This is a genomic window from Paenarthrobacter sp. CC6 (assembly GCF_040560085.1).
GTDB classification, from domain to species: Bacteria; Actinomycetota; Actinomycetes; order Actinomycetales; family Micrococcaceae; genus Arthrobacter; species Arthrobacter nicotinovorans.
This window is the reverse complement of the sequence record NZ_JARDAN010000013.1, coordinates 57,672-168,838: the sequence shown is the minus strand read 5'-3', so window position 1 is coordinate 168,838 and position 111,167 is coordinate 57,672. Positions and strand designations below refer to the sequence as shown.

At 64.5% G+C, this 111,167-nt stretch carries 111 protein-coding genes (2 of these 111 cut by a window edge); 54 read left to right on the top strand and 57 right to left on the bottom strand.

What is annotated here, in order from left to right:
* The 5 genes from PV760_RS14785 to dacB form a co-directional block, all read right to left on the bottom strand.
* On the bottom strand, positions 1-741 hold the 5' portion of the coding sequence (locus PV760_RS14785; RefSeq protein WP_354628137.1) for a hypothetical protein. Its footprint begins 105 nt before the window's first position; 741 of the gene's 846 nt are visible here — the first part of the coding sequence; it begins with the start codon at positions 739-741; the stop codon falls past the left edge of the window.
* A 171-nt stretch (positions 742-912) separates the two neighbouring features.
* Positions 913-1,464 (bottom strand): hypoxanthine phosphoribosyltransferase, encoded by a 552-nt coding sequence (gene hpt / locus PV760_RS14780; protein ID WP_011772910.1) that lies wholly within the window; start codon positions 1,462-1,464, stop codon positions 913-915.
* A 31-nt stretch (positions 1,465-1,495) separates the two neighbouring features.
* The gene (tilS, locus tag PV760_RS14775) at positions 1,496-2,566 is read right to left on the bottom strand and encodes a tRNA lysidine(34) synthetase TilS (protein WP_354628147.1); all 1,071 of its coding nucleotides are present in this window, start codon (positions 2,564-2,566) and stop codon (positions 1,496-1,498) included.
* Positions 2,567-2,676: 110 nt separating this feature from the next.
* Positions 2,677-3,798, bottom strand: coding sequence for an Rv3626c family coenzyme F420 biosynthesis-associated protein (locus tag PV760_RS14770; protein WP_018778346.1), 1,122 nt, complete (start codon positions 3,796-3,798; stop codon positions 2,677-2,679).
* 61 nt (positions 3,799-3,859) lie between these two features.
* The gene (gene dacB, locus PV760_RS14765) at positions 3,860-5,305 is read right to left on the bottom strand and encodes a D-alanyl-D-alanine carboxypeptidase/D-alanyl-D-alanine endopeptidase (protein ID WP_354628146.1); all 1,446 of its coding nucleotides are present in this window, start codon (positions 5,303-5,305) and stop codon (positions 3,860-3,862) included.
* A gap of 212 nt (positions 5,306-5,517) precedes the next feature.
* Between dacB and PV760_RS14760 the strand changes: the two genes are divergently transcribed.
* From PV760_RS14760 to PV760_RS14735, 6 genes are all read left to right on the top strand, one after another.
* Positions 5,518-6,009, top strand: coding sequence for an inorganic diphosphatase (locus PV760_RS14760; protein WP_039239147.1), 492 nt, complete (start codon positions 5,518-5,520; stop codon positions 6,007-6,009).
* 221 nt (positions 6,010-6,230) lie between these two features.
* On the top strand, positions 6,231-7,244 hold the full coding sequence (locus tag PV760_RS14755; protein WP_018778349.1) for a hypothetical protein: 1,014 nt from the start codon (positions 6,231-6,233) through the stop codon (positions 7,242-7,244).
* Positions 7,241-8,047, top strand: coding sequence for a hypothetical protein (locus PV760_RS14750; protein ID WP_354628135.1), 807 nt, complete (start codon positions 7,241-7,243; stop codon positions 8,045-8,047). The genes PV760_RS14755 and PV760_RS14750 overlap by 4 nt, the downstream gene beginning before the upstream one ends.
* Positions 8,048-8,093: 46 nt before the next feature.
* Complete coding sequence (locus PV760_RS14745; protein WP_354628134.1) at positions 8,094-8,729, top strand: hypothetical protein; 636 nt, start codon at positions 8,094-8,096, stop codon at positions 8,727-8,729.
* Positions 8,701-9,351, top strand: coding sequence for a hypothetical protein (locus PV760_RS14740; RefSeq protein ID WP_354628133.1), 651 nt, complete (start codon positions 8,701-8,703; stop codon positions 9,349-9,351). The genes PV760_RS14745 and PV760_RS14740 overlap by 29 nt, the downstream gene beginning before the upstream one ends.
* 93 nt (positions 9,352-9,444) lie before the next feature.
* Positions 9,445-10,044 carry a hypothetical protein gene (locus tag PV760_RS14735; protein WP_018778353.1) on the top strand — a complete coding sequence of 200 codons (600 nt, stop codon included), beginning with the start codon at positions 9,445-9,447 and terminating at the stop codon, positions 10,042-10,044.
* Positions 10,045-10,124: 80 nt separating this feature from the next.
* Here the strand turns inward: PV760_RS14735 and PV760_RS14730 are convergent, their stop codons facing one another.
* From PV760_RS14730 to PV760_RS14720, 3 genes are read right to left on the bottom strand one after another with little or no spacing between them, the layout of a single operon-like run.
* Positions 10,125-10,700 (bottom strand): DUF3618 domain-containing protein, encoded by a 576-nt coding sequence (locus PV760_RS14730; protein ID WP_354628132.1) that lies wholly within the window; start codon positions 10,698-10,700, stop codon positions 10,125-10,127.
* Positions 10,697-11,128, bottom strand: coding sequence for a phage holin family protein (locus PV760_RS14725; protein ID WP_354628131.1), 432 nt, complete (start codon positions 11,126-11,128; stop codon positions 10,697-10,699). Before PV760_RS14725 ends, PV760_RS14730 begins: the two co-directional genes overlap by 4 nt.
* Positions 11,125-12,060, bottom strand: a complete 936-nt coding sequence (locus PV760_RS14720; protein WP_179128415.1) for a hypothetical protein — start codon at positions 12,058-12,060, stop codon at positions 11,125-11,127. The genes PV760_RS14725 and PV760_RS14720 overlap by 4 nt, the downstream gene beginning before the upstream one ends.
* Positions 12,061-12,243: 183 nt before the next feature.
* Between PV760_RS14720 and PV760_RS14715 the strand changes: the two genes are divergently transcribed.
* Complete coding sequence (locus PV760_RS14715) at positions 12,244-13,326, top strand: FUSC family protein (protein WP_227453624.1); 1,083 nt, start codon at positions 12,244-12,246, stop codon at positions 13,324-13,326.
* A gap of 13 nt (positions 13,327-13,339) precedes the next feature.
* Here PV760_RS14715 and PV760_RS14710 read toward each other — a convergent pair whose 3' ends face one another.
* Both PV760_RS14710 and rfaE2 read right to left on the bottom strand, forming a co-directional pair.
* A complete protein-coding gene (locus PV760_RS14710) occupies positions 13,340-14,374 on the bottom strand; it encodes an NAD-dependent epimerase/dehydratase family protein (RefSeq protein WP_354628130.1) in 1,035 nt (344 codons plus the stop codon).
* Between the two features lie 10 nt (positions 14,375-14,384).
* Positions 14,385-15,926: a D-glycero-beta-D-manno-heptose 1-phosphate adenylyltransferase gene (gene rfaE2 / locus PV760_RS14705; RefSeq protein WP_354628129.1), complete on the bottom strand. Its 1,542-nt coding sequence runs from the start codon at positions 15,924-15,926 to the stop codon at positions 14,385-14,387.
* 111 nt (positions 15,927-16,037) lie between these two features.
* On the opposite strand from rfaE2, the gene PV760_RS14700 reads away from it, so the two are divergent.
* Positions 16,038-17,204, top strand: coding sequence for a glycosyltransferase family 9 protein (locus PV760_RS14700; RefSeq protein ID WP_354628128.1), 1,167 nt, complete (start codon positions 16,038-16,040; stop codon positions 17,202-17,204).
* On the opposite strand, the gene PV760_RS14695 is transcribed toward PV760_RS14700, so the two are convergent.
* The 7 genes from PV760_RS14695 to PV760_RS14665 are packed head-to-tail and all read right to left on the bottom strand — an operon-like array spanning position 17,170 to position 23,985.
* Positions 17,170-17,865, bottom strand: coding sequence for an SDR family oxidoreductase (locus tag PV760_RS14695; protein WP_018778361.1), 696 nt, complete (start codon positions 17,863-17,865; stop codon positions 17,170-17,172). The two genes, PV760_RS14700 and PV760_RS14695, sit on opposite strands and share 35 nt — an antisense overlap.
* Before the next feature lie 29 nt (positions 17,866-17,894).
* Positions 17,895-19,322 (bottom strand): PfkB family carbohydrate kinase, encoded by a 1,428-nt coding sequence (locus tag PV760_RS14690; RefSeq protein WP_354628127.1) that lies wholly within the window; start codon positions 19,320-19,322, stop codon positions 17,895-17,897.
* Positions 19,319-20,011: a D-sedoheptulose-7-phosphate isomerase gene (locus PV760_RS14685; RefSeq protein WP_502921445.1), complete on the bottom strand. Its 693-nt coding sequence runs from the start codon at positions 20,009-20,011 to the stop codon at positions 19,319-19,321. Before PV760_RS14685 ends, PV760_RS14690 begins: the two co-directional genes overlap by 4 nt.
* Positions 20,008-21,276, bottom strand: coding sequence for a glycosyltransferase (locus tag PV760_RS14680; RefSeq protein ID WP_018778364.1), 1,269 nt, complete (start codon positions 21,274-21,276; stop codon positions 20,008-20,010). The genes PV760_RS14685 and PV760_RS14680 overlap by 4 nt, the downstream gene beginning before the upstream one ends.
* Positions 21,273-22,349: a glycosyltransferase gene (locus PV760_RS14675; RefSeq protein ID WP_354628126.1), complete on the bottom strand. Its 1,077-nt coding sequence runs from the start codon at positions 22,347-22,349 to the stop codon at positions 21,273-21,275. Before PV760_RS14675 ends, PV760_RS14680 begins: the two co-directional genes overlap by 4 nt.
* The gene (locus PV760_RS14670; RefSeq protein ID WP_354628125.1) at positions 22,346-23,434 is read right to left on the bottom strand and encodes a glycosyltransferase family 9 protein; all 1,089 of its coding nucleotides are present in this window, start codon (positions 23,432-23,434) and stop codon (positions 22,346-22,348) included. The genes PV760_RS14675 and PV760_RS14670 overlap by 4 nt, the downstream gene beginning before the upstream one ends.
* On the bottom strand, positions 23,431-23,985 hold the full coding sequence (locus PV760_RS14665; protein WP_018778367.1) for a D-glycero-alpha-D-manno-heptose-1,7-bisphosphate 7-phosphatase: 555 nt from the start codon (positions 23,983-23,985) through the stop codon (positions 23,431-23,433). The genes PV760_RS14670 and PV760_RS14665 overlap by 4 nt, the downstream gene beginning before the upstream one ends.
* 86 nt (positions 23,986-24,071) lie before the next feature.
* Here PV760_RS14665 and PV760_RS14660 point away from each other — a divergent pair, with 86 nt between their 5' ends.
* Positions 24,072-25,034 (top strand): glycosyltransferase family 9 protein, encoded by a 963-nt coding sequence (locus PV760_RS14660; protein ID WP_354628124.1) that lies wholly within the window; start codon positions 24,072-24,074, stop codon positions 25,032-25,034.
* Positions 25,035-25,047: 13 nt separating this feature from the next.
* Here the strand turns inward: PV760_RS14660 and PV760_RS14655 are convergent, their stop codons facing one another.
* The gene (locus PV760_RS14655; RefSeq protein ID WP_354628123.1) at positions 25,048-25,824 is read right to left on the bottom strand and encodes a sigma-70 family RNA polymerase sigma factor; all 777 of its coding nucleotides are present in this window, start codon (positions 25,822-25,824) and stop codon (positions 25,048-25,050) included.
* 134 nt (positions 25,825-25,958) lie between these two features.
* Here PV760_RS14655 and PV760_RS14650 point away from each other — a divergent pair, with 134 nt between their 5' ends.
* Positions 25,959-26,699, top strand: a complete 741-nt coding sequence (locus tag PV760_RS14650) for a GAF and ANTAR domain-containing protein (RefSeq protein WP_018778370.1) — start codon at positions 25,959-25,961, stop codon at positions 26,697-26,699.
* A 10-nt stretch (positions 26,700-26,709) separates the two neighbouring features.
* On the opposite strand, the gene PV760_RS14645 is transcribed toward PV760_RS14650, so the two are convergent.
* Both PV760_RS14645 and helR read right to left on the bottom strand, forming a co-directional pair.
* Positions 26,710-27,555 carry a Cof-type HAD-IIB family hydrolase gene (locus PV760_RS14645; protein WP_039239123.1) on the bottom strand — a complete coding sequence of 282 codons (846 nt, stop codon included), beginning with the start codon at positions 27,553-27,555 and terminating at the stop codon, positions 26,710-26,712.
* Positions 27,556-27,636: 81 nt separating this feature from the next.
* Positions 27,637-29,820: an RNA polymerase recycling motor ATPase HelR gene (gene helR / locus PV760_RS14640; RefSeq protein ID WP_354628122.1), complete on the bottom strand. Its 2,184-nt coding sequence runs from the start codon at positions 29,818-29,820 to the stop codon at positions 27,637-27,639.
* A 186-nt stretch (positions 29,821-30,006) separates the two neighbouring features.
* On the opposite strand from helR, the gene PV760_RS14635 reads away from it, so the two are divergent.
* Positions 30,007-30,747, top strand: a complete 741-nt coding sequence (locus PV760_RS14635) for a class I SAM-dependent methyltransferase (protein ID WP_354628121.1) — start codon at positions 30,007-30,009, stop codon at positions 30,745-30,747.
* Here the strand turns inward: PV760_RS14635 and serS are convergent, their stop codons facing one another.
* Complete coding sequence (serS, locus tag PV760_RS14630; protein WP_026267258.1) at positions 30,748-32,028, bottom strand: serine--tRNA ligase; 1,281 nt, start codon at positions 32,026-32,028, stop codon at positions 30,748-30,750.
* Between the two features lie 111 nt (positions 32,029-32,139).
* Between serS and PV760_RS14625 the strand changes: the two genes are divergently transcribed.
* Entirely contained in the window at positions 32,140-33,201 is a 1,062-nt protein-coding gene (locus tag PV760_RS14625) for a diacylglycerol/lipid kinase family protein (RefSeq protein WP_018778375.1), read from the top strand.
* Here the strand turns inward: PV760_RS14625 and PV760_RS14620 are convergent.
* From PV760_RS14620 to PV760_RS14610, 3 genes are all read right to left on the bottom strand, one after another.
* Positions 33,198-33,428, bottom strand: coding sequence for a hypothetical protein (locus PV760_RS14620; protein ID WP_354628120.1), 231 nt, complete (start codon positions 33,426-33,428; stop codon positions 33,198-33,200). The two genes, PV760_RS14625 and PV760_RS14620, sit on opposite strands and share 4 nt — an antisense overlap.
* Positions 33,429-33,534: 106 nt before the next feature.
* Positions 33,535-34,467 (bottom strand): prephenate dehydratase, encoded by a 933-nt coding sequence (gene pheA, locus PV760_RS14615; RefSeq protein WP_018778377.1) that lies wholly within the window; start codon positions 34,465-34,467, stop codon positions 33,535-33,537.
* A gap of 50 nt (positions 34,468-34,517) precedes the next feature.
* Positions 34,518-34,844 carry a rhodanese-like domain-containing protein gene (locus tag PV760_RS14610; RefSeq protein WP_018778378.1) on the bottom strand — a complete coding sequence of 109 codons (327 nt, stop codon included), beginning with the start codon at positions 34,842-34,844 and terminating at the stop codon, positions 34,518-34,520.
* A gap of 153 nt (positions 34,845-34,997) precedes the next feature.
* On the opposite strand from PV760_RS14610, the gene PV760_RS14605 reads away from it, so the two are divergent.
* The 3 genes from PV760_RS14605 to PV760_RS14595 are packed head-to-tail and all read left to right on the top strand — an operon-like array spanning position 34,998 to position 38,723.
* On the top strand, positions 34,998-35,741 hold the full coding sequence (locus tag PV760_RS14605; protein WP_039239116.1) for a Type 1 glutamine amidotransferase-like domain-containing protein: 744 nt from the start codon (positions 34,998-35,000) through the stop codon (positions 35,739-35,741).
* On the top strand, positions 35,734-37,182 hold the full coding sequence (locus PV760_RS14600; protein ID WP_354628119.1) for an amidase: 1,449 nt from the start codon (positions 35,734-35,736) through the stop codon (positions 37,180-37,182). Before PV760_RS14605 ends, PV760_RS14600 begins: the two co-directional genes overlap by 8 nt.
* A gap of 41 nt (positions 37,183-37,223) precedes the next feature.
* Positions 37,224-38,723 carry a peptide MFS transporter gene (locus tag PV760_RS14595; protein WP_354628144.1) on the top strand — a complete coding sequence of 500 codons (1,500 nt, stop codon included), beginning with the start codon at positions 37,224-37,226 and terminating at the stop codon, positions 38,721-38,723.
* A 175-nt stretch (positions 38,724-38,898) separates the two neighbouring features.
* Here PV760_RS14595 and PV760_RS14590 read toward each other — a convergent pair whose 3' ends face one another.
* Positions 38,899-39,582, bottom strand: coding sequence for a DUF4190 domain-containing protein (locus tag PV760_RS14590; RefSeq protein ID WP_064723262.1), 684 nt, complete (start codon positions 39,580-39,582; stop codon positions 38,899-38,901).
* 252 nt (positions 39,583-39,834) lie between these two features.
* On the opposite strand from PV760_RS14590, the gene pgm reads away from it, so the two are divergent.
* The gene (pgm, locus tag PV760_RS14585; protein WP_026267259.1) at positions 39,835-41,505 is read left to right on the top strand and encodes a phosphoglucomutase (alpha-D-glucose-1,6-bisphosphate-dependent); all 1,671 of its coding nucleotides are present in this window, start codon (positions 39,835-39,837) and stop codon (positions 41,503-41,505) included.
* Between the two features lie 23 nt (positions 41,506-41,528).
* Positions 41,529-41,990: a DUF3806 domain-containing protein gene (locus tag PV760_RS14580; protein ID WP_354628118.1), complete on the top strand. Its 462-nt coding sequence runs from the start codon at positions 41,529-41,531 to the stop codon at positions 41,988-41,990.
* 100 nt (positions 41,991-42,090) lie between these two features.
* Here the strand turns inward: PV760_RS14580 and PV760_RS14575 are convergent, their stop codons facing one another.
* Positions 42,091-42,696: a malonic semialdehyde reductase gene (locus PV760_RS14575; RefSeq protein ID WP_018778385.1), complete on the bottom strand. Its 606-nt coding sequence runs from the start codon at positions 42,694-42,696 to the stop codon at positions 42,091-42,093.
* A gap of 206 nt (positions 42,697-42,902) precedes the next feature.
* Between PV760_RS14575 and opgC the strand changes: the two genes are divergently transcribed.
* The 12 genes from opgC to yczE all read left to right on the top strand — a co-directional run bounded on the left by opgC (position 42,903) and on the right by yczE (position 55,856).
* Positions 42,903-45,380 (top strand): OpgC domain-containing protein, encoded by a 2,478-nt coding sequence (opgC, locus tag PV760_RS14570; RefSeq protein ID WP_354628117.1) that lies wholly within the window; start codon positions 42,903-42,905, stop codon positions 45,378-45,380.
* Positions 45,381-45,460: 80 nt separating this feature from the next.
* Positions 45,461-46,816, top strand: coding sequence for a uracil-xanthine permease family protein (locus tag PV760_RS14565; protein WP_018778387.1), 1,356 nt, complete (start codon positions 45,461-45,463; stop codon positions 46,814-46,816).
* Positions 46,817-46,838: 22 nt separating this feature from the next.
* Complete coding sequence (locus PV760_RS14560) at positions 46,839-47,378, top strand: hypothetical protein (protein WP_354628116.1); 540 nt, start codon at positions 46,839-46,841, stop codon at positions 47,376-47,378.
* A gap of 63 nt (positions 47,379-47,441) precedes the next feature.
* Entirely contained in the window at positions 47,442-47,804 is a 363-nt protein-coding gene (locus tag PV760_RS14555) for a hypothetical protein (RefSeq protein WP_144027663.1), read from the top strand.
* A 24-nt stretch (positions 47,805-47,828) separates the two neighbouring features.
* Complete coding sequence (locus PV760_RS14550; RefSeq protein WP_354628115.1) at positions 47,829-48,983, top strand: sensor histidine kinase; 1,155 nt, start codon at positions 47,829-47,831, stop codon at positions 48,981-48,983.
* Entirely contained in the window at positions 48,980-49,633 is a 654-nt protein-coding gene (locus tag PV760_RS14545; protein ID WP_354628114.1) for a response regulator, read from the top strand. The genes PV760_RS14550 and PV760_RS14545 overlap by 4 nt, the downstream gene beginning before the upstream one ends.
* Positions 49,634-49,716: 83 nt before the next feature.
* Positions 49,717-50,538: a hypothetical protein gene (locus PV760_RS14540; protein WP_354628113.1), complete on the top strand. Its 822-nt coding sequence runs from the start codon at positions 49,717-49,719 to the stop codon at positions 50,536-50,538.
* Between the two features lie 47 nt (positions 50,539-50,585).
* The gene (locus PV760_RS14535) at positions 50,586-51,284 is read left to right on the top strand and encodes an ABC transporter ATP-binding protein (RefSeq protein ID WP_354628112.1); all 699 of its coding nucleotides are present in this window, start codon (positions 50,586-50,588) and stop codon (positions 51,282-51,284) included.
* Positions 51,281-52,078, top strand: a complete 798-nt coding sequence (locus PV760_RS14530) for a hypothetical protein (protein WP_354628111.1) — start codon at positions 51,281-51,283, stop codon at positions 52,076-52,078. Before PV760_RS14535 ends, PV760_RS14530 begins: the two co-directional genes overlap by 4 nt.
* Positions 52,079-52,322: 244 nt before the next feature.
* Positions 52,323-52,889, top strand: coding sequence for a type 1 glutamine amidotransferase domain-containing protein (locus tag PV760_RS14525; protein WP_079582008.1), 567 nt, complete (start codon positions 52,323-52,325; stop codon positions 52,887-52,889).
* Between the two features lie 383 nt (positions 52,890-53,272).
* Entirely contained in the window at positions 53,273-55,066 is a 1,794-nt protein-coding gene (locus PV760_RS14520; protein ID WP_354628110.1) for an alpha/beta fold hydrolase, read from the top strand.
* Between the two features lie 133 nt (positions 55,067-55,199).
* Positions 55,200-55,856, top strand: coding sequence for a membrane protein YczE (yczE, locus tag PV760_RS14515; RefSeq protein WP_354628109.1), 657 nt, complete (start codon positions 55,200-55,202; stop codon positions 55,854-55,856).
* A gap of 485 nt (positions 55,857-56,341) precedes the next feature.
* On the opposite strand, the gene PV760_RS14510 is transcribed toward yczE, so the two are convergent.
* On the bottom strand, positions 56,342-56,938 hold the full coding sequence (locus PV760_RS14510; RefSeq protein ID WP_018778403.1) for a TetR/AcrR family transcriptional regulator: 597 nt from the start codon (positions 56,936-56,938) through the stop codon (positions 56,342-56,344).
* A 159-nt stretch (positions 56,939-57,097) separates the two neighbouring features.
* Here PV760_RS14510 and PV760_RS14505 point away from each other — a divergent pair, with 159 nt between their 5' ends.
* Both PV760_RS14505 and PV760_RS14500 read left to right on the top strand, forming a co-directional pair.
* Positions 57,098-57,871 (top strand): SDR family oxidoreductase, encoded by a 774-nt coding sequence (locus tag PV760_RS14505; RefSeq protein ID WP_354628108.1) that lies wholly within the window; start codon positions 57,098-57,100, stop codon positions 57,869-57,871.
* Between the two features lie 98 nt (positions 57,872-57,969).
* Positions 57,970-58,254 (top strand): VOC family protein, encoded by a 285-nt coding sequence (locus PV760_RS14500; RefSeq protein WP_354628107.1) that lies wholly within the window; start codon positions 57,970-57,972, stop codon positions 58,252-58,254.
* Between the two features lie 105 nt (positions 58,255-58,359).
* On the opposite strand, the gene PV760_RS14495 is transcribed toward PV760_RS14500, so the two are convergent.
* The 4 genes from PV760_RS14495 to PV760_RS14480 form a co-directional block, all read right to left on the bottom strand.
* Positions 58,360-58,773 (bottom strand): hypothetical protein, encoded by a 414-nt coding sequence (locus PV760_RS14495; RefSeq protein ID WP_039239080.1) that lies wholly within the window; start codon positions 58,771-58,773, stop codon positions 58,360-58,362.
* Between the two features lie 37 nt (positions 58,774-58,810).
* Positions 58,811-59,293, bottom strand: a complete 483-nt coding sequence (locus tag PV760_RS14490; RefSeq protein ID WP_018778406.1) for a hypothetical protein — start codon at positions 59,291-59,293, stop codon at positions 58,811-58,813.
* Between the two features lie 155 nt (positions 59,294-59,448).
* Positions 59,449-60,327, bottom strand: a complete 879-nt coding sequence (locus tag PV760_RS14485; protein WP_354628106.1) for a VanW family protein — start codon at positions 60,325-60,327, stop codon at positions 59,449-59,451.
* Positions 60,328-60,586: 259 nt separating this feature from the next.
* Positions 60,587-60,952, bottom strand: a complete 366-nt coding sequence (locus PV760_RS14480) for a DUF7793 family protein (protein WP_018778408.1) — start codon at positions 60,950-60,952, stop codon at positions 60,587-60,589.
* Positions 60,953-61,442: 490 nt separating this feature from the next.
* Here PV760_RS14480 and PV760_RS14475 point away from each other — a divergent pair, with 490 nt between their 5' ends.
* Together PV760_RS14475 and PV760_RS14470 are read left to right on the top strand one after the other, a co-directional pair.
* Complete coding sequence (locus PV760_RS14475) at positions 61,443-61,778, top strand: hypothetical protein (RefSeq protein WP_354628105.1); 336 nt, start codon at positions 61,443-61,445, stop codon at positions 61,776-61,778.
* Between the two features lie 11 nt (positions 61,779-61,789).
* On the top strand, positions 61,790-62,341 hold the full coding sequence (locus tag PV760_RS14470) for a dihydrofolate reductase family protein (RefSeq protein WP_079582012.1): 552 nt from the start codon (positions 61,790-61,792) through the stop codon (positions 62,339-62,341).
* Between the two features lie 50 nt (positions 62,342-62,391).
* Here PV760_RS14470 and PV760_RS14465 read toward each other — a convergent pair whose 3' ends face one another.
* Positions 62,392-63,345, bottom strand: a complete 954-nt coding sequence (locus tag PV760_RS14465; protein ID WP_354628104.1) for an ArsR/SmtB family transcription factor — start codon at positions 63,343-63,345, stop codon at positions 62,392-62,394.
* Positions 63,346-63,400: 55 nt separating this feature from the next.
* Between PV760_RS14465 and PV760_RS14460 the strand changes: the two genes are divergently transcribed.
* Together PV760_RS14460 and PV760_RS14455 are read left to right on the top strand one after the other, a co-directional pair.
* Positions 63,401-64,660, top strand: a complete 1,260-nt coding sequence (locus PV760_RS14460) for an MFS transporter (RefSeq protein ID WP_193590343.1) — start codon at positions 63,401-63,403, stop codon at positions 64,658-64,660.
* 336 nt (positions 64,661-64,996) lie between these two features.
* Positions 64,997-66,118, top strand: coding sequence for a VanZ family protein (locus PV760_RS14455; protein ID WP_354628103.1), 1,122 nt, complete (start codon positions 64,997-64,999; stop codon positions 66,116-66,118).
* A 329-nt stretch (positions 66,119-66,447) separates the two neighbouring features.
* Here PV760_RS14455 and PV760_RS14450 read toward each other — a convergent pair whose 3' ends face one another.
* Entirely contained in the window at positions 66,448-66,891 is a 444-nt protein-coding gene (locus PV760_RS14450) for a YdeI/OmpD-associated family protein (RefSeq protein WP_039239070.1), read from the bottom strand.
* A 95-nt stretch (positions 66,892-66,986) separates the two neighbouring features.
* On the opposite strand from PV760_RS14450, the gene PV760_RS14445 reads away from it, so the two are divergent.
* Positions 66,987-67,229, top strand: coding sequence for a DUF2630 family protein (locus PV760_RS14445; RefSeq protein ID WP_018778415.1), 243 nt, complete (start codon positions 66,987-66,989; stop codon positions 67,227-67,229).
* A gap of 15 nt (positions 67,230-67,244) precedes the next feature.
* Here PV760_RS14445 and PV760_RS14440 read toward each other — a convergent pair whose 3' ends face one another.
* Both PV760_RS14440 and PV760_RS14435 read right to left on the bottom strand, forming a co-directional pair.
* On the bottom strand, positions 67,245-68,387 hold the full coding sequence (locus PV760_RS14440; RefSeq protein WP_354628102.1) for a glycerate kinase: 1,143 nt from the start codon (positions 68,385-68,387) through the stop codon (positions 67,245-67,247).
* Positions 68,388-68,492: 105 nt separating this feature from the next.
* Positions 68,493-69,455: a D-2-hydroxyacid dehydrogenase family protein gene (locus PV760_RS14435; protein WP_354628101.1), complete on the bottom strand. Its 963-nt coding sequence runs from the start codon at positions 69,453-69,455 to the stop codon at positions 68,493-68,495.
* 73 nt (positions 69,456-69,528) lie between these two features.
* On the opposite strand from PV760_RS14435, the gene PV760_RS14430 reads away from it, so the two are divergent.
* Positions 69,529-71,370, top strand: coding sequence for a glycoside hydrolase family 2 protein (locus PV760_RS14430; protein WP_354628143.1), 1,842 nt, complete (start codon positions 69,529-69,531; stop codon positions 71,368-71,370).
* On the opposite strand, the gene PV760_RS14425 is transcribed toward PV760_RS14430, so the two are convergent.
* A complete protein-coding gene (locus tag PV760_RS14425) occupies positions 71,367-72,146 on the bottom strand; it encodes a glycerophosphodiester phosphodiesterase family protein (RefSeq protein ID WP_354628100.1) in 780 nt (259 codons plus the stop codon). The genes PV760_RS14430 and PV760_RS14425 overlap by 4 nt on opposite strands.
* Positions 72,147-72,226: 80 nt before the next feature.
* A complete protein-coding gene (locus PV760_RS14420; RefSeq protein ID WP_055976641.1) occupies positions 72,227-72,475 on the bottom strand; it encodes a hypothetical protein in 249 nt (82 codons plus the stop codon).
* Between the two features lie 133 nt (positions 72,476-72,608).
* Here PV760_RS14420 and PV760_RS14415 point away from each other — a divergent pair, with 133 nt between their 5' ends.
* Positions 72,609-73,475: an NAD-dependent epimerase/dehydratase family protein gene (locus PV760_RS14415; RefSeq protein ID WP_354628099.1), complete on the top strand. Its 867-nt coding sequence runs from the start codon at positions 72,609-72,611 to the stop codon at positions 73,473-73,475.
* A 53-nt stretch (positions 73,476-73,528) separates the two neighbouring features.
* On the top strand, positions 73,529-74,410 hold the full coding sequence (locus PV760_RS14410; RefSeq protein ID WP_354628142.1) for a methyltransferase family protein: 882 nt from the start codon (positions 73,529-73,531) through the stop codon (positions 74,408-74,410).
* Here PV760_RS14410 and PV760_RS14405 read toward each other — a convergent pair.
* Entirely contained in the window at positions 74,407-75,216 is an 810-nt protein-coding gene (locus PV760_RS14405; RefSeq protein WP_354628097.1) for an HAD family hydrolase, read from the bottom strand. The genes PV760_RS14410 and PV760_RS14405 overlap by 4 nt on opposite strands.
* A gap of 85 nt (positions 75,217-75,301) precedes the next feature.
* Here PV760_RS14405 and PV760_RS14400 point away from each other — a divergent pair, with 85 nt between their 5' ends.
* Positions 75,302-76,360: a glutathione S-transferase family protein gene (locus PV760_RS14400; RefSeq protein WP_354628096.1), complete on the top strand. Its 1,059-nt coding sequence runs from the start codon at positions 75,302-75,304 to the stop codon at positions 76,358-76,360.
* A 13-nt stretch (positions 76,361-76,373) separates the two neighbouring features.
* On the opposite strand, the gene PV760_RS14395 is transcribed toward PV760_RS14400, so the two are convergent.
* A complete protein-coding gene (locus PV760_RS14395) occupies positions 76,374-77,309 on the bottom strand; it encodes a carbohydrate kinase family protein (RefSeq protein WP_110504841.1) in 936 nt (311 codons plus the stop codon).
* Between the two features lie 40 nt (positions 77,310-77,349).
* The gene (locus tag PV760_RS14390; RefSeq protein WP_039239051.1) at positions 77,350-78,171 is read right to left on the bottom strand and encodes an alpha/beta fold hydrolase; all 822 of its coding nucleotides are present in this window, start codon (positions 78,169-78,171) and stop codon (positions 77,350-77,352) included.
* A gap of 110 nt (positions 78,172-78,281) precedes the next feature.
* Here PV760_RS14390 and PV760_RS14385 point away from each other — a divergent pair, with 110 nt between their 5' ends.
* The 5 genes from PV760_RS14385 (at position 78,282) to PV760_RS14365 (ending at position 82,815) form a co-directional block, all read left to right on the top strand.
* Positions 78,282-79,388, top strand: coding sequence for a GTP pyrophosphokinase (locus tag PV760_RS14385; RefSeq protein ID WP_018778427.1), 1,107 nt, complete (start codon positions 78,282-78,284; stop codon positions 79,386-79,388).
* A gap of 22 nt (positions 79,389-79,410) precedes the next feature.
* Positions 79,411-80,907, top strand: coding sequence for a SulP family inorganic anion transporter (locus tag PV760_RS14380; RefSeq protein WP_018778428.1), 1,497 nt, complete (start codon positions 79,411-79,413; stop codon positions 80,905-80,907).
* Between the two features lie 96 nt (positions 80,908-81,003).
* A complete protein-coding gene (locus tag PV760_RS14375; protein WP_110504839.1) occupies positions 81,004-81,999 on the top strand; it encodes a bile acid:sodium symporter family protein in 996 nt (331 codons plus the stop codon).
* Positions 82,000-82,114: 115 nt separating this feature from the next.
* Positions 82,115-82,519 (top strand): VOC family protein, encoded by a 405-nt coding sequence (locus tag PV760_RS14370; protein WP_018778430.1) that lies wholly within the window; start codon positions 82,115-82,117, stop codon positions 82,517-82,519.
* The gene (locus PV760_RS14365) at positions 82,516-82,815 is read left to right on the top strand and encodes a winged helix-turn-helix transcriptional regulator (protein WP_018778431.1); all 300 of its coding nucleotides are present in this window, start codon (positions 82,516-82,518) and stop codon (positions 82,813-82,815) included. Before PV760_RS14370 ends, PV760_RS14365 begins: the two co-directional genes overlap by 4 nt.
* Positions 82,816-82,840: 25 nt before the next feature.
* Here the strand turns inward: PV760_RS14365 and PV760_RS14360 are convergent, their stop codons facing one another.
* Positions 82,841-83,881 (bottom strand): LacI family DNA-binding transcriptional regulator, encoded by a 1,041-nt coding sequence (locus PV760_RS14360; protein ID WP_354628095.1) that lies wholly within the window; start codon positions 83,879-83,881, stop codon positions 82,841-82,843.
* A gap of 125 nt (positions 83,882-84,006) precedes the next feature.
* On the opposite strand from PV760_RS14360, the gene PV760_RS14355 reads away from it, so the two are divergent.
* Positions 84,007-85,254, top strand: a complete 1,248-nt coding sequence (locus PV760_RS14355; RefSeq protein ID WP_354628094.1) for a D-arabinono-1,4-lactone oxidase — start codon at positions 84,007-84,009, stop codon at positions 85,252-85,254.
* A gap of 11 nt (positions 85,255-85,265) precedes the next feature.
* Here PV760_RS14355 and PV760_RS14350 read toward each other — a convergent pair whose 3' ends face one another.
* The 4 genes from PV760_RS14350 to PV760_RS14335 are packed head-to-tail and all read right to left on the bottom strand — an operon-like array spanning position 85,266 to position 90,844.
* Positions 85,266-87,026 carry an acetyl/propionyl/methylcrotonyl-CoA carboxylase subunit alpha gene (locus PV760_RS14350; protein WP_354628093.1) on the bottom strand — a complete coding sequence of 587 codons (1,761 nt, stop codon included), beginning with the start codon at positions 87,024-87,026 and terminating at the stop codon, positions 85,266-85,268.
* Between the two features lie 7 nt (positions 87,027-87,033).
* Positions 87,034-88,677, bottom strand: coding sequence for a 5-oxoprolinase subunit B/C family protein (locus PV760_RS14345; RefSeq protein ID WP_110504826.1), 1,644 nt, complete (start codon positions 88,675-88,677; stop codon positions 87,034-87,036).
* Between the two features lie 6 nt (positions 88,678-88,683).
* Positions 88,684-90,033, bottom strand: a complete 1,350-nt coding sequence (locus PV760_RS14340; protein ID WP_018778436.1) for an MFS transporter — start codon at positions 90,031-90,033, stop codon at positions 88,684-88,686.
* 43 nt (positions 90,034-90,076) lie between these two features.
* On the bottom strand, positions 90,077-90,844 hold the full coding sequence (locus PV760_RS14335; protein ID WP_082010115.1) for a LamB/YcsF family protein: 768 nt from the start codon (positions 90,842-90,844) through the stop codon (positions 90,077-90,079).
* Positions 90,845-90,953: 109 nt separating this feature from the next.
* Between PV760_RS14335 and PV760_RS14330 the strand changes: the two genes are divergently transcribed.
* Positions 90,954-91,652, top strand: coding sequence for a GntR family transcriptional regulator (locus tag PV760_RS14330; RefSeq protein ID WP_018778438.1), 699 nt, complete (start codon positions 90,954-90,956; stop codon positions 91,650-91,652).
* Here PV760_RS14330 and PV760_RS14325 read toward each other — a convergent pair whose 3' ends face one another.
* Positions 91,653-92,378, bottom strand: a complete 726-nt coding sequence (locus tag PV760_RS14325; protein WP_354628092.1) for a LysR family transcriptional regulator substrate-binding protein — start codon at positions 92,376-92,378, stop codon at positions 91,653-91,655.
* A gap of 33 nt (positions 92,379-92,411) precedes the next feature.
* On the opposite strand from PV760_RS14325, the gene PV760_RS14320 reads away from it, so the two are divergent.
* Positions 92,412-92,861 carry a DUF5997 family protein gene (locus tag PV760_RS14320; RefSeq protein WP_018778440.1) on the top strand — a complete coding sequence of 150 codons (450 nt, stop codon included), beginning with the start codon at positions 92,412-92,414 and terminating at the stop codon, positions 92,859-92,861.
* 57 nt (positions 92,862-92,918) lie between these two features.
* On the opposite strand, the gene PV760_RS14315 is transcribed toward PV760_RS14320, so the two are convergent.
* The gene (locus PV760_RS14315; protein WP_354628091.1) at positions 92,919-93,299 is read right to left on the bottom strand and encodes a VOC family protein; all 381 of its coding nucleotides are present in this window, start codon (positions 93,297-93,299) and stop codon (positions 92,919-92,921) included.
* A 102-nt stretch (positions 93,300-93,401) separates the two neighbouring features.
* On the opposite strand from PV760_RS14315, the gene PV760_RS14310 reads away from it, so the two are divergent.
* From PV760_RS14310 to PV760_RS14295, 4 genes are all read left to right on the top strand, one after another.
* A complete protein-coding gene (locus PV760_RS14310) occupies positions 93,402-93,965 on the top strand; it encodes a hypothetical protein (RefSeq protein ID WP_354628090.1) in 564 nt (187 codons plus the stop codon).
* Between the two features lie 111 nt (positions 93,966-94,076).
* Positions 94,077-95,195 (top strand): FecCD family ABC transporter permease, encoded by a 1,119-nt coding sequence (locus PV760_RS14305; RefSeq protein ID WP_110504821.1) that lies wholly within the window; start codon positions 94,077-94,079, stop codon positions 95,193-95,195.
* Positions 95,192-96,013 (top strand): ABC transporter ATP-binding protein, encoded by an 822-nt coding sequence (locus tag PV760_RS14300; RefSeq protein ID WP_110504820.1) that lies wholly within the window; start codon positions 95,192-95,194, stop codon positions 96,011-96,013. The genes PV760_RS14305 and PV760_RS14300 overlap by 4 nt, the downstream gene beginning before the upstream one ends.
* 40 nt (positions 96,014-96,053) lie before the next feature.
* On the top strand, positions 96,054-97,073 hold the full coding sequence (locus PV760_RS14295; protein WP_354628089.1) for an ABC transporter substrate-binding protein: 1,020 nt from the start codon (positions 96,054-96,056) through the stop codon (positions 97,071-97,073).
* A 47-nt stretch (positions 97,074-97,120) separates the two neighbouring features.
* Here the strand turns inward: PV760_RS14295 and PV760_RS14290 are convergent, their stop codons facing one another.
* The 7 genes from PV760_RS14290 to amiA all read right to left on the bottom strand — a co-directional run bounded on the left by PV760_RS14290 (position 97,121) and on the right by amiA (position 105,074).
* Positions 97,121-98,782 (bottom strand): amino acid ABC transporter ATP-binding/permease protein, encoded by a 1,662-nt coding sequence (locus PV760_RS14290; RefSeq protein ID WP_354628088.1) that lies wholly within the window; start codon positions 98,780-98,782, stop codon positions 97,121-97,123.
* On the bottom strand, positions 98,779-100,542 hold the full coding sequence (locus tag PV760_RS14285; protein ID WP_354628087.1) for an ABC transporter ATP-binding protein/permease: 1,764 nt from the start codon (positions 100,540-100,542) through the stop codon (positions 98,779-98,781). Before PV760_RS14285 ends, PV760_RS14290 begins: the two co-directional genes overlap by 4 nt.
* Positions 100,529-101,677 (bottom strand): nitroreductase family protein, encoded by a 1,149-nt coding sequence (locus tag PV760_RS14280; protein ID WP_354628086.1) that lies wholly within the window; start codon positions 101,675-101,677, stop codon positions 100,529-100,531. The genes PV760_RS14285 and PV760_RS14280 overlap by 14 nt, the downstream gene beginning before the upstream one ends.
* Positions 101,677-103,068 (bottom strand): YcaO-like family protein, encoded by a 1,392-nt coding sequence (locus PV760_RS14275; RefSeq protein WP_354628085.1) that lies wholly within the window; start codon positions 103,066-103,068, stop codon positions 101,677-101,679. The genes PV760_RS14280 and PV760_RS14275 overlap by 1 nt, the downstream gene beginning before the upstream one ends.
* On the bottom strand, positions 103,065-104,174 hold the full coding sequence (locus PV760_RS14270) for a CocE/NonD family hydrolase (RefSeq protein ID WP_354628084.1): 1,110 nt from the start codon (positions 104,172-104,174) through the stop codon (positions 103,065-103,067). The genes PV760_RS14275 and PV760_RS14270 overlap by 4 nt, the downstream gene beginning before the upstream one ends.
* Positions 104,171-104,899 (bottom strand): hypothetical protein, encoded by a 729-nt coding sequence (locus PV760_RS14265; RefSeq protein WP_306878361.1) that lies wholly within the window; start codon positions 104,897-104,899, stop codon positions 104,171-104,173. The genes PV760_RS14270 and PV760_RS14265 overlap by 4 nt, the downstream gene beginning before the upstream one ends.
* Positions 104,900-104,972: 73 nt before the next feature.
* Entirely contained in the window at positions 104,973-105,074 is a 102-nt protein-coding gene (amiA, locus tag PV760_RS14260) for a streptamidine family RiPP (RefSeq protein WP_242703463.1), read from the bottom strand.
* Positions 105,075-105,178: 104 nt separating this feature from the next.
* On the opposite strand from amiA, the gene PV760_RS14255 reads away from it, so the two are divergent.
* On the top strand, positions 105,179-106,402 hold the full coding sequence (locus tag PV760_RS14255; RefSeq protein WP_110504811.1) for a YncE family protein: 1,224 nt from the start codon (positions 105,179-105,181) through the stop codon (positions 106,400-106,402).
* A complete protein-coding gene (locus PV760_RS14250; RefSeq protein WP_354628083.1) occupies positions 106,399-108,129 on the top strand; it encodes a prolyl oligopeptidase family serine peptidase in 1,731 nt (576 codons plus the stop codon). Before PV760_RS14255 ends, PV760_RS14250 begins: the two co-directional genes overlap by 4 nt.
* On the opposite strand, the gene PV760_RS14245 is transcribed toward PV760_RS14250, so the two are convergent.
* From PV760_RS14245 to PV760_RS14235, 3 genes are all read right to left on the bottom strand, one after another.
* Complete coding sequence (locus PV760_RS14245; protein WP_064722324.1) at positions 108,101-109,612, bottom strand: APC family permease; 1,512 nt, start codon at positions 109,610-109,612, stop codon at positions 108,101-108,103. The genes PV760_RS14250 and PV760_RS14245 overlap by 29 nt on opposite strands.
* Before the next feature lie 23 nt (positions 109,613-109,635).
* On the bottom strand, positions 109,636-110,502 hold the full coding sequence (locus tag PV760_RS14240; RefSeq protein ID WP_306878368.1) for a universal stress protein: 867 nt from the start codon (positions 110,500-110,502) through the stop codon (positions 109,636-109,638).
* An 85-nt stretch (positions 110,503-110,587) separates the two neighbouring features.
* Positions 110,588-111,167: the end of a flavin monoamine oxidase family protein gene (locus PV760_RS14235; RefSeq protein WP_354628082.1), read on the bottom strand. Its footprint extends 794 nt past the window's final position; only the last 580 of its 1,374 coding nucleotides appear in the window; its start codon lies beyond the right edge, outside the window; its stop codon occupies positions 110,588-110,590.

The window sequence follows — 111,167 nt, the reverse complement described above, 5'->3', positions numbered from 1 at the left end:
GAGCAGGCTGTTGGGCTCGGGCGATGGCCCCCACTGCCCGCTGCCATATGGGTACAGCGGATCCATGACGTGAATCCCCGTTACCTTGAAGTCCGGGAACTGGGCGGGATCGCCCATCGATTCGAATCCGCTCATGACCCACGCGTGGCGGCCGCTCCACATGACCAGGCCAACCGGTCGCCCGGTACCCGCCATGGCGCGCGCAGCCGTTTGCAGGGCGCCGCCATAATCCGCGACGCTCACCACCGTGTACGGCCCCATGCCGGATTCGGTCAGCACCTGCGCCCAACCGAACGGGTTGGCACCGTTGAACGAATCGGATGATCTGGCCCTTGCCATCTCCCACAATTGACCCTGCTGCGCAGAGTCGGTCCAGGAAGCCCCGCCGGTGTCGTCAATGAGGTTGTGGGCCATCTGGACGCTCGCCGCAACGCACCAATCGAAGGTGTACTGCGGTACGAAGTCACCCGCCTGGTACAGGTTGAACGCGAACGGCTGGGGAATCGCCGGAGGCGCCGCCGGGACGGCAGGCGCAGTTGGGATTGGAGCCACAGCCGGAGCGGGAGGTTGGGTGTTCGTAGACGGGACCGCGGCGGTTTCGCTCGCAGTCGGCATGGCGGAAGAGGTCGCGACCGGCTGGCCGGCATCGGTCCCGGGGAGGTCGACGGCGGGGGTGCAGGCCGTGAGGAGCGTCGCCATGACGGCAAGCCAGGTCAGAAGACGGGCAGAAGCACCGGTCATGGTTCAGTTTAGCCCCGGCAAGCGGAGAGGCGGCAGGCCCGGCCAAGCCAAAGATCAACCACCCAGGCCATTCGCACCCTTTAAGCAGCACCGCCGCGCCCCTTCCGCCAAAAGCACCAGGTTGCAGGTGCGGTCGGCGGAAAGTGGCGCGGCGAAGCGGGAACCGGGTGGTTACTCGTAAACGTGCGGGGCCAGGGTGCCCACGAAGTCGAGGTTGCGGTACTTCTCGGCGTAGTCCAGGCCGTAGCCGACAACGAACTCGTTGGGAATGTCGTAGCCGACGTACTTGACGTCGATTTCCACCTTGGCGGCGGTCGGCTTCCGGAAAGCGGTGCAGATCTCGACGCTGGCGGTACCGCGGGATTCGAGGTTCGACTTCAGCCAGGAAAGAGTGAGGCCGGAATCGATGATGTCCTCAACAATGAGCACGTCTTTGCCCATGAGGTCGGTGTCGAGGTCCTTGAGGATCCGGACGACGCCGGAGGACTGGGTGCCGGAGCCATAGGACGAGACAGCCATCCAGTCCATGCTGACGTGGCTGTGCAGTGCGCGGGCAAGGTCAGCCATGACCATGACCGCACCCTTGAGGACCCCGACAATGAGGATGTCGCGGCCTTCGTAGTCCTTGTCGATCTGCGCTGCGAGTTCCGCGATACGCGTTTGGATCTGCTCTTTGGTGTAAAGAACGTGCTTGAGATCTGCCTGGACGTCGTTTGAATCCACCAATGGCTCCTGTTTTGATGCTCGGGTGCGGCTACTGCTGGGACGGTTTCTGATGCCGGAATACTAGCTTCCCACAGCGCGCGGCTTCGCGGGGACCGGCGTTGGCCGAATCACCGGTCGCATCCGCCGGCGGAGCGCCCGCGGAAACGGTCCTTTCCTGCGCCAGATCGCTGAGGGACAGACGTGAAACGCTGACGTGGCCGGGAAGCTGCACGGGCCCGGCCGACCCCTGCCTGCGCAGCAGGGCTTCCGCGGCTTGAAGCCGACCGTACCCGGGTTGTTGACCCCCGACGTCGGCTGCAGCCTTGGCGATGACCCGGAACCTTAGCGCCGGCGGAAGTCCGCGGACGGTATCCTCCGGCAGCCAGACGCCCCCATCCTCACGATGGACGAGTGAGAGATAGGTCTCGTTGGCCAAATCCTCGAGGAAATCCGCATCCTGCTGAAGGATCGCCGCAGTCCGGGCCAGGGATTCAGCCACCCCGGGCCCAAGCTTTTCTTCGAGGACCGGCATGACTTCCACGCGTGTCCTGGAGCGGGCGAAGGCGGGATCGGCGTTGCTCGGATCGTGCCAGGGGTCCAGTTCCTCGACGTCGCAGATCTCCACTGTTTCCTGGCGGCGGAGACCGAGGAATGGGCGGAGAAGCCGGCCGCGGGCAGGGCGCATGCCCGCCAAGGAGCGTGTCCCGGAACCCCGGGCCAGGCCCAGGAGCACCTGTTCAGCCTGGTCATCCAAGGTATGGCCGAGCAGGATCGCATCACACCCCAGGTCATCGGCGGCGGATTCAAGGGCCGCATGCCGGGCGTCCCGCGCTGCGGCCTCGGGGCCATACCCGGTTGCTGCGACGTCCACTGTCCGCACTTCCACGGGAGAAAGCCCCAGCTCGCGCAAAACAGATGCGGTCCTGGCAGCTACTTCCGCCGATCCGTCCTGCAGTTGATGGTCAACCACGACGGCGGCAACGGACACCGGATGCCCCTCTACGTGGCCGCGCCTGCCGAAATAGGCTGCAATGGCTGCGAGCGCCAGGGAATCCGGACCTCCGCTGCAGGCCACGAGCACCCGCGCGGGGTACCCGGCAGCGGCGAGGGCGTTCTGCAACTGTTTCCGTGCTTTGCCGACGACTGGCGCCAGTCGTCCGGGCCGGCGTCGTCCTTTGCCTGCTGAACCCACACCGGAACCTGAACCAGCACCGGAACCGGCCGGAAGGCTCAAAGGCCCATCCGCTCTAGCCACAGCCGGGAGTTGTGGATTTCTTCTTCGGTGGGCAGGTACTCGGCGGATTCCCAGACCTTGTTGAAGCCTTCCATCCCGGCCACGGCAACAACTTCGCGGACGAATTTGGCGCCGTCGGTGTACTGGCGCATCTTGGCATCCAGGCCGAGGAGGTTGCGGATGAACTTCTCCACAACGCCCCGGTCTTTGCCGCGGTCGTTGAAGCGCTGGCGAATGGTCTTCACGGAGGGGACGATGCTGGAATCGACGGCATCCATCACGACGTTGGCGTGGCCCTCGAGGAGGCTCATGACAGCGGTGATGTGGGAGAGGGACGCTTTTTCTTCGGGATTCTGCAGGAGGTCCAGAATGGCGCCACGGCCCGGTGTCTTCTCTGTGGGGTTGCGGTCCCGGAGGGACTTGGCCACTGCGCCGGCCCGTTCAACGAGGGAGTCCATGTTGCCCAGGAGGTTACCGCTGAGTTTCTCGATTTCGTCGAGCATGTGGTGCCTGAGCCAGGGTGCGGCCGCGAACTGGACGCGGTGCGTTTGCTCGTGGAGGCACACCCAGAGGCGGAAGTCGTCCGGGTGGACGTTGAGTTCGCGTTCCACGGAGATGATGTTCGGCGCCACAAGCAGGAGGCGGCCGCCCGGGGGCACAGTGGAATCGGGTGCCAGGGCAGCGAAGGGGTCATACTGGCCGAGCACTTTGCTGGAGAGGAAGGCCAGTACGGCGCCGAGCTGGGTTCCGGTGATGGCCCCGCTGGTTGCAGCTGCCGCCGGTGTCATGGCAACCCCGCTGCGGCTTTCCAGCATCTTCTTCAGCGCAGGCTGGAGCATCACCGAGAAACTCTGGGTATTGGCCTTGGACCACGAGGCCCGGTCCACCACCAGGACATGGGAATCGCGCAGGTCCCGCGCGGCGTCCAGCCCTGTGATGTCGTGCACGTGGGGCACGGAGATATCCGCGTTGAAGCGCAGGTTCTCTACCGCCTTGCCGATTTCCCCGGCGCTGAGCTCAGGGCCGGAGGGGGCAAGCCGGGCAGCCGTAGCGGCGGCCAGATCCCAATTGATCAGGGACTGGGCCCCTGCTGACGATTCGCGGGCAGATGACACCATACGGTCCATCACACCACACGTGGCTGACAGTGAACCCTTAAGTTCGCTGGACGCGGAGCTTTCAGCCCCGGCAGCCGCAGGAGGCCAGTACGGACGCGGATCGGTCCATGGCCACTTTGTTGCCGGCCGCACCGGGGTCCAGTCCGTTGCCTATGAAGGAGAACACCAGGAGCCGTCCGTCCGCATCCACCACATAACCGCTCAGGGCGATGACGGTGTTGAGGGTTCCGGTCTTGGCGCGGACCAGTCCCGCTCCCCCGGCGGTGCTGGCGTCGCCGTACCTGTCGTTGAGGGTGCCGGTGAGTCCCGCAACGGGAAAACCGTCCAGGGCTGAACGAAGCGCAGGATCCGGACCACTCGTGATGGCCCGGACGACCTCGGCGAACTGCCGGGCACTGACCTGGTTCTCCAACGCCAGTCCCGAAACGTCGGCCAGCTGCATTGAGTCCGTGGCGATACCCAACTCCCCCAGCCTTTGCCGCACGGCTGCAGTGGCGGCGTCGTACGTGGTTTCCTTGCCGCTGGCGGCAGCGGTCATCCGCCCCAGGGCCTCGGCCAGGAAGTTGTCGGAGGTCTCCAGCATCAGGTCCACTTGCTCGCTGACCGTGGCGGATTCAGCGGTGGCCAGGACTTTGGTGGGGAGGCCTTTGGCGCGTTCGACGCCGGGACTCACCATGACGCCGGCCGCCGCCAACTGCTCCGCGAAAGCCTGGGCGGTGGTCATGGCAGAGTCCTGGGGCCTGGGACCTGTTTGAACGCCGGGTGAATAGCGTCCGGAGTTCAGCGCGAGGGAATACAAGGGAGCGGTTTCGCCGGCCGCCACGTCGTCGAGGCTCCAGGCCGGGTTCAGGGCCGGTCCGGTGAAGAGGGAGTCGTCCACCTTCACCGTGATGGGGCCCTGCACGCCCGCTGCGGCCAGGGCTGCCGCAGTGTCCGCGGCCAGGGAAGCCAGGCCGGCACGTCCAAGAATGGCGGAAGGGTCCGAAGCGGACGCACCCAGCAGCACGTCCCCGCCGCCGGTCAGGACCACTGTGGAGGGATTGTCGGATCCGAGAACCCTGGTGGTGAACCGCGCGTCAGGCCCGAGTGCCTTCAGGGCGGCCACGGCGGTCAACAATTTCATGTTGGACGCCGGGATCCTGTTGGCGTTGGCGTCGCGGTCGAACAGGACCTTCCCCGTGATGGCGTCGATGACCATGCCGCTGATGTTGCCCGCGCCATCTGGTTTCAGGGTCCCGTCCAGGAGCCGGGACACTTCGGACGGCAGGGGGACGGGCGCTTTGTCATCCAGGGGCAGCAGCGCGCTGGAGCCGGACAGTTGCGTGGGTTGCTGCTGCCACGCGGGGATCGACGGCGAAGGCCGGGGAGCACTGAACAACCCGGGCGCCATTCCGGACACCACGACGGCGCCGACACAGAGCAGGACAACTGCCAACAGCACCGGCCACATCAAGCGCCCCCACACCGTGGGCACCCTCTTCCGGGAACCCCCGTTTTTAACGCCCATCATGGAAGTTGCTTGGTCCTGTCAGTCCTGAAATGTCCCCGCCGGTTCAAGAAACCCGGGCCTCTCGCTATATCCTCAATAGTAGTCGGCGGCACCGGCTGTACTTTTGCCTGCCGCCAGCCCCGGGCTAAGCAGCCTGCCTGAGGCACCGTCACCCGTGGCGGCCGCTTCGGCGGAGCAACGCCCCACCCTCACCCGTCAAGGAGCATTCCATGAAGCACGACGTGACCATCGAGATCCCCAAGGGATCGCGCGTCAAGTACGAAGTTGACCACGAAACCGGCCGTGTCCGCCTGGACCGCGTCCTGTTCACCTCCATGCAGTACCCCACGCACTACGGTTTCTTCGAGAACACCCTGGGCGAGGACGGCGACCCGCTGGACGCACTGGTGCTCCTGCAGGACTTCGACCTCCACCCGGGCGTCATCGTTGAATCCCGCCCCATCGGCGTCTTCAACATGACCGACGACGGCGGCGGAGATGCCAAGGTCCTTTGCGTTCCCGTTGACGCCCGCTTCGACCACATCCAGGAAGTCAGCGACGTCAGCGAATTCCTGATCAAGGAAATCGAGCACTTCTTCACCCGCTACAAGGACCTGGAGCCCGGCAAGTGGGTCAAGGCCGAGGGTTGGGGCGACCGCGCCGCCGCCGAAGCCGAGCTGGAAGCCTCCATCAAGCGCTACGTTCCGGCCGCAGGCCACTAACGCAGACCACGACGGCGGTTGGCGGAGTTCCTCTGGAACCCCACCAACCGCCGTCGTGCTTTTAAAGCAACGCGGGGTCACTTATGGCCCATTCGGGAGTCGAACATGGGCCATAAGTGACCCCGCGTTGCTTTGATGGGCATGACTACCCATCGCGGGAGCTTGGCCGGCCCCCTAGGCTGGGACGAGACTTTTCGATGCTTGCACACAGGGGGTTCCATATGGCTGGGTTTTACGGCGCGGATATCGCGCAACTTCGCAGTCTGGCGGGTGTGATGGGCAAAGCCGCCGACGCCATCAGCCTGCAAAGCACGCAGCTGTCCAACGCGATCAATTCCACGACAGCCTGGCAGGGCCGCGACGCCACTGTCTTCAAGGGTGACTGGAACAGCCAGCACCGGCAGAGCCTGGTCAAGGCCGCCAACATGCTCCGGGAAAACGCGAGCCAGCTGAAGAAGCACGCCAACCAGCAGGAATTCGCCAGCCACAATGACGGCTCGGGCACGTCGGTGGGCGTCCTCAAGGATGTCTACGACACCGCCATGGGCGCCAAAGGTGTAGCTGCTCCGCTGTGGACGGCCTTCAAGTACCTCCTTCCGGTCAAGCCGGACGCCGCCGGAAACGTCATCCCCCGGCACCTGCGGTACGGGCAGACCAAAGAGATCCTGACCAACTGGCGCGCCGGTGGCAGCGTGCTGCGGGACGGCATCACCGCGCTGCGCAACGGCGAAAAGGTCACGGACGTCATCACCGACCTCAAAGCCAACATCCCGTACAGCACGGCATTCCAGGAGGCGAGCAAGTTCTCCAAGGGGCTCCGGATCGCCGGGGCTGTCGCTGCACCACTGAACATCGTGGGCGGCATCAGCGACATGATCAGCCCCCAGCACGACGGTTGGCGCGGAACCGGCGACAGGGTTGCCGGCGGGCTGTCCGTGGTGGGCGGCGTGGGCAGCATCATGCTCATGACGGCCGGCGGCGCGGCCCTTCTGGGTCCCATCGGTGCGCCGATCGTCATTGGTGCCGGGCTGGTTGCCGGAGCGTGGGCGCTGGGCAACCTGGTGGCTGACAATTGGGATTCCATCTCCAACTTTGCCCGCAACCCCGGCAGTTACATTGCCGACGGCGCCAAGGAAGTGGGCAATTTCGCCAAGGATGTAGGCAGTAAGGTGGCAGACGGAGTCAGTAATGCCGCCAAGTCGGTCGGAAACTTTGTCGGAGGGATATTCGGATGACAACGAGCACCATGAATTGGACCGAACGGGATGTCCAGGCCGCAGCCAAGGTCCTGGCATCAGCCAGCGCCATCGGAGCGCCCCTGCCCACGCTGACCGATGAGGAAGTCGTGGCACTGGACGGCGTCCAGCACGAGCAACTGGTGGCATTGCCGTGGCTTTCAGCCCAGGACGCCAACAAGGACATCATGTGCGCCGTGGCCTTGCGCGGGCTGCTCGCCAAGGAACTCGTATACCCGGTGATCTTTGAAGGCGAAACGGAACCCTCCCGTTTGCACGCCACGGAGGAAATCACCGGCGCCCTGACCCTTCGCCGCAGCGGCAGCAACGTTGTTTCCGTTGAACGGACCGTCTCCACCGGCAAGCGCTGGCTGTACGGCTACGTCCACGACGAGGGCGTCCTGCTGGAGGAAGTGGACGAAGGCGGCCTTCACGGCTTCACCGTTGTCACCCGGGATCAACTGGTACAGCGCCTCGCCGAATTCGTGGATCCCGAGCACGCGGCCGCCCGCGACTCGGACCCTGCGGTGTACACGGAAGCCCAGTTCGAAGCCCATGCCGCCACGGCCCTGGCCGATACGCAGGCCGCAAGCAACGTTGTTGCGTTCAACTCCGACACCAATGAATTTCCTACCGTCACCGTTTACACCGGCCCGTCCGGCGTCCACGTCCTGACGCCTCGCGTGGAGGGCTCGCAGGAGCCCGGCCTTCCGGAGCAGGGCGAGGGCGTTTCCTTCGAACTGAAGGAAACATCGGCCCCGTCCCTGGCCCGCGTCCTGGGCGGACTTGCCGGGCTGGCCTGATCTCCCGCAACCAAGCCGCAACCCGCCGTCGAACCGAAAGCCCCTCATGAGCGCTACGAAGCCCACAACCGCAACCGGCATGGTGGACCCCCTCACCGGACGTGCCGTAAGCCGCCACCCCGACACGGGCGCGTACTTCGTCAAGGCATCCGGAGCAGCCCACTTTTGGGGCCGCGTGCTGGATGCGGTCGTGTTCCTGGTGGGCTACGTCATCCTGGCAGCCATCGCCGCAGTGGTCCGTGAGTCCATGATGAACAACGGCTCGACGCTCGGGTTCAATGACGGCTTCTGGCTGACCCTGTACGTCGTCCTGTGGTTCGTGGGTCTGTTCATCTACGGCATGATCTGGGGAACTGTGGGCAGCGTCGGTGACGCCGCTGCAGGCATGCGCTCGGTGCGGATCAAGAACGGCACGACGGCGGGTGCCTGGTTGGGGGGATGGCGCGCCATCTGCTGGTCGTTCTTCCCGTTCTTCGTGGTGATGGTTATCGCTGCTGCACTGAGCGGCGGCGGAGATGACACCTGGGATCCCAAGTTTGCTGCCATGGACCGGCGCTCCGGCATCGCCAAAGGCCAGCAGCCGGTCCCGGATCCCAAAGCCGTTGCCGCGGAGCAAGCGGCCTCGGCACAACAGCAAAACCTGCCCAACCTCTATGGCCAGCGCCCGGATGCGCGGCCGTAACTGGCTGGTACGACGTGTTGAGCGCCGGCTTGGACCCGGGCTGGGGCGACTCCGGTATGTCGCTTCTTCGCGGCGCATCTACTGGAAGGCGCTGATTCCCTGCCTGCTGGTTGGCTTCCTCTTTGGAACCATCGCCGAGTTCGTCAGCCCGCTCCGCTCCACCCGGGAGGCCGGACATTTCGGTGATCCCCTGCTCTTTATTGCCGCCAGCGCCCTCACCGGTTTGGTGCTGTGGTCCATGACCCTGCTGGGCAGTTTCCGGAAACTCCTGGTCTTTGACGGGGGAATCGTGGCCAAGTACTCGCAAAAGAGCACCCTGCTGGTGTTTCCTTGGAACGCGATCGCGCCCGGGACGCTCAAGGCCGTGACTACCGCCGACAACACTGATCCGGACAGGCGCCTGGTGGCAAGGAACAAGGTCTCGCTGGGTGCGGGCGGCAGGAACGCAGTAGTGTTCCAGGCCCGCGATACGTTCTGGGTCTTCGCCGCGAACGAGGATCCGGCCCCGCTGGTGAAGGCCATCCAAGGAGCCATGCGCGATTCCGACACACCCGGCGCCGGCCGTCCAGCGGCAGGTGCGCTGGCCGCCGTCGTACTGACTGGACCCACCGCCCTGGACTGAGCTGCCGGACGTTCGCGGAGCCCGTCACGAAGCAAGTAACAGGGGAATTGTGCCCTTGCAGAGCTGCTACCAGCCGGTAGCATGTGATCCACTATGTTCACTCTCACCATCAACCAGCGCGACAGCCGCCGCGACGGCGATCTTGTGCCGCAGTTGCTCAAGGACCTGCGGCACATTCCTGCCCGCCTGGATTTCGACCGCTCGGTTGAGGATGAGGTACAGGGCATCGTGGAGTCCAGCCACCAGGCCGTGGAGACCGCCTTGATCGCGCTCCGGACCGGCCAGTGGTATGTGGGAATTGGTGTTGGCCCCATCAATGAGCCGCTGCCCAACCTGGTGAAAGACGCCTCAGGCCACGGGCTGGTATATGCCAGACGGGCCGTGGACAGGCTGCGGTCCAGCAAGGAGCGGATACCCGTCGCGGTGGACGGCCCTCTGGCCGCCCTGGCTTCCGAAGCAGAAGCCGTACTGCGGCTTCTTGGCCATATTGTTCAACACCGCAGCGCTGCGGAGTGGCGGGTGCTGGACCTGCTGACGCCCGGAGTCCGGGGCCAGCAAAAAGCCGTTGCCCAGGAACTGGGTATCACTACGCAGGCTGTGAGCAAGGCACTGGCCCGCGCGCAATGGGCCGAAGAGCACGCAGCACGCCCGGCTGCTGCGCGGCTGCTGCAAATGATCCTCGAAGTGCGCTGACACCCGGAAAGGGGACAACTTACGTCGCAATGAGGATGCACTGCGACGTTTGCTGTCCCCTTCCCGGGTTGCAGGCCTGCTTACTGGTTGCTGACGTTGTCCTTGGCTGTCTCTGCCCGGTCCTGGACGTCGGCGGCCGCGGCCTGGCCTTCATCCTTGACGTTGGCAGCAGCTTCCGTGGCGCTGTCCTTGACGTTCTGCATGGCGTCCTGGGCGGGCTCGCGAAGGTGCTCCGCGACTTCCTGTGCCGCGTGGCTCAGCTCATCGGTCAGCGGCTGGGCTGCTTCCTTGACTGCCTGCGCTGCTTCGCGCTCCTTTTCAGACGCGGGGAACAGCGAGGAGACCAGAAGCCCGGCGCCGAAAGCAATCAGCCCTGCGGCGACAGGGCTGCCCTGGGCCTTGCGGGTGATGGCCTGCGGGGCATCGCCGATATCCGAAACCACTCCGGACACAGTGTCCTGTGCTTGGTGGGCGGCGGTGCTTGTCCGGTCCTGGACGTCGTCGCGGGCGCCGAAAACAGCTGTCTTGATCTTGTCCACCCGGCGGTTGACGATGTGTGAAGGCGTGACTTTGTCAGCCACGGCATCAACGTTGGTGCTGAGCCGGCGGCGCGTTTCTTCAATGTCCGCGCGCAGGGCGTCGGGGTTCTGCGTCATCGTGTCTCCTCAGTATTGGGTTTCAAAGCGGGTGGTATTTCCTTGACCGTCTCAGCGGTCCGGGGCATGCCTTTGATGGTGTTCAGTTCCTTGCGGCCCTTGACCGCCAGGACAGCAGCGACGATTCCCCCGATGACCGCGACGATGACCGCGGACCACCCGAGTCCAACGAGCTGGCCCAAGGCCCACCAGAGGGCTATGGACAGGAACAGCACCGTGATGTGGCCGGCGTAGGCAGCTCCGCCCAGCAGTCCGGCGCCCTTCCCTGCCTTGGTGGCGGACTCCTTGAGTTCCACCTTGGCCAGCTCCACTTCCTGGCGCATCAACGTCGAAACGTCACGCGTCAGGTCGCCCAGCAGCTCGCCGAGTGGCAGGTTTTCCGCCTTCTCGTGGGCCGCGGTGGGGGGCAAATCGGTGGGACTGCTCATCGGTTACCTCCGTACTGGGGGTTGTCCGGATCAAGCGGGCCCGCGAGCGGATCGCCCTGGGCCTTGATCCCACCGGCTTCGGTCTCCGGGTACGGGAGCGTGGAGCCTTCGAAGCCTCCGGTGGTTCCGGCGTCGTACCCAGGCGTTCCGGGAGTTCCCACGGTGGTTGCCGAGCCGTATCCTGCAGTGGTTGCCTGCGGTCCGGGCAGATCCACGGCCGGAGGCGTTACCGCTCCGCCGGAAGAGGGGTAGTACTCCGCGCGGGGGGTGGTTGCCGGCGTCGTGCTTTGCGCCGAGGCGGCGTCGGAGGCGTTACCGGCCATGCCACGGCCCAGTCGACCTGCAAGGACACCGGCTCCGGCGGCCAACAGGAGGAACGTCCCTGGCTTGCGGCGGGCGAAGCCCTTGACCTCGTCGAGCAGCGAACCGGGATCGCGGCCTTCCAGCCACTGCGCAACGGATGAAGACCGCTGGGCAGCCTGTTGGACGAGATCCGTGGCAACGCCGCCGTCCTGGGTGGAATTTGCCATGGTCGACAGTTCGTCAGAGATGGAGCGCAGCCCTTCGGCAACGCGCTGCTGCTGGACCTGGGCCTGATCGGCAAGCTCACCCTTGGTCTGGGTGAGCAGCTGGCGGGCGTTCACCTTGACCTCACGGGCTACGTGGCCGGCCTCGGTTTTGGCGGTGTCCACCACTCCGCTGGCCGCGTCACCGACGGCTCCGGCCACACCCGCGGCCTCTTGCTTGGCAGTTTCAACGGTGCCGGAATCCGCAGATCCGGTACCGGAACCTGCGGAACCAGTTGTTAACGTGGCATCGGTTTCAACGTCCGGCGAGTCCAGGTAGCTTCCGGAAAAAGGCTCGGTCCCTGCGTGGGCTCCGCCTCTCGGCGCCGCGAAGCTTCCGTCCTGCGGCGATTGGCGCTCAGTCATTGTTGCTCTCTTTCCACAGTTGGCAGGCTGCGGACAGCAGCCGGAATAGTAAGCATCGTTACTATCAATGGGTGTGTACCCGGATGCCGTGGTTCTAATCACATGAATCCAGTAATCATGGTTCCGCTCACGTTCAGCGCTCTCCGCTCGACACCAGGGCACATACCTGCGACCGTTGGATTGATGAGCCCCATGCCCTCCAGGCGACGGCTGATTCCCGCGCTGCGTAAAACCGTCACACGCCATCGACTCCTGTTCGCCGCCAAAACAGCCATCGCTGCTGGATTGGCCTGGTACATCGCCCCCTTCATGCCCGGCCCCGCCGCTGAATACCCGTACTACGCGCCCCTGGGTGCCTTGGTCAGCATGCACCCCACCGTGGCGGACTCCGCCAAGCACGGACTCCAGAGCCTGGCCGGCCTGGTGCTGGGTATCGGCATGGCCTTCGCCATCACCACGGTCACCGCACCAACAGCCTTTGCCGTCGCCCTGGTCGTGGGACTTGGCGTGCTGATCGGCGGTCTGCCCCGGCTGGGAAGTGCCTCTGAATGGATTCCCATGGCTGCGTTGTTCGTCCTGGTGTTGGGCGACTCGAACACGGAGGGGTTCTCCTTCGCGTACGTCCTGCAGATGGCATTGGGCGTCGCCGTGGGGTTCGCCGTCAACTGGCTGGTGGTTCCGCCCCTGCACCTGGACGACATCGACCCCGCGATCGCCGGCCACCAGGAAGCACTTTCACGGCAGCTCAAAGACATGGCGAAGGCCATGGAGGAGTCTTGGCCGCCCAACCACGAAGCATGGGCGAGCCGCAGCGACGAACTGTCCCTCACTGCGGCCGCGGTGCGGACAGCGGTGCACCAAGCGGAACTGAGCGCCAAGGCGAATCCCAGGTCCCGGCGTCGTGCGACCCGCCTGCCGGCCGATCTCTCAGGTTTGCGGACCCTCGAACGGCTCACTTTCCACGTCCAGGACATCACCGACGTCCTGGCAAGTGCCATCTGGGAAGAAGGCGCCGGAACAGTCATCCCGGATGCTGTGGTGGGCTACCTTTCGGAGTCTTTGGAAGCCGTGGCCTCCGTTGTGGACCATTGGCGGGACGGGGAATCCGGCGAGCTGACCAGACGCATGGCTGATGCGAAGGACAGCATCACCGCCCTGAGCAACGCCGTGGCCGAGGCTGCGGCGGGCCAGGCACCCGTGAACGCACCGGCTTCCGTGGCCATGAGCCTGCGCCGGATCCTGACCGTGGTGCTGTCGTCGGAATAGGGCTGGATCTACCTCAGCGCGACCTCAGCGGGGGCGACCCCGTCCGGCCCTTGCCCGCTCCGATTCCCTCCAGCATCTCTGCCAGGGACTCCAGCGAAGAATGCTTCGGCGACCAGCCCAGCAGGCTGTGCGCACGGGAACAATCCATGATGGGCGCGTTGGCCGCCATGTCCACCCAGCCGCCGTCGGTCACCTGCAGGCGCAAACGCCACGTGGCCTCGACGACGGCGCGAAGCACCGCGAGCGGGAACGGCAGCAAACGCCTGGCCTTGAAGATCCATGCGAGCGCGTTGGGGTCTATCACCGGTTCGGCGGCAATGTTGTAGGCGCCCTCGGCCTTGTGCTCCAACACCCGCCAGTACGCATCCGCGGCGTCCGCCGTGTGTACGGCCTGGAACACCAACTCTTTGGGTAGGGCCAGCACCGGGAGCCATGGCTTACGCGGAACCAACAGGGGCAGGAGCCGGCCGAGGAAGTAGCGGCCCACTTCGCTTCCGCCTCCGGAGCTGAACATCAAAGCCGGGCGGAGGCGGGCCACCACAATGTCCGGGTTCTCTTTGGCGAACTCGTCCAGGAGGCGTTCCTGCTCCGCTTTGTCCGCGCTGTAGTGCGAGCTGCGGATACCGCCAGTGGGCCAGCCTTCCTTGGTGCGTTGGTCCTTCGGCGCCGGCGAGTAGGCTCCCACGGAGGAAGCGCAGACAAAGTGCCCCACCCCGGCTTTGCGCGCGGCGGCCAGGACGTTGGCCGTGCCCTCCACGTTGGTGCGTCGCAGCAGTTCCCTGTCGTGGTTGGGCTGGATGAGCCAGGCCAGATGAACCACGGCGTCGGCCCCGGCGAGGGCAGTTTCGAGTGCCGGTTGGTCCGTGGGCGAGCCGATGTCCAGGGTGTGCCACTCCACCCCGTGGTAGGGGGCGGCATCCGGATCCGGTTCCCGGCGTGCCACGCCCACAAGTTCCAGGTCCGCGCCCTCTTCGGAACGCGCCTTCTGCAGCCGTTTGAGCAGTTCCGTTCCGCCGTGTCCGGTGGCTCCGATGATCGCAATGCGCATGCGTGGTTCCTCAGCCTTCATGGTTCTCGCCGCTTGAGCGGATGCGTTCGAGCACCGCTGTGGTGGAATGCTCGGGCACGTAGTCCAGGATGGTCACCGTGCCGCCGTAGCTTTCCACGGCTTCCGTCTCCTGGAGCATTTCCGGGGTGTAGTCCCCGCCTTTCGCGTAGACATCAGGCTGCAGGAGTTCGATGAGCGGGATCGGCGTGGGGGTATCGAAAATGGTCACATGGTCGACGCAGCTCAGGGCGGCGATGACGGCGGCCCGGTCGGCTTCGTGGTTGACCGGGCGGTCGGGACCTTTGAGTTGCCGTACTGAGGAGTCGCTGTTCAGTGCCACCACCAGCACGTCGCCCAGCTGCTTGGCCTGGTTCAGGTAGCGGGTATGGCCGCGGTGGAGGACATCGAAGCAGCCGTTGGTGAGCACTATCCTGCGTCCCTCCCTGCGGTGCTCCTGGATGTGCGCAGCCAGCTCTGTGTCCGTCAACGCCGTGTCCGCGAAGCCGCTGAGGTGTTTGGTGAGTTCGCTGGTGGTGCAGACAGAGGTTCCCGGCCTGTGGACCACGACGTCGGCGGCCGCTTGTGCCAGATCCACACTGGTGGTCAGGGGCAAGCCTGCCGCCCGTGCCAGGGTCAGGGCGGCGACGAACGTGTCGCCGGCTCCGGAGGCCTGCTTCTCCGCCTGCGGCCGGGCCCAGGTGCGGTGCGTCGCCGGTTCCGTTGGCGTGCTGTCAGGACGGATGGTCAGCGTCCCCTCCCGGTCCAGGGTCACGACGACGGCGGCCGCACCTGAGGCGCGAAGGAGCTGGTCCGTGTGCGCCTCCACGAAGGGGCACCGGGCGGCACCGCCCGGGAATTCCGCACCGATCAGCCTTGCCGCTTCCTGGGCGTTGGGGGTAGCCAGGTCCGGTCTGAGTCCGGCCCAGTCCGCTGGGTTGTGGGCATCCACCACAACAAGCGTGTCCTGCCGGGGCTCCGGTACACCGCCGTCAACGCCGGGGGCCAAGTGATCCAGGATCGCACTGCGCACCGGGCCTTCCAGTGCCCCTGCGCCGTAGTCGCACAGCACCACGGCAGCGGAGCCACGAAGGGCCTCCGGCACTGCGGCGGCCATTTCCCCACGGCCCGCGTCGGGAATTTCCGTGGCGGCATCGTCCAGCCGCAACATCACTTGCCCGGCGCTGCTCACCCGGAACTTGGTAGTGGTGGTCATGGCAGGGTGCCGGACCATGTGGGAAACGTCGACTCCTGCTGCTTCGAGGGCGGCGGCCAGTGTTGCCCCGGCAGCGTCCTCGCCGATCAACGACACGAAGCGCACCTCGGCGCCCAAGGCTGCGAGGTTCATCGCGGTGTTGGCAGCACCGCCGGGAGCGAAGTCGCGGCGCTGGACCTGGACTACGGGAGCGGGGGCTTCGCGGCAGAACCTTTCGATGGTTCCCTCCCACCAACCGTCAAGGATGGAGTCGCCGATGACCGTCACGACAGGGCGTTCCTCGGCCAAACGGCCCGGCAACCAGTCAGCCAGGCCTTCTTGATTGGATAGGCGTGCCATGGGGTACCTTCCGGTAGAACGGCATGTTCCTGTTCCCGACAGGTACCCCGCGGCACGCGCTTCACACGCCGGACCCGGGAGTTTTCGCTACCTTGAAGAAAGAAACCGCTCATGGATGTTCGTTTGTGTCCCGGAATGGGGCCCGTGCTGGAAAAGTTCCGTGGAGTCCAGCGGATCGCGGTGCTCAGGGGCGGCGGACTGGGCGATTTGATCTACACCTACCCCGCCCTGAATGCACTGAAAAGCGCCTATCCGCAGGCCACTGTCACGCTGCTGGGCACGCCCGTGCACGCAGCCCTGGCCGCCGCTACGGACGGTCCGGTAGACGACGTCGAATTGCTTCCGGTGGCGCGCGGCGTCCACGACGGTCCCCGCAACGGCGAGCACTTCGAGGACGATGCTGAGGACACGGCCGCCCAGGAAGCCTTCTTTGAGGCGATGCGGGCCTGGGAGTTCGACCTTGCGCTCCAGATGCACGGTGGTGGCCGGTTTTCCAACCCCTTCCTGCTCCGGCTGGGGGCGCGGCACACGGCCGGAACGCGCACCAAGGACGCCGAACATCTGGAGCGGAACCTGGACTACGTCTACTACCAGAACGAACCGGAGCGCTGGCTGGAAGTAGCCGGCCTGGCCGGGGCACCCGGCGGTGTCCCCGCTGTCCTGCTCCCCAAGCACGGGCACCGGCAGAACATTGCCGGGTTAAGGGACCCTCTGCGGTCATCGCTGGTGGTGGTCCACCCGGGTGCCACCGATCCGCGAAGGCGGTGGCCGGCGTCGAACTTTGCCGAAGCTGCGGCGGGCATCGCGGCGGAAGGGGCGCAGGTGCTGGTCGTCGGCGACAGCTCGGAAAAGGCGTTGGCCCAGGAAGTTGCCGGGCTGGCCCGGCGGCAGCTCACGGAGTCCCATCGGCAGGCCGTGACGTCCGTGGCCGGCGAGCTCGACGTCGGAGATCTGGCGGCCCTGCTGGCAGAGGCGTCGGTAATGCTGGCCAGCGACAGCGGCCCACGGCACCTGGCACAAGCACTTGGCACTCCCACTGTGGGGGTCTTCTGGCTGGGCAACGCCATCAATGCCGGCCCGCGCGGGCGGGCCATGCACCGCGTCCACATGTCCTGGGTGACTCGCTGCCCTCGTTGCGGGGCGGACATCACCCAGGTCGGCTGGACGGCTCCGCACTGCGGCCACGACGACACCCTCATCAGGGGCATCGCCGTGGCCGACGTTGTTCAGGACGTGCTGGACCTTACGGCCACGAGCCTTCTTCTGCGGGGCAAATAAGGAGTTCGCGGACCTCGCTGCCGAACGGCTGCGAGAGGGCGAACACCACGGCCTGCGCCACATTGGCGGGATCGTTGAGCTTGGAGTCGTCCTGCGGCTTGTACTGTTCGTCGCGGTCATCGAAGAAGTGGGTCTTCATGCCACCCGGGATGATGGTGGTGACCCCGATGACTCCCCCGGTTTCGGCCGCGAGTGCGCGGCTGAAACCGATCACGCCGAACTTTGACGCGCAGTACGCGGTGGCGTCCGGCAGTGCCCGAAGGCCAAGGGTGGAGGCGATGGTGATGACCCGGCCGCGGGATCCCTTGAGGTACGGCAGGGCTGCCCGGACCACGGAGACCGTTCCCAGGAGGTTGACTCCGATGACCTTTTCCCATTCCTCGGCCGGAACGTCGCCCAGCTTTCCGCAGCGGTCGATCCCTGCGGCAGTGACCACTCCGTCCAGGCCACCCAGGCTTTCGGCGACTTCCTTGACGGCCGATTCCACGGCCTGCCGGTCGGAGACGTCCACTTCCAGGGCTTTGGCCCCCGAGACGTTGCTGACATCCCGGTCAAAGACGAACGGCGTGCCGCCGGCGTCGCGGATGGCCTCAACGATCGCAGCGCCAAGGCCGGAGCCGCCTCCGGTGACGATGACGCGTCCAGGTGTTTGCGTGTTCATGCGGTTCCTTTCGTTGATCCTGCTGATGGTCAGCTGACCTTGGCAAGGGCTGCAGCCAGGCCGCTGGTGGAGCGTGCCGGATGGAAGGGCACTGTGACACAGCGCCCTCCCCACGCCTCAAGGACGCGGGCTTCCGGCAATTCTTCGGGGGTGTAGTCGCCACCTTTGACCCAGATATCGGGCCGGATTCCGCGGAGGCAGGCTTCGGGGGTGTCTTCGTCAAAGACCACCACCGCGTCAACGCATTCGAGCGCCAGCAGCAACTCGGCACGGTCTTCCACACTGACAATGGGCCGATGCGCGCCTTTGAGCCGCCGGACGGATTCGTCCGAGTTCAGGCACACGATCAGGCAGTCGCCCATGCTTCGCGCCGCTGCCAGCGTCCGGGCGTGGCCCGCGTGGAGGAGGTCGAAGCATCCACCCGTGGCCACTACGGTGCCTCCGGCTTCGCGGGTGGATCGGGCCAGGCGGACTCCGTCCTGGCGGAGGTCGGCGCTATCCACCAGTTCCAGACCCTTGGGTTCGACGACGGGTCCCGCCACGGGCGCCACCTGGACCGCTGTTTCGTCCACCACCATTGCGAGCGCGGCCGCACCGCCGGCGGCCAGGAATGCTGAAGCGTCCCCCACGGCCCGCGCGGCAGCTTCCGCCGGGCCCAGTCCTTTGCCCAGGTAAACAGCGAGGCTCCCGGCAAGACGGTCGCCGGCACCACAGGGATCGCTGACGTGGGTCTTCGGGGCCGAAATGCCCTGCGGCTGAGCGCCCGCCGCGAGCAGGACGGCGCCGTCCTCGCCCTTCGTCACCAGCACGGACGCGCTTCCCCACGCGTCCAGCAGGAACCGCCCGGCAACTTCGGCCCCAAGGTGGTTCCCCTCCAGGCCTGCGGCCTTGGCAAAGGCGAGTGCTTCGGCAAAGTTGGGTGTCACCACGGACACTCCCGCCACGGGGACCGAACCGGCGGGGTGCGGATCCCACACCACCGGAACATGCCGGGCAGCTTCCGCGAGCGACGCCCGGATAGCCGGGTTCGCGGTGATTCCCCGCCCGTAATCTGCCACCACCACGGCGTCCGCCGACACGATGGCTCCGAGCATCTCCCCGGTACTGGACGGGACGGGGGCCGGTGAACATCCTTGATCGAACCGGACCATCGGATGCGTTCCGATCCGCACCCGGGTCTTGGTGGGCGTGGGAGCCATCGGGGCTCCGGCGAGCACGGAAACACCAGCCAGTGCGCGCCTGAGGTGGCTTGCGCCGTCGTCGTCCGCCAGCGCGGTAACCAGCGTAACGTCATGGCCGTCGCGCGCCAGCACGGAGGCGACCAGCCCGGCGCCACCCGCCCGACGCCGGACGTCCGCGACGTCGACCACCGGCACCGGCGCGTCGGGGCTCAGCCGGGTGGCGGCACCGTTGATGTCGACATCCAGGAGCAGATCGCCAACAACCGTGATCTTCATGGTCGGCCACCCACCTGAGTGCCGGCACGCCGTGCGATCTCCGCGTCAAAGGCCCGGCACACGGCGTGGACCGCGATGAGGTGGCCTTCCTGCGCGTTGGCTGCGATGGCGTCCACTGTGACGGCTTGGTCGCAGGCGTCGGCGAGCGGGTTGGGGCCAGGGCCGGTGAGGGCCCAGGTAACGATGCCGCGGTCACGCGCCGCACGGACAGCTTTGAGCAGGTTGGGACTGCGTCCGCTGGTGGACAGAAGCATCAGTACGTCACCTGCCCGGCCGTGGGCCCTGACTTGGCGCGCGAACACTTCCTCATAGCCGTAGTCGTTGGACAGTGCGGTGACCGCGGATGACTCGGCGTGGAGGGAGATCGCGGAGAAGGGCGCCCGTTCGTCGTCGAACCTGCCCACCAATTCGGCCGTGAAGTGCTGGGCTTCCGCCGCTGATCCGCCGTTGCCCGCCGCCAGAAGGCGCTGCCCGGACAGCAGCCTGGCTGCCAGCTCCGTTCCCCACCCGGACAGCCGGTGCGATTGCGAGCGCAAGGACTCCAACGCGGGGAGGACGTTGTCCAAGTGCCGGGTGACTTCGGTGTTGTGGGTGGGATCGCCGGGATCGATGACCCAAGGCCCCGGCAGGGCGTCGGGTACGCGGCCCGGGAGCACGGACTCGGTAGTCACACGGCTTTCAAAGGTCACAGCGCCGTTCCTTCCAGTGGTTCCAGGACGTCATCGGCTTGCCGCGACAACCCGGCAGCCAGAACAGATCTGTACGCTTTCTCGGTGTCCGCGGCGATGCGTTCCCAGGAGTACCGGGAACGTGCCCGGCGGGCACCGGCGCGGCCCATGTCAGCACGAAGTTCCGGGTTTCCCAGCAACCTGGCCAGTGCTTCGGCAAGGGCTTCGGGATCCTTGGGCGGGACATGCAGTCCTGTCTTCTGGTCCACGACCGTTTCCCGGAGTCCGCCCACCGCTGCAGCCACCACGGGCACGCCGCAAGCCATTGCCTCGAGGGGAACGATGCCGAACGGCTCGTACCAAGGCGCGCAGACCACGGCATCCGCGCTGCGGAAAATCGCGGGCATGGAACCACGGGGCACTTGGCCGCGCATGGTCATCTTGTCCTCAACGCCGAGCTCTTTGGCCAAGGACCTGAGCCGTTGGGCTTCGGGATCCTCTTCGAGATTGAGGGCGTCCCCGGAACCACCAACAATCAGCAGCTCCACGTCGTTGAAGCCGGCCTCGGCCAGCAGGGGCAGGGCCTGGATGATCAGGTCCACTCCCTTGCGTTGCACCAGGCGACCCACGCTCAGGATGCGGTGCGTGCGGGACTTGGGCTCGGCGTCGGACGTTCCTGTGAAGAGGTTGAGGTCCACGCCGCAGGGCGCGATGGAGATTTTTGACCGGCTGATGCCCAGGGCTTTGAGTTCGAAGACCTCGTCAGGGCACGTGGCGATCACCCAGTCAGCGGTGCGGCCCACCCAGGGTTCCAGCCACTGCCGGGCGGGCGGGCTGGTGTCTGCGGCCCCCTGGTGCCTTCGTTTGACCGAGCCCAGCGCGTGGAAGGTCTGGACCACGGGCACGGGATCGGCAGCTCCCGCCCGACGCGATGCTTGGATTGCCGCGAGGCCGGACATCCAGAAGTGGGCATGGACCACGTCCGGCAGTTGGCCCGCCCAATCGGCGCAGATTCCGTCCGCCAACTCGCCCATGAAAGGCAGCAGTTCGTCCTTGGGAACCCTTTTGGCCGGACCCGCGTCAACGTTGACCACGGTGAGTCCCGGACCAACCTGCACCTTTGCGGGCAGTCCGGGATCGTCGCGCCTGGTGTACACCGTGACCTGATGGCCACGGTCGGCCAAGGCCGAGGAGAGTGCCGCAACGTGGACGTTCTGTCCTCCGGCATCAACGCCTCCCAGGGCAGCCAGCGGACTGGCGTGTTCGGAAACCATGGAGATTTTCATGGGTGCGTCCTCTCTGTGTCATGGCTGGCGCTGGTGTCATGGCTCGCGCTGGTGTCATGGCTGGCGCTGGTGTCATGGCTGGCGGCTGTGTGGCGGCCGACGGGCAGCCCGGCCAGGAGTTCGTCCCAGGCCCGGTGGAATTTGCCCAGACCGTACCGTTCCAAGGCAGCCTCCCTCGCGACGATCCCCATCGCGTACGCGTCCTCGGGGTCATCCAGCAACCGCTTTGCGAACCTTTGGAGTTCGCCGACGTCGTTGGAGACCAAGCCTGCTCCGCGCGGTATCGCCCGGGCCGCTTCGGTGGTGGCCAGGGCCAGTACGGGCATGCCCAGGTGCATGGCTTCCAGCAACGCCAGGCCCAGCGAGGTCCACCGCAGGGGATGCAGGTAGAGGCGGCAGCGGGCCAGCTGCCCGTGGAGTTGCCGGGCGGGCAGGTCTCCGGAGATCCGGAGTCTGTCGTTGCCGAACCCAAGGCTCTCCAGGTCCAGTTCCCGGGGCAGTGCTTCGGCGCCCATTCCGAAGACCCTCAAAGGCCCCACGCCCGCGAATCCCGGGAGCAGGTCCGTTCCGGTGACGCGGCCGCGCCGGACGGGTTCGTTGACCACCACACCCATTTCTTCCAGCTCGCCGGTGTAGAGATGGCCAGGATCCGGGATGCCGTGTTCAATGACCGTGGTGCTTGCCGAGCCCGTGTCCCAGAAAAGCTGGTTGAAGTAGGTCACGTGGACCACCGGTATGCTGCTCTGGTCCGCCAACGGATGCAGCGTGAACGGAACGTCGCCTTTGGGGGTGTTGTGTTCCAGGTACACCGCTGGAAGATCGACACCCGGCCGGCGTCCCAGAATCCGCGCCACTGCCGCGATTTCCTCGGGGCGTTGCAGGACCACTGCGTCCACACTGTCCGGGTCGAGTCCGGCCAGGTCCACTTCCTGAGCCGCGGCTGGCCAGTCACGGCCACCACGCCCCAACCCCCAGGCGCCGCCGTCGGACGTTTTCGGAAGCAGGTATTCATGCCGGCCGCGGACGAAAGCCTCCATCCACCCGCCGTGGACGTGCCACACCAGGATCCTCATGGTTTCCACACCTTTCGCCGGCTGGTCAGGGAGGAGATGCCTCCCAGGAGCCTTTCCACCGCTTCGACCACCTGTTCCGGGGTTACGGAGCTCAGGCATGGGTGGCCGGGGACGGGACAAATGCGGGCACGGGAGTTCTTGCAGGCAGCGTCCTGGTCACCCAGCAGCTCCAAGGGGACGCCGTAAGGAGCCCAACGGATGGCCGGGACCACAGGCGCGAACAAGCACACCACCGGGGTTCCAACCGCTGCCGCCAGATGGGCGGGCCCGGTGTTTCCGGTCACTACGACGGCGGCCCCGGCCAGTATCGCCGCCAGCGTCCGGAGGTTGGTTCCGCCGCCGAGGTTCCTGGCAGAAGGGCCGGCCACCGTTGCCGTGAGAGACGCTTCGCTGGGGCCGCCCGTGACCACCACCCGGTGACCGTAGGCTTCGAGCAATTCCACGGTTGCCGCATGGTGCAGTGCAGGCCAGGCCCTGGCCGGTGCCGCAGCGCCCGGGTGGACCACGATGTAGGGTCCCGCTTCAGCCAGTTCATCCGCCAATCCCTCATGGTCCGGGCCCGGGGTGATGCGCAGTTTGCCGTCGTCACCGTTGGGCAGGACGTAGCCGCCGGCTTCGGCGATGGTGAGGGCACGCACGGTTTCCGGCTGGTCTTCGGGGAAGTCCTCGCCAGGTTTCAGGCGGACGTCCAGGAGGGAGCCGGCGTAGTCCGTGGATGCGCCGGTGATTTTCGTGACCCCGGCGAGCCGCAGAAGCAACGCCAGCGGGAGCGGAGATTGGTGGAAGGACGTGAGGATCACGGCCTCCTGGATGCGGGAGCTGCGGACGAAATCAATGAGTCCGTTGGACATTTCCCCGGTTACGGGCGGGGCCGGATTCACTATCCAGGGCGACGCCCACGTGTGCACCTGGGTCACCCCTGGCAGCATCCCTGCGGCGGCTGCCCCGTCCGGGCCGCAGAGGAGGACGACGTCGTTGGGCCGGCTGCCGTCGGAACGGTTTCCGTTCGCCACAGCACGCAGGGCGGGCCCTGAGAGAAGGACGTCACCCATGCTGTCCAAACGGGCTACCAGGACGCGGCTCATGCAGGGGCGCCCTGTTCTTCCGGCGTCCCTGCGAGAAGCAGTTCCACGGCGTGGCCCAGGTCCATGGCCACCAGCCCTGCAGCGTCGATCTCCTCTTGCCGGGTCACAGGCGTGGGCACCAGCACTCCACGGGAGCCGGCAGCCGTGGCAGCCTCGATGTCGGAGCCGATATCGCCAATGAAGGCAATCTCTTCCGGCGCGATGTCCAAAGTGGTGCACGCGGCCAGGATCATTCCGGGAGCGGGCTTGCGGCATGCGCAGCCGTCTTCCGGTCCATGGGGGCAGATTTCCCACACGTCGAACGGGCCCAGCAGCTGCTCCACCTGGCGGTTCACCGATGCCACCTGGTCCAGGGTCAGCAGCCCGCGGGCCACGCCTGACTGGTTGCTTAACACTCCGGTGGCCAGGCCCGCCGCGCGGACTCTGTCCAGTGCTTCCAGGGCGCCGGCCATGGGCCGCACCAGCTGCGGATCGCCGTTGTACGGCACATCGACAACGAGTGTTCCATCGCGGTCAAACAGGACCGCCTTCAACGTTCCGGTTCCTCCCATACCCGCAACGTTCCCCAGTTCTCCTGACGCTAAACAACGCGGCAGTGAGAAGTTTCGTACCGCTAGACTCACAGCGGGAGGCCTCTATGGACATAGCTTTGGACAGTGACGGGAACCGGAACCAACCCCTGCTGCTTGCCCTGCGCGCCCTGAAACTCGGCGACCTCCTGGTGGCGGTTCCGGCCCTGCGGGGCTTGCGGCGGGCGTTTCCGGAGCACCGGATTTTGTACGCCGGGCCGGCCTGGATCGCGGGGGCCTTGGAGTTGGTGGGCGGTGTTGAACACCTGCCAACACCAGGGTTGGACGAGCCTCTCACCCTTCCGCACGGTTCGGTGGATGTGGCCGTCAACCTGCACGGAAACGGCGCGGAGAGCCGGCTCCGCATTCAGGAACTGGGCGCCAACCGCGTTGTTGCACACGCATCCGACGGAATCGCCGGACCTTCATGGATCACCGGCATTCCGGAACGTGAACGCTGGACCCGCCTGCTCACCTGGCATGGGATCGACGCCGATCCCCTCGACTACCGCCTCAACCGCCCCACCGTCTCCTCGCCACGCCCCGGCGCCACCGTGATCCATGTGGGTGCTGCGTACGGGAGCAGGTTGTGGCCCGTGGAGCGGTTCGCCGACGTCGCTGTCGACCTCGCCGCTGCAGGGCACCGCATCGTCCTCACAGGGGGCGCTTCGGAGCGTGCCCGGGCGGAGGAGGTGGCCGCTTTGGCAAGGCTCAAGGGCGCAAACCTCGACGACGGCGTGCTGGCCGGGCAGCAGGGCCTCGCCGAATTCGCGGCGACCATCGCAGAAGCCCGCCTGGTGATTTCCGCCGACACCGGCGCAGCCCACCTGGCATCCGCCTACGAGCGCCCTTCCGTGGTCCTCTTCGGGCCGGCGCCAGCGGAGGAGTGGGGACCGCCGCCAGGACCGCACGTGGTGCTGACCGCCGTCGAACTCCGCCGCGGTGATGTCTTCTCGGCCGAACCCGACCCCGCACTGTTGGCCGTCAGCGTCCGCAACGTCCTGGACGCCGTGGAGCGTCTTGGCTGCTAGGCAACAGCGGCGGTCAGGGGGCCGTCCCGTTCCGGAGCTGGGCTTCGTCGTCCAGCAGTTGCTTCTGGAGGGCAACCAGAACCCTTGAGAGTTTCCGTGACACCTGCATCTGCGAGATTCCCAGGGCTTCGGCGATGGTGGACTGCGTTTCCTCCCGGTAATAGCGCCGGTAGAGCAGGTGCCGGTCTTCCGCGCTCAATCCGCGGATGGCGTTCCGCAGCGCAAGAACGTCTTCGAGCCTGTCTGTCGGGCAACCGAAGGCGGACAAGGATCCGTGAAGTCCGTCGCGGCCTTCCGCGGCGGGGGCATCCAGCGAATCGGGCCGCTTGCTGGTTCCAGCCGTCAGGGCTTCCTGCACCAGGCCCGACTCAAGCTTCAGGTCCGTTGCCACATCTTGCGGTGACGGCGTCCGCTGCAGGGTTTGGGTCATCTCTTCCGTGCGGGCCAACACTTGGCGCCGCACGTCCTGGATGGGACGCGGTGGCCGCACTACCCAGCAATGGTCGCGAAGGTACCTTTTCACCTCGCCGGCAATTGTTGGGGCTGCGTAGGCCGGGAAGCTGACGCCCTTGGCTTTGTCGTAGCCGCGTGCCGCCTTGATCAGGCCCATGTAGGCAACCTGGCGGACGTCATCCAGGTCATGGGTGTGGGCGGAGTATCGGGCGGCAATGGACTTGGCCAGATTGAGATGGTCCAGGACCAGGCTGTCCTGGAAGCTTTGCCGGATGCTCCCTTCGGGTGCATTGGCGGGGGGTCGTGTCAGGACGTCGGACGGTGGGATTTGTCGCATGGGGCTTCAATCCTCAAACCTGCTGGGGTGGTGAGCCCACGGCAAGACTCCTTAAAAAGAGAAGCACACTTACTATTAGCTTTCAACGGGTTTAGGCTCAAAAGGTAGCCGCGTCCACCGAATCGGAGATTTACATGGAAGAACCACAGCTCGCAGCGCCGAGCACGGTCCTGGCCGATATCCAGGACATGCTGCTCAACACCCCGGATGTGGAAGTGTTCCTCGAGGAGTTGGCACGGCACTCGGCCGGCATGTTCAGCAACTCCGATTCAGAGGTCTACTGCGGAATTACGCTGATGCGTCAGAGGACCGCGGGCACGGTGGCCAGCAGCAGCGAACGTGCGCGGCGACTCGACGAGGTTCAATACGCGTTCGCCGATGGACCTTGCCTCCACGCCTGCCGCGAGGGCACCCAGGTCCACATACCCGACTTTGAAAAAGACAACACCTGGCCGGAATACAACGAGGCCATCACTGGCCACGGCGTACGTTCGGTGTTGGCCGTTCCCTTCCCGCTCCCGGACGACACGTCCACGGCGGGCCTGAACCTGTATTCCGACCGCCCCAACGCCTTCGACGCAGCGGCCGTGCAGCGCGCCAACGACTACGTGGTGCAGGCTTCCAAGGGTCTTCAGCTGGCCATACTGCTGGCACAGCACAGCCAAACAGCGGCAAACCTGCGTGCCGCGATGGAATCCCGCACCGTGATCGACGTGGCGACCGGCATCATCATCGCCCAGAACCGCTGCACCCAGGAAGAAGCGATCGAACTGATCAAGAAGGCTTCGAGCAACCGGAACGTCAAGCTCCGGGTGGTGGCACAGGCAATCGTCGAGTCAGCCGGGGGCGGGCAGGTTCAGACGTACTTCCAGTGAGTACGGATCCTTACAGCAGGCCGCGCAAAACCAGCGCCGCGCCGTCGTCGAGCACTGACGCGGTGACCTCGTCCGCGACGGCGAGCACCTCATCGGGAGCCTGGCCCATGGCGATGCCGCGGCCGGCCCAGGTGAGCATCTCGATGTCGTTGCGGCCGTCCCCGACGGCCACCGTGTTGGCCTGGTCCGTGCCGAGCCGACGGCGGAGGGCCTCCAGGGCGCTGGCCTTGGTGACCCCTTCAGCGGCGATGTCCAACCAGGCCGTCCAGCCGACGGAGTAGGTCACGCCGGAAAGCCCGATGTGCCGGATGGCCTCGTTGAACTCTTCGGATGTGTTCTCGCTGCTGAACACCACTACGCGGACGGCTGTGGCATCGAGCATCGTCTGGAAATCGACACCGATGGACTCCACGCCGAAGCTGGCATCCTGGAAACGCTCCGTGGAAAGGAAGTTGCCGTCCTCGTCCTCCAGGGCGTACTTGGCGTTGGGCAGCCGTTCCCGCAGTGCCTTCAGGGCGGGGGCGGGGTCGAACGTTGCTTTGTGGATGATCTCGTAACCGGATTCCAAGGCGGGATCCAGTCGGAGGGTTACGCCGCCGTTGCAGCACACTGCATAGCCCCGCTCCATGCCGATCTGCTGGATGATCGGCAGCGTCGCGTTGAGGGACCGGCCGGTGGCGATCATGACGTCGTGCCCCTTGGCGACCACTGCCTGGGCAGCGGAGCGAACCTCTTGAGTCATGTGGCCGTCATGGTCAACCAGGGTGCCATCTACGTCCAGGGCGATCATGAGCTTGGTGTTTTCGTTGGGCTGGTCATCGATGCCAGCAACTGGAGTATCAGTCAAAATAGTCATGCTTCCAGTAGACCAGACACCGCCGACACTCAACTAGGACCGGCGCCACAGCGGGCGGTTAACGGAGCGTGAACAGTGTCATCACAGTGCGCTCCGGAGGATGGCGAGTTGCTGCGTTGCCCGGGTCATCGCCACGTACCGGTCCACGGCGCCTTCGATCCCGGCACCGAAATCGTCCGGGTCGATGAGGACCACGAGGTCGAATTCAAGGCCCTTGGACACCTCCGGGGTGAGCCGGCCGACCCGCTCCCACTGCGGGTTTTCGCCCAGGACCGGCTGGCTGATGACGCAGGCGGTGCCCTCACTGTTCGCATCGAGCCACGCATCCACTATCGTCTCCAGGTCCTCTCTCACGCCATGGACCACCGGGATCCCGCTGCTGCGGACCGAGGTGGGTACGTTCGCGTCCGGGAGGGCGGCACGGATGACGGGTTCGGCCTCCACCATGACTTCTTCGGGAGTGCGGTAGTTGATGCTGAGGCCGGCCAGGGCAACATTTTCCATGCCCACCCGGTGAAGGCGTTCCTCCCACGATTCCGTAAACCCGTGCCGGGCCTGGGCGCGGTCCCCCACCACTGTGAAGCTACGGGACGGGCAGCGCTGCAGCAGCATCCGCCACTCTGCGTCCGTCAGCTCCTGGGCCTCGTCCACCACGATGTGCGCGAAAGGTCCGGTGAGGACATCCGGATCGGGTATTTCCACAGTTTCCTGGCCTGCCAGCTTTTCCCTCATGTCGTCGCCGCGCAGCATGTACATTTCCAGGTTCTCGGAATCATCGGCGGCAATGAGGTCGTCCACCACCCGGTCCATGAGTTCGCGCTCCGCCGCCAGGACCGCCGCCTGCCGCCGGCGTCGCGTGGATGCCTCCGGGTCGCCGAGGCGCAACCGAGCCGAATCCAGCAACGGGAGGTCGGCCGTAGTCCACGCCTCCGGGTTTTCGCGATGAAGCATCTCCCGCTCCCCGGGCTGCAGGTGCGGAGCGCACAACCGGAGGTAGGCCGGCACGCGCCACAGGTCCGCCACCAGGGCTGCGTAATCGAGAAGCGGCCACGCCCTGTTGAAGGCCGACTGCAGCTCCGCGCTCTGGCTCAAAGCCCTGCGCAGCAATGCCTCTGGAACATCGTGCTCGCCCAGCTTGTCCGCCAGGATCTCAAGCAAAGCATCCCAGACATCGTCCCGGGCTTCATTGTGCGGCGTACCGGGCTCGGCCGCGTCAAAAGCCTCCCCCCAATCGTCGCTGCCCAGCCAAATATCGGCATAGGGGGTCTCCACTTCCATGCCCTCGGTTGGCGGCTCTTCGTAAAACCTCACACCGCGTTCAATTGCCTTGATCATCTCCACGGAAGATTTGAGCCGGGCAACCTCAGCATCGCGTTCGACGCCGGCACCGGCACCTTCGGGGACAAGGTCCCGCAACGTGCACGTTTGCACGCCCTCCTCCCCCAGGCTTGGGAGGACATCGGCCACGTACGCCAAATAGCGCTGATGCGGCCCGACGAACAGTACGTCGCTTCTTCCGTGGTTGTTGCGGTGGCTGAGCCGGGGATCGGAGTACAGAAGGTAGGCCGTGCGGTGCAGGGCAACCACCGTCTTACCGGTACCAGGACCGCCGTCGACCACCAGCGCCCCACGCGAGCCGGCACGGATGATCCGGTCCTGGTCGGATTGGATAGTCCCCAGGACATCCCGCATCCGCGGCGAGCGGCTGCTCCCAAGGCTCGCGATAAAGGCGGACTGGTCATCAAGCGCGGCATTTCCTTCCATGCCGTCAGCGGTGAAAACTTCGTCCCAGTAGTCGGTCACCCTGGCACGGGTCCAGCGGTACCGGCGCCGGCTCACCAGGCCCATCGGCTTGGCATGTGTTGCTCCGAAGAACGGTTCGGCAGCGGGTGACCGCCAATCGATCAGGAGCCTCTTCCCCTGGCTGTCGGTGAGGCCCAGCCTGCCGACGTAAACCGGTTCCGGGCTACCGGCTGTCACCATGCGGCCAAGACACAGATCCAATCCAAAGCGGCGGAGTCCCCGCAGCCGGGCAGTAAGCCTGTGGATCTCCTGGTCGCGGTCCAAGGCAGCCTGGCCACGGCCGCCGGGCTGCTTGCGGGTGACCTCCAACCGGGCGGACAGTTCAGCGATCGATTCCTCAAGGCTGGTTGCAATGGCGTCGAACTGCCGCTCATCGGCGCCGATCAGTTGCGGATCCGCTTTGCGTGCAAGGTGCCCGGGCAGGGCAAAGGCACTGGTACCCAGGCGGTTGTTTTCAGGCATCCCACGACTCCCTTTTGCGTTGGTTATGGGGTTCGGGGATCAATTGTTCGGCACCAGGGGGGCCTTGCCGCAAGCCCCCGGGTGGGTTATACATTGAATATGGAAGGGATAATTCCCTTCCTTTTTTGTGCCCGTTTCATGCCCGGGTTGCGTGCCCGCCCCTTGCGCGTTGGGTAGGGTTGCCGGATGCGTTCACGACTGACCGGAACCCAGCTCTCCGCACTCTACGACCTGGAAAACCGCTGGGCAGAGGACGACGATTTCTTCTTCGACTTCGTGAACGAGCAAGCAAACCGACGGGTCCTGGACCTGGGGTGCGGGACGGGGAGAATCACCTTGGCGTTGGCCGCCCAGGGGCATGACATGGTGGGCGTCGACCCGAATCCCGACTCCCTCGCGGCCGCCCGCGGCAAGCCTGGCGCTGATGGTGTCAGGTGGATCGCAGGCACATCGGCCCAGATCCCGGAGGGGGAAGTTTTCGACGTCGCAATCATGACGGCGCACGTCGCCCAGGCCATCCACGACGACGGCGAATGGTCCCGTACGCTTGCCGACGTTCACCGCGCGTTGATACCCGGGGGGCGGTTGGCCTTCGATTCCCGGGACCCTGATGCCAGGGGGTGGGAGGGCTGGACGCCGACGGCGACGCGGCGCCGGCACACGCTTCCCGACGGCACCGCGGTGGAAACGTGGATGGAGAGTGATCAGCTCCGCGAAGGACTCGTAACCCTCACCGAATACCGAGTCCTCGACGAAAGCAGCAGTGAGACAGGGACCTCGATGCTTGCGTTCCGCCCAGAGGAACAACTGCGCCGGGATCTGGGCACAGCGGGATTCACCGTGGAAAGGATCCTCGGCGGCTGGGCCGGCGAAAGCGTGGGCAGCGGCCAGGGCGAGCTGATCGTCCTGGCGCGCAAGCCCAGCTGACTAAAGAACCGGAAGGACCTCAAGGCCACCAAGGTACTTCTGCAGCGCCTTGGGAACGTTGACCGAACCATCAGGGTTCTGGTGGTGCTCAAGGATGGCCACGATCCAGCGCGTAGTGGCCAGGGTGCCGTTCAGCGTTGCAACGGCACGTGTTCCCTTGGCTACGCCTTCGTCGTTGACCACGCGTTCGCGGATGTTCAGGCGGCGGGCCTGGAACGTGGTGCAGTTGGACGTGGACGTGAGCTCACGGTAGGCGTTCTGCGTGGGAACCCAGGCTTCACAGTCGAACTTCCGGGCCGCGGACATGCCGAGATCACCGGCAGCGGTGTCGATGACGCGGTAGGGAAGCTCGCACTTGGCCAGCATCTCCTCTTCCCAGGCCAGCAGGCGCTCGTGCTCGGCGGCTGCTTCTTCAACCGTGGTGTAGATGAACATCTCCACCTTGTTGAACTGATGCACACGGATGATGCCGCGGGTGTCCTTGCCGTGCGAACCGGCCTCGCGGCGGTAGCAGGAGCTCTGGCCGGCGTAGCGGATGGGGCCTGCTGAGAGGTCCAGGATTTCGTCGGCGTGGTAGCCGGCGAGGGCCACCTCCGAGGTTCCCACCAGGTAAAGGTCGTCTTCAGCGAGACGGTAGATCTCGGCGTCGTGCTTTACGTCGAAACCGGTGCCCTGCATGGTCTCCGGACGCACCAAAGTGGGGGTGATCATGGGGACGAAGCCGGCGTCGATGGCCTGCTCCATGGCCATCTGCAGCAGTGCCATTTCCAGCCGGGCGCCCACGCCGCGGAGGAAGTAGAAGCGTGAGCCGGAAACCTTGGCGCCACGCTCCATGTCGATCGCGCCGATCAGTTCACCGATTTCCAGGTGGTCCTTCGGCTCAAAGTCGGTGAACTCACGCGGTGTACCGACGGTCTTGACCACAACGTAGTCGTCCTCGCCGCCCTCGGGAACGCCGTCCACTACCAGGTTGGGGATGACGCGCAGCAGCTCGTCCTGCTTGGCCTGGGCAGCGGCTGCCTCTGCGGACGCGGCCTTCACCGAGTTGGCAAGTTCCTTGACCTCGGCCAGCAGGGCCTGCTTCTCCTCGCCCTTGGCCTGGGCCACCTTTTTGCCGAAGGCGTTCTGCTCGGCGCGGAGGGTCTCGTGGCGGATCAGCGCAGCACGGCGGTCGGAGTCAGCGGAGATGATCGCGTCCACAACGGACTCGTCGGCGCCACGGGCGCGCTGGCTGGCACGGAACTTGTCCGGATTTTCGCTGAGGTCTTTTACGTCGATCACCACACAAGACTATCGAATCAGCCACGGATTTCCGGTCCGCAGGGCCAAAAGCGGGCAGCTCTGCGGACGCGGCAAAGTCAGGGGTGCCCATGAGGATAGTGTTGGAGCACGATGAACGACTGGATCCTGTACGTGATTCTCGCTGGGGGCGTGGCTTTTGCCGTCTCGAGCTGGTGGGGCGTGCGCAGGCTGAAAGCCAGGCACATCAGGAGTGCGGTACGGGAGGAAGCACACAAGCCCGGCCCGGGAGACCAAAAGGTCGCCGTGATCCTCAACCCCGTCAAGAACAACGCCGCAGTGGCCCGCCAGGCGATCATTGATGCTTGCGACCTCGCCGGTTGGGACGCTCCGAAATTCTTCGAAACCACGGTGGAGGATCCCGGTTACGGCCAGTCGCGCCAGGCCTTGGCGGACGGGGCCGACGTCGTTCTGGCGTGCGGCGGCGACGGTACCGTACGCGTTGTGGCCGAGTCGCTGGCGCATAAGGACGTTGCCATGGGCCTGGTCCCGTTGGGCACGGGAAACCTGCTGGCACGCAACGTGGACCTGGACGTCACGAACCTCGCCGAGTGCATCCAGACGGCCTTGTTTGGCCACCAGCGCTACATCGATACCGCCACCATGGGGATCGAGAACGACATCACGGGGACCAAAGGGGAACACACATTCCTGGTCATCGCGGGCATGGGCCTGGACGCTGAGGTCGTCGGAGACACGAAGGAAGACCTCAAGAAAAGCGTCGGCTGGCTCGCCTACACGGAGGCGGGTGTCCGGCACCTGCCCGGCCGCCGAAAACGCGTCACCATCACCATGGATGACGAGCCCGAGCAGGCACGCAAAATCCGTAGTGTCCTGTTTGCCAACTGTGGTTTGATCCCCGGCGGCATCGACTTCATCCCGCAGGCCATGATCGACGACGGCATGCTGGACATCGTGGTGATGAGCCCCCGCAGCGCCTTTGGGTGGCTGGCCATGTACACAAAGGTCCTGTTCAAGCACAACCGGAACCTGCCCATGATGAGCTTCTACCGGTCCGGCAAAGTGGTGATCCGCAGCCAGGAACCCATGGCCACACAGCTCGACGGCGACCCGTCGGGTGAAGCGACGACCGTCACCGTTCAGGTGGCCCCGGGTTCCCTGCTGGTGCGGGTGCCGAAGGCAAAGTCCGTCTAGACCGAACCGGCGTCCGGCCGGGCGGCCTTCTCTTCAGCTTCCTCAGTGGCGGCTTTTGCGGCCGCGCGGGCCTCGGCCTGCTCCTTGATCATTGCTTGTTCTTCTTCAAAGCGGAGCCGGTCTGCCCGATCGGCTTCATCGCCATTCCAGTCGTCCTGGTTTTCGCCTGTGGGCTTCGGATTGACGATCATGCCTTGGCCGTCTTTGTCATCCCGGTGTACAGACATGACCGCTCCTTTCGTTGATGCATTCATCCATCGTTTGTGGATCAAGCAAGCATACGCACAGTTCTGCCAAGGGGAAAGGGCGTTGGCCGTGCCCTGTGGAGAAGGCTTACTGGCCCTTCAGGATCGAGTCGACCCAGGCGTGCGCGGACGCGAAGGCAGCGTCTGAAGTGTGTGGGGCAACCACAGCAGGCTGCTTGTCGGCCCGCGCGTAGGAGCCAAGGAAGCGCGTTGCCGGGCTGATCCGGTGAAGGCCGGCCAAGGCATCAGCCACCCGCGAATCGGAGGCGTGGCCGTCGGCGTCGATGCTGAAGAAATAGTGGCCAAGGTACTGACCCGTGGGCCGGGATTCGATGCGGCTGAGGTTCACGCCCCGGGAGGCGAACTGATCCAGGATCTCCATGAGGGCACCGGGATGGTCCTCGGGCAGCGGCACAACGACGGTGGTCTTGTCGGCACCGGTCCGTTCCGGCAAAGCTCCGGGCCGGCTCACCAGGATGAACCGGGTCACGGCGTCCGGGTTGTCTCCGATGTTCCGTGCCAGGACGTTGAGGCCGGGTTGCTCGTCGGCAATCAGCGGGCCGCAGATGGCGGCTTCGTAGGGCGCATCCTCGTCCAGCAACCCCATGGCCGCCGCTGCCGTGGACGAACCCGGAACGTAATCGGCCCCCGGCAAATGCGTATCCACCCAGAGCCGGCATTGCGCCCAGGCGTGCCCGTGCGTGGAGATCCGCTTGATGTCGGAAAGCCCGACGCCGGGCCTCGCCACGAGCACGAAGGTGATGGGAACAAGGGCCTCGCGGATGATCCGCAGCTCCTGTCCCGTGGCAATCGCGTCCAGGGTGGCAGTAACCCCGCCCTCCACCGAGTTTTCGATGGGAACCATGGCCGCGTCCGCTTCGCCCTGGCGCACCCGTTCGAGTGCCGTATTGACGTTGGTGCAGGGAATCCGTGTGGCGTCAGCAGCACCCGGGACCTGCAGGAGGGCCGCTTCAGTGAACGTGCCTTCAGGTCCCAGGAAGGTGTATGTAGCTGCTGGCATTGAGTATTCCTTGCTGGTTGTATACGAGGTTGGTGACGGCCGGGCGGGGGCTACAGCACCACTGGCTTGAGGCCGTTGTCAGAGACCATCGGCTTGCCGGCTTCGAACCACATGTCCATTCCGCCGGCGACGTTCACGGCCGAGTAGCCCTGGCCAACCAGCCACTGGACCGCGCGGAAGGACCGCCCACCGGTCCTGCAGATGACGAAGAAGTCCTCGTCCGGATCAAGTTCGTCCAAGCGCGCGGGCAACTGGTCCATGGGGATATGGCGTGCACCTTCGGCGTGCCCGGCCACCCATTCGTAGTCTTCGCGGACGTCCAGGATGCTGGCACCGGCCGGAATATCGCCCACAGGCACGGTATCGAAGTCGCTCATGGTGGATCCTTCCCATCGATTAAGGTCAGCATCCAGCCTAGTCCCCGGAGCCTGGCCCCGTAACGCGGCGGACGGCTTCGCTTGCGCGCAGTGGCCTGGGCGTTAAGACTGGTGACCAAGCACTCCCCCACAACCGGCTACTAGGAGCAACCCATGGCTGCTGGGCAACCCACGATTCTGGCCACCTCCGGCGGATACAAGCCGGGTGAGCGGACCAGGATCGAGTTCAACCACCTGATGCACTACGCCGTGGAACTGTCCGGCGTGACGGGCCGGGCGCCCCGGGTGACGCACATCGGCACGGCATCCGGTGATCAACGATGGTGGGCCGCTGAGATGGACCAGGCTGCGCGCATCGCCGGGTTCGACTTCAGCCACCTCAATCTCTTCACCATGCCCAACATCGACGATCCGGAAGCCCATCTGCTGGAGCAGGACGTGGTGTGGGTCAATGGCGGCTCCGTTGTGAACCTGCTGGCCGTTTGGCGTGCACACGGACTGGACCGGATTTTGCGCAAGGCCTGGGAACGCGGGGTTGTCCTTGCCGGGGTTTCAGCGGGATCGATTTGTTGGTACCAGGGCGGTGTGACGGACTCCTTCGGGCCGGAGTTGCGCCCGGTCACCGACGCCCTGGGCTTCCTCCCTTACGGCAACGGTGTCCACTACGATTCCGAGCTGCGCCGGGCGCCCGCAATCCACAAGCTCGTGGCCGACGGCACTCTGGGCGAGACGCACTGCACGGACGACGGCGTGGGGCTGGTTTACCGGGGCACGGACCTTGTGGAGGTGGTGTCCGAAATCAAGAACAAGGCCGCGTTCCGCGTGACTGCGGGCGCCGGCGAGAGCGTGGATGCCGTGGCTGTGGAGGAACGGTTGGAGTCGCGTTTCCTTGGCTGATCCGTCGACGCAGGATCTTTCCGGACTAACCGCGGTCCAGCTCCGCGACGCCCTCGCCGCCGGGAAGCTCTCCGCCCGCGAGGCAACAGCGCACTTCGTGTCCATGATCGGGCAGCGCAACCCGCACCTTGGCGCCTTTGTCACTGTTACGGCCGAGCAGGCACTCCTCGATGCCAAGACGGCCGACACCCTCCATGCGCGGTTGGTCCGGGAGGGCCGCCTGGAAGAGCTGCCGCTGCTGCACGGCATGCCGACGGCTTTCAAGGACCTCACCGATGTTGCCGGCGTCCCCACTACCCACGGCAGCGCCGCGCTGGACCACAAACCGGCGCCGGAGGACGGAGCCCTGGCGTCAACGCTGAAAGCCCAAGGTGTGGTTTCCCTGGGCAAGACCCAGGTGCCGGAATTCGGTTTGACGGCCTACAGCGAAAACCGCGTCGCACCGCCGTCGCGCAATCCGCATGCTCCGGGGCGAAGCTCCGGCGGCTCGTCGGGAGGCAGTGCTGCCGCGGTGGCCGCGGGACTTGTCCCGTTCGCACCAGGAACCGACGGCGGCGGCTCCATCCGGATTCCCGCCGCCGCCTGCGGGCTCGTGGGACTGAAACCGGGGCGGGGCCTGGTTCCTGCCGGGGTGGGCGCCGGGGATGCCGCCAAGTTGGTGGTTGCCGGGCCACTCGCACGGAATGCAGCGGACGCGGCGCTGCTCATGGACGCGCTGGTTCCCCCGGAACAAGCGCCCGACGGCGGCTTCCTCGCCAATGTCGGCCGGGCGCCGGAATCCCTGAGAATCGGCGTCAGCCTGGACAGCCCGTGGGCCGGTGTGTACCCCTTCGAGATCGGGCAGGAAGCGCGGGATGCCCTGGAACTGGGCGTGAAGCTGCTGGAAGAAGCCGGACACAGCGTAGGCGAAGCGGAAATCCGATACGACAACCGCTACCCGGAAGCGTTCACCATCGCCTGGACTGCCGGCGTCGGGAGTGCCCGGATAGCACCCCCGCGCGAGCCACTGCTGACCCCGCTGACCAGGACCTTCCGTCGTCGGGCACGACAGCGCAGCGCTTCCAAAGTCAGCGAGGCCTTGGCCTTTCTGCGGCAATTCGAACACGACACCATCGCGCAGTATGCGGAATGGGATCTCATTCTGATGCCTGCCTTGGCGCAAACGCCGCGCCCCATCGGGTGGTTCACGGGCGGTGGGCACAGCGGAGAGCCCTGGCCGAGCGAGTGGGCGGGCGACGCGGATGAGGATTACAAACGGCAGTGCCAGTATGCACCGTGGTCGTCAATGGTGAACGTGTGCGGACTGCCCGCTGTCAGCATTCCTGTTCACACCACGGCGGCCGGATTGCCCATGGGAATCCAGCTCATTGGCCCGGCAGGTTCAGAACTGAAACTCCTGCAGCTTGCGTGTTCCCTGGAGGCCGCAAAAATGCCTGTCTAGCATATGGAAGGTGGTTGCCTGGGGCATTCATCGATGTGACAATGCCCGCAGTCAGTGCCAGCATTAAGAAAATGAGCACACCCCAAACCACGGCTGAGTCCGCAAAGCCAGCGGGCGATACGTCGTTCTTCGGCCACCCAAAGATGTTGGCCAGCCTCTTCTCCGTGGAAATGTGGGAGCGTTTCTCCTTCTACGGCATGCAGGGAATCCTGCTCTACTACATGTACTTCACCGCCGAGCAGGGCGGTCTCTCCATCGACCAGGGCCTCGCCGCTGGTTTGGTGGGCGCGTACGGTGGCGGCGTTTACCTGTCGACGATCCTCGGCGCCTGGCTCGCCGACCGTCTCTTCGGTTCCGAGAAAGTCCTTTTCGGTTCGGCCATCATGATCATGGCCGGCCACATCGCACTGGCCCTCCTGCCCGGCATTCCGGGCCTCATCGCCGGCCTGGTGTTGGTTGGCATTGGCTCCGGTGGCCTGAAAGCCAACGCAACGGCGCTGGTAGGTACCCTTTACGGTGAGAAGGATGAGCGCCGCGACGCCGGCTTCTCCATCTTCTACATGGGCATCAACCTGGGCGGTCTTATTGGCCCGCTGGTCACAGGCTGGCTGCAGACGAGTTACGGCTTCCACATCGGCTTCGGCGCTGCGGCGGTGGGTATGGCGATCGGCCTGGTCATCTACTCCTTGGGCCGCAAGCGCCTCCCGGACGAAGCACACCGCGTTCCCAACCCGCTCCCGGCGAAGGACCGCACCAAGTTCGGCCTGATCTTCCTGGGCATCCTGATTGTGGTGGCCGTCCTGCTCGGCACTGGATTGGTCGACGCCAACAACCTGGCCAGCAGCATGGCTTACGCCGCGATCGGCGCCGCAGTGATCTACCTCTTCCTGATCTTCCGTAGCCCGTTGGTGACCGGCCTGGAGCGCAAGCGCGTAGTGGCCTTCATCCCCTTGTTCATTGCATCGGCCGGGTTCTGGGCGCTGTTCCAGCAGCAGTTCACGTTCATCGCCGTGTACTCGCAGGAGAAGCTGGACCGTAACCTGTTCGGCTGGGAAATGCCCGCCGCATGGGTCCAGTCCATCAACCCCGTCTTCATCATCATCTTCGCCGGTGTGATGGCTGCCCTGTGGACGAAGCTTGGCTCCAAGCAACCGAGTTCACCGTTGAAGTTCTCCGCGGGCCTGCTCATCATGGGCCTGGCGTTCCTGGCGTTCATCCCGCTGGCCGGAGAAGGCAAGACCCCGCTGCTGGCCCTGGTGGGGATCCTGTTCCTGTTCACCCTTGCCGAGTTGTTCCTGTCTCCCATCGGCCTGTCCGTGAGCACCAAGCTCGCACCGCAGGCATTCCACACCCAGATGGTGGCACTGTTCTTCCTGTCGGTCTCGCTTGGGACCACCTTGGCAGGCATCCTCGCGGGGCTGTACAACCCCGACGACGAGCTCCCCTACTTCCTGGGCATTGGCGGCGTGGCAGTGGTCCTGGCCGTTGGACTTGCCGCGGCATCGCCGGCAATCAAGAAGTTGATGGGCGGCGTTCGCTAGGACTTTTGCCCAGCGACACGCAAACGGACCAGCGCCGCCCACATCCGGGCAGCGCTGGTCCGTTTCTCTGTCCCCGGCGAATTTGGGTGGCGTAGCCTGCGTTAACCAACGACGGCGCCCCTTGCGTCAGGCGGGATTCCCACCTGACGCAAGGGACGCCGTCGAACGTTTTTGTTTAGTAGTTGTACCTGTTGGTGGAGGCGCCGATGGCGGCGAAGAAGATGATGCCGAACACCACCGTCAGCGCGATTCCGAGGTAACCCATCACCAAACCGGCGATCGCCATGCCCTTGCCTGCAGGTTCACGCTTAAGTGCGAGGTGGCCCAGGATCACGGCCGCGATCTGCGGGAGGATGAAGAACCCGAAGCCGATGTAGACGGCGATACCGCACACCATGCTGGCGATGCTCAGGCCCTTGGGCTGGGTGGGCGTTGCGTAGTAGGCGGGCTGGCCATACGGAGACTGCGGCTGGCCGTAGGGCTGCTGGCCGAAAGCCTGCTGCTGGTACGGGCTCGGCGGCTGGCCGTACGGCGAGGCAGGCTGCTGGCTGTAGTCGCCCGGGGTGTAGGCGTCCTGGTTGCCCGGCTGGCCGTAGGTGTTCTGCTGGCCGTAAGTGTTCTGCTGGCCGTAAGCGTTCTGCTCATACGGCGGCAGCGGCTGGGTGGCGTTGCCCTGGTCGAACGACTGGGCTGGCGGCTCGAACGCCGGCGGGACGGGAGCGCCCGGGGCCGGCGGGACGGGAGCGCCCGGGGCCGGCGGGTTCTGCTCGGGAGCGCTGAACTGCGCCGGAGGAACGTACTGCGGCGGCTCGTAGCCGGCCGGCTTATCCTCGTTACCCTTGGATGGCTGATCTGACATAGGAATCCCCCTGAATGTGGTCTTTGATCCCAACACTACCGCCGTCCGGGGCCGCATATAAGGTAGCGCGCATTGTGGCGGCCGGCTGTCTCGGCGGAAGGCCGGCACTAAGGTCACTTATGGTAAACGCGGAGTGAACCTTTGGGCGATACCGGGAGATATCGTCCGAAGAAGTCCGCCATTCGGCGTCACAGGGGCCGGATCACGGACATTTCGTGTCAGCGGGGCCTTCGGTCTGGCATGCTGGACCCCATGGCTAGCCGAGCGGGCACAGTTGCCCTTCCCCAGGACCTTGTTGACATCACAGCCCTGCTGGACGCGTATTTCGACGTAGCTCCGGACTTGGGCGATCCCGCGCAGCGCGTGGCGTTTGGAACGTCGGGGCACCGCGGTTCCAGCTTGAAGGCGTCGTTCAATGAGCCGCACATCCTTGCCATCACACAGGCAATCGTTGAGTACCGTGGCCGTCAGGGCATCACCGGGCCGCTGTTCATCGGCCGCGACACGCATGCCTTGAGCGAGCCGGCGCAGAACTCCGCGTTGGAGGTGCTGGCCGCCAATGGTGTGACCGTTCTGGTGGATGCCCGCCACGGATACACACCCACTCCGGCCCTGAGCCACGCGATCCTTAAGTACAACCGTGAAGCTGCGCCGGGCACACCCCAGGCCGATGGCATCGTGGTTACCCCCAGCCACAACCCGCCGGGCGACGGTGGCTTCAAGTACAACCCCCCGCACGGTGGCCCGGCCGACACCGACGCCACTGGCTGGATCGCCGACCGCGCCAACCAGTTGCTCGAGAACGGGCTCCGCGGCGTCAAGCGCATGCCGCTCAACGATGCCCTGGCTGCTGACACCACCGGCAAGTTCGACTTCCTCAGCAGCTACGTCGACGACCTCCCGTCGGTGCTGAACCTCGACGCCATCCGCGAGGCCGGGGTCCGCATCGGCGCCGACCCCATGGGTGGAGCTTCCGTGGACTACTGGGGCGAGATCGGCGAGCGCCACCAGCTCAACCTGACCGTGGTTAACCCCACCGTGGACCCGCAGTGGGCCTTCATGACCCTCGACTGGGACGAGAAGATCCGCATGGACTGCTCATCGCCGTCGGCCATGGCGTCGCTGATCAAGCGGATGTCCGACTCCACCGGCTCCTCGGGCGCGGGCTCAGCGTTCGATATTGCCACGGGTAACGACGCCGACGCCGACCGCCACGGGATCGTGACGCCCGACGGTGGGCTGATGAATCCGAACCACTACCTCGCCGTCGCCATCGACTACCTGTACCGCAACCGCAGCGGCTGGAACCCGGACTCAGTAGTCGGCAAGACGCTGGTGTCTTCCTCGATCATCGACCGCGTTGCCGCCGGACTCGGCCGCAAGCTGGTCGAAGTTCCGGTCGGCTTCAAGTGGTTCGTCCCGGGCCTGCTGTCCGGCGAAGGGGCTTTCGGCGGCGAAGAATCTGCCGGCGCCTCCTTCAACAAGCTTGATGGCAGCGTGTGGACCACGGACAAGGACGGAATCCTGTTGGCCTTGCTGGCGTCGGAGATCACCGCTGTGACGGGCAAGTCGCCGTCGCAGTTGTACAAGGGCCTCACCGACCAGTTCGGCGCGCCTGTCTACGCCCGCATAGACGCTGCCGCCACGCGTGAGCAGAAGGCCAAGCTGGGCAAGCTCTCCGCTGCCGACGTCACTGCCACCTCCCTTGCCGGCGAAGAGATCACTGCCAAGCTCACCGAGGCCCCCGGCAACGGCGCTTCGATCGGTGGTCTGAAGGTCGTCACCGAGAACGCCTGGTTCGCGGCCCGCCCCTCCGGCACCGAGGACGTCTACAAGATCTATGCCGAGTCGTTCAAGGGCGCAGACCACCTGAAGCAAGTTCAGGAAGAGGCCAAGGCGCTGGTGGACGGGGTCATCGCGTAGTGTCGGGGCCGCTGATCGAGGAGATGTCCCCAGCGGAGGAAGAGTGGATTCAGGATCTTCTCCGTTCATTCCAGCAAGTGGGTTCGGCGGTGGACGGCCCTGGGAGCGATCATCCACGCACTGATCTCGAGTACATCGACGCCCTGTGGCAGATGACCGTCAACCATGTCGAGGATGAGCCCGATTTCGATCCCAACGCGATGATCAACATCATGGGCGCAGCTCTTGGAGATCACCTCATCAGGGAGGTCCCCGGGCTTCGGTGGGTTCTGGGCACCTACCCGGACGGCGTAACGGAAGCCACAGTGCACCACCAGACCGGCAACATTGTGGTGCATCCGATGAACTTCATCGGCAAACGCTGGCCCGCCCGCTCGGAGGAACCGGGCACCTGGATATCGCAACAGGCAGCTGGCCTGGTCCAGGGGATTCAGGGGGCGCTTGCGGCGGCATCTGGTGGTACCAACGCCGCGCAAAACAGCTAGCGACACCCAAACGGATTGAGGACACCTGAATTTGGGTGTCCTCAATCCGTTTCTGCGTCATCAGGCGTTATGGGTGTCCTGGACGACGGCCCCGGGATGACTAGACGGTGCGGACGACGTCGTCGTAAGCGAACTTCGGCTTGGCTTCGCCCCAGGCGTCCGGGCCGGGCTGTCCGATGTTGACCACGAGGAAGCTCTTCTGGTCGCCGGCCGGGAAGAACTCGGCGTCGATGGCGGCGAAGTCAGCGCCGGTCATCGGGCCCGCGGCGAAACCGAGGGAGCGCACGGCCAGGATGAAGTAGCCAGCCTGGAGGTGGGCGTTGTTGTTGCCGGTGGAGGCAGCGAAGGCGGGATCGGCGTCGTACATTGCCTTGGGGGCGCCGTACTCGGGGAGGAACTTGTCCCACTGTCCCTGCCAGTCGGTGTCGTAAGACAGGATGGCGACGAGCGGAGCTGAGGCGGTCTTCGCCTGGTTGCCGCGGGACAGGTGGTCTACCAGCTTGGCCCGGGCTTCGTCGGAGCGGACGTACGTCACGCGGAGCGGCTGGGAGTTGAAGGCGGTGGGGCCGAACTTGGTGAGCTCGTAGATGGCGCGGGCCTGCTCCTCGGTGACCTCACCGGAGAAGCTGTTGGCGGTACGGGCTTCGGCAAAAATGGCGTCGACTGCTGCGGCGTCAATGACTGCTTCTTCGTGGGCAATCGTCATTTGTGAACCTTTCGCTGGGCCCTGACCCTGGGCTGGCCGGGCACTTCTGCTTTCCATGGTTGCAACTTCAACTTCCGCTGCCCTCTTCCCATGACGGCCCGTGACGTTGGGCACAGCGGGAAAATGGGTAGCATCGTTTTTACGAGCCGGCGCCCGTTGTGGGTTGGCGTCTCAACTGTGGGAATGACGACACCAGAAGGGGCCTGATGCCTACCTTTCCCCTGGCGGCCCCTCGACGGGCCCTGGCAGTACTTGTCCTGCTGCTTCTGGCGTTCCTGCTCCCCTCCACGCAAGCTTGGGCCTTGGACCGGCAACCGGCCGACGGCGACGATCCCGGCCAGCGCTACTTCGGAACTTTGCTCGACTGGGACAAGGACTCAGCTGCGGACTACGCCCAGCGCCTCGGCGAGCCAGCTGCCCTGTACGGACAGAACGTATCCATGCCCATGGACGAAGGCGGCCTGGATTACCTCAAGGGTTACTTCTCCCAGGTAGCCGGCCAAGGCTCCCACGCGCTGCTCACCGTACGTCCCGGAATTTCCCTCCGGGACGTCAGCGACGACGCCGCGGCCACTTTTGCACGTCAAATCACGACGGCGGCTGCCGGCTTCAGGGGCAAGGTCTTCGTCCGCTTCGCACCGGAAATGAACGCCCCATGGGTGGCTTGGGGCCAGGAACCCGAAGCATACCGGGCAGCATTTGGCCGGGTTGCTGCCGCGCTCAAGAGCAGCCTGGCAGATCCCGTGATGGTGTGGTCGCCGACAGCGGAGAAGGACTACCCGTTCCAGACGGCCACGTCCACGCCACCCAAAGGCGTCCCCTTGGCCTCGCTGGATACCAACGCAAACGGCGTCTGGGACCTCAACGACTCCGCGTTTGACCCCTACTACCCGGGCGATGACGTTGTGGACTGGATAGGCCTGTCCATTTATCACGACACCACCGGTGCAGGCTCCGCCCAGAACACCCTCCCTGCGGCCGACGAGTTCAACGATTCCCTGCACGCGTCCAGTGGTGGCACCGGAACGGACAATTTTTATGGCACCTATGTACAAGCCCGGAACAAGCCGCTGCTGATCGAAACCGGGGCTTTCTACTCGCCAGGAGCCGGCGGCGCCGCAGAGATTGACGTCAAGCAGACGTGGTGGCACCAGGTCTTCGCGTCGGTGGCCCAGCCCGAGAATGGGTCCGTCCGGGCAGTGGTCTGGAACGAAACCACCGATGCTCGCGATCAGAGCAAGGTGTCCATCGACTGGCGCGCCACCGCCCAACCGTTGCTGGCCGCTCCATTCCGAACCTCTTTGGACACCTCCGGCTTAAGGGTCGGTCCTGTCACCGAGAAGGGGCTGAAGGACGTTCCGGGTCTTGAGATCCCGCAAGCGAAGTCCGGCACTGTGATCCGTGGACGGGCTGCATGGGCTACCGCCGGAACGGTCCTCGTGGCCGTCGCGGCACTCTGGCTTCTGTCATCGCGGGCGGCCCCCAACAAGTGGTCGTACACGGGTTCCGGCAGGCGGGATGCCAGGATCGACATGCTCCGCGGACTGGCGATCGTCTTCGTGGTGGTCAACCACGTGGGCATCAATTCGGTTTTCCAACTGCTGAGCCAGGAGACCATCGGAGTGGTCTCCGGGGCGGAACTCTTTGTCATGCTCTCCGGGGTGGTGCTCGGCATGGTCTACGGGCCGCGCATCTCCACGGAGCTGGGGGACGTGGTGGACAGGACAACCAAGCGGGCGTGGAAGCTCTACTTCACCGCCCTGGCCGTGGTCCTGATTGTCTACGGTCTGAGCCTGCTCCCCTTCATTAACGCCGCTGCCGTCACCACCTTCACCGATCAAGGCACAGGCGCAGCCGGGCATTCAGCCGCCGGAACAACCTATGACCTTTACGCCGGGATGGAAGGTTTGCTGCAGTTTCCGGTCCCGCAGGGCCTGATTCCGGCCCTGCTGTTGTTGCAGGTCGGTCCGTGGCAGTTCAACATCATGGGCCTCTACGTCATCCTGTTGTTGATCAGCCCTTTGATCCTGGTGGCACTGTCCCGCGGACTCACCTGGCTGGTGCTTACGGTCAGTCTGGCGCTCTACATCGGTGGATCCGTGTTCCGGTTCCGGTTGCTTCCCTCGCAGTTCGAGGACTCCTTTCCCCTGCTCGTGTGGCAGTTGCTGTTCGTCCTCGGCATGACTGCGGGGTTCCACCGCCAACGAATCATCGACTGGTTCGCCCATCCCCGTCAGCGGATTCTTCTGGGCGTGTGCGTTTTCCTGGCCGCAGCCTGCGCCCTTTTCTCGTGGAGCGGACCCTATCTGACAAACCAGTTGGATGTGCGCCTTGCCCTCATCCCGGAGACCACGTTCAGGTACCTCTACGACACCTTCTTCGGCCGCACTTATCTGGGCCCGGGCCGTGTTGTGAATGTCCTCGTCATTACCATCGCCCTTTATGCCCTCCTGAGTGCGTTCTGGAGGCCGCTCTCACGCGCTGTTGGCTGGTTCTTCATACCTCTTGGCCAAGCCACCCTGTACGTGTTCATCATGCACGTGTTCTTCATCGTGGCTATCGCCAACATCCCGGCGCTGCGGGACGGCAACCTCTGGCTGAACTCGGCCGTGTACGCAGCTTTACTCGCCATTCTGTGGGTCATGGTGAAAACGAAGTTCCTCTTCAAGCTGGTTCCACGGTAAGCAGCTTTAGCGGGGCGGGGCGGGTACTTTGGCGGTAATGTTGCACCGAATCCCAATACTCTTCTGAGGAAGGCTCCGCCATGAGCATGCTCGGCACCAAATGGAAGCTCCACGGTAATGGCAAGTCCATCCGCCCCGGTCACGTGGTGGCACCCGATGAGCGGCTCGCCTGGCCCCTGACCATCGGCATCGGCATGCAGCATGTAGTTGCGATGTTCGGGGCGACTTTCCTGGTCCCGATCATCACGGGCATGCCACCGGCCACCACGCTGTTCTTCTCCGGTATCGGCACACTGCTGTTCCTCGTCATCACCAAGGGCCGAGTGCCCAGCTACCTGGGATCGAGCTTCGCGTTCATCGCCCCGATCATGGCGTCCCAGCAGCAGTACGGCGTTGGTGGCGCCTTGGGCGGCGTGGTGCTTGCCGGCGTCGTACTGGCGCTTATTGGTGCGGTGGTCCAGAAGTTCGGCGCTGAATGGATCAACCGGCTCATGCCGCCGATCGTCACCGGCGCCATTGTGGCGCTGATCGGCCTGAACCTGGCTCCGGCGGCGAAGGCGAACTTCGACCTCGCGCCCGTCACCGCGCTCATCACGCTGGTGACGATCATCCTGGTTTCTGTGCTGTTCCGAGGCATCCTTGGGCGCCTGAGCATTCTGGTGGGCGTCGTTGTCGGTTACCTCGTGGCGATGATGCGCGGCGAGGTCAGCTACGAAAAGATGGATGCCGCAGCCTGGGTTGGCTTGCCGTTTTTCCAGACGCCCGAGTTCCACATCGGCGTGGTGGGTCTGTTTGTGCCGGTGGTGCTGGTGCTGGTGGCTGAGAACGTGGGGCACGTGAAGTCGGTGGCGGCGATGACGGGCCAGAACCTCGACGGCGTCTCCGGCCGCGCGCTGATGGCCGACGGCGCCGCAACGGTACTTGCCGGGTTCGGCGGCGGTTCCGGTACCACGACGTACGCGGAGAACATCGGCGTCATGGCGGCCACCAAGGTCTATTCGACGGCGGCCTACTGGGTGGCCGGCGTCTTCGCCATCCTGCTGAGCTTCTCCCCGAAATTCGGCGAACTGATCGCGACCGTCCCGCCGGGTGTCCTGGGCGGTGCTGCGACCATGCTCTACGGCATGATCGGCGTGCTTGGCGTGAAGATCTGGGTTCAGAATAAGGTCAACTTCTCCAACCCGATCAACCTCACCACCGCTGCTGTGGCCTTGATCATCGGCATCGCGGACTACACCTGGACCATCGGTGAGCTGAAGTTCACGGGCATTGCCCTTGGCTCCGCTGCTGCGCTGGTGATCTACCACGGCATGAAGGGACTGGCTCGCTGGCGCGGGACCGTCGCTGAGCCGGAAACCGAGACGGCGGGGCTGCCGCCAGCGGTGAAGTCGGCGATGAACGCTGCGGCCAAGCGGGGCGGGAAGAAAGGGAAGTAGGCGGTAGCAAGCGAGAAGCGGCATGCGACCCATTACCGACGCTGAGCGGGAAGTGCTCGACCTGTTTCTTTCCGTCGAATTCGAGGGCGTCGGTGCCTTCCGGAAGCAAGCGATGCACATTCTTGGAGTCGAGCCGGACTGCATTTGCGGTTGCCCTTCAATCAAGTTCCATGTCGACCGGGCGAAAGCGCCCGCCGCTCCGGAATTTTGCCTGATGCCTACAGAGGTCGAAGACCTTGCTCGGCCCGCCGGTGTCCCATCGTCGGTGCTATGTCTCGTCGACAAAGAGGGCTATCTTGCAAGCCTGGAATGCGTGTACTACGACGGTATTGTCACGGAATGGCCTGACACCGACCGTTGTGCAGTCATCCTCCGGGACACCGGTCGGAAAATGACTTCAGTATTACTACCGAGTGGGGCCCTCGTGCGCCCCGATGATGAGGAAGATCCTTGGGCATCTTTTGGGGAGGCCGGCTTGGGATTCACAGCAACGACCCGCAAGGGCTGGACTGAGACATATAGCGCCAGCGGGGAGTTGGTCTCGCGGGTTAGGTCGACGTAGGGCTGTCATTATCTGATTTCTGCGTGTTGACGGGGAGAACGCTCAACCCTCTAGGCTGAGGCCATGCAAGAAGACCCATCAGGAAGGGCACGCGTGGCGAAGCCTCGGGCGCAGATTACGGTCCGGACCTACCTCATCTGCCTCGCGGCGCTTGTAGCCTTGTCCTTCGGCGCTCCCGCAGTGGAGAAGCTTTTGCGGGCCAAATCTGAAAGGGTCTGCACCACCGAGAACGTGGTCATTTCCCATGAGAACCGAAGCCGCACCTCCTATAAGCTCGACACCTCGTGCGGGCAACTCGTGGTGGACGACTCGATCGCCGAGGAAGCCGACCGGACCATCAAGAAACAAACGACGTACCGCATGGTCATCGCTTCAGGCCTCCTGGGTGAGTACCTGGTTGAGTTACCCGTGGAACTCCAACCCTGACTGCCCTGACAAATGAGATGGCCTATGAACCAACGACACCCGAGCACGACGCAAAGCGCTGATCCAGAAAACGTTCACGTCTCCGTAGTCCGGGAAACGATCATTCCCGTTCTACTGAACGGCTTGGTCGGCATCATCGTGGTGGCAGGGCTTTGGATCACCGTGGTTCCGCCGGAATCACCGGGCAGGCTGGTCCAACTGGCTTTGGGGGGCCTTGTTGTCCTGGGACTCTGCCTTCGGTCAAGGTTTCCTTGGCTAGCTGCCGCTTGGACCGGCGTTGTGACGGCCGTTGGCTGGAGCTTGGGAATGACCGAGGATCCTTTCCTCGTGACAGGGCTCTGCCTGTACGTTGCCGCGGAACGATTCGGGACACGCCTCTTTCCTGCATGGCTGATCGTGCTGGAAATTCTTCTGTTTGCGTCCTTGCTTCTGGTCTCTGCGGAGGGCGCCGAAGCGAGCATCCGGGGCATCATCCTGGGCGCCGTCATCATCGGGGCCGCATGGGTCTTGGGAATTCGCACCCAACGCATGCGTTGCGAAACCGAGCGCAATGCCCGGGCCCAGGAACGGCTTCGCCTCGCACGGGATATCCACGACGTACTGTCCCACACCCTGGGAGGGATTGGGGTGCGGGCGGGCGTCGTGGCCCATGTAAAGTCGTCCACCCCCGACGATCTGCGATCTGCACTGCAGGGCATCGAGTCCGACGCCCGTGATGCGTTGGGCCAACTTCAGGTGTTGATGCGACAGGAACGTAGCGAAACGGCTGATGACGCTCCGCCGGGAAGCCTTCCGGAACTGGTGCGGGAGCTGTCGCAGCCGGCCATACGGGCCGGTATATCTGTCGTGATCGACGCCGACGAAAGTGCCCACGATCTTCCGGCCGCGCAGCGAACCACCGCGTATCGAATCATTCAGGAAGCCCTGACGAACGTGATCCGGCATTCCGGAGCAGGAACCTGCCGGATCACCATCAGGACTGAAGGCGACGACCTGCGGATCAGCGTCCTCGACGACGGCCCGGGGGCGGCTTTGGCTTCCAAGAACGGTCACGGACTCACAGGCATGCGTGAGCGGGCTCAGTTATTGGGCGGGACCTTCGAAGCAGGACGGGAGGCCAATGGATACCGTGTGGCTGTTTCACTGCCGGGAACTGCAGGGAGGGTGCACACCCGATGAATGAAATCAGTGTGCTCATCGCAGACGACGATGCTCACATCAGGACGTCACTGTGCCTCTTGATCGACGACGAGCCGGACATGACCGTGTCCGCCGTGGCTGTGGACGGCGCGGAGGCCGTGGAGTCCATCTTGGAGCATCAACCGGATGTGGCCCTCATGGATGTTCGAATGCCACGGATGACAGGCCTTGAAGCTGCAGGCATTCTGGCCTCCCGGAAATCCAGCACCCGGTTGGTCATGCTGACCACCTTCGATATGGACGATTACGTGTACCAAGCTCTCCGACAGGGCGCCTCCGGCTTTCTCCTCAAGAATGCGCCGCTGCCGGACATCCTCAAGGCAATCCGGACCGCACATGAAGGTAACGCCCTCCTCGCCCCGGAGATCACCCGCCGCCTCATAGACCGCTTCACCCAGAGCCCGGCCGCACACGACCGCATCAGCGAACTGACAGTCCGCGAACGCGAAACCTTGACCCTCATCGGACAAGGCGCCTCCAACAACGAAATAGCGGCTGCCCTGTTTCTCACGCGAACCACTGTGCGGACCTATGTGAGTAGAATCCTGACGAAACTGGACGCGCGGGACAGAGCCCAACTTGTTGTCATCGCCTACGAAGGCGGCCTGGTGCGTCCTACGCCCATCTAAAGTCTTCCCCCCGCGCAAGAACGTGCCACGACTGTCAACACCTGCAGACAGACAAGCGATGCCGGTCCGGATTGACTTGAGTCATGCCAGCATCTTCCACAGCGACCCTCGACGTGCGGCCGGGGTTACGAACCACCATGGCCCGCGCCGTCAGGGCCGAGACCACCAAACTCCTGACTCTGCGTCTTTGCCTCAACACCATGGCGGGAACGGTGCTGCTCACGGTGCTTCTTTCCTGGATACTGACAAACCTGATCGACGCTGCCCATAAGGCAGGGAGGCCGGAGGAGGCAGCTGGCCTTGAGGGAGGTACGGCCTTTCTGGTCATCCTTCACTATGGACAAATAGGGGTAATCCTTCTTGCTGCGTGGTCGATGCACCAGGAGTCGGACAGCGGCTCGCTTCGTAGCACCTTGATCAGCCTCCCGCAGCGCAGTGCCGTGTTGGCGGCCAAAGCGATCGTGATTGTCGTTGCCGTTTTCGTCACGGCTGTCCTGAGCGTATTTGGGTCGGCAGGTATTCGTTGCGCGGTCATCGACTGCACCGCCGAGGGCAGCCGGATAGCAGCAACTCCACAAGCGGCACCAGGAATCCTATGGGGCGTGGTCCTTTACTGGATACTCATCGCCCTGTTCACCTACGCCTTGTCGGTGATCCTTCGCAGCGGATTGGCGGCCATGGGCACGGTCTTGGCGATGGCCCTCATTGTCTCCACCTACATGGTGAACATCACCCCCCTGGCCAAGTTCCTGCCGGATCAGGCGGGCGCCCAGCTCTACCAACTGCCACCTTCCGCGCCGGGCGATTTGGGACCTGCGACGGGCGGATTGGTCCTCGTGGTGTGGGTGGTCGCAGCGTTGGTCGCTGCTCTTGTTCTGTTCCGCCGCCAACCAGTTCGCCGCTAAGTGACATCGACTACCGAGGAGATCAAACAGTGATCGAGATTAAGAATTTGAGCAAGAAATACGGGCAGTCGGACGGAATTATCGACGTCTCACTGACGGCCGAGCCCGGGAAAGTCACCGCTTTTCTCGGCCCGAACGGAGCTGGCAAGTCGACCACTTTCCGTCTGCTTCTCGGCCTTGACCGGGCGGACAGCGGGTCCGCGCTCATCGAAGGAAAGCCTTACCGGGACCTCATCGCCCCCCTCTGGACGGTTGGAGCTCAGTTCGATGGCTCAGGAGCCCACAAGGGTCGCACAGCCAAGGCCCATCTCACGTGGCTGGCTCAGTCCAATGGCATCCCGCATTCGAGGATCGGTGAAGTCCTGGAGCTCGTCGGACTTTCGGACGCCGCCCGGAAACGCGTGGGAGCGTACTCACTGGGGATGGGTCAACGGCTGGGGATCGCCGCGGCCCTCCTCGGCGATCCACGCATTATTGTTCTCGATGAGCCGACCAACGGCTTGGATCCCGAAGGTATCCGCTGGATCCGGGGGCTTCTGAGAACCCTCGCGGCCAACGGCAAGACTGTCCTTGTCTCCAGCCATCTCATTAACGAGGTCCAGCACGTAGCTGACCATATCGTCGTCATTTCCGGTGGCCGCATCGTCCAGTCCGGAAACGTCGTTGATCTGGTAGCCGGTCACCATGACTTGGAAGCCGCCTACTTTGACTGGACCGGCAACGCAGCTAAGGGAAGCGCCGCATGACTACACTCGTCGACACTGCCCGAAAGCCCAGTCTGTTCCGCGCCGAACTCACCAAGCTCGTCACTTTAAGGTCCGTGTGGATCACTGCCGCCCTGACGTGGCTCATCGTCGTCCTCGTCGGGTGGTCCCAGGCGGGTCCCGTGGGGGAAGCGCTCCGAACGAATGACCCCGGCCTGGCCCCAGGGGCGAGTCCGGAGACCGTGGGCTTTGACTGGGTTGCGCTGGGACTGATTGGAATCATCGTTATCGGCGTCATTTCGGCATCGAGTGAGTACGTGTCGGGCCAACTGCGGACAAGCCTGGTGGCCGCGCCGAACCGCGAGCGCCTCTACGTGGCAAAATGCACTGCGTTGACCGTGTTTGTCACGCTGCTGGGTCTGGTGACCATCCCGCTGCTGAGCCTGCTGTCCCAATCCGGTCTCGGCGAACTCTCCGTCGTCAACGGAACCGTTCCGGCAAGCCTTATTCTCCGCTGGGTTGGTGCCATCGCTTTCTGGGATGCCATAGCCCTCATTGGGTTCGCGCTGGGCATCTTGCTCAAGCAGACGCTAATACCGCTGTTTGCGCTGATTGTAGTGTCGCAACTGTCGTTGATGTTGCTCTTGCTGACTCCGGCTTTTGCCTACCTGCCCACAGTGGCCGGGGTCCTGCTGTTTGATCCCGGCTTGGTGACGGGGTCATACCCGGCCGCGGACCTGGGTGCTCTCACCGCTGCGATAGTAACCTTCACCTGGACAGCCGGCCTCGTGGGTTTTGCAGGGTTCAAGTTCAGCACGCGGGACGCCCGCGGATAGCTGAACCACGACGGCGGCCCTCACCTCAGACTGAGGCGGGGACCGCCGTCGGGCTTGGCTTAGCGACGTACGAGGCCGGCTTTCGCTGCGACTGAATATGTCCGGTTATGCGTATGTTCACCAAGCCCATCGAAATAGTCAGCTTGCTTACTAAAGTATCCTTCCCTAGGCTGGTTCAGGTCAGACAAACAACTCTCGCAGCACCGGCACATGCCCAAAAAGCAGCCGAACAAGAGGAGGAACAATGTCAGAACACAACATCGCAGGCAAGAAGGTCGCATTCCTTTTGACGGACGGCGTGGAGCAGGTGGAACTCACCAGCCCGTGGCAGGCCATCAAGGACGCCGGAGGCGAGCCCACCCTGGTAGCCCTCGACAAAGGCAAGCTCCAGGGTTTCAACGGCGTGGAAAAGGGCGACACCTTCGACGTCGATCTCGCAGTTGCGGACGCCAACGCCTCGGACTTCGACGCCCTGGTTCTCCCGGGCGGCGTCGTCAACGCGGACAACCTCCGCGTGGACAAGGACGCCCAGAACTTCACGCGCTCCTTCTTTGAGCAACACAAGCCAGTGGCTTCGATCTGCCACGGACCGTGGATCCTCATCGAAGCCGGAGTGATCAAGGGCCGCAACGTCACCTCGTACCACACGCTCCAGACGGACCTGAAGAACGCGGGCGCCAACTGGAGCGATGAAGAAGTGGTGTGCGACCAGGGACTGGTCACCAGCCGCAACCCGGATGACCTCCCCGCCTTCAACGCCAAGGTTGTTGAAGAGATCTCGGAAGGCCAGCACGCCGGCCAGACGGCTTAGCGGCCACCAGCGTCCTTAAGGCGAGTGCCGCCGTCGTACTTTCACAAGAAGTACGACGGCGGCACTTGCGTTTAACTGCCAGGCAGGCTCGTTCGCCCGGGCACTTGAGTGATTTGCAAAATATATAGACTGGTCTATTATTTCTCTATGCCATCCAAGGGAACCCTGACAAGAGAACGGCTCGCACAGCCCCTGCTCCAGCCCGTCCAGACCAGCGGTATTGACGCCGAAGACGTGCGGCCGTCGGTGGCCGTTCTTGTGCCATCGGCGGAGACTGCGACCATAGCCTCTCGCACCACGCAGAGCACCCAACCCCTTGCTGCGGCCGCTGGTGCGGTAGTGGAGCTTGTCAACCAGCGTTGCCAGACCGCCGGGAGAACGCGATGACACCCCGCGCAGACTCCCGCAACGCCCTGGTCTTCGGGGCCTCGGGAATGGTCGGCCGGCACCTCGTCCTGACCCTTGCAAAGGCTGGCGCGAACGTGACGGCGGCAGTCCGGACCGCCGAGTCCGGAGCGCGTGTGGAGCGATGGGTCAGGGAGCATGGCCTGGAACGTAGCATCAGGACGACGATCGTCGACTTCGATGCTCCCGGGATCGTCGCGGGTGGACCATCGACATTGCCGTTCATCACCGAGATCCACAACTGCGCCGGGACCTACCGATTCGGGATGACCGCCCAGGAGGCACGCAGCGCAAATGTAGGCATCGTCGAGAAACTGATCGACTTCGCAAAGGACCTCCCCAACCTGCAGCGCGTCGTCCACGTGTCGGGCTACCGGGTGGGCGGACAGGACCCCGCCACTGTCCCATGGCCAGATGACCACCGCATCGCGGTCTACAAGGAACTTGGCGCCTACGAGGCTTCGAAAGTGGAATCCGACGCCATCTTCCAAGCACGTGCCTTGGAGCACGGAGTCCCCTGGACGATCGTCAATCCGTCCAGCCTGATCGGCGACAGCGTGACCGGGGAATCCGACCAGCTCATCGGCCTGGCTACCACCATCGCGCAAATCTGGGAGGGAGCCGTAGCCGCACTGCCCGGAAACGGATCGACGTTCCTCCCGGTCGTCACGGTCGACTACTTGGCTGCCTTCATGACCGCAGCAGCGGTCGATCCCACTGCTGCGGGCAAGGCCTATTGGATTCTCGACGACGCTACCCCGCCGCTGGCTGACCTGCTCACCCACGTCGGGCGGCACCTCGGAGTCAAGGTTCCGCGGGTACGGATGCCGGTCGGCGTCATCAAGCGACTCCCGCAGCGGATCACCAGGGCGGATCCCGAGACACTTTCCTTCATGTCCGCCGACCGCTATCCGACAGAGTCAGCCATCGAGTTCGCAAACAGACACGGGATACAGATGCCGGACGTACTGGTGTCCCTGGAACGGTGGGCCGACTACTTGGCCGCACACCGGTTTGGCGACGCCTTGGCTGACGGCCGCCGATTCGTCGATGCCGGCGGTGTAAGGACATTCGAACTCGGAGTAGCCGGATCCACCCGGGTGGTCCTTCCCGGCTTGCCGGTCAACGCAGACACATGGGCCGGCGTCGCTTCGGGTGTCGGCGCGCGCGTCGTCGACCTTCCCGGACTCGGCCTCAGCGGAGGAACAGGCATTCAGGACTGGGAGCAGTGGCTTCCCGATGTGCTGGGCGGTGAACCTGCTGACCTCATCGGCCATTCCATCGGCGCGGCTGCGGCAGTGGTCGCGGCGGACCGGTTCCCGGAGCGGGTCAAGTCCCTGACACTGGTCGCACCGTTCTTCCTCCAAACCCCAACGGGCATCCCAGCCAGGCTTCGGCCGCTCGTATCCACCTACCTGCGACACACCAATCCGGCGCGGCTGTCACGCCAACTGACCGGATCAGAAGCGAACGCGGCGGCTCTCCAGTCCAGCCTCAGTGACATCAAACGAAGCAGCGCCAAGAAGGTGGCCACGCAACTCGCCCTTGCAGGATCGAAACAGTGGCGTAGCGAACTCCAGGAGGCCCTGGGTCGATTCACCGGCCCGGTCCGCATCATTACGGGAAGCGAGGACCCAATCGCACCGGGCATGGTTGGGCAGCTCGAATCACTTCCGAACGTTGAGCTCGTCTCGATGCCGGGCGCAGGGCACCATCCGCAGCTGACTCATATAGATCCACTCGTCACACTCATCACGCAATCCGTCGGGTGAACAGGGGCCCCCGGTCCAGCTGTTGAGAAATACACATGCCGATTGAGATCCGTCAACGAGCTCTGACCAGGAAGATAGCCAGAGGTTCAAACTGGCTACATATTTCAAAGCCAGTTCACGGAATGCTGAGGTGATGTTGACACGCAGAATCGCTCAATTGCTCGCCGGACTGTCGCTCTTCGGCTTTTCCATCGCAGTCCTTATCAAGGCTGGGCTTGGGATCTCCCCATGGGACATCTTCCACCAAGGCCTGGCTCGGCTGACGGGGATCAGCACCGGAATGGTCATCGTCGCAATCAGCTTTCTGGTGCTCCTCCTGTGGATCCCACTGAAGATGCGGCCCGGCTGGGGCACCCTGGCGAACGCCGTCCTGATCGGCGCTTTCGTCGACTTGTCGATGCCTCTGATTCCGCAAGCCAGCGGGCTTCTCTGGCAACTCGTCTATCTTGCCGGGGGACTGGTGCTCCTGGCCGTCGCCAGCGCCAGCTACCTTGGGGCCTCCTTCGGCCCGGGCGCACGGGACGGGTTGATGACCGGCCTGGCCCAACGGACCGGCTGGTCGATCCGCAACTGCCGCACATTAATCGAGATAACGGTCGCCGCAGCTGGCTGGCTGCTGGGCGGAACCCTCGGGATCGGCACCATAGCCGAAGCGTTTCTGATCGGACCGCTGATTCAGTGGCTCATGCCCTTGTTCAGTGTTCCTTCAAGCCGCCAAGAACTCTCATCTCCGACCATTGGAAGCCGCACCCGCCAACCAGGATCAACGACGACGACATCAAACTCGTAAACTCCAGGGCGAATTCGTTGGCACAACTATCCCTGCAAGACCGAGACGTGTTACTGGGTCCAAACGATGTGTTCGTCGTACTCCGCGTGTGTGCTCACACAAGTGTTGGTGGCGGCAAGAAAGCCCAGGAGCGGCCTTTCCGCCGTTGTCTTCTACTTGCGGCTTTCCTGGCTCCTCAGGTCGGGACCCTGGGCACAACACAACAATTGTTGGCCCAATCCACGTGCCGCCTGCATCGCGAATCTCCCGCTCCTTGGACCATAACTTCTGGTAGCACGACGAGCTGTTGCTTGCGTACATATACGAGACTCGTGGTGGAGCTGCTTGAGCCGCAGCCGGCGCGGCCGTCGTCCGCTGCTTGTTGAGGAGCCAGACAGTTCACCGAGGCGCCGGGTTCGCCGAGCTGTGTCCTGTTGCTTGTACCGGCCTGCTGCTCCCCGGGACGGCAGCTACGGAGACTCCCGTCTACGTGCGCCTGTTCACTGTCAGGCCTCGATGGCAGAGATGGCGTAGTGTGCGATCCGGAGTAGGTCTTCTTTGCTGGCGCCGTCGCGGGCTTGCTGGCTCATCCCTTGCAATGTCGCTCCGACGAAGGCCGCCATCGCATGGGTGTCGGTGGATTCGGGGATCCTGCCGGCTTCGCGATCCCGGGCCAATGCATCTGCCATGGCCAGAATGTTGTCGTTACGCATTTTGGACAGCCGCTCAGCGACATGACGGTTCGCGGAGGTCACAGCCACGGCAGAGCTGATCACCAGACAGCCTCCCGGGAACGTCTTTGACGGGTAGTGGTCAGCGGCTTCGATCAGCAACCGGCGCATGAGCCCCAGCCCGGTCCCTTCTTCCGCGAATGCGATGGACATGAAGCTTCCGTGGGTGGCGTTGTAGTGGTCCACAACGGAGAAAAAGAGGTCCTCCTTGGAACCGAAGGCCTTATACAGGCTGGGCGGGTTGATGCCCATGGCCTTGGTGAGCTCAGCAAGTGAGGTCCCCTCGTAACCGCTGTCCCAGAAGACCAAGGTGGCTGCCTCCAGGGCCTCGTCGATATTGAATTTCCGGCCTTGGCCTGCTTTTCCTGACATCGTCGTCCTCTCGTTGATCCCCTCAAGAAGAGCCCCCAGCAGCCGGCATCTATTCCGGTTGCCTCCACGAGAGTGGTTTTTCTTGCTGTGGTCAGCGCCACAATAAGTTTTCGAAATCTTTCTTGTAGTGATCGCTAAACGTATGTAAGTATCTCATCCATGAGCGAAACACACAAAGACCACATCGCCGTCGTGACCGGAGCCAGCCGAGGAATCGGCGAGGCAATATCCTCCCGCCTTGCCAACTCAGGCCTGACTGTCGCCGTTCACTACGGACGGGACCGAAAGGCGGCCGCCGCCGTGGTGGCCTCAATCGAAGCTGCGGGTGGCAAGGCCTTCCCTTTCCAAGCCGACCTTGGAGCCGACACCGCAGCACAGGATTTTTGGGCGGCCTACGACAAAGCCGCTGCCGAAGCCGGCGTCCTGAACCAGCCGATCCAAGTCCTCGTGAACAATGCCGGGGTTACCCTGCGAGGAGCGATTGAGGACTTCAGCCGGGAAGACTTCCTAACCCAGCAGGCCATCAACGTCAACGCACCCTATTTCATCGTCAAGGAAGGGCTGACCCGGATCGCTGACGGGGGCCGCATCATCAACATCTCCTCCGGGGTCACGCGCATAGCATTCCCGGAAATCATTGGTTACGCCCTCACCAAGGGAGCTATTGAAGCTTTCACCCTTACTCTCGCCAAACACCTCGGGCCCAGGGAAATCACCGTGAATTCGGTCGCCCCGGGTGTCGTGGACACAGACATCAACGCAGGCTGGCTCCGCGGCAACGAAGAAGCCCAGGCCGGCGTCGCTGCCAGCAGCGCCTTGGGCCGAGTGGGCCAGCCCGACGATATCGCAAGCATCGTAGCTTTCCTTGCCTCAGACGAAGCGCGCTGGATCACCGGGAAGAAGATCGACGCCACCGGCGGCACCAACCTCTAACGCATCAGCTCTATTCGGACGCCCGCCCGCATCCGAAACACCTCGCATTCGCACAGGGCCAAACCTGGGCCTTACTCGCATCACACCAAGGGGGAATCATGAACCGTGCCCGAATTCGCGGCATTGACCATTTCGGTCTCACTATCAGATCACTTCGCCAAGCCACCCACGACCTTGAGAACGCCCTTGGGGCTGAGGTCTGCTACGTCGAAGGCCCGATCACTGATCGGGAGCCCGGATGGATGGCGACGAAACTGGGGGCCCGGGGAAGCTGCTCATTGACAGTGACCGCCATGAATGTTCAAGGCATCAACCTCGAACTCTTCGAGTACGCCGACGCCGAACGCCTTCGATGCCGCGCAGGTGCCCTTAAGTCTGACTAGTCGTTGTAGCAGCTTTGGCTACAGGGTGTTCCACTTCCTTTGAAAGAGGACGGCTGAGATTGGGATATTGCCCGCGGCGGAGACCGAGCAAGATCCCAGATCTCCCTAAATGTCTGCCCGGCCGGATGGACTTGGCCTGGGTGAGCCTCGCAACTTACGCAGCCGCATGGCCCGGTATTCAAGGCGGGACATCGACACCGTGTAGAAAGTGACGCTACCTCCCAGGGCAGTCAAGACCAGCGCGGTCCACATCGGACCTTGGCCCTGCGCCAGCGGAGCGAGCAGCAGCACTATCGAAAATATGCATAGTAGTGCTGCACCGGTCGCGACGATCGCCATCCCCCACCACGTACTGACCTGGGCTTGCCCTGCGCCTGGCGTAAAGCCGATTTCGTCTGCCGGGTAGCTGTGCAATTCGCCGGTGGAGGTGTTGCGCAGTACGCGCTTTTCCCCGGCTGCCACTGCCGCTTGATGCTCCGCATAGACGGCTTCATTGTGCCGCTTGCGGTCGGAAATCATGATCCGTTTTCCTTCCCTGTCGGTCTGGTCAAGGGCATCACAACATGCTGGGGTCAGCGGTAATCAGCGCTACCGAGACCACTACGGGTAAGGCAACAACAACAGGGCCCACCACCAAGATCCAACTGGTGGCCGTGTACGGACGATAGCCCCTGCCGCGCAGCTTGGTTGCCCACAGACCAGCGTAGACGATGCTGGCAATCAGGTACGGGAATGTCAGCAGGATCGTTCCGAATCCTAGCCAGATGGTGGCCTGTAGAACTCCCAGACCGCCATCGCTATACATATCAGCCGGTCCTAATGTGGCCGTACCAATAAGAAACAGCAATAACAGCACCAGAAGACCGGCACCGATCAGCAGGACAGTCCTGAACGTCGTAGCCCACGCAGGCAATCGCGGAGCCCGGACCTGCCCCGGCTGACTCGGAAAATAGCCCGAAGGGTGAGAGTTATGAGGGTGCACGGTGCTCTCTTCTTCGCAAATGGCCGTCGAAGCGTTAGACGGGATGGACTCGCCCAAGTATGACCTGCACTTCCTTTGAACACGACGCCAACTTGGACTTGGAGACCGGAGTACTGGGATGTCCCACTTCCTTGGATACGGAACGCGGCAGCTGGGACTCCCCTGATGTTCAGGAGATTACACTGTCAGGTTCACCGGCTTGGTAGGGATGATTAGGCAGGAGCTGGAGCCACTCGGTCGTCCTCCATTGGAACAGAAGGAACCGGAGCTGGCAGGACTGGGGCGTTGATGAGGGAACGGTCGTAAACGACCAAGGCGTTGTTCTCGATGATCTGTTGCTTCGAGGTCACAAGACCTGTCCGTTTGTCCCGGGTCAGCCTCATCACCCGGTTGTGGCGGTAAACCTTATTCCCGGACTCGTAGAAGTAGGCGTCCTCTTCACGGATGTGGAATTTCACATCCGGGACGTGCTCGGCGCGAAGTTCACCACACAGGTATTCGTCGTTGGTACTTACCAGGAATTGGAAAGCCTGGTCGGTGTCATTACGAACCCGGTAGTCCAAGTAGTTGTAGATGATCGAGGTGCCCGAACCGAACGGGATCTGACGGTTGAAGTCCGGAAACAAGTCCAGGTCCCCGTGGTGGTGATGTTCCACCACGGTCAGTTCGCTGTGCAAGACCATCCAATGCAGAAGGTTCGTGAATTGGCACAGGCCGCCACCAATTCCGGAATCGGCTCGGCCATGGTTGATGACCAAGCCCTCGCGGTATCCCTTGGCTTCAGTGCAACTCCCCACCAGCTTCCAGAACGAAAACGTCTCGCCGGGACGAATGACAACAGAGTTCACCAGGGGTGCGGCGATCCCCAGACTCACCGCCTTATTTTCCTGAAGGTGCAAGTCCACGTTGCCCAGCTTGCGACGGATCAGTGAGTTGTGGCGGTAAACAACCGCTGGAAGGACTTCTTCCGGATGGCGCCGGGCAAAGACTGTGGGAGAGAACAGGTCCCGCAATTTGCGGCTCAGGATCATGCGATGCACAGAAATGCGGTAGGTGATCGGCGAAAGTTCGCAAAAGAGTCTTCGTGCCATGGTTCCCCCGGTAAAACGCCCACCCAGGGCAAGCCAAACCGGAACTCCCGGTCAAGACTATCTTTCCAGACGCTTGAAGAAACCAACTAATCGGTGAACGGTCGTCCTAGCTCAGAGACATGGTCCACGCGACCAATGCCCAAGCTTCAGGCCGGCAAATACCGGCGGAAACGCCGGTAGCGCCCGCACCGGGCTCGGGGCTCGTGCCACTTCCTTGGTCGTGACACACCAAGGTTGGGATGTTCTGTCCCCAGTGGAGTTAGGGAACCGGACTATCGCGAAGCCAGGTCATGGCCTCACTGCGGGAGGTGAAGAACCGGGTGGGACACGGGAGGGTTCGGTGTGCCATGGCGAAGTTTGCGATAACCCGATTTACGGGATTGGAACCAAGCAGGGCAATTCGCGACGCAGCACACTTGGTACTGAAGACAGACTTGGCTGGACGAGTTACGGCCCTGGTGTTCGTTATGTCGATCAGCATCGGGTACTCGGCACCGTCGGCTACTTCATTGACCATTGCCATCGCTGCATGGACATCATCAGCTTCGAGAACAGTGGACGGCTTCCACACAAGGTGGAGAACTCCCTCCGAATCGAGTCCCAGCGTGCCCTTGCCGACGTCCACATTGATTGGTTTAACAGCTCCCCCTCGCCAATGAAGCCTAGACTAGCCGCTCCCTCAGGCATACGGCACCCCAGACGCCACACTGTTGGTGTCCCACTTCCTTGGAACCGGGACGCCCCCGGCGGGACACCGCCCATCCGCGGATTCCGGGCCGTTCGCAGCATTCCCGCCGGAGCCCTTTGCCGTACAGGCGCTGTGGGCATTCGTTCAGTCGCGCCGGGGCCTGATGAAATCCCAGTCCAGCGTCCGCGTAACACTGCCGTCCCGCATGTTGTCCCAAAACATCCCCTTCCAACAGCTGTCACAAAAGACAACTTCCGGGACAGCTGGGTCGCCGACTCACGAGCGAACCCGCACCCATTCCGGGCCCGCAGGGACCCGGCCAAGCGGCCTGGCTGGGGATCAAACCCGTGCCAGCTCCCGCCGTCGTAATGTTGCGCAGGTCACACCTGGCACATACGCTGGGGTGCGCTGCAGCGTGGCAGCAAGGATGAAAGGCAGAAAATTGGCCAGCGACAAGCTCTCCGTAGTTGTTCGCGTCGACGTAGACGGCGAACAGATCCAGATCGCAGCAACGGGCCGCGTCACCACCTCGAGCCTTCAGGGGCTTTACCCCGTGGTTCAGCGGACAAAGGGCCTGGGCGGCGGGCTCGGCGTGGAAATGGACCTTTCGGAAGCCACCATCGACGCAGATGCGCTGGACCAACTGAGGATCTACGCTGAACTCCATGAGGTGCCTGTCCGCCTCAACACTGCGCCCGGCAACGTCGGCAATGTGACCACCCTGCCCTCCCGGAAACTCCAGACAGCAAGCCGGGCAGCCTAATAGGAGAACGCATGCGAAAAGTAACCGCCGGACTGTTCCACTCCGTGGATGGCGTGGTCCAGGATCCGTTCAAGTTCCAGTTCGACAGCTTCGACGAGGACCTCGGCAAGGGCCTGACCAAGATGATCAACACCGTGGATACCGTGGTGCTGGGCCGGGTCAGCTACCAGGAGTGGGCCGGATACTGGCCAAACGCCACCCAGGACGATGATTTCGCCGCCTTCATCAATCCCGTCGAAAAATTCGTGGCGTCCCGGACCCTGACCGAACCGCTGGAGTGGCAGAACTCGCAGCTGATCAAGGGTTCTTTGGAGGACTTCGTCACGGACCTCAAGAACCGCGACGGCGGAGAGATCGCCGTATGCGGCAGCATCTCGGTGGTCCGCCAACTCCTGTTTGCGGGCCTGCTGGACGAGCTGACCCTGATGACGCACCCGGTGGTGGCGGGCAGCGGCCGCCGCCTCTTCGAGGACGGCGATCCCCAAAACCGGCTCGTCCTGGAGGACCAGTACGGCACCAGCAAAGGCAACGTTGTGAGCACTTACAGCCTGCGCAAGGACTAGAGAACGCTCGACGGCGGCAGCCGGCTGCCGTCGTCGACCCGCCTCAGCGCTCACCCCAGCAGCAACGCCGCGCCCAGCTCGCTCCGAAAGTAGAGCACACTGTGGCCGTAGCGCGTGGACGTCACGAGCCCGGCATTGCGGAGCACCCTGAGATGCTGATTGACCGCGGACGTGGTCACGCCAAAGCGCACTCCAAGCTCGGTGGATGAGGCAGGCGCAGCGAGCGCCGTCAACAGGCTGGTTCGGACCTCGCCGAGCACCGCCACCACAGCGGCAGGGCTTCTCACTTGCTCCGCCTCCCACATGGCTCCTTGACCGCGGGCCGGGTACATCAGCATCGGCGGGTCACCGTGGTTCACGGGAGCAGAGGCCCTGCGGGTGAACATGGTGGGTACGAGAGTCAGCCCCAGGCCATCAGTCTTCTCGGTCCGTGACGCAGGGTTCTTCAACCGCACGGAGATGACCCGGCCGTCGAATTCCACGGCACCGGACAAGTCGTTGAGCATTGTGAACAGCCCGCCATGGGCGAGTTGCCTGCCGCGGTAGACGATGTCTGCTTCCAGGATGGTGCGCATGCGCAGCCAGTGCGGTGCGAAGCACGTTTCCCAAAAGTCCTTGAGGATTTGCACGAGGCGCCGGATCGCCGGGCCAACGGGTCCGGCAAAGACTGCGGGCACTTCGCCATGCACCCGGATCAGGTCGCCGTGGAACTGGTCTGCTGAAATCCCCTCCAATGCCGCGAACTCGTCGTCGATCCTGGTGAGAGGCGAATCAGGCCTGGGGTTCAGGAAGTCCGGTGTCCAGAGCCGGTGGTCAACCAGCGCCAGCAGACCATCCAGATCCAGGCGGGAACGGGCTTCCTCAGTGCGGCGCAACCACGGCAGCTGAAGAGGGTACTGGCTGGGATCACGGATGGCCCTCAGGGAGAGCCCCAGTTCACACATGGGCGAGATGCCGAAGCGCACCCCGCCCAGGTCGGCGCCGGACAGTACGTACTTCAACATGAAGCATAACGCTACATCACTACCGGCCATCCCCGGCGGGTGACAGAACTAGGGGGTGACCAAAACTCCGGCAGACACCATTACCCCTCCCCGGCACGGCCTCCGCGCCGCCCTTTCCGAACCCAGCCTTAGGATCCTCGCTTCGGCCATTCTGGTCTCCACGGTGGGTCGCGGCATCTTCCTTACCCTGACGGTTCTGTACTTCAGCCGCTTCGTCGGACTCAGTGCCGTGGAAATCGCCGTCATCCTCTCTGTTTCCAGCGGGGTCGGCGTCGCGACGTCGTACATTGGCGGCCGCCTTGCGGACCACTTATCCGCGCGCCGGCTGCTGGTGGTGATGGTCGCCGTCGAAGGTCTCGCTATCGCAAGCTATACGTTCGCCGGGAACTTCGGCACCGCCGTCGTGATTGCCTGCATTACGGTAGGCGTGGACCGCGCCGCGAACGCCACGCGCTCAGCGATCATCGCGCGTGCCTTCGATGGCCCGAACCGCGTCAACGCCCGCGCTGTCCTCCGCACCATCACAAACCTGGGCATCGCGACGGGTGGCATGATCGCCGGATTGGCGTTGCTGGCAGGGACGGCCGACGCGTTCCGCGTGATGATGATCAGTGCCGGCGTCGTCTATGTCCTCAGCGCGCTGCACCTTCGCCGCCTTCCCAGCCGCGTCGACGCGCCGCGACACGACCCCGCCAACCCTGCGCCGAAGCGTGGCATCTCCCCTTTCAAGGATCGCCGCTACGTTCTGTTGACGGTGCTGTCCGGTATTTTCGGCATGCAGTTCGGACTCGCCGAGATGGGCGTTCCACTGTGGATTTCACAGGACACCAGCGCGCCGGATGTGCTGATATCGGTGGTCCTGGTCATCAACACTGTGTGCGTCGTCCTGCTGCAGGTGCCGCTCTCCCGCGGCACAGACCATCCTGCCCGTGCCGGGAAGATCGTGCTGACCGGCGGGGTGCTCATGGCCGCGGCTTGCGCGCTCTACGCACTAGCGGGCGGAGTGCCGGTGGTCGCCGCCATCATTCTCCTGTGCGGTGCCGCACTCCTGCACTCGTTGGCGGAAATCCTTTCGCAAGCGGGGGCGTGGGGACTCAGCTTCGAACTCGCCAATCCGCTCCAGGCCGGCGCTTACCAGGGAATGTTCGGCATGGGATCCGCCCTGGGGGCCATGCTCGCACCTCTCGTGGTGACCGCTACCGTCGTCGAACACGGCACGCTGGGTTGGGCCATCCTGGGAGCGGTCTTTGTTGCCTCGGCGGCGGGCGTAGCGCTGATAGCGCGGAAAGCCACGACGACGGCGGTACTCGCCTAACGGGGCGGGCGCAGGGTCCGCCGCCGCCCACCGGCGGGCTGCGCACTTGGTTCCGGCGGGGGTTCCTCGTCCGAGCATTCCGGACACTGCCCATCAGGAAACTCGCCCACTTGCGGCCAGATCCACCCCTCCAAGCACAGGTCATTCCTGCACGACTCTTGCGCCATTGACTGTCCCCCTAAGCCACGTTCCTTTCTACTAAGGTGCACAAAAGCACTGATTCGTTACGCGAAAATCCGACCCCGGGGCGAGACCGCCGCGAGCAACATCACCACGGAGACGGAGGGATTGAGCCGCCCACCCTGAAACCATGGAAGGAACGAGTGAAGGGGAATCATGGGGGAATGGGTCTGGCCGGCGTACGTGGGCGTGTTGGGAGGAGTGGCCCTCTTTGGCGTGTTCATGGTGCCGATCGTGGCCGTCCAGTACAGGATGTACGGCCGGTTCACGTGGCGCCGGTTTCTGGGTGCCGCGGGGCTCAGCATCTACGGCGTTGCTCTGGTGGCTTACACGCTGCTACCCCTGCCTGACCCGACCCTGTTGAAATGCGGCCCGGGCGGAAGCACCTTCCAGGCGCTCCCCTTCCAATTCCTGGACGATATCCAACGTGAGACGTCGGGCTTGGGGATCACGGGGACACTGACCAGCCGTGCCATGTTGCAGGTTGTGTTCAACGTGGTGCTTTTCGTTCCTTGGGGTGTGATCGCGCGCCGCTACTTGTCGTGGAACATTGCCGTCTCTACGCTGACGGGCGCCCTCGCCTCGGGCCTCATCGAAGCGACTCAATTCACTGGTTTGTGGGGCATTTACGACTGTGCCTACCGCCTTGCCGATGTCGACGATCTCATCACCAACACCCTGGGTGCCCTGATCGGTGCCATGATTGCGCCTTTGGTCCTCTGGTTCATGCCGCAACGACGCGACCTCCGCGCAGCCCGTGGCCAGAGCCGCCCCGTCACTGTCCGCCGGCGCTGGCTCGGGATGATCATCGACTACGTGGCGCTAACGTTCCTTGGCTTCGGCTTCGTTGTGATTTACAGGGTGGGGTTGCTCGCGATCGGTGCAGACCTTCCCGGAGCGGACGACGCCGTCTCCCTCGTCCTCATGCATCTCGTTCCCGGGTTCCTGGTGTTCTACCTGCCGGCGCTTGTGGGTTCCGGCGCATCACTCGGCCAACGCGCCGTGTGGCTGCAACCGCATTGGCCGGCCACCCGCCGTCGGGCGTTGCTCCGGGCCAGCACCACCGGCGGACTCTATGTTGTGTTGTCGTTCCTGACTGCCCTGATACCGGCAACGGCGTTCGGTCCGCTCTCCGGCCTGCTGCTCCTGGCCGCCTTTGTGGCGGTTCCCCTGACAAAATCGCGGGGACTTTCGGGCGTCCTGACGGGCGCGGAGATGGTTGACTCGCGTGAAATCGAACGACGCCGGGTGGCTGGCCCAGCTCCTCGACCCGCCTAGGGGCCGCACGCCACCTCGGCAGCCGGCTGGTGCGCGAGGTGCGTGTGGCCGGCTCGAGGGGGGGTCTGCTTTCGGGCCGGCCACACTGTCCACTTGGGCAAGCGGACGAGCGCACCTCCAGCTCGCCGACAAAAAGCGGCATGGATCGTTGCGCCGTGACCGGCCGAGGAGGGGGTCTCAACACCTCATAGGCCGTGGCTGCTGTTCTACATCCGGAATGCGCTCTGCAACCTGTCACTACTTAGTAGTGGCGCCACCTGATGGAACGTGTCATGGTCCAGGTCACTTTCTTTTTATTTTTTTCGGGACTGTCTTTTGGGACCGTCCGGCTACTTTTTCCCGGCCTTCAGATCGGAGACAACTTTGGCGATACGTCGCGCGCGGGTCTCAGCAGTCCTGGCGTCTCCGATCGGTTCCACATAACGCCGCTGGGCACTGTAGTTGAGCGTCCCGTAGAAGGCTTTCGCTTCGGGTTCGGCATCCAGGGCTGCAGCGAGATCGTCCGGGACTTCCACTACACGCGGCTGGGTGTCGACTTCCAGGCCGACCTCCACCGTGTCACCGGCAGCAGCGCCGGTAAGCGCGCGGTTCGCCGCGCTCACGCCCACCATGTACTTTCCACCCATCACCGCGATGCTGCTGCGATAGCTTTGGCCGTTGATGGTCACCACCACGGGCGGCTTCTTCCCAGCCCCCAGCGCATCAACGACATCGGCGGGAACCTCTATGCCGGCCTTGTTTCCATCGCCCACGATGGTGGTTGTGAATTGCATGACCCAAGTATGCCGTCAGCCGCCAGTAGACGCACCCGGTCAGTAGTACTAGGTTTCACATAACGCCCGGAACAGCCAACCCAAGGAGCAGGACCATGGACGAGCAGGATCTTCTGGAACGAATCCAGGCATTGGTGGAAGAAGAGCATCATCTGCGCGACTCGGCGGGATCGGAGACCGACGGCGACGACAGCCGCGCGCGTCTCTCCCAGCTGGAAGCCCAGCTGGACCAGTGCTGGGACTTGCTGCGGCAGCGCCGGGCCAAGAAGCATGCCGGGGAGAACCCGGACGACGCCGAGGCCCGCCCGATCAGCGAAGTCGAGGGCTACAGGCAGTAGTTCTGCCGGGCGAACCTATGCGCCCTCGAGAACCTGGCTCGTCGCCCACGCCAAGTACTTGGCGGCGTTGGCGACTGCATCGGCGACATCCGGAACGCCGTCTCTGCGCTGCGCGACGTCCAGCAACTGCGCCGCAGCCACGATCCCGTGCTTCGCGAGATCCTCGGGGGTCACAGTGATACGGCCTGCCACCGCGATCACCGGAATGCCGTGCACGCTGGCCGCGTCAGCCAGTGCGATGGGCGCCTTTCCGGTGAGGGACTGTTCATCCATGGACCCCTCCCCGGTAATCACAAGATCGGCCTCGCTCAAGTGCGAGGCGAGCCCGGTGAGACCGGCCACCAGCGCGAAACCACCTTCCAGCGCAGCATCCGTAAACGCCAGGAACGACGCCGGGAACCCGCCCGCCGCTCCAGCTCCCGGAACGTTCACGTCGCGGCCGGTGGTTTCCCGAAGGAGCGATGCCCAGTTGCGGAGCCCGGCGTCGAGCTTTTCGACCGCGTCCTCATCCGCACCCTTTTGCGGACCGAAAACGTGCGCGGCACCTTCCGGCCCGTACAGCGGGTTCCGGACGTCGACGGCGATGCGGAACTTCACGGCCGACAGCCGGGGATCCAGCTCCGAGACGTCGAGGGCAACTGCGTCTGCGAGTGAGCCGCCGCCCAGCGGGACCACATTTCCTGCCGTATCGAGCGGTTTGAGCCCCAGCGCACGCAAGGCTCCGCTGCCGCCGTCGGACATTGCCGAGCCGCCCACACCGAGCACGATCTCAGTGGCCCCGGCATCCAGGGCGGCGGCGATCAGTTGCCCGCAACCGTAGCTGTGGGCGCGCAGGGAGTTCTCCGGAGTCGGCTCCATATGCGCCAGGCCTGAGGCCATGGCCGTTTCGATCACAGCGGTCACCCCGCCGAAGGAGTCCTTCCGGATCCCCCACGAGGCACCGACCGGCTTGAGGATGGGACCAACTACGGCGTTGTTCCGTTCCTCATAGCCCGCGGCAATGGCGGCATCCAGCGTGCCTTCGCCACCGTCGGCTACCGGGAACTGCGTGGTCACGGCATCCGGGTAAACGCGGAGCGCGCCCTCGGCCATGGCTGACGCGGCTTCGGCGGCGGTCAGGGATCCCTTGAACTTGTCCGGGGCAATGAGGATACGCATGGGACCATCTTGCCAGCTTTACCGGGAAAGCGCTTGCCCGAACGTAACGTTGCGTTGACGGCGTCGCAGTAGTTCCCGCCGCACGTATCCCCTCGCACCAGGGGACTACCCGCCCAGCACCCGCACAGGGTCACCCGCCAACCAGGCCTTGACGTCCTCAAACGCCTCTCCGTAGAACTTCCGGTAGCTCTCGTGCGTCACGTACCCGATGTGCGGCGTGAGGACAGTCCGCCGGGAATGCAGGAGCGCGTGCCCTGCGGGAAGGGGCTCCTCCTCGAAGACATCAAGGGCGGCGCCCCGGATCCAGCCCTCCTCCAGGGCGCGGATCAGGGCAACCTCGTCAACCAAGGGGCCTCGGGCGGTATTGACCAAGACCCCGTCGGGACCCAGAAGGCGCAGTTCCTCGGAGCCCACAATGCCCTCGGTTCGCTCGGAGAGCCGCAGGTGCAGCGTCACGATGTCCGACTCGCTGAACAACTCCTCTTTACTGACCAAGCGGGCACCTGCCGCCTCAGCGGTCTCCGCGGTGAGGTTCTGGCTCCATGCGAGGACGTCCATGCCGAACGCCTTGGCGTACCCGGCCATGCGCTTGCCGATCTTCCCCAGGCCAACAATGCCAAGCGTCTTGCCTTCAAGTTCAAATCCGACGCCGGTCTGCCACTCCCCCGCCCGCAGTGAGTTCTCCTCCACAGGCAGGTTCCGTGCGAAAGCGAGCAGCAGGGCCCAGGCAAGCTCCGGCGCCGCGGCAGGGGATCCACCCGTTCCGCACACCACGATCCCCCGCTCGGATGCTGCCTCCATGTCAATCGCGGCATTGGCCATGCCGGTGGTCACCAGCAGCTTCAGATTGGGCAAGGAATCCAGGACACTTTGCGGAAAGCGGGTCCGCTCACGCATCGCGACAACGATGTCGAACGGCGTCAAGGCGGCCACAGCCTGCTCCTCCGAGACGAACGGTGCGCTGAAAACGCTGACCTTCACGCCGTCGTCGGGCAGTGAATCCCAAGGAGCGTAGTCCCCGGAAACCTGCTGGTAGTCGTCAAGAATGGCTAAACGGAACTTCGTCACGGCTGTCTCCTCCCGCAGCGGCTGGTGGTACTGACCACCATCTCACGTTAGGTTTTTGAGTGTGACGCAAAATGTGACCTCCGCCATGCCCAAGCCCGAGCACCCCCGCCCGCAACTGGTCCGCGACAAGTGGATGAACCTCAACGGCACCTGGGGTTTTGAGATCGACGCCGGGGACTCCGGCGTGGAGCGCGGGCTCGCCACCCGCGAACTCAACAGCTCGATTCTGGTCCCGTTCGCCCCGGAATCGGCCCTTTCCGGGATCGAGCACGTCGATTTCATGGAAGCCGTCTGGTACCGAAGGACCGTGAGCATTCCCCCGGAATGGTCCGGACACAACGTGCTCCTCCACTTCGGCGCTGTGGACCACGACGCGACAGTCTGGGTGAATGGAGTCGAGGTTGCGCGGCACAGGGGTGGTTTCACTCCGTTCACGGCCGACCTGGGTGGCATCGCAGAGCCTGGGACGGATGCCGTCATCGTTGTCCGCGCCAGGGACTCGCGGCACGGGATGCAGGCACGCGGCAAACAGGCCACCTGGTACAACAACACGCATTGCCAGTACACGCGCACCACCGGAATCTGGCAGACGGTGTGGATGGAGGCCGTGCCCGAGGTTTACATCAAGCGCCTCCGGATGACCCCCAGCCTGGCCGATTCAAACATCACAGTGGAGGTCCCGCTCAGCCGGAACCGGAGCGGGCACACAGTCACTGCGGTCCTCAGCGATAAGAAAGACCTGCGGATTGAGGCGGAGGCCAAGGCAGACCTGGACCTCACGCCGTCGCTCCGGCTCACCATCCCAGCCGAAGCGATGCGCCCCTGGTCGCCGGAGGAGCCGTTCCTTTACGACCTTGACGTGAGCGTGCGGGACGGCGCCGGCGAGGTGGTGGATCGAGTGAGCAGTTATGCCGCCATCCGCTCGATTGCCTTGGACGGCAAGGTTGTCCGCATCAATGGCAATGCGGTTTTCCAGCGGCTGGTCCTGGACCAGGGCTACTGGCCGGACTCGTTGATGACCGCCCCCGATGAGGCCGCCTTGGTCAAGGACATCAAGCTGTCCATGGCTGCGGGATTCAACGGCGCCAGGTTGCACCAGAAGGTTTTCGAAGAGCGTTTCCTGTACCACGCAGACCGTTTGGGCTATCTGGTGTGGGGCGAATTCGGTGACTGGGGCGTGTCGGGCGGCGGCACCATCGGCCACAACCAACAACCGACTGCCAGCTTTGTGGCGCAGTGGCTGGAAGTCCTGCAGCGCGACTTTAACCACCCGTCCATCGTCGGCTGGTGTCCCCTCAACGAGACCCACCAAGTGCTGCATGACCGCCTCACTGTTCTGGACGACGTCACCCAGGCCATGTTCCTGGCCACCAAGCTCGCGGACCCCACACGGCCCGTGATCGACGCATCAGGCTACTCCCACCGGATCCGGGACACGGACATCTACGATTCCCACTCCTACGAACAAGATCCCGACCGCTTCCGCATCGAACAACAGGGCCTTGCTGACGGGAAGCCATACATTAACCGGAAGGACGACGGCGAGGAGTACTCGGTGCCGTACGCCGGGCAGCCATACTTCGTCTCCGAATTCGGCGGTATCTGGTGGAACGAGGCCGAAGCGCACCAAGCAGCAGAGGCGGCAGGCACCGACGTCGAAAGTTCCTGGGGCTACGGCCAGCGCGTCAGCAGCGAAGAGGAGTTCTACGCCCGCTTCGAGGGACTCTGTGGCGTCCTGCTGGATAATCCGGACATGTTTGGGTACTGCTACACGCAGCTGACGGATGTCTTCCAGGAGAAGAACGGCATCTTCACGTTCGATCGCAGCCCCAAGTTCGACCTCGAGAGGATCCGGGCCAGCCAGCTCCGCCGGCAGCCATCGAAACCCGGAACTAACCCCGCCGAGTTTGGCTAGACCCACTGGCCTCGACGGACCAGGACTTCCTTGAGCAGATCCAGGCGGTCGGACACGATCCCGTCCACGCCAAGATCCAGGAGCCGCTCCATCTCGGCGGGTTCGTTGATGGTCCACACATGCACCTGCCTGTTCAGGCGATGGGCACGGCGGATGAATCCCGGGGTCACCACACGGAACCTGCCGTAGCGCACGGGAACCTGGAAAACGTCGACGCCGGCAAGCAGCCTGCGTGCCAAAGGTGCCGGCAGCACGGGGCCCAGGAGGACAAACAGAGCGGTGAGGGAGCTGCCCGCCGACGAAGCAACGCGATTCGACAGCTTGGCCAGGACTGCCCTGCGGCGCCTGTCGGAAAAGCTGGTGACCAGTACGCGATCATGGATCCCGTGCCGCTCAATGGCCTCGGCCATCGGGCGCACCGAATTCCAGTCCTTGATATCCAGGTTCAACCGGGCATCCGGCAACGCGGCCACCAGCTCATCAAAGGTCGGAACAGGTTCCACACCACCGATTCGTGCCCCGGCTACCTCTGCTGCCGTCAACTCCGCGATCTTGCCGACAGAATCGGTCACGCGGTCCAAGGAGGAGTCGTGGAAGACCAGCAGCACGCCGTCCGACGTGGTGTGGACGTCCGTTTCCAGGTGCACGGTGCCGAGTTCCGCCGCGGCTTTGAAAGCCGCCATGGAGTTTTCCAGGCCATCCAACGAGAAACCGCGGTGCGCGAAGGCCAAAGGTCCCAGCGAACCGTCCTTGCGGAGGAAATAGGGCAGCGTCACACCCGTAGCGTAGCCGAACGGCTCTCCCGACGGCGTGTGTCAGGCGCGTGGGTCACGCGCCGCGCGTCGGGCTTGGCGCGTCAGGCTTCGTGAGGAACTATCGCCACGCCGTCGCTGACGTGAACCAGCGTCCTGCCGCGGCCGCCGTCGAGCTCCACCCACACGGCGGTGGCATCGCCGGTGACGGCGTCAATCACTCCCGCCGACTCATACCCGGGCGTGAGCGTGACGCTGACGCGGTCGCCCTGGCGCAAGGAACGCCAGTGGTGATCCGGTTCGACGCGCCGCACCGGCGCCGTGTTGAAATCGTTGATCCTGCGCTTGGCCATGATTCCCCCTGCATTTCGACTGGTAGACACGATGCGAACGGGTCCGTGGCTGGAAGCCTACGGGCGCAAGGTGAACGCCGGTTGTATGGAGGCTGGGAAGTCGGTGACAGCCTGAAACTGCAAGACTAGGGACATGACTGTGTTGATTGCCGGATGCGGCGACCTCGGAACCGAAGCCGGACTTCGCTTCGCTGCGGCGGGCCACGAGGTTGTGGGCTTGCGGCGTTCCCCCGGGAAGCTGCCTCCGCAGATCCGTGGCGTCTACGCGGACCTTTCCGTGGAGCTCCCGGAGTTGCCGGCCGATGTGGACATTGTGGTGGTGGCCGTCGCAGCCGACGCCTCCACAGAAGAGGCCTATCGCGCGGCCTACCTGAACGGCGTGAAGAACGTCCTGGATGCGCTGGAACGGCAATCCATTGAACCGCGGCGGATCCTCTTCGTCTCCTCCACCGCTGTGTACAAGGATTCCGGTGGAGCTGTCGTGGACGAGTCAACACCCACGGAGCCCACGCGGTTCAGCGGCAAGGTCCTGCTGGAAGCGGAGGAACTGCTGTTCGCCCGGACCCGCGGAACGGGCACCCAGCCAATCTCCCTCCGGCTCGGCGGGATCTACGGCCCGGGACGCACCCGGCTGATCGACCAGGTCCGGAGCGGCAAGGCCGTCATCCCCGCCCAACCCCGGCACACCAACCGCGTCCACAGGGACGACGCCGCCGCCATGATCGTCCACCTGACCACCATGGGAGCTGCCCCGGACGAGGTTTACGTGGGCGTTGACGATCACGCCGCCGAAATGGGCGACGTCATGCGGTTCCTCGCGTCCGAGCTGCAGTGCACTGAACCCCCGACGGCGGCACCTGAGGGCGCGTCCGACGCCGGCCCCGGCGACAAGCGCTGCTCCAACAAACGGCTCCGGGCGACGGGTTTCGAGTTCACGTTCCCGAGCTACAGAGAGGGCTACCGCGCGTTGCTTTCCGGCGAGGGCGTACGCCACCCGTGAACCCCGTGCTGCGTGCCACAGGACAGCAGGGATGGGGGCGGGCCTACTTCGCAATGCAGGCGGTTGCCGGGCTGGCTTGGTGGACCCTGGTTTTCCTGGCACCCCCGGTGCGTGCAGCCACCCTGGGCACCCTTGACCCCGTCGCTGTGGCCGCCCTCGACATTCCGCTGTTCGTGCTCTGTTCGGCCCTCGCAGCTTGTGGCATCCGGTGGGCGGCCGTGGTGGCCACGGGCTGGACTGCTTTGGTGGCAACCGCGCTGGCTGTCTACGCCACATTCACCACGGAAGCGGGCCTGGGCGTCCTGATGATGATTGCCGCTACCGCCTGCTCAGGCCTGGCGCTCTGCTTCGTCCTGCTGGGGCGGGTTCCCACGGACTGGATCATCCGCGGCCCGTTCGCGTTCCGCTCCGCCGCTTCGAACCGGCCTCCAACGGCCCACGTGAGCGCGACCATCGCGCAAATGATCCTCTTCTGGGGCTTCTTCCTTGTCGCAGTCCCACTGGTCATCTCATGGTTGGAAGGTCGATGGCTGGTGTCCCTGCCTGTCCCGCAGTTTGCCGTCATCGCAGGTGCCGTGGTCCTGGTGCTGGCGAGCATTCTCGGCGTCTCGTCCGCTGTAACCATGTCATCCAAGGGCCGCGGCACCCCGCTGCCGTCGGCCATGCCCAACCACCTCGTCATCGCCGGGCCGTATCGCTGGGTCCGCAATCCGATGGCCGTTGCCGGCATCGCCCAGGGCATCGGGGTGGGACTCATCCTGGGGTCCTGGCTCGTGGTCGCCTACGCGATGATCGGCTCGTTGGTCTGGAACTACGCCGTTCGGCCGCTGGAGGAAGCAGACCTCGAAAACCGCTTTGGACCCGAATTCCGCCGCTACCGTTCGTCAGTGAGCTGTTGGCTTCCCCGCGTCGGGCGGAACTTCGGGCGGAACTAGACCCGCTGCTCCGTCAGTTTCGCCTCCAGAACCTGGGCCACGCCGTCGTCGTCGAAATGCGGCGCCTGCCGGCCGGCAGCGAGGATCGCTTCGGGGTGCCCGCTGGCCATGGCGTAACCGTGACCGGCCCAGCGGAGCATCTCGATGTCATTGGGCATGTCCCCGAACGCAACAACATCGGCGGCTTCGATCCCCAGGGACTCTGCGTACTTGGCCAGCGTGACTGCCTTGTTGATCCCCGGCACGGACATTTCCAGCATCGCAGTCCGGGGAGCTGAGTGCGTTGTGGACACGAGGTGCGCGACAGCCGGCTGCACCTCGGCCAGGAACTCGTCCGGCGTCCCCTTGCGGGTAATGGCAAGGAACTTTACGACGGCGTCATCCGCCGTGAGCGTCTGGTCCAGCGGTTTTGGGGTGAACTCGGCAAGCAGTTCGCTGGTTTCGTTTTCGATGAACCCCGGCTCCAGCTGGAAGCCGGTGAGCGTCTCCACAGCGAACAGGGCGTCAGGGCGGATGGACTTGATGATCCGGCGGGCCTCAAAAACGGACTCCGCATCGAGGACGAACGAGGAGAGTGCCTTCTCCGATTCCAAGTCCCACACCACGGCACCGTTGGAACAGATCACGATTCCGCTGTGCCCGAGCTGCTCCTGGAGCGGGTACAGCCAGCGCGGCGGACGGCCCGTGACGAAGACGAGTTCCACTCCGGCATCGCGGCATGCCTGGAATGCCTTGATGGTCCGGTCACTGATTTTTCCGTCGTGACCGAGGATGGTGCCGTCTATATCGCTTGCTACGAGCCGCATCATGCCAGTCTACGTTGGAGCGAAACAGGCGGCTGCGCACCGGAAAGCCTCCACATTTCCAAAACCGGGAGCATAGGCTGAGTTGATGAGTGACAAGACCATGAGCGAAGAACACAGCACACGCGGCGCGTACGTCACCGGCGGTGAGTTCACCCGCGACACCAACTACATCGAGGACCGCATCACCCGCGACGGCGCTGCCGGCCCAAACGGAGAGCCCGGCTGGCCCGTAGAGCCCGGGCGCTACAGGTTGATCGCGGCCCGCGCTTGTCCGTGGGCCAACCGCTCAGTAATTGTGCGGCGGCTCCTGGGACTTGAGGATGCCATCAGCCTCGGCCAGCCTGGCCCCACCCACGATGCCCGCTCCTGGACTTTCGACCTTGATCCCGGAGGCAAGGACCCCGTACTGGGGATCGAGCGCCTGCAGGAGGCGTTCTTCCGCCGCTTCCCGGACTACCCGCGAGGCATCACCGTCCCGGCCATTGTCGATATCCCCAGCGGCGAAGTAGTGACCAACAACTACCCGCAGATCACGCTCGACTTTTCCACGGAGTGGACGGATTTCCACCGCCCCGGGGCGCCCCAGCTGTATCCGGAGCACCTCCGCGAGGAAATCGACCAGGTCAACAAGCGCGTATTTACCGAGGTCAACAACGGCGTCTACCGATGCGGCTTCGCAGGATCACAGGAAGCCTACGACGCCGCCTACGCGCGCCTGTGGACTGCTTTGGACTGGCTGGAAGAACGGCTCAGTAGCCAGCGGTATCTTGTGGGCGACTCCATCACTGAGGCTGACGTCCGGCTCTTCACCACCTTGGCACGCTTCGACGCCGTCTATCACGGACACTTCAAGTGCAACCGGAACAAGCTCAGCGAAATGCCTGCGTTGTGGGGCTACGCAAGGGACCTCTTCCAGACACCCGGCTTTGGGGACACCATCGACTTCGTCCAGATCAAGCAGCACTACTACATCGTCCACGAAGACATTAATCCCACACAGATTGTCCCCGCCGGTCCGGATCTGTCCGGCTGGCTGACGCCCCATGGACGGGAATCCCTGGGCGGCAGTCCGTTCGGAGACGGCACTCCCCCGGGTCCGGTGAAGGCCGGCGAAGAAGTAGCACCGGGGCACGGCGCCGGCTAGCCGCTGGTGCGTGTCAGGCCGGCCCGTGGTTCAGCTCGGCACGCGTCGGCGGGTTGGCGCCGGCGCGTGAAACGGTTACGGCGGCGGCGCGGCTGGCATGCTCCATGATCGCCGCGAGCATTTCTGCGGGCATGGCCCGCAGTTCCCCGCGGTTCTGCGCGCCGTCCAAACCATGGTCCACAATCGCGGACAGCAGCCCTGCCATGAACGAGTCGCCGGCACCCACGGTGTCCACGACATTCACGGACGGGGCCGGAACTTGGGTTTCGCCTGCCCGGGTGATACCCCACGGGCCGCGTGAACCGCGCGTCACCACTACCAGGGCCGGACCTTCTTCGCCGCCCAGGGACAGCCAGCGACGCGCGGATTCCGTAGGATCGACGCCGGGATACAGCCACTCGAGGTCTTCGTCGGAAGCCTTCACGACGTCGGCCAGCGCTACGAAGCGCTCGGCCTGCGTCCGCGCGTACTCAACGTCCGTAATGATGCTTGGCCGGCAGTTGGGGTCGAAGCTGATGGTGCTGTTCGGGTGGGCATGCTCGACGGCGGCAAGAACCTCCGCGGCGCCAGGCTCCAGGAAGGTGGCAATGGAGCCCGTGTGCAGCAACGTGGCGCCCTGCAGCATCAGGGGCAACCTACCGGCGAGGCCGGGGAGTTCCCAGGTGAGGTCGAAGGCGTAGGTGGCGGCGCCGTCGTCGTCGATCCGGGCGGTGGCCACGCTGGTTGGCTTCTCATCCGGCGGAAGCGGCACCATCACGGAGCTTGAGCGCAGGTGCGCTGCGACGGAGTCTCCGTAGGCGTCCTTGCCGTAGCGGCCGATGAACTGCACCGGGTGGTCCAGCCTGGCCAAGCCCACGGCAACGTTGAGCGGACTGCCGCCAACGTGCGCCTCAATTCCAGAGGAGCGTTGGACGACGTCTACCAGGGCCTCACCAATGACTGTCAGCATGGGTCAACTCTGCCAGAGGTGAAGCGCAGCGGCCCAACAATTACGACAGCAGTCGCTGCACCAACTCGCGGCACTTCTTGTAGGCAACGGCCTTGGGGTCGATGAGGTCGAAATGGTCGCCCGGGACCCGCAGCAGTTGGGCGGAGCTCCCGGCCGCCGTGGCTGCGGCAACGTAAGCCTCGGACTGGCTTGCAGGAACGTCCTCGTCTTCCGTGGCGTGAACGGCATAGACGGGGACGTTGATCGGCAGCGAGCTCATGGGGTCGGCGTATTTATGCCGTTTGGGGAATCTGGCCGAATCCCCGCCCATCAGGTTGCAGACGGCGCCGTTGCTGAGGTTGAGCTTCTCGGCTGCCGCAAGGTTCAGGAGGCCGGACTGGCTCACCACGCCCGTCAGGTGCACGGCGTTGTCCTCCGGTGCCCGCTGGAGCTGGCGGTCGGCGTCGGGGGCTCCGATCGCAGAGAGGCGGTGCCTGCCCGCAGCCCATACCGCGAGGTGTCCTCCGGCGGAGTGGCCCAGTGCCACCACTTTGCCGAGCTGGAGGTCGTGGTCCCCGGCTATCTGCGACAGGTGGTCGATCCCGGCCAGGATGTCCTCGAACGTATGGGGCCATCCACCGCCGTTCCCGGCGCGCCGGTATTCAAGGTTCCAGGCGGTGATTCCGTGCGCTGCGAGGTCCCGCGCCAGCGGTTCGCCGAGCTCTGCGCCGTATTGCGAGCGCCAGTAGCCGCCATGGATCACAACGGCTACTCCACCGGCCACAGCTGATGCGCCGCGATGGTTTCCGTTGTTCGGTTCAGGTATGAAGAGTTCGCCCCACTGACTGGGGTGTTCGCCGTAGCTGTACTTGTGCCGCAACATTGCGCCCTCCTTTGTACTGAGCCTATCGTGACGGTTCCGAAGTTTGGCTAGAGGCACCCCGACGGCGGGTGGCCCGGTTCAGTGTCGCAGCCGCCACGTAAGCTGGGGGCATGGCAAGCAATTGGGACAGCCTGGACCAGGCCCAGCGGGATGCAGTGGATGCGAATGTGGCCCTCTACGAGCGTGTCCGCCCTGCTTTGAAGCGGGTCACGCGGGACGTACTGCTGACCCTGCGGGACATGTTGAACGACGCTGAAGTCACCCCGTTGTTCGTCACCGGCCGGACCAAGACCGTGGAGTCGTTCCGGGAAAAAATCTCCCGCACGGATGATCCCCTGGAACCGGGTGGTCCGCGCGTCCTGAAATTCCCGGACCCTTTCCGCACGTTGAACGACATGGTGGGCATCCGTGTCATCACCAAGCTCCCTGCGGAGAACGCAGCGGTGGCCAACATCATCAAGCGTCAGCGCCAGCTCTTCGATTGCCGGGGCGACCGCGAGAAGGACATCGGTTCCATCGAGTCCGGCACTTATGGCTACTCCAGCCGCCACCTCATCCTGCGCACCATCCAGAATGAAACGGTCAAGGAGTACCAGCACGTCTTCAATCCGGACATGCCAGCCAACGGCAGCTACTTCTTTGAATGCCAGATCCGTACTGTTTTCGCGCACGCCTGGAGCGAGATCGAGCACGACATCCGCTTCAAGGCGGAGGACCCGCGCGCATGGACCCCGCATTTCGACCGGCAGTTCACGGCCACGGCGGCCATGTTGGAGACGGTTGAGAGCGCTTTCGCGGACCTTCACGAGCGGTACGAGGAAGTCCGTGGCTACTGGGACCTGGAGGGTGAAGGCGGCTCGCCCCTGACTCCCAACCGCGTTCGTGACGTCTGGCGTACGCTCCTGCCGCACGTTGACCGTAAAGTTGATGACGACTGGGGATGGGCCGCCGAGCTGCTCGCCGCCCACGGACTTACCAAGACCGTGGAACTGGCCGGGCTTCTCAGCGCCAACCGGATCACAGAGGTCCGCAAGGCCCTGGACCATCGCTACTCACCCGGTCCCGACCGCCTCCTGGATGACCTCCTGTTGTGGCAGTACGGAACCGAACACATTGATCTCACTGCCGAGGCGCCCGACGCCGTTCCGCACCCGCGGCGCGACAGCCTCCAGCGGCGTCTTAAGCAGATTGAGCGCTACCGCCAGACTGCACTGTAAGAAACCTGCCTTGTAAGGACCCATGACTCCGGAGCAACTCATGTCATTGCGGGCGACTTTTCGCTCGCCCCGCCGGCTGCTGACGGAGTCCCTCGCGGGACTCGTGGTGGCTTTGGCCTTGATCCCGGAAGCCATCGCATTCTCGGTGATTGCCGGCGTGGATCCGCGTATTGGCTTGTTCGCATCGTTCACCATGGGCGTGGTGACGGCTCTGGTGGGTGGCCGCCCGGCCATGATCTCCGCTGCGACGGGAGCCGTGGCGTTGGTGATCGCCCCCGTCATGAAGGAGCACGGACTCGACTACCTGATCGCTACGATCATCCTGGCCGGCGTCTTCCAGGTCGTCCTCGCGGTCCTCGGTGTGACGCGGCTGATGCGGTTCATTCCCCGTTCGGTGATGATCGGCTTCGTCAATGCCCTGGCCATCCTGGTGTTCATGTCCCAGATGCCGGAACTCTTCAACGTGCCGTGGATGGTCTATCCGATTGTCATTGTTGGTTTGGTGATCGTGTTCGGGCTGCCTCGGCTGACCACTGCCATTCCCGCACCGCTGGTGGCGATCGTGGCCATCACGCTGGTGACAGCCCTCGGCAACATCGATGTTCCCACCGTCAGCGACAAGGGCGAACTCCCGGACAGCCTGCCAGGATTCTTCCTGCCCAACGTTCCACTGAACCTGGAGACGTTCCGGATCATCGCTCCCTTCGCCCTTTCCATGGCGCTGGTGGGCCTGCTGGAATCGCTCATGACTGCCAAACTGGTGGACGACATCACGGATACCCGCTCCGATAAGACCCGGGTGTCTTGGGGGCAGGGTGTGGCCAACATCGTCACCGGTTTCCTTGGTGGCCTGGGCGGCTGCGCGGTGATCGGGCAGACCATGATCAACGTGAAGGGCTCCGGTGCAAGGAGCCGGCTCTCGACCTTCCTGGCCGGGGTGTTCCTGCTGCTCCTGGTAGTGGTGCTCGGTGACGTGGTGGGCATGATCCCGATGGCTGCCCTGGTGGCCGTGATGATCTTCGTTTCACTGATCACGTTCGATTGGCACTCCGTACGGCCATCGACGTTGAAGCGGCTGCCCAAGTCCGAGACCGCCGTCATGATCCTGACTGTTGCCGCTGTGGTGGCGACGCACAACCTGGCGGTGGGGGTCGGCGTCGGCGTCCTGGCCGCCATGGTGCTGTTCGCCAGGCGCGTGGCGCATTTCGCGACCGTCGAACGGACCGAACTGGAGCTGAACGGCGAGAGGGTTGCGACGTACACCGTGGATGGGGAGTTGTTCTTCGCTTCTTCCAACGATCTCTATACGCAGTTCGACTACGCGAAGGATTCCTCAGACGGCATAGATCGGGTAATCATCGACCTGCATGGATCGCATATTTGGGACGCGTCCTCCGTGTCGGTGCTGGATTCGGTGACGGAGAAGTACCGGAACCATGGCCGCGAGGTGGAATTCATTGGACTGAACGAGGCCAGCGTCCGCATGCGTGAGCGCCTGGCGGGGAAACTCAACTCCTGACCCGGCTGGGTTCAGAAACAGCGGTCATCTGACATATACGCCTGCCTGCAAGTAAAGAATTCGTTCGGGCTGCCGGGCAGGTGTGAGCATGGATGAATGCTTGAGGCAACCAATAACGCACCAGAGTCTGAAGAAACAGCCGCGCCCGTGAACGCCGCCCTCGCCGCCGAGGCCAGGATTGCGCGGGTTGCCGTCACGGTGTTCCCGCTCCTTGTTGTGGCTGCCGGTGTCCTTGGCTTCCTCGTACCGGACCTCTTCAAACCCATGGGCGTCTCGGTCCCGTATCTGCTGGGCGTCATCATGTTCTGCATGGGCCTGACCCTGACCCCTCCGGATTTCGCCTCAGTGGCCCGGCGTCCGTGGGCCGTAGCGCTCGGCATCGTGGCACACTACGTGATCATGCCCGGCGCCGGCTGGCTCATTGCCGTGCTGCTCCAGCTGCCCCCGGAGCTGGCGGTGGGCCTGATCCTGGTGGGCTGCGCGCCGTCGGGTACCGCGTCCAATGTGATGGCCTTCCTGGCCAAGGGCGACGTTGCACTATCTGTTGCCGTGGCATCCGTTTCAACGCTGATCGCACCTCTGGTGACACCCGCGTTGACGCTGTTCCTGGCCGGTTCGTTCCTCCACATCGACGCCGGTGCCATGGTCCTGGACATCGTCAAGACCGTGCTGCTTCCCGTCATCGCAGGCCTCCTGGCGAGGTTGTTCCTGTCCAAGCTTGTTACCAAGGTGCTTCCGGCACTCCCGTGGGCATCCGCCGTCGTGATTTCCCTGATCGTTGCAATTGTTGTGGCCGGCAGCGCCAGCAAGATCGTGGCAGCAGGCGGCATCGTGTTCCTGGCTGTTGTCCTCCACAACGGCTTCGGTCTTGGCCTCGGCTACCTGGCAGGCAAGCTCGGCCGCCTGGATGACAAGGCGCGCCGTGCGTTGGCGTTCGAGGTCGGAATGCAGAACTCCGGACTTGCCGCGACCCTGGCCACAGCACACTTCGGTGCTTTGGCCGCGCTGCCCTCCGCCGTGTTCTCGCTGTGGCACAACGTTTCCGGTGCGATCGTTGCAGCGTGGCTCGCGCGACGTCCGCTGAAGGACTGACTTTTGCGCTCTTGGGGACTGGCTTCCGGCCTCAGTCCTTAAGGCTTCCACGAGGCCCGAAATTCGCGGGCATCGGGGTCTTGACGCCGCACTTGCATTTTGCAAGTATGACCGCATGAGCCTCTTTATTACTTGCCCGGTTGAGAGCGTCGAACGTGCCACCGCCTTCTATACCGCCCTCGGCTGGACCCTCAACACCGAGATGTCCGATCACAACGTGTCATGTTTCGCGATCGCACCCGAGCAGTACGTCATGCTCGGCAGCCGTGAGATGTACGCCAGCGTCGGTGGCGCCGAGGAGCTGGTCGGTGGACCTGACACTCCCTCGAAGGTCACGGTCTCCTTCGACCTCGGCAGCCGCGAAGCAGTGGACGAGCTCACCGAACGCGCCGGCGCCGCCGGCGGGCGGATCGGTGACACCGACGACTACCCCTTCATGTACCAGCGCCAGTTCGACGACCCCGATGGCTACCACTACTCACCGTTTTGGATGAAGCCGGACTCCGATCCGACCGCGTGAGCAACCTCGCCGCGGCCCTCGACGTCGTCGGCTCACGGTGGGCCCTGCTCATCGTGGAACGGCTGCTCGACGGGCCACAACGCTACGGCGATTTGCAGCGGGACCTCGGAGTGCCGACCAACATGCTCGCGACGCGCCTGCGTGAGCTCGAAGCCGCCGGCGTCCTGTCCCGGCTGCCCCTGCGCCACAACACCCGGGCCTACACGCTGACCGATAGAGGGCGGGCCCTGGGCGAAGCAATCAACGCGCTGGCCCGTTGGGGCGAGGAGTTGCCCGGGAACGACGCCCAGACGTAGACCTTTTTGCGCCGCGGTCGTGACGCTACTGCGCCGCCGTCTTGCTGCCGTCCACCGTGGTGGCGTCCACCGTGGTACCGCGACGGTGCAGCTTCCATGGAGAGGCGACCCGGACGCCGTCGGCGGGAGCCGTTCCCTCCAGGCGGTCGAGCAGCATCCGGACCACCTTCTCGAAAATAGGATCGGGACCCACCGTCGTCAGTGCGGGATCGAACTCCTGCCCCTCGGTGGAGTTCCCCACTCCTACGATCTGCACGTCCTCGGGCACGCGCAGGCCCAGCCGGAAGGCGGCCCGTACCGCCTGGAGCGCTTCCATGTCGTCAGTGCAGAGGATGGCCGTGGGGCGGACCGGAAGCTGCAGCAATTCAAGCGCCGACTGATACGCCTCGGCCGGGCGATGGTGAGAGGTCCGGACGAGGGACTGATCGAGCGGAATGCCCGCCTTTTCAAGCCCACTGGCGTAAGCAGCGAACCGGCTCTTGGGCCGGTCAGTGGAATCTGACCTCCGAAGGCAAGCGATCCTTCGATGCGACGCCGTCAGGAACTCCATGCAGTCCGCCAGCCCGGCGTCGGTCTCGGGCGCGAGGACGTCGAATCCGGCAGGATTCATGGTTTCCGAAATCACCACCTGGGCTACGCCGCGGCGAGCCAGTTCCGTGACGGTTTCGTCCTCCGTTTTCGCCTCCGGGAAGTACCCGATGATGACACCGTCCGCGCCTCCGGACATCATGAATTTCCGCCAGTCCTCGCCCAAGAGGATCACAGGCTGATAGCCGCGTTCCGGAAGGATGTTCGCCGCTGCAGTGGCCAACGCCCGGTCCCACGGCCATTCGAGGTTTCCAATCGCGACGGCCACCACGTCTGTCTTGCCGCGCCGCATCCCGCGCGCGGCCTGGTTGGGAACGTAGCCCAACTCCTTCACGGCCGACAGGACGCGGTCCTGGGTGGGCTGGCTGATCCGGGTAGTGCCTCCGTGGCGGCCGGAAAGCACGTAAGAGACGGTGGTCAGCGATACGCCCGCTGCCGTGGCAACATCCCGGATGGTGGGCTTGAGTCCCTTGCTCACGGCGGCTCCTGACAGACGATTGATTCTTGAACTCTATCTTCACCGAGGTGGACTCCCCTTGACGCACTTAGTTGTGAACGTTAACAATTGCGGGAGCCAACATGTATTCAAAAGGGAAGAATTCAATGAAGAACTGGGCAGGAAACCTTGAGTATTCGTCCGCGGGCATCCAGCGGCCCGCGTCGGTGGAGGAGCTGCGAGAGCTCGTGGCCCAGGCGACCCGGATCAAGGCCTTGGGCTCCCGGCACTCGTTCAATACGGTCGCGGACACCGAGGGCACGCACATTCTCTTGGATGCCCTCCCCCAGGAAATCGTCCTCGACCTGGACAAGAGCACGGTAAGGGTCAGCGGTGGCATCAGCTACGGAGCCTTGGGCCGCTCGCTCGAAGAGCAGGGTTACGCCGTCCACAACCTCGCCTCTCTTCCCCACATCTCCGTAGCGGGCGCCATCCAAACCGGCACGCATGGCAGTGGAGTCAATAACCCCTCCCTGGCTGCCGCCGTCGTGAGTGTCGACCTTGTGCGCGCCTCAGGCGAGCTGGTCACCCTTACCGCCGACGACGACGAATTCCTCGCCAGCGTGGTGGGCGTGGGAGCCCTGGGCATTGTGACAGGACTGGAGCTTGCCGTCCGGCCCAGCTACGAGGTCCGGCAACGCGTGCTCACGGATCTGTCCTGGGATGCGGGGTTGGCCAACTTCGAAACCATCGCTTCCAGTGCCTACAGCGTCAGTTTCTTCACGAACTACACGGGTGACACCATCGCCCAAGTGTGGCTCAAGGCGCTGGACACCGAAGCTCCCCTGGCGGAGCTGTTCGGAGCAACGCCGGCGACGGCGGCACTGCACCCGCTCCCGGACATGTCAGCCGAGAACTGCACTGAGCAGCTCGATGTCGCGGGAAAGTGGCTGGACCGTTTGCCGCACTTCCGCCACGAATTCACCCCAAGCAACGGGGAAGAACTGCAGAGCGAATTCCTCCTGCCGCTGGAACATGCACCCGCCGCTCTGGCTGCCGTCCGAGGTCTCGCGGACAAGCTTGCACCCCTGCTGTTCATCTCCGAAATCCGGACGATTGCCGCCGATGACTTCTGGCTCAGCCCGTTCTACCAGCAGCAGAGCGTGGCCCTGCACTTCACTTGGAAGCCGATGCAGGCCGACGTCGAGGCCGTACTGCCCGAACTCGAGGCAGCCCTGCGCCCGTTCGGTGCGCGACCGCACTGGGGCAAGCTCTTCACTCCCGGCGAGTACGACTTCGCCGCCCTCTACCCGCGTTTCGAGGACTTCCGGGCTCTCGTTAGCGCCAACGATCCCACGGGCAAATTCCGAAACGCCCTGCTGGACACGGTGCTGGGCGTGACGGTTACTTCATAGCGCGTCGGGCGCTACTCGATGTGGGCGAGCACTGCGCCCGCCAAGACCACTCCACCGGGAGCCGAGAGCACTTCCGAGAGGGTGCCTGCGCGGTGTGCCGGGACCTGGGTTTCCATCTTCATGGCTTCCAGAACCACCAGGGGGTCTCCGGCAGCTACCTCGGCTCCGGGTTCCACCAGCCACTTGACGACGGTGCCGGACATGCTGGAGACGAGGGCGGATTCGGCGGGTGAATCATCGGCGCCGAGGGAACCCGGCAGCCCCGTGACATCCGTAGCGGCCGGAAGCCCTTGTCCGGAGCGCGCCCAGCCATCCAGCAAATCGGCAGGAAGTCCCACGGCAAGCCGCTTGCCGTCGACGTCAACAGTGATGGTCCGGCGTTCTCCGCCCGGCGCCACCGCGCTGTAGTCAGGGTCCACGGGGATCTGGGCGGCGAAGTCAGTCTCGATCCACCGGGTGTGCACGCGGAGTCCGGCCACTGAAGTGAAGTCGTCAGCCTCCAGGACCGCCCGGTGGAATGGCAGCACCGTGGCCAAGCCTGCGATGGTGAAATCGGCCAGGGCCCGACGCGCGCGACGAAGTGCCTGCTGCCGGTCAGCTCCGGAGACGATCAGTTTCGCCAACAGGGAATCGAACTGCGGCGGAACGTTCGACCCCGCACGCACTCCGGTATCCACCCGGATGCCCGGCCCTGTAGGCACCTCGAAAAGTCCGACCGTGCCAGGGGACGGCAGGAATCCACGGCCGACATCTTCAGCGTTGATCCGGAATTCGAAGGAGTGCCCCTTGGCGACGGGGTCCTCGGACACACTCAAAGGCAGGCCTGCAGCCACGCGGAACTGTTCCTGTACCAGGTCGATCCCCGCTGTTTCCTCGGTGATCGGGTGCTCCACCTGAAGTCGGGTATTGACCTCAAGGAACGCGACGGCACCGTCTGCCGAAACGAGGAACTCCACTGTTCCGGCACCGTAGTAGCCGGCTTCACGAATGATCGCCTTGGAACCGTCGTAGATCTTTTGCCGCTGTGCATCGCTGAGGAAGGGCGCGGGTGCCTCTTCCACGAGCTTTTGGTGGCGGCGCTGGAGGGAGCAGTCGCGGGTACCCACCACAATGACGTTGCCCTGCTTGTCCGCGATGATCTGGGCTTCCACGTGCCGCGGCCGGTCCAGGTACTGCTCCACGAAGCACTCGCCACGACCGAATGCGGCCACGGCTTCACGGACAGCGGAGTCGAAGGCCTCTTCCACTTCAGCGAGCTCGCGGACTACCTTGAGTCCCCGTCCGCCGCCACCGAAAGCAGCCTTGATGGCCATCGGAAGCCCGTGTTCCTCGGCAAAAGCGCGTGCTTCCGCCGCAGAGGACACAGGTCCGTCGCTGCCCGCGACCAACGGCGCACCGGCCCGGACGGCGATCTCGCGGGCAGTAATCTTGTTGCCCAACTGACGGATGGACTCCGGAGAGGGGCCGATCCACTCCAGCCCGGCGTCGATCACTGCTTGTGCGAAGTCCGCGTTTTCGGAGAGGAAGCCGTATCCGGGGTGGACCGCGTCCGCGCCGGACTGCGCGGCGATGCCAAGCAGCTTCCCGATGTTCAGGTAGGTGTCAGCAGGGCTGTTTCCGCCCAGGCTATAGGCTTCATCGGCTGCGCCAACGTGCATGGCGTCGGCGTCGATATCCGCGTAGACGGCTACCGACGAGATGCCGGCATCGTCGCAGGCTCGGGCGACGCGGACGGCGATTTCGCCGCGGTTCGCGATCAGGACCTTACGCATCAAATACTCACTTCTCTGGGGTTGTGCTGAAGTCTGGGGAATCGTGGACGAACCGGAATCGGATACGGCCGCCGATGGGCACCTGCGCTGCGCGGTCCAGGTGCTCATCACGCACCACGCCGATCACGGGATAGCCACCGGTGATCGGATGGTCCGCCAGGAACAGGACCGGCAGTCCGGCAGGCGGGATCTGGAGCGCACCCGCCATGGTGCCCTCACTGGGAAGCTCGCCTTCGCGGGTCCGCTTCAACGGGGTGCCGTCCAGTCGCATGCCCACACGGTTGGACTGCGGTGTGACCAGCCAGTCCTGGCTCGTGAGGGAGTCGAGCGCAGCCTGGTCGAACCAATCGGCGCGCGGGCCGGGAACGACGTCCAGCACCGTGACGCCCTCGTCCGGGAAGCCGGGTTGCAGCTCAGGGCTGCCCACCGCTGTTGATTCGGTGGCGTCACCGGCGGGAAGCTCCTGGCCGATGACCAGCGGGGCAGGCCCGATGCCGGACATCGTGTCTGCCGAACGGCTCCCAAGAACCTCGGGCACATCCACTCCGCCGCGGATTGCCACGTAGTTCCGGAATCCCGACTCGGGGGCGCCCAAGGTGAGGACTTCGCCGTCGAGCAGTGCGAAAGGTGCAGCCATGGGAACGGTCCGCTGGCCGCCGGGACTGACTTCGTCGCCGTCGTCGTCAAACCACGACGGCGACTGGACGGTCAGCGTTGTCGGCGCACCGGTGACGGCAAGGACTTGGTCTCCAACAGCTTCCACAGTCAGCCCGCCGTTGACGGACTCAATGGCCGCCGCAGAAGGGGCATTGCCCACCAGGCGGTTGGACCTGCGGAGGGAGGCCCGGTCCAGGGCACCGGCCGCGGAGACGCCGAGCGGGCCGAATCCGCGGCGGCCGAGGTCCTCTATGAGGCTCAGGGCACCTGGGTTGAGAATCCGCAGGCCCGGTCCCGTGTGGTGGTCTGAATCGGCGTCGGAATCATGGGCCGAGGCAGTGACAACCTCGCGGACGGCCCGGTATTGGACCCGGTCGCCGGGCCTCACGAGTGCCGGTTGCGGACGGTTCAGGTCCCACATCCGTGCACCGGTCCGGCCGATCAGCTGCCAGCCGCCCGGGGAACGGCGGGGGTAGACGGCCGAGTACTGGCCACCGAGGGCGACGGAACCGGCCGGGACCGCTGTGCGCGGGGACGAACGCCGAGGCACGGTAAGGACCTCGTTTTCGCCCACCATGTACCCAAAACCCGGTGCGAAGCCCGCGAAGGCAACGGTCCAGACCTGACCGGTGTGGGCCGCAATGACGCCGTCGACGCTCAGGCCGGTCAACTCCGCGACGTCGGCGAGGTCGTCGCCGTCGTACACGGTGTCGATGACCACCAGCCCGGAGTCAGTAACCTCCGGAACGGTGAGTTCCAACTCGAGCAGCCGGGCGCCGATGGCGCGGGTGGCTGCGGCGGACTCACCCACCACCATCACTGTTTCAGCAGCGGCGAGTACGTCCACCTGTCCCGGGAGCGGGGACTTGTACAGCATGTCCTGGAGGGCAAGGACATCCTGCAGTCCGTCCAGTTCGGCCAGGACAGCACGGGTGCCAACCGGCCTGACGGAGAGTACCTTTTTTGCGGTGGTGGTGTGCATTGCGGTTTCCATGACTCGTTACACTGCCGGCTGGGACTGCGCCGCCTGCAACAAGCGCTCTTCCTCTTCAGGCTCCGGATCGCGACCCAGGAGCATGCCCACGATGGTGACAACGGATGCCACCAGAATGTAAACAGCAATCAGGTACCAGCCGTGATTCGCCGCACCGTAGAGCGCTGTGAAAATGATCGGTGCAACCGCTCCGCCGATCACGCCGGCCAGGGTGTATGCCAGCGAGCTGCCCGCATAGCGGAGCCTCGCCGGGAACTGTTCGGTGATGAAAGCCGCCTGGGGACCGTACATGAAGGCATGCAATGCCAATCCGATGACCGTGCCGATGGTCAGCATGAGCACAGACCTGCCCTGGATCATCAGGAAGAACAGCGGGATGAACGCAGCGGTTGCGGCTGCAGCGATGCCGTAAACCCAACGACGGTTGAAGCGGTCGGTCAGTGCGCCGGCCAGAGGGATCAGGAAGAGCTGAAAAGCTGACCCGATCAGGATGGCGGACAGTACGTTGCCGGTGGTCATGCCCAGTTCCTTGGTGGCATAGACAGCCACGAACACTGTGAACAGCGCGTAAAGGATGTCGGGGCAAACCCGGGAGAGAGCGGCTGCCACCAGGGCCTTGGGCTGTTGGGTGAAGACTTCCTTGATGGGGGCCTTCGGGCGGTCGCCTTGAGCCTGGATGGCTTTGAAGACCGGGGTTTCTTCGAGCTTGAGGCGGATGACCAGGCCAAACACCACGAGGAGTGCGGAGGCAAGGAAGGCTACGCGCCAACCCCAGGAGAGGAACGCCTCGTTGCTCAAGCTGGCGGCAAGAATGGCGAGGACGCCGTTGGCCATGAGGTTGCCTGCGGGCGGGCCGATCTGAGCTGCCGAGGACCAGAATCCGCGCTTGTTGGGATCGCCGAATTCACTGGACAGCAGTACCGCGCCTCCCCACTCACCACCTACGCCGATGCCCTGGGCGAGCCGCAGGAGGACAAGGATGGTGGGAGCCGCAACACCGATCACGGAGTAATCGGGCAGCGCACCGATGAGGACCGTGGCCACGCCAATCAGGACCAAAGTGAAGACCAGGACGTACTTGCGCCCGACCTTGTCGCCGAGGCGGCCGAAGATGATGCCACCGATCGGGCGTGCAAGATAACCAACTGCGAACGCTGAGAAGGAGAGGAGCAGCGCAACGAATTCGTCGTTGCCCGGGAAGAAGATCTTTGGGAACACGAGGGCCGAGGCCACCGAGTAGATGGCGAAGTCGTAGTACTCCAGCGAGGTGCCGGTCAGGCTTGCGACGTAGGCCTTGAGTGCGCCGGGCGGTGGCTTCCTTGTCACTGCCTTTGCTGCGTTGTTGGTGCTGGTCATGATGCCCTCCGGGGGGATGAGGTGTGTGGTGCGGAGCCCAGGTTCAAACGGATGGGAGGAACGAGCCGACGGCTACGCCGGCCTCGCCCAGTACGGACTTCACCGCGGTAGCCATAGCAACGGCTCCCGGTGAGTCACCATGCACGCAGATGCTCTCTGCGCGGATCTTGAGGATGGAACCGTCGATTGCCTTGACCGACTGTTCGGTGGCCATACGCAGGACGTGTTCGGCCACTTCGGCCGGGTCATGCAGGACGGCACCCGGCTGGGAACGGGAAACGAGGGTTCCGTCCGGGTTGTAGGCGCGGTCCGCGAAGGCTTCGGAAACGCCCCGAAGGCCGGCTTCCTCAGCGATACGCAGGACTTCGGAGCCGGGAAGCCCAAGAATCGGGAGGTTGGGGTCCACCGATTTCACAGCTTCCACTACTGCCCGCGCCTGGGCTGTGTGCTTCACGATTGCGTTGTAGAGGCCACCATGGGGCTTGACGTATTCGACGCGCGCTCCCGTAGTGGCCGCCAGAGCCTGCAAGGCCCCGATCTGGTACACGACATCGTCCGCCAACTCCTTGGGATCGATATCCATGAAGCGGCGGCCGAAACCCGCGAGGTCGCGGTAGCCGACATGGGCACCAATCACGACGCCGGCCTTGACCGCCTTCGCGCAGGTGCTGCGGATGACGCTGGGGTCGCCGGCGTGGAATCCGCATGCAACGTTGGCACTGGAAACGGACTGGAACATGGCAGCGTCGTCCCCGAGTGTCCAGCGCCCGAAGGACTCGCCGACGTCGCTGTTCAGATCGATGGTTGCCATGGTGTGATCCCTGCCTCGTGATGTGCGTTACATCCAGCATGCACCAATCTGCTGGATTGTTCAACAATCCAGCGATCCGAATTTTCGGCAATCGTGTAATTTTGGAGTCATGGCCAGTGCAGATCAGGAATCAAGCGAACATGCTGGCTTCGACGGCGCGCGCGCCAGGATGCGCCTCAGGGTGCCGTCCGTGGCTGAGCGGGTCGCAGAGGAACTGCGCTATCAACTGGCCGAAGGCTTCCTTGTTCCGGGCGCCAAACTCACCGAAGCCACCATCGCAGAAGATCTGGGAGTCTCCAGGAACACCGTGCGCGAAGCGTTTGCCGAACTCGCCGGCGAGAGACTGCTCATCCGGCAGCCAAACAGGGGCGTATATGTGGCCACCCTTGAAGCCGGTGACATCCACGATGTCTACACCGTGCGCCGGGCCATCGAGGTCAGTTCCATTCGCGCAGGCGGCTCACCGGAGCGCGTCGCCGCCGTCAGGGCCGCCGTCGAAGAGGGAAAGCTGGCTGCGGCCGCCAATGACAATGAAGGTCTGGGCAGCGCCAACCAGCATTTCCACGGAGCGATCGTTGCCCTCGCGGAAAGCAACCGGCTGAACACGATCATGGCCCAGATCCTGGCCGAGATGCGGCTCTATTTCCACAAGGCCACCATGAACGCACATTTCTACAGTGACTGGCTCGCGGAAAACGAGCAGATCTGCGCTGCACTGGAAGCCGGCGAACTGGAACGTGCGGGCGACCTGCTCCTGGCCTATCTCAACCGTTCGGAACAGCAGCAGGCTGCCATCCACGGCGAATAGTCAGCGCTTGCCCTTCTTGCGCGAACCCTTGCCCCGGCCCTTGTCAGGATTGGGAGCGTAGCGCTGTGCGACGGCAGGCTTTTTGGGGCCCCCGCCACGACGATCAGGCTTGGGTGCTTTCTTGGGCTTTTCCTGTTGGGCGGATGGTTGGCGCGAGCTCTGGGCCGTCCTGCCCCGCACGATTCCAATGAATTCCTCGATCACCGGCGAATCCGTTCCCACCGGCCACGCCAAGCCGATCTGTGTTCCGGGCGCACCCGTCAAACGCCGCATGACAGTGTCCTTGGCGTTCAAATGCCTGGCGACCGACATGGGCATGATCACCAGCCCGGCTCCGGAAGCAACCACCTGGAGGGCCATGTCCGGGCCACCCATTTCCCTTACGTCAAGGAAGTTTTCCTCCGCCAGGTCATCCAGCGCCACTTCCTCGAACACCGAGATTTCGTGGCCTTTGGGCGCCACGACCACCGGCTGCTCTTCATACAAAGGGATGACGTTCAGACCTTCGCGGTCCACGGGCAACCTGACAAAGCTGAGGTCCGCGGAACCGTCGCGCAGCACCGAAAGCTGCGCGTCGTCGTCGGACATGAACGCGTGCAGCGCGACATCCGGCATCCGTTCTTCCCACCTGCGGATCCACTTGCCGGGGGTAACGCCCGCCACGTAGGCGAAGCGAAGCCCGGGTTGGGACTCGGAGGTTTCGGCGGAATCTTCAGCATCTGGCACACACTCACAGTACCGGCCAGATACCCTTGAAGCATGACGTCCTCGAACTCCCAGTCCATGAAGCCGGCAACAGTCGCCAAGAAACTCGGCATCTACCTGCCCGCGACACCCCAGGAATTCCAGGATTCGTCCATCACCCGCGAGGAATTCGCCGAACTCCAGGCAAACCCGCCGGAGTGGCTCGCCGAACTCCGCCGCAACGGCCCGCACCCGCGTCCCGTCGTGGCACAGAAACTCAACGTCTCCATCAGCGGCCTGGCCCGCGGCGGCGTTGAAGATGCACTCACGACGGCGGAAATCACCGAGCTGCTGCAGGCTCCCCCGCAGTGGCTGGTCACCGAGCGTGCCACCCACGCCGCTGTCCGCTCCGAGGCACAGCGTGTGAAGGAAGAGGCTGCCAGGAAGGCCGCCACCAAGGAAGCCCGGGACAACGCCGCCGCAAAGCGCGACGCTCCCAAGACGTCCAAGCGCGACCACGCGTAAGTGTTCTGAAAGGTGCGGCCGGGGACCGGTGGTCTCCGGCCGCAACTCTTTTAAGCGCTAGTCCTGGTGGAGCTGGACGAAGTTGCCGCAACCGTCGTCGAAAACTGCGCTGATTCCTGACGGATCCTCGGCCGGCTCGCCCTTGAAAGTCACGCCTGCAGCCAGCAGGCGTTGGTACTCGGCCTGGACATCCGGAACGCCCAGGACAACAGCGGGCATCCCGGCTTCGTAGACGGCGTTCATGTAGTTCGCGCCGATCGGGTTGTCGCTGGGTTCCAGCAGCAGCCCGGTTGCATTGTTGTCCGCTCCGGGATTCTTGATAATGAAGAGGTTGTACTCGGGCATGGCCATCAGGGTCTCAAACCCCAGCGTCTCCGTGTAGAACGAGTGAGCTACTGCCGGGTCCTTGACGTGGATGCTGCACATTTTCAGTCTCATGGTGCCAAGGCTACGCCGGGGGTACGACAGTTGACCCCTCGCGTCCACTCACGCGCTGGCGCATACTGAATCAATAGCAGCGAAGTCGCCTGGAGGTGTCCGATGCCCGCCATGATGCTCCTGTGGGGCGTTGCCCTGGTTCTTGCAACTGCGGCAACCACGTACGTCTTGCATAAGAAACTCACGCATGGACGTGGCCCGGAGCCGGACGGGCTTTTTTGGGACGTGTTCGCCGGGCTCGTGGTCATAATGCCCGCTGTTTTGGTGCCGTCAGTGCAGTGGCCGCCAGCCGGGGTCATCATGGTTTTCGTGTGCTTTGCAACCGCTGCGACCACCTTCGCCGGCGCCCGCAAAGTGGAGCGCATCCACGCCGCCGAGCCCCGCCGTCGTGCCGGGTTTGCTGACGATGCCGCCCTCCATGCCCACATCCTTGCCCAGTGGCGCCGCTACGAACTGGACCCCGCGCAGGCCATCGATTTTCCGGCCATGACGGACGTTCGGACTGCGGAAACGGCGGCACTCACCAGGGCCATGCGGGAAGCCGAGTACTGCCGGGTGACTGCCGGCACCGACTATCGCGCCGCCGTCGAGCGCCTGGCCGAAGCCCTCGCCGCCGCCGAACTCGCCGCGGGCGTTGCCGCGGCTGGTTCACCCGCGCCCAGGTGACATCCAATAGCAATCCCACCCAACAACACGGGCACTGAATACCAACTCTGCACGAGACATATGCGAATCATTCTCATTTAAGATAGTGTCGGGGCGTGATTGGACACCTCCATGACCGCTGACCTCGAACGCCCAGTCAGTGGCAACCGCCCCGCCCCAGCAGCCAGCCCCGCCCGCCCACGCAGGTCAGCGCTTGAACGATTGCTGACACCCCTGCTGGTACTCGGAATCGTGGTGCTCCTGGTGGTCTCGGGCAGCACCGGGCCACTGCAAACAACGTTCCTTGAATCGCTGCAGATCATGGCCGGACACCTGATCCCTGGCCTGCCATGGATGTCCGACGGCTCACTCACCGTTTCCCAGGACCAGGCCGTGTGGAGCTTCCGGCTCCCCCGCGCGCTCCTGGCCGGCATTGCCGGAGCCAGCCTGGCGCTGGCCGGGGCCCTCCTCCAGGCGAACGTCCGCAACCCACTTGCCGAGCCCTACATACTGGGCGTTTCAGCCGGGGCGGGAGTGGGGGCCGTTCTGGCCATCGTGGCAGGCTCGACGGCGGTTGGCGGGCTTGGCTTGAATGCGTCGGCTTTCGCGGGAGCTGCGGCCGCGACGGCCCTGGTGTACTTGCTCGCGAAACAGGACGGGGTGATTGCACCCTCCCGGCTCATCCTGGCGGGCGTGGCGTTGGGCTCACTCCTTTCCGCAATTACCAACTTCCTGACCATCACCACCGATGCCCAGAACGTCTACAGTGTGCTGTTTTTCCTGTTGGGCAGCGTTTCCGCAGCCACGTATCCGCAACTGCTGCCGCCGGGCGTGGCACTCGTGGCCATCAGCGTCTTCGCCATGTTCCGATCCCGCGCGCTCAACGCCTTCCTGGCCGGTGACGAAACAGCCACGGCCCTGGGCGTCAATGTGGAATCACTGCGTCGGACACTCTTGCTGGCCACGGCGTTGCTGACTGCAACTACGGTTGCCGTCTGCGGCGGCATCGGATTCGTTGGTTTGGTGGTGCCGCACGCAGCGCGCATGCTGGTGGGCTCAGATCACCGCCGCATGCTGCCCGTCACCATCTTTGGCGGGGCCCTTTTCCTCATGCTCACTGACCTGCTGGCCCGCACGGTGGCGCAACCGGCCGAGATTCCCTTGGGCATCCTCACCGCTACCGTCGGAGCACCCTTCTTCCTGTGGCTCATGCGTGGCAACGGCGCCGTACGGGGTGGCATCAAGCGATGAAAGTGGAATTCCTCAACGTCAGCATCGCCCTTGGCGGCACCCCCGTGGTTCACGACGTCACTTTTACTGCACCCAGCGGCTCCGTGGTTGGCATTCTGGGCCCCAACGGATGCGGCAAATCCACACTTCTGCGTGCCCTGTACCGGGTGAACAAGCCAACCTCGGGGACCGTCACCGTAGGCGGCCAGGATGTCCGCGCCCTCAACTCCCGGCAGGCTGCGCTCCGTGTGGCCGTGATGGCCCAGGAATCCAGCCAGGACTTTCCCATGACAGCCCGCGAGGTTGTGATGCTGGGCCGAGCCCCGCATCAGCGCGGATTCGGTGCCGATTCGGACCGGGACCACCACCTCGTCCACCAAGCAATGCTCGACGTCGGAGCCTCCTCCCTGACGGACCGTTACTTTGCGGGGTTGTCCGGCGGGGAAAAGCAGCGGGTCCTCCTGGCGCGGGCACTCGTTCAGGAAGCACCGGTCCTGGTCCTGGATGAACCTACCAACCACCTCGATGTCGCCTTCCAATTGGAGCTGATGCATCTGGTCACTTCGCGGGGAAGGACTGTGCTTGCGGCCCTGCATGACATGAACCTCGCGGCGGAATTCTGTGACCAGGTGGCAGTGCTGCAGTCCGGGCGGCTGCAGGCTTTCGGGCCGCCGTCAACACTGCTGGACCCTCAACTGATCCGCGGCTGCTTCGGTGTTGAATCCCGGACGCTGGAGCATCCTTTGACCGGTCGGGCGCTGATCGCCATCGCAGCGAAGACGCCGGAACAGGCGCCCCCACCCAGCCAGGACGCGGAGTTCTCCACCGCCGGCCATTGAACCCACCCATCTCCCGATACAACCAACTGGAGGCACACCCATGAAGAAATCCACCCTGCGCAAAACCACTGCAGTCCTGAGCGTGATGACACTCAGCGGAATGCTGCTGTCCGGCTGCGGTCATGCAGTCAGCCAAACACCCGCCAAGGAAAACGCCGGTGTCGCTGCGCAGCCCGCCGGATCAATCGAGAACTGCGGCCGCACTCTGACCTTCGCCTCCGTTCCCCAGCGGGTGGTGGCCATGACTCCCGGACAGTCCGAGCTCTTGGTGAAGCTGGGCGCCGCGGACAAGGTAGTGGCCGAGGCACAGACCAAAGGCAGCGAGCTGCTGCCGGAACTGAAGGAGCGCGGTAACGTGCAGCAGCTGAGCGATCAGATGCCGCCGTCGCGCGAAGTCCTGCTGGGCGCCAACCCCGATTTCGTGTACTCCCCCACAGCATATGAATTCACTGCCGAGCAGGGCTTTGCGAGCATCGAACAACTCAAAGCCGCAGGGGCTGAGTCCTACATAGCAACAGCGGGCTGCATGGAACGACGGAGCAAGGCCGAGGTCAAGGACATTCTCACGGATATCGAGAACATCGGCGCTGTAGTTGGCGCGGGTGAGCGTACGTCAGCCGTTAGGACGGAAGCAGCTGAGGTGCTGGCTTCGGTTGAGTCAAAGGTGGAAGGCAAGGAGAAGCCCACCGTGGTGGAGCTGTTTGTTGAAGGGAACTCCATTGCGGCCATCGGGGCAGGGATCGAGTACGACATGATCAAGACTGCCGGTGGCGAGAACCTCTTCAGCCCGTCCGATGAAGCCTTCGCCAAGTTCTTCTCTGCCATGATCTCCCCTGAGACGCTGGTGCAGAAGAACCCCGAGGTCATCGTATTCACCACCTTGGACAAGGCCCACGAGGACGCCACCCGCACCTTCCTTCAGGAGAAATTCCCTGAGGTAGACGCCGTGAAGAACCAGCGATTGGTGGCCATCGATTCCGCTGACGTCATGCCCGGAACCTGGGGCAACCTCCGCGCCGTAGAGCAGATCGCCAAGGGCCTCCACCCCGACGCGTTCTAAACCCTCCAAAACCCCCGCCCGAGGGGACGGGCGGGGGAAGAGGGACGCTAGTCCAGCTCCACCCGTCGGTGACATGCGGCCAGGGTTGACTCCCTGTGGGACACCGTGATCACCGTGGTGTCGCCGGCGATCGCAGCAACAGCCTCCACCAGGGCACGCTCCGAGGCAGGATCCAGGCTGGCTGTGGTTTCATCCAGCACCAGGATCCTGGGCTTGATCAGCAGGGCCCTCGCCAAGCAGAAGCGGGCACGCTCGCCACCGGACAGGCTCACCCCTTGCTCGCCGATCACGGTATCGACGCCATCCGCCCATCGTTCGCCGGTGAGCGGAAGCCCGGCCAGGTCCAAGGCTGACAGGACGTCGGCTTCAGTTGCCGCGGGGCGGGCCAAGCGCATGTTGTCCATGACAGAACCGTGGAAAACCGGGGCGTCCTGCTCCACCAAGGTGACCATGCGCCGGAACGACGCCTCGTCCACCGCCCAAGCGTCCACGGACTCCCCGCTGGGCGACACCAAGGCGATACTCCCCGCATCCGGCACCCACAGGCGCAACATCAGCCGGGCCAGTGTGGTCTTTCCTGCACCGGAGGGGCCACTGATCCCCACATGCTCGCCGGGCGCCACCGACAGGGACGTCGAGCGCAAAGCCGGCGCGCCGTCGTCGTAGGTGAACTGCAGGTTCCGGACCTCCAGACCCAGCGGCCCCTTGGGGCTGAACTCAACGATGGGGCCCGAAACCATTGCGGCCGAGGGCAGGCTGATGCCCTCCCCAACGCGCCGGGCACTGGCACGGTGCGGCTGGAGCTGGGTTACCGTGGCAACGCCCTCGGCCACCGGAGCCAGGAGGGTCAAAGTGCCGGCCACCAAGGCGGGCAGCCACACAGGATCCAGCCCGGGTTGTGAGATGGCAGCAAGGAAGACCGCCACCACGGTTCCCAGGACACACAACTCGCGCAAGGACGCTGCCATCGCAAGGAAAGAGTTGAGCCTGCGCTGGCCGGCATCCACTGCCAGGCTCTGGTCCTCCAGTTGGCGTTGCGCGTGCTCCCGCAGTCCGAATCCCAGGATCTCGCGGGTGCCGGCCAGCAGGTCCACGGCGAGTACCGACACCCCGGACCTGGCCTCCTGCACCCTCACACCCAACTCGGCGCCCCGGCGCAATCCCGGCAGTGTCACCGCTACCAGCGCCACGAACCCCAGCAGCAAGGCCCCGGCCAGGCCCGGCCCCAACGGCCACACCACAGCTACCCCGGCCACGAACAGCACTGCGGAGCCAGCCAGCTGGGCAACCGTGTGGGCGTAGAAGAACTCCAGCTTTTCAACATCGCCCATGGCCGTGGCGGCGAGTTTTCCAGTGTGCTGGTCCGGCTTGCGGGAAGGGACACCGCGCGCGAAACCGTCAAAGAGTGCCATGCGCAGCGCGGCCAGGATCCGGTACGCAATGCTGTGCGAGATATCCATCTCATGCCACGTCAGCACCGCCCTGAGCACCACGGCCACCACCCCGACAACCCACCATTCGGCGGCTGCGGACTCCTGCCTCATCACAGCCAGCGCCACAACGTAGGAACCCACAACCGCCAGGACAATCAGCGCCAGATTGTTCAGGACGCCCACAACGGCGGTCCAGACTATCCCTGCCCACTCGCCGGACATGTGCGGAACCAGGCCCAGGAGCGGGTTGCGGGGTGTGCGTGTGGTGAGGCTCATGACGTGGCTGCTTCCTGTTGCTGTGTTTGGAGTTGGCCTTGTGCCAGGCGGAGTACGGTGTCAGCCGCAGCGAGGGCTTCGGGCCGGTGGGCGATCATGAGCACAATCCGGCGTCCGGATTCGCGGCGAAGCCCCTCCAACACCCGCCCAGCGAGCTCGGTGTTGAGGGCGGACGTTGGCTCGTCCAGCAGAAGAACCGGCCTGTCCACCAGGAGTGCCCGTGCAATCGAAAGCCGCTGGAGCTGGCCTCCCGAGACGGATCCGCCCCCTTCGGACAGCACAGTGTCCAGGCCTTGGGGCCACTGCCATAGTTCTTCCGCCAGGCCGGCAATCTCCACGACGCGCTGGATTTCCTCCTCCGTGGCAGCAGGCGCCACCACCCGGAAGTTCTCCCGGATGGTCCCGGGAAAGAGGTAGCTGCGTTGTGAGACCACGCTGACGTCACTGGGCCTGAGTGGTTGACCGTCCAGACGAATATGTCCGTCCCCCGCTGGGAGGAACCCCAGCAGAAGGTCGAACAACGTGCTCTTCCCCGCCCCTGACACCCCCGCCAGCGCGGTGAGGCCGCCGGGCTGGATCTCCGCCGACGCATCCCGCAGAACCCAGGGGTCCGCAGCTGAGTATCGGAAGCTCACGTTGTGCAGCGTGAGACCACCGGGAGGCACGACGCCGGGACGCACCCCAGGCGCGGAAAGGGAACCAGGCGCGGAAAGGGAACCAGGCGCGAAACGCACCTGGGCTTCGCCCGCCGGCGTACGGCCACCGCGGGTGTCCGCGCCTCCCGCTGCGTCAATGCTCCCCAGAGCCGAGAGCCCCAGATACCCGGCATGCCATTGGCGTGCCAGATCCCGCACAGGCCTGAAGACTTCCGACGAGAGCATCAGCAGGAAATACGTGGTCGCCGCACTCTCCGGTCCGGGCAGTGGCCCCTGCCCCAGCGCTGCGAATGTGGCTAGCGCGGCGGCGGCCAGCATCCCTGCCTGGATCCCGAAGTCCGCCAACGCTGTGTCCACCAGGGACGTGCGCATGGTGGAGACGGTTGCCCGGTGGAGCTCCTGCGACCTCTGATGGAGCCGCGCTCTTGTCCGGGGAACGGCGTGGAGGATCTTGAGGGTCCGCATCCCTTGAAGGGCCTCCAGGAAGTCGGCGCCAAGGGCCTCGTAACTGTCCCAGTGCTGCTGTCCGCGTTTCGCCAGGGTCTTACCCCAGAGCCTCGGCGCACCAACAGCCACGGCCACGGCAGTGGCCAGCGCAAGAGCCAACAAGGGATTCAGCCCCGCGATCCAGACAAGAAGCGCTGGCACCACTACCTGCAGTTGGAAAGCGTGGGGAATGTACTGGCTGATGTAGCTGTCCACTCCGTCCACACCTTCGCTCAGGGCCAGCCGCCGGGCTCCACCACGGTCCGAGGTATCCCTGAGCCGTTCGGGCTGGAGCAGGCTGTCGGCCAACTTTCGGCGTACCTGCAACCGCACCCCGGAGCCCAAGGAACCGGCCAGCCGGGCGTGGAACTGCTGGAGTACAAGGCGCCCCAGGCCACACGCGAGAACCCCTGCAAGGTACGGAACCAGCGGCCCGTACCTGCCGCCGTCGGGGTTTCCGGGAACCCGCACCAGAACCACCAGGGCCGCCAGGGCCTGGGCCAGGAACCACGCCTGCAACCAGTAGCTCGCCGTGGTGATGCAGAGCAGGGCTGTTACCCCAGCCAGTCGGCCGCGGTGCCCGGCCGTCATTTGGAAGAGCCTCTTATTGACCAGCATGCGCGGCCCTTTCGTGGTTTGCGGTGAGTGGTTTCCGGATTGCCATTCCCAGTCCATGGAGCGTTGTCCAGCCGCTGTGGGAGCCGGTCCAGCCACCTACCGGCCGAAATTCCAGGGGCAGGTCCGCCCCCAACGCGGTATAGAGGATGTGGGCGGCCAACGTGGCGGCCCACCACATGGCGGCCGGGGTTGGCGTGCCCGGGGTCTCGAAAACCACCAGGGCATCAAGGTTTCCTATCCAGCGCTGCCCGGCACATCGATCGGCCAGCTCCGGATCGCGGAGCGGCTCCGCGGACAGGATGCGGGCGCTGCAGGACGGAGGGGTTGGCTGCGGGAAGGAAAGGAGGGAACGCTCCAGGAGGTCCTCAGCCATCCGGCCCGCGCCGGCGGCCGGGCGGGCACGCAAACGGGAGAACTCACAGCTCCTGCGGGCAGCCAGCTGCACTTGCGAAACCCCGGCGATCCGGTCATGACGGCGCTGCAGGCACCTCTCCGCAGACACCCCCAGAGACACCGTGGCCAGCGCGAACTCCGGGACAGAGCCAGGCCAACGGACCGGTGCAACAACATCCCACCGGGCGTCCACACCTTGGGCGGCGGCATGGTGAACCAGGGCCACCGCCGCATAGGCAGCGTCCGCGATCAGCAGCGGACCCGCACGGTGGTAATACTTCGCCAGGGTGCGTTGCGGCAGCACGGTGAGCACGACGACGGCGCCCCGCGCGGGTGCCTGCGGACCCCCTTGAGGTGGGGTACCGTCGTCGTGGTTCCGCAGGCGAAGCAGGTCACCGCCGGTGCCACTAAAGCCGGAGCCGTTAAACACGTATGTTCCGGGAGGCACGTCGCAGCCTTCCCCGCAGAGGACCCGCAGTTGCACCGGGTAGCACCCGCCGGCCGACGGCACTGGGCGTTTGCGCACTTTGCCGGGCAGTCCCGTGGCGGGATTGGGGTGGAAGTCCTCGCTCCACCAGATGGCCCTGAGCATGGCGGACACTGGCAGCCCATCCTGCCTCGGGTGCTCAACCGTGCCGGGTACCGGGGCGCCTTGGGGACCGGGCGGCTGCTGGGGACCGGGAACCTCGTGGCTCCAGGCGCGGGCAAATCCAGAGGGAAGGAGCACGTGGGGTACGTCCATTACATGTGGGGAGGTGGGGTAAGGGTGAAGTCCTCCGGCAGTGCCGGCGCCGTTTCACGCCACCCGCGCTTCAAGGCCGCCGTGGTGAACCTGGGGCAGCCGAGATAGGCGAAAGCGGCCGGGGCGTTGGGAACCAGTCCCCCCACCACAGCGCGGACAACACTCAGGCCGGTCACCGCGACGTCGGGGGTGGTCAGTTCGCGGGTATACACGGTATGGCCGGCCGCTTCCAGCCGCCTGTAGAGCTCCGGCATGGACACGTCATCCACGGCAGCAACGTCCACCAGACCACCTGCGGGCTTGGTGAAGCGTTCCGCGAGGACGTGTGTCCGGGGATCAAGCCATACCTGTACATGCGCACCGAGGTCGCGGACTGCACCGAATCCGGGCCCCACGTCGTCCAGGTATTGACGGTCTTCGCGGTGTTCCAGGTACAGCCCCTTGGCCATGAGCCCTGCCTCGACTGCCTGGAAAACCCAACCATCGGCATCAGTGGCACCCTGGGAGTAGATCCAGGTGTGGACAGCCTCCAGGACTGCCTTGCGTGCCGCTTCAGCGGGATCGTTCTTGCAGGAGAACCCGGCGGCGTACAGCCCAGTGTCCGGGTCGAACACCAAGGCAGCCATGCAGGGGGCGAACTCACTGGGCATTTCCACCACCCAGTACTGCAACCGGCAACCGGCCATGTCGTCCACCAAGCCGGGAACACTCTCTGGCCTGATGCCGCGGGTGGGACCGTCCAAATGCCACCACAGTTCCAGGGCGTCGCGTTCGATGGTTTCCAGCACCGCCCTGTCCGTGGCATCAGCGCGGCCCTGGCCGGTGGCGATCCCCGCGTAGTTCAGATGATGGATCCGGGGAAGGTCACGGAAGCGCCGTTGCCGCCAGTTCAGGAGGGTGAGGCTCGCCGGAAGCCACACCTCAGAGCCGTCCGATTCCCGCCTGCACGCCGTCCACAGTGCTGGAGTGTCGGCGTCGAGGTTCCGGTAGGGAAATGCCGTCCGCTCCAGCTGCCAGTCCGCGAATCGCGGCAGTTGTTCAAGCCCGACGGCGGCCCGGCCTGACGCCGTCAGCTCACGGGCCGTCCCGGTGAAGTAGTGGTGGTCCGGGAGATCTGCGGGGATGAAGTTGCCGCAGTACCTTTCCATGCCTTCGGCGACGGCCGCGATCCAGGCTTGCCGGCTGTCGCCGAAGGTGGTACCCAGTGAGACGCGGTCGGCGGGCCAGTCACCCAGCCAGCGCGCGTTCGATACCTCCGCGGTCATGGACGTGTAGGCGGGTGGGGCGTTCTCCGGGGTGAGAACAGGACGGACCCTGCGGATGATGCCGGTCTGTTCGTCCACCAAGGTGTGCATGGGAAGCAGGCCCAGGGCTTCGGCTGTTGTGGTCATGATTCTCCGTGGTTGTTCAGGTGGTGCGGCAGCGTCCCGGGGGCGGCGGGCGCCCAGCGCCATGTGTGTGGTCGGTCGCCGGGTTCCCACTGCAGGACTGGCGGCCGCGGGTTTCCAAGGGGCTCGGGCCGGGCGCCGGGTGGATCCCAGTCGTTGGCAGCACCCAGAAAGTCCTTGATCCGGGCCATCAGGCCGCCCTGTTCGCGGAGTGCTGCGGCGGCTCCGGCGCCGAGGTCGTGGCCGAGTCGGTGTGCCCATGGTCCCCAGAGGGTTTCCACCAAAGTCCGCGGCGCCGCGCTGCCCCAGGCCCTCACCAGATCCGCAGCTTCGGCAACAAAGAAGTCCCGCTGCCCCGAAATCATCAGCAGCGGAGTGGCCAGCTGGCCATAAAGCCCGTGGAGATCGGTTGATGGGGCGTGCCAGAGCCGCCTCCAACCGGCAGCGGAACCCGGACCATACGTGGCGTCGTCCATGAGGTTGTGAATCGTCCAGTCCATCCCGCGTTCCTCAGCCTGCCGGTATATCCTCCGGAGCTCTGCGGCGGGTAACGGGTGGCCGGACTCCTTTCCGAAACCGTGCTGGTGCCACCAGCCAATCCTGTCCCGAAGGCGCGGTGTGCCATCGGGTTCCCTGGCCGTTTCATAGAGGCCAAGCGCCGGCACCATCGCCACCACGGCCAATGGCTTGGGTGCCGCTGCCTCCGGACGCCGTGTTTCCTCCGGAACCTGCGCCGCCTCCAAGACCCGGGCCGCTTCAACTGCACAGTGCGCGTCGTAGGAGGCTCCAGCCAAAATGAGGGGCCCGTTGAGCAATCCGTTGCCGGCGAGGTACTTGGCGGTTGCAGCCCCGTCAGGGCCCTCCTTGTCATAGGGATTCCATGTGCCGGCGGACCCGTAGCGCCCACGGACGTCCTGGACCACTACGTCGTATCCGGCGCGACACCATGCGTGGGCTTGATCCGCGTACTGGGTCCGTCCGTAGGGTGTCCGGATCAGGACCGTCCCTTGGACTTCCCCCTCCACTGGTGTGCGGTAGTGGTCTGCGGTAAGCCGAACGCCGTCGTCAGCGGTGATGTCCAGGTGCTCCAGCGCGGTGGCGGGTCTCATCGCAGCGGAGCCCGCAAGCCTTCGCCCAGGCTCGCGGGTTCCGGGAAGGGCAGAACGGGGTGTTCACTGTTTGCCAACGTCAGGGTGTCCAGCCGCCAGAGCGTGCGCCGGTGAGCGGCAAGTGACGGTGAATTCCTTTGCCAGGCGGTGATGATGGTGAGCAGCCTGGCCGTAAGCAGGTCCATGGCTATGCCCTGGAGAGCGAAGTCCGCGGCAGCAGCGGGGGTATCCAGCCAGGCCCGCAGTTCGGCGGCGGCCGGTGAGGCCGCGAGCCTGCGCCGGAGTACCTGCCACCCTGTTGGGTCTGCCGGTTCAAGAGACAGCGGATCTACGAAGACCAGGTCGCCTTCTCCGTAGAAGCGGAGCACGGCCGCACGGCCCGGCAGTGCGTCAAAGCGGTTCCGCTCGGCGGGCATGGTTGCCAGGTGGAGGAGGAGTCCTACGGAGCCGGGCTCCCGGTCGTCACCCACCGCCAGGTCCACCCCGGCCTCGTGGAACACGGGCAAGAGTGCGGCAGCAACGGGTTCGGGGGCTACCAGCCCGATGAGCTCCCTTCCGGGGAGGGGAAGCGCGCCAGCCTGGCGGCGTTGCAGCAGTTCATCGCTGACGCCTGTCGCCAGGTGTTGGCCACCGCCTGCCGAGGGCGGGAGATGGAAGAAGGCGCCGTCACCGCTGCGGATGGTTGATCTTCCCGCGACGTCAAAGCTGTCTATTGCGGTGCCCATGGTTCCTTCCGAAAGTTGCGGGGTGGAGCTAAGGGGGCGGGTGCGCCGGCGCACCCGCCCCCTGGCTTAGTGACTAGTCGAACGGGTTCTCGACCAGTGCATTCGAGTGCGTTGCCGACAGGTGTGCCAGCTGCTCGGTCTCTTCAACTTCAACCAGAACCGTGGTCTTTTCCATGGTTGGTCTCCTTTCGGTGGTGGTGGTTGCCTCCGCTGTTGCGGCGACAACGTCACACTATAGTTAATGAGAACCATTCTCAAATTAAATGAAAGGGAGAGCCAATGACCTCCGAAGTTTTGGTTGTAGCCGACCAAAAAGCGGGCAATGTACAGTTCCTGAATCCAGTCACCGGGGCAGTCCAGCACCGTTTGGACTCCGTGGTCTTGGCGGAGCACGCCGGGTTCCTGCCGCTGGGAGACGGACGATGCGCGTTCATTGATGACGCCGGAGGTGCCTTGGTCATTGCCGATGCATTCACCGACACCCCGCCCCGCACCATTCCCGTAGCCATTCCGGGTGAGCACCTGGCCTGCGACCCTTCGGGTCGCTTCGTTGCCGTCACCACGGGGCTTGGTGTCTCGTGGGAACCTTGGAGCGATCTCCTCACGGTTGTGGACTTGGAGTCCGACGGCGGACCCACCTCACGCCGCATCCGCACCAGGGCGGGGGAGCCTGGCGTTGTGGTGGGCGAAACGCCGGAGGGGCCCGCCGCCGTCGTCCGTCACCGTGAACCCGGCTGCATCGAATCCTTCAGCGTGGAGCGGATCCTGGCCGAGGGAGTGCACTGCCCGCCCCTGCAAGGGCTGCGGGCCGAGGCCTCGCCCGACGGTCACGGCGACGCCTTGGATCCCGTCACGGGCACCATGTTCGTGGCCACGGGCCGGGGCCTGGAACGCTTCGATGTCCGCAAGCCGCAGCCGGAGGCCCTTGACGTTATCGCTTGGGATGCACCCGGCCGCGCCTACTTCCTGCGCTTCTGCCCGCGGCGCCGTGTCCTGGTGGCTATCCTTCGCGACGGCGGCGGTGAGCCCAGAGGATGGGCCCAGTGGGGCAACACTTTGTGGGTGCACCACGTGGATACCGGGCTGACGCGGACCACGCCGCTGGGCCATGGGTTGGTCTTCCGCTTCGCACTGACTGCCAATGGCATCGCGACCGCCCGGGTCCATCCGGACGGCGACGAGCTTTCGGTGCACCACCTTGGACCATTGGAGGCAGGCCCGCCGGTGCTGCGGGGCACATGGCACCTCCCCCGCATGGACGGCGCCCCACGGCCCGGCCATGAACCCTGGGACAACGCCGAACGACGAGCCATTGCCGCCTCGCCGGCCTCGGAACTCGTCGCCGTGACCCGCGGTGGGCACGGCGAACTGCACGTCGTCGACACCTCAGCGGCCGGTAGCCCTCTGCGCACCATCACCTTGGGCAGCCCCTTACACGACGGCGGCCACCTCGCCTGGGTCTCTGCTGTGGACACGGTGCCGGGCGACACGGTAGGACGGTGAGCAGCATCGAGGAGGCCGTTCCGGGCATGGGGCTTCGGCCGCACTTCCGTTCCCTTCTGGAACGCTGGGACTCCACACCCCGCCAAGGGCTCCCACAGTTCGCCGGCGGACAGGCTGCTTTTCTTTGGCGCGGGCCAGACGAAGCGTTTGCGTCCCTGTACCTGGCAGCCGAGGCCGGGCTTCGGGAGGCTTGGAATGTTCGCCGGGCGCATCTGGAGGTGGCCGCGCCGCCCGGTGTCCGGCTCCCCACACCACCGGGCACCATCGTCCGCGGATTCACCATCTCCCCTGACGGAACGCGCGTCGCAGCCTTGCTGAGCGCCTCCGCCAGTGAACTAGCGGAGCCCTGGATACTCGCTGCCGGGGCCCAGCCCGTCCACATCCCAGGGCCGACGGCCTGGTACGCTGCGCCGGTTTGGGAGCCGGACGGGGGCGGGATCTGGGTCCTGACCGGCAAACCACCCTGCCAGCAGATCATCCGCTGCCCGCTCGGCTCAGGGCAGATGCAGCAGCTCCCGCTTCCGGCGGAACTTGGCAACACCGCGGGCAGCCGTCTCGCGCTGGCACGCGTCGGAGAGCACCTTCGGCTCGCGGCGAAGAACCCAAGGACCGGCACCAAAGAGTGGGAGTTGAAATCCGGGGCCTGGGATACCGTGGCTCCGTCCGCACAAGCCGGTCGTGTGGAACTGGTCTCCGACCAACACGGCACGACGGCCACGCTGGATGGCCGTCCGGCCTACCGTTTATCCCCCGCGGAATACGTGTCAGCGTTCGCCGTCCAACCCCGTGCCGATGCCACCGACCTTTGGATCCAGACGGCCTCCCCGGAACGCCCATCGGGGGTCTTCTGCGTGGATGAACCGGTGCGCTTGAGCAACAGCTCCAGTGACTCCAGCAGCCGGATAGTCCACCGGAAAGTCACCGCGGTGGCGAGCGACGGCGTCGGCATCCCCGTGATCATCTCCGCACGGGCGTCAGACCTTGGTCCTGACGGCCTCCCGGTGCAGCCGCTGCCCCTGATTCTCACGTGCTACGGCGGTTTCGGCGTCACACACAGGACCGAGGCCGAACCCAGCGTTCCGGCATGGCTGGAGAGCGGCGGGGTGTACGTGGCTGCGCAACTACGCGGCGGGGGCGAGCTGGGAGAGGATTGGCACCAGGCAGGCCGTGGGAAACGGAAGATGCGGACAATCCTGGACCTCATCGACGTGGCCGGTTACCTCGTCGATACCCGGTGGACCACGCCCGCCCAGACCGTGCCTTTCGGGGCCTCGCATGGTGGCCTCGTGGTCACGGCTGCGGCGTTCCTGTCCCCCGCCTCATTCGGCGGAGTGGTGGCCGTAGCTCCATTGCTGGACACCGTGGACCTTCACCGCCATGGTTTGGGGAAGCAATGGCTGCACGAGTTTGGCGCCGATGGGGAGTGCTCTGATCACGATCGGGCGGCCTATTCCCCGGTTCACTTGCTGCGCAGACTCGGCTCCGCCGCGCTTCCGCCCCTGCTGTGCTGCCTCATGGGGCGGGACGAACGCGTGGACAACAGTGCCGCCGTCGATGTTGTTACCGGAATCCGCGAACGCGGGGACCGGGCCTGGCTGCTCCACGAGGACCGCGGCAGTCACGGCCAGCGTGCAGCGCCGGACGTGCTGGACTTCTCCGCCGCCGTACTCGCGTTCGCTGCATCCATTTCCCGCGAAGTCAGGCCCGGGTCAGGACCTTGCCCTTGAAGAACCCGGGCCGCAGCCGATACATCACCAGCATCACCACAACGCCCAGCAGGATCACACCCATCCCCAGCACAAACACCAGGCCTACCCCGCCAACGGACGAGCCCGAGCCATACGCGGGATCCATCGAGTCCATGGCCGTCTTCACGAACATCACCAGCAGGATCACCCCGCCCAGCAACGGTGCCAGGAACTTGAAGAAGAATGCCCGGACACCGCTGAAGGCTGAAGCGCGGAAGAACCAAACACAGGCCAGAGCTGTAATGCCGTAGTAGAAGCAGATCATCATGCCCAGGGCGGTGATGGTGTCCCACAGGGCATTCTCGGACACAGTCCGGGTGATCACGTAGAACGCAGCTGCCGCGATGGCCGCGGCGATAGTGGCAAAGCTCGGCGACTTGAACGTGGGACTGATCCGCCCAAAGCGGGGCGAAATGGCGCGGTAGTGGCCCATGGCCAGCATGGTGCGGGCCGGTGAGACGAAGGTCGACTGCAAGGACGCGGCGGAACTGCTCAGGATGGCCAAGGACATGAGGATCGCGAACGGACCCATCACCGGACCCGCCAGAACCGCGAAGATGCTGGATTGGTTCTCCGGGTTGCCGGCGCCCAGGCCGGTCTCGCCGACGCCCGCGAAGGACAAGGTAGCCAGTGCGACGGTCATGTAGATGATCACGATGACCAGCACGGTGATGGTTGCCGCACGGCCGGGCGTCTTTTCCGGATTCTTCGTCTCCTCATTCATGGTCAGAGTGACGTCCCAGCCCCAGTAAATGAAGATCGAGAGCGAGACACCTGCAGCGAATGACGAGAACGAATCGACGGCGAACGGGTTGAACCAGTCAGGCGAAATGGCAGTGGCATCGAAGGCCGTGCCGTTGGCTACATGCACGAACGCCGAGACCGCGAACCATCCCAGGACCAGCAACTGGAAGGCCACCAGCACGTATTGGACGCCCTTGGTGGTTTCCATGCCGCGGTACGAAATCCAACAAGCCAGCGCAATGAAAACCAGTGTGGTGGCAATGTTCAGCGGCAGGATTTTGCTGAGCTCGCCCAGCTCCGGGTTGCTGAAGATCTGCCCGAGCATCAGGTAGAAGAAGTCCACGGCAACGGCCGCCAGATTGGACAGCACAATGATGGTGGCCGCGATCAGTCCCCAGCCGCCCATCCATCCGATCCACGGACCAAACGCCCGCGTTGCCCACGTGAAGGAGGTGCCGGCGTCGGGCATGGCGTTGTTCAGTTCGCGGTAGCCGAGCGCCACCAGCAGCATGGGGATGAAGCCCACAAGGAAGATGGCCGGCAGGTGCACGCCTACCTCAGACACGGTGGGCCCCAGGGCGGCGGTCAGCGTGTACGCGGGAGCGATGCAGGAAACGCCGATCACGACGGCGCCAATCAGGCCCACCGATCCGGCTTTCAGTCCCTTTTCACTCAGGGTTGATTCTTTCGACTGGACCGTCTTTGGTGCAGTAGACATGGGTATTGCCTCTCAGGCGATTGCTAGGAGCTTTGGCGCGTGTAATCGCGGGGAACCACGATCATGGGAACGGGAAGGGCGCGCAGGATCCGGTTGGCGGTGCTGCCAAGGAACGTGGCACGGTGCTGGGCGAGGCGGCTGGAGCCGATCAGCAGGATTTCGCCGTCTTCCCAGTCGAGGCGGTCCACGGCTTCTTCTATGGTCCGGCCCTGCGCCACGACGATTTCGGGCTCAGGCAGCGGTGCGTCCGGGGTTGAACTTCCGACGGCGGCAAGCCGGTCGGCGGCGTGCATCCAGGCGGCGTCTGCCAGCGTCAGCGAGTTGCCGCCGTCGAGCGCCAACAGGGAAACGAGCCGAAGCGGGAGTTGACGGTCGCGCGCGGACTCGACAGCGACGTCGAGCAGTTCGTCTGCGCCGGGACGCGTCCCGAAACCACAGCTGAGCCGGGTGATGGCATCTGTCCGCTGGTAGCCGTGGGGTGCCAGCGCCACCGGGACCGGCGACGAATGGAGCAGTGAACCCGCCACGGAACCAATGGTGAACCGCTTGAACAAGCCGCCGTTCGTGGCGCCGATGACCAATGCCGCCGCGTCCATCTCGACGGCTGCGTCAATCAGTGCCTGGGCCTCGGAATCGCCACGGCGAATGTGTCCGCGCGCTGTGATGTCCTCCGGGACCAAGGCGAGGCCCTCATCCAGCCAGCGCTGGGCTTGCTGGTTGAGGATGTCGTCGTAGCCGGCTTCGGGTGGGTACACGGCATTGAACGGGGAGTCCTCCGGGATCACCAGGACCAGGTCCAGGCTGACATCCTGGTTCCGGGCCAAGGCGACGGCAAGGTGGACGGCGTCGTGCCCCCTTGCGTTGGCGGTGTAACCAACTACGTAGCGCATGGTGGTCCCTTTCAGTTCTTAAACAGTGCAGCCGGCAGGCCGGGAAATAGTGCTCCCCCGGCCTGCCGGTGTGGTTTCACAGCGATCAGACAGTCACTGATGCCAGTTTGTTGGCTTCGACGATCCGTGCGGCGGTTGCCTGGCCCATGCGGACTGCGCCGTCAACGTGCTGGTAGCCTTCGGCGGCGAGGTCGGACGAGGACCAGTAGATCGGGCCGACGTTCGCGTGCTGGTCCTTGCCGTAGCGGTGCAGGCCTCCGAGGTCGTAGCTGGAAGCGTATGCGCCACGGGTCCACTCTTCCGAGCCCCAGTCGGACTCGTAGTAAACCTCGGGGGTGAGGGCCTTGTCGCCCAGGAATCCGGCGATGGACTCCAGGATGGCCTTCTTGCGGTCTTCGGCGCTGAGCTCGAACACGGCGTCGGCCTTCTCGTCGGACACAAAGCCAACCAGGGTTCCGCGGGTGTCGCCGTAGTTGGTGTTGTCGTAGACCTCCTGCACCAGCGCACCGGCGCTGAAGCCCGTGCCGGACAGTCCGTCTTCACGCCAGAACGGCGTGTCGTACACAGCGTGGACCTTGATGACCAGGCCCAGCGACTGGTGCTGGTGCATCTGGTGCTGGCGGCGCGGGAGCGGCGGGTCGAAGGAAACGCGTGAGTACAGGTTC

Bases quoted from the DNA above. Each gene is read 5' to 3' on its own strand.
- PV760_RS14770 (WP_018778346.1), bottom strand. From the start codon at position 3,798: ATGGTGTCATCTGCCCGCGAATCGTCAGCAGGGGCCCAGTCCCTGATC.
- dacB (WP_354628146.1), bottom strand. From the start codon at position 5,305: ATGGGCGTTAAAAACGGGGGTTCCCGGAAGAGGGTGCCCACGGTGTGG.
- PV760_RS14760 (WP_039239147.1), top strand. From the start codon at position 5,518: ATGAAGCACGACGTGACCATCGAGATCCCCAAGGGATCGCGCGTCAAG.
- PV760_RS14755 (WP_018778349.1), top strand. From the start codon at position 6,231: ATGGCTGGGTTTTACGGCGCGGATATCGCGCAACTTCGCAGTCTGGCG.
- PV760_RS14750 (WP_354628135.1), top strand. From the start codon at position 7,241: ATGACAACGAGCACCATGAATTGGACCGAACGGGATGTCCAGGCCGCA.
- PV760_RS14745 (WP_354628134.1), top strand. From the start codon at position 8,094: ATGAGCGCTACGAAGCCCACAACCGCAACCGGCATGGTGGACCCCCTC.
- PV760_RS14740 (WP_354628133.1), top strand. From the start codon at position 8,701: ATGGCCAGCGCCCGGATGCGCGGCCGTAACTGGCTGGTACGACGTGTT.
- PV760_RS14735 (WP_018778353.1), top strand. From the start codon at position 9,445: ATGTTCACTCTCACCATCAACCAGCGCGACAGCCGCCGCGACGGCGAT.
- PV760_RS14730 (WP_354628132.1), bottom strand. From the start codon at position 10,700: ATGACGCAGAACCCCGACGCCCTGCGCGCGGACATTGAAGAAACGCGC.
- PV760_RS14725 (WP_354628131.1), bottom strand. From the start codon at position 11,128: ATGAGCAGTCCCACCGATTTGCCCCCCACCGCGGCCCACGAGAAGGCG.
- PV760_RS14720 (WP_179128415.1), bottom strand. From the start codon at position 12,060: ATGACTGAGCGCCAATCGCCGCAGGACGGAAGCTTCGCGGCGCCGAGA.
- PV760_RS14715 (WP_227453624.1), top strand. From the start codon at position 12,244: ATGAGCCCCATGCCCTCCAGGCGACGGCTGATTCCCGCGCTGCGTAAA.
- PV760_RS14710 (WP_354628130.1), bottom strand. From the start codon at position 14,374: ATGCGCATTGCGATCATCGGAGCCACCGGACACGGCGGAACGGAACTG.
- rfaE2 (WP_354628129.1), bottom strand. From the start codon at position 15,926: ATGGCACGCCTATCCAATCAAGAAGGCCTGGCTGACTGGTTGCCGGGC.
- PV760_RS14700 (WP_354628128.1), top strand. From the start codon at position 16,038: ATGGATGTTCGTTTGTGTCCCGGAATGGGGCCCGTGCTGGAAAAGTTC.
- PV760_RS14695 (WP_018778361.1), bottom strand. From the start codon at position 17,865: ATGAACACGCAAACACCTGGACGCGTCATCGTCACCGGAGGCGGCTCC.
- PV760_RS14690 (WP_354628127.1), bottom strand. From the start codon at position 19,322: ATGAAGATCACGGTTGTTGGCGATCTGCTCCTGGATGTCGACATCAAC.
- PV760_RS14680 (WP_018778364.1), bottom strand. From the start codon at position 21,276: ATGAAAATCTCCATGGTTTCCGAACACGCCAGTCCGCTGGCTGCCCTG.
- PV760_RS14675 (WP_354628126.1), bottom strand. From the start codon at position 22,349: ATGAGGATCCTGGTGTGGCACGTCCACGGCGGGTGGATGGAGGCTTTC.
- PV760_RS14670 (WP_354628125.1), bottom strand. From the start codon at position 23,434: ATGAGCCGCGTCCTGGTAGCCCGTTTGGACAGCATGGGTGACGTCCTT.
- PV760_RS14665 (WP_018778367.1), bottom strand. From the start codon at position 23,985: ATGGGAGGAACCGGAACGTTGAAGGCGGTCCTGTTTGACCGCGATGGA.
- PV760_RS14660 (WP_354628124.1), top strand. From the start codon at position 24,072: ATGGACATAGCTTTGGACAGTGACGGGAACCGGAACCAACCCCTGCTG.
- PV760_RS14655 (WP_354628123.1), bottom strand. From the start codon at position 25,824: ATGCGACAAATCCCACCGTCCGACGTCCTGACACGACCCCCCGCCAAT.
- PV760_RS14650 (WP_018778370.1), top strand. From the start codon at position 25,959: ATGGAAGAACCACAGCTCGCAGCGCCGAGCACGGTCCTGGCCGATATC.
- PV760_RS14645 (WP_039239123.1), bottom strand. From the start codon at position 27,555: ATGACTATTTTGACTGATACTCCAGTTGCTGGCATCGATGACCAGCCC.
- helR (WP_354628122.1), bottom strand. From the start codon at position 29,820: ATGCCTGAAAACAACCGCCTGGGTACCAGTGCCTTTGCCCTGCCCGGG.
- PV760_RS14635 (WP_354628121.1), top strand. From the start codon at position 30,007: ATGCGTTCACGACTGACCGGAACCCAGCTCTCCGCACTCTACGACCTG.
- PV760_RS14625 (WP_018778375.1), top strand. From the start codon at position 32,140: ATGAACGACTGGATCCTGTACGTGATTCTCGCTGGGGGCGTGGCTTTT.
- PV760_RS14620 (WP_354628120.1), bottom strand. From the start codon at position 33,428: ATGTCTGTACACCGGGATGACAAAGACGGCCAAGGCATGATCGTCAAT.
- pheA (WP_018778377.1), bottom strand. From the start codon at position 34,467: ATGCCAGCAGCTACATACACCTTCCTGGGACCTGAAGGCACGTTCACT.
- PV760_RS14610 (WP_018778378.1), bottom strand. From the start codon at position 34,844: ATGAGCGACTTCGATACCGTGCCTGTGGGCGATATTCCGGCCGGTGCC.
- PV760_RS14605 (WP_039239116.1), top strand. From the start codon at position 34,998: ATGGCTGCTGGGCAACCCACGATTCTGGCCACCTCCGGCGGATACAAG.
- PV760_RS14595 (WP_354628144.1), top strand. From the start codon at position 37,224: ATGCCCGCAGTCAGTGCCAGCATTAAGAAAATGAGCACACCCCAAACC.
- PV760_RS14590 (WP_064723262.1), bottom strand. From the start codon at position 39,582: ATGTCAGATCAGCCATCCAAGGGTAACGAGGATAAGCCGGCCGGCTAC.
- pgm (WP_026267259.1), top strand. From the start codon at position 39,835: ATGGCTAGCCGAGCGGGCACAGTTGCCCTTCCCCAGGACCTTGTTGAC.
- PV760_RS14580 (WP_354628118.1), top strand. From the start codon at position 41,529: ATGTCCCCAGCGGAGGAAGAGTGGATTCAGGATCTTCTCCGTTCATTC.
- PV760_RS14575 (WP_018778385.1), bottom strand. From the start codon at position 42,696: ATGACGATTGCCCACGAAGAAGCAGTCATTGACGCCGCAGCAGTCGAC.
- opgC (WP_354628117.1), top strand. From the start codon at position 42,903: ATGCCTACCTTTCCCCTGGCGGCCCCTCGACGGGCCCTGGCAGTACTT.
- PV760_RS14565 (WP_018778387.1), top strand. From the start codon at position 45,461: ATGAGCATGCTCGGCACCAAATGGAAGCTCCACGGTAATGGCAAGTCC.
- PV760_RS14560 (WP_354628116.1), top strand. From the start codon at position 46,839: ATGCGACCCATTACCGACGCTGAGCGGGAAGTGCTCGACCTGTTTCTT.
- PV760_RS14555 (WP_144027663.1), top strand. From the start codon at position 47,442: ATGCAAGAAGACCCATCAGGAAGGGCACGCGTGGCGAAGCCTCGGGCG.
- PV760_RS14550 (WP_354628115.1), top strand. From the start codon at position 47,829: ATGAACCAACGACACCCGAGCACGACGCAAAGCGCTGATCCAGAAAAC.
- PV760_RS14545 (WP_354628114.1), top strand. From the start codon at position 48,980: ATGAATGAAATCAGTGTGCTCATCGCAGACGACGATGCTCACATCAGG.
- PV760_RS14540 (WP_354628113.1), top strand. From the start codon at position 49,717: ATGCCAGCATCTTCCACAGCGACCCTCGACGTGCGGCCGGGGTTACGA.
- PV760_RS14530 (WP_354628111.1), top strand. From the start codon at position 51,281: ATGACTACACTCGTCGACACTGCCCGAAAGCCCAGTCTGTTCCGCGCC.
- PV760_RS14525 (WP_079582008.1), top strand. From the start codon at position 52,323: ATGTCAGAACACAACATCGCAGGCAAGAAGGTCGCATTCCTTTTGACG.
- PV760_RS14520 (WP_354628110.1), top strand. From the start codon at position 53,273: ATGACACCCCGCGCAGACTCCCGCAACGCCCTGGTCTTCGGGGCCTCG.
- yczE (WP_354628109.1), top strand. From the start codon at position 55,200: ATGTTGACACGCAGAATCGCTCAATTGCTCGCCGGACTGTCGCTCTTC.
- PV760_RS14510 (WP_018778403.1), bottom strand. From the start codon at position 56,938: ATGTCAGGAAAAGCAGGCCAAGGCCGGAAATTCAATATCGACGAGGCC.
- PV760_RS14505 (WP_354628108.1), top strand. From the start codon at position 57,098: ATGAGCGAAACACACAAAGACCACATCGCCGTCGTGACCGGAGCCAGC.
- PV760_RS14500 (WP_354628107.1), top strand. From the start codon at position 57,970: ATGAACCGTGCCCGAATTCGCGGCATTGACCATTTCGGTCTCACTATC.
- PV760_RS14495 (WP_039239080.1), bottom strand. From the start codon at position 58,773: ATGATTTCCGACCGCAAGCGGCACAATGAAGCCGTCTATGCGGAGCAT.
- PV760_RS14485 (WP_354628106.1), bottom strand. From the start codon at position 60,327: ATGGCACGAAGACTCTTTTGCGAACTTTCGCCGATCACCTACCGCATT.
- PV760_RS14475 (WP_354628105.1), top strand. From the start codon at position 61,443: ATGAAAGGCAGAAAATTGGCCAGCGACAAGCTCTCCGTAGTTGTTCGC.
- PV760_RS14470 (WP_079582012.1), top strand. From the start codon at position 61,790: ATGCGAAAAGTAACCGCCGGACTGTTCCACTCCGTGGATGGCGTGGTC.
- PV760_RS14465 (WP_354628104.1), bottom strand. From the start codon at position 63,345: ATGTTGAAGTACGTACTGTCCGGCGCCGACCTGGGCGGGGTGCGCTTC.
- PV760_RS14455 (WP_354628103.1), top strand. From the start codon at position 64,997: ATGGGGGAATGGGTCTGGCCGGCGTACGTGGGCGTGTTGGGAGGAGTG.
- PV760_RS14450 (WP_039239070.1), bottom strand. From the start codon at position 66,891: ATGCAATTCACAACCACCATCGTGGGCGATGGAAACAAGGCCGGCATA.
- PV760_RS14445 (WP_018778415.1), top strand. From the start codon at position 66,987: ATGGACGAGCAGGATCTTCTGGAACGAATCCAGGCATTGGTGGAAGAA.
- PV760_RS14440 (WP_354628102.1), bottom strand. From the start codon at position 68,387: ATGCGTATCCTCATTGCCCCGGACAAGTTCAAGGGATCCCTGACCGCC.
- PV760_RS14420 (WP_055976641.1), bottom strand. From the start codon at position 72,475: ATGGCCAAGCGCAGGATCAACGATTTCAACACGGCGCCGGTGCGGCGC.
- PV760_RS14415 (WP_354628099.1), top strand. From the start codon at position 72,609: ATGACTGTGTTGATTGCCGGATGCGGCGACCTCGGAACCGAAGCCGGA.
- PV760_RS14410 (WP_354628142.1), top strand. From the start codon at position 73,529: ATGCAGGCGGTTGCCGGGCTGGCTTGGTGGACCCTGGTTTTCCTGGCA.
- PV760_RS14405 (WP_354628097.1), bottom strand. From the start codon at position 75,216: ATGCGGCTCGTAGCAAGCGATATAGACGGCACCATCCTCGGTCACGAC.
- PV760_RS14400 (WP_354628096.1), top strand. From the start codon at position 75,302: ATGAGTGACAAGACCATGAGCGAAGAACACAGCACACGCGGCGCGTAC.
- PV760_RS14395 (WP_110504841.1), bottom strand. From the start codon at position 77,309: ATGCTGACAGTCATTGGTGAGGCCCTGGTAGACGTCGTCCAACGCTCC.
- PV760_RS14390 (WP_039239051.1), bottom strand. From the start codon at position 78,171: ATGTTGCGGCACAAGTACAGCTACGGCGAACACCCCAGTCAGTGGGGC.
- PV760_RS14385 (WP_018778427.1), top strand. From the start codon at position 78,282: ATGGCAAGCAATTGGGACAGCCTGGACCAGGCCCAGCGGGATGCAGTG.
- PV760_RS14380 (WP_018778428.1), top strand. From the start codon at position 79,411: ATGACTCCGGAGCAACTCATGTCATTGCGGGCGACTTTTCGCTCGCCC.
- PV760_RS14375 (WP_110504839.1), top strand. From the start codon at position 81,004: ATGCTTGAGGCAACCAATAACGCACCAGAGTCTGAAGAAACAGCCGCG.
- PV760_RS14370 (WP_018778430.1), top strand. From the start codon at position 82,115: ATGAGCCTCTTTATTACTTGCCCGGTTGAGAGCGTCGAACGTGCCACC.
- PV760_RS14355 (WP_354628094.1), top strand. From the start codon at position 84,007: ATGAAGAACTGGGCAGGAAACCTTGAGTATTCGTCCGCGGGCATCCAG.
- PV760_RS14350 (WP_354628093.1), bottom strand. From the start codon at position 87,026: ATGCGTAAGGTCCTGATCGCGAACCGCGGCGAAATCGCCGTCCGCGTC.
- PV760_RS14345 (WP_110504826.1), bottom strand. From the start codon at position 88,677: ATGGAAACCGCAATGCACACCACCACCGCAAAAAAGGTACTCTCCGTC.
- PV760_RS14340 (WP_018778436.1), bottom strand. From the start codon at position 90,033: ATGACCAGCACCAACAACGCAGCAAAGGCAGTGACAAGGAAGCCACCG.
- PV760_RS14335 (WP_082010115.1), bottom strand. From the start codon at position 90,844: ATGGCAACCATCGATCTGAACAGCGACGTCGGCGAGTCCTTCGGGCGC.
- PV760_RS14330 (WP_018778438.1), top strand. From the start codon at position 90,954: ATGGCCAGTGCAGATCAGGAATCAAGCGAACATGCTGGCTTCGACGGC.
- PV760_RS14320 (WP_018778440.1), top strand. From the start codon at position 92,412: ATGACGTCCTCGAACTCCCAGTCCATGAAGCCGGCAACAGTCGCCAAG.
- PV760_RS14315 (WP_354628091.1), bottom strand. From the start codon at position 93,299: ATGAGACTGAAAATGTGCAGCATCCACGTCAAGGACCCGGCAGTAGCT.
- PV760_RS14310 (WP_354628090.1), top strand. From the start codon at position 93,402: ATGCCCGCCATGATGCTCCTGTGGGGCGTTGCCCTGGTTCTTGCAACT.
- PV760_RS14305 (WP_110504821.1), top strand. From the start codon at position 94,077: ATGACCGCTGACCTCGAACGCCCAGTCAGTGGCAACCGCCCCGCCCCA.
- PV760_RS14300 (WP_110504820.1), top strand. From the start codon at position 95,192: ATGAAAGTGGAATTCCTCAACGTCAGCATCGCCCTTGGCGGCACCCCC.
- PV760_RS14295 (WP_354628089.1), top strand. From the start codon at position 96,054: ATGAAGAAATCCACCCTGCGCAAAACCACTGCAGTCCTGAGCGTGATG.
- PV760_RS14290 (WP_354628088.1), bottom strand. From the start codon at position 98,782: ATGAGCCTCACCACACGCACACCCCGCAACCCGCTCCTGGGCCTGGTT.
- PV760_RS14285 (WP_354628087.1), bottom strand. From the start codon at position 100,542: ATGCTGGTCAATAAGAGGCTCTTCCAAATGACGGCCGGGCACCGCGGC.
- PV760_RS14280 (WP_354628086.1), bottom strand. From the start codon at position 101,677: ATGGACGTACCCCACGTGCTCCTTCCCTCTGGATTTGCCCGCGCCTGG.
- PV760_RS14275 (WP_354628085.1), bottom strand. From the start codon at position 103,068: ATGACCACAACAGCCGAAGCCCTGGGCCTGCTTCCCATGCACACCTTG.
- PV760_RS14270 (WP_354628084.1), bottom strand. From the start codon at position 104,174: ATGAGACCCGCCACCGCGCTGGAGCACCTGGACATCACCGCTGACGAC.
- PV760_RS14265 (WP_306878361.1), bottom strand. From the start codon at position 104,899: ATGGGCACCGCAATAGACAGCTTTGACGTCGCGGGAAGATCAACCATC.
- amiA (WP_242703463.1), bottom strand. From the start codon at position 105,074: ATGGAAAAGACCACGGTTCTGGTTGAAGTTGAAGAGACCGAGCAGCTG.
- PV760_RS14255 (WP_110504811.1), top strand. From the start codon at position 105,179: ATGACCTCCGAAGTTTTGGTTGTAGCCGACCAAAAAGCGGGCAATGTA.
- PV760_RS14245 (WP_064722324.1), bottom strand. From the start codon at position 109,612: ATGTCTACTGCACCAAAGACGGTCCAGTCGAAAGAATCAACCCTGAGT.
- PV760_RS14240 (WP_306878368.1), bottom strand. From the start codon at position 110,502: ATGCGCTACGTAGTTGGTTACACCGCCAACGCAAGGGGGCACGACGCC.